Annotated in this window: 110 protein-coding genes, 2 tRNA genes, 1 other RNA gene and 2 pseudogenes (1 of these 115 cut by a window edge); 48 read left to right on the top strand and 67 right to left on the bottom strand. The window is 69.1% G+C overall.

Annotation, left to right across the window (positions count from 1 at the left end; genetic code table 11):
- Positions 1 to 395: 395 nt before the first annotated feature.
- The 4 genes from E7T09_RS20575 to rpsL form a co-directional block, all read right to left on the bottom strand.
- Positions 396 to 839 (bottom strand): hypothetical protein, encoded by a 444-nt coding sequence (locus E7T09_RS20575; RefSeq protein WP_136391087.1) that lies wholly within the window; start codon positions 837 to 839, stop codon positions 396 to 398.
- A gap of 99 nt (positions 840 to 938) precedes the next feature.
- Positions 939 to 3032, bottom strand: a complete 2094-nt coding sequence (gene fusA / locus E7T09_RS20580) for an elongation factor G (RefSeq protein WP_136391088.1) — start codon at positions 3030 to 3032, stop codon at positions 939 to 941.
- A gap of 210 nt (positions 3033 to 3242) precedes the next feature.
- Positions 3243 to 3713 (bottom strand): 30S ribosomal protein S7, encoded by a 471-nt coding sequence (rpsG, locus tag E7T09_RS20585; RefSeq protein WP_136391089.1) that lies wholly within the window; start codon positions 3711 to 3713, stop codon positions 3243 to 3245.
- 132 nt (positions 3714 to 3845) lie between these two features.
- A complete protein-coding gene (rpsL, locus tag E7T09_RS20590) occupies positions 3846 to 4250 on the bottom strand; it encodes a 30S ribosomal protein S12 (RefSeq protein ID WP_103312519.1) in 405 nt (134 codons plus the stop codon).
- Positions 4251 to 4609: 359 nt separating this feature from the next.
- Here rpsL and E7T09_RS20595 point away from each other — a divergent pair.
- Together E7T09_RS20595 and E7T09_RS20600 are read left to right on the top strand one after the other, a co-directional pair.
- A tRNA-Ser gene (locus E7T09_RS20595) sits at positions 4610 to 4699 on the top strand.
- Positions 4700 to 4872: 173 nt separating this feature from the next.
- Positions 4873 to 5922, top strand: a complete 1050-nt coding sequence (locus E7T09_RS20600) for a diguanylate cyclase (protein ID WP_136391090.1) — start codon at positions 4873 to 4875, stop codon at positions 5920 to 5922.
- Between the two features lie 9 nt (positions 5923 to 5931).
- On the opposite strand, the gene E7T09_RS20605 is transcribed toward E7T09_RS20600, so the two are convergent.
- Genes E7T09_RS20605 through E7T09_RS20615 form a run of 3 tightly spaced genes read right to left on the bottom strand, consistent with a single transcriptional unit; the run spans position 5932 to position 7982 of the window.
- Entirely contained in the window at positions 5932 to 6396 is a 465-nt protein-coding gene (locus tag E7T09_RS20605) for a hypothetical protein (protein WP_136391091.1), read from the bottom strand.
- Positions 6396 to 7163, bottom strand: coding sequence for an SDR family NAD(P)-dependent oxidoreductase (locus E7T09_RS20610; protein WP_136391092.1), 768 nt, complete (start codon positions 7161 to 7163; stop codon positions 6396 to 6398). Before E7T09_RS20610 ends, E7T09_RS20605 begins: the two co-directional genes overlap by 1 nt.
- Before the next feature lie 24 nt (positions 7164 to 7187).
- Positions 7188 to 7982, bottom strand: a complete 795-nt coding sequence (locus tag E7T09_RS20615; RefSeq protein WP_136391093.1) for a class I SAM-dependent methyltransferase — start codon at positions 7980 to 7982, stop codon at positions 7188 to 7190.
- Positions 7983 to 8244: 262 nt separating this feature from the next.
- Between E7T09_RS20615 and hflX the strand changes: the two genes are divergently transcribed.
- From hflX to E7T09_RS20630, 3 genes are all read left to right on the top strand, one after another.
- Entirely contained in the window at positions 8245 to 9957 is a 1713-nt protein-coding gene (gene hflX, locus E7T09_RS20620; protein WP_205747063.1) for a GTPase HflX, read from the top strand.
- A gap of 213 nt (positions 9958 to 10170) precedes the next feature.
- Positions 10171 to 11094, top strand: a complete 924-nt coding sequence (locus E7T09_RS20625) for an endonuclease/exonuclease/phosphatase family protein (protein WP_136391094.1) — start codon at positions 10171 to 10173, stop codon at positions 11092 to 11094.
- 173 nt (positions 11095 to 11267) lie between these two features.
- Positions 11268 to 11480, top strand: coding sequence for a hypothetical protein (locus E7T09_RS20630; RefSeq protein WP_136391095.1), 213 nt, complete (start codon positions 11268 to 11270; stop codon positions 11478 to 11480).
- 16 nt (positions 11481 to 11496) lie between these two features.
- Here the strand turns inward: E7T09_RS20630 and E7T09_RS20635 are convergent, their stop codons facing one another.
- The 4 genes from E7T09_RS20635 to E7T09_RS20650 form a co-directional block, all read right to left on the bottom strand.
- A complete protein-coding gene (locus tag E7T09_RS20635) occupies positions 11497 to 12180 on the bottom strand; it encodes a M48 family metallopeptidase (protein WP_136391096.1) in 684 nt (227 codons plus the stop codon).
- Between the two features lie 113 nt (positions 12181 to 12293).
- Entirely contained in the window at positions 12294 to 13178 is an 885-nt protein-coding gene (locus E7T09_RS20640) for a neutral zinc metallopeptidase (protein WP_136391097.1), read from the bottom strand.
- A 120-nt stretch (positions 13179 to 13298) separates the two neighbouring features.
- On the bottom strand, positions 13299 to 13766 hold the full coding sequence (locus tag E7T09_RS20645) for a hypothetical protein (RefSeq protein WP_136391098.1): 468 nt from the start codon (positions 13764 to 13766) through the stop codon (positions 13299 to 13301).
- Between the two features lie 35 nt (positions 13767 to 13801).
- The gene (locus E7T09_RS20650; protein ID WP_136391099.1) at positions 13802 to 14821 is read right to left on the bottom strand and encodes a D-alanine--D-alanine ligase family protein; all 1020 of its coding nucleotides are present in this window, start codon (positions 14819 to 14821) and stop codon (positions 13802 to 13804) included.
- A gap of 233 nt (positions 14822 to 15054) precedes the next feature.
- On the opposite strand from E7T09_RS20650, the gene E7T09_RS20655 reads away from it, so the two are divergent.
- From E7T09_RS20655 to E7T09_RS20665, 3 genes are all read left to right on the top strand, one after another.
- Positions 15055 to 16773, top strand: a complete 1719-nt coding sequence (locus E7T09_RS20655) for an ABC transporter substrate-binding protein (RefSeq protein WP_136391100.1) — start codon at positions 15055 to 15057, stop codon at positions 16771 to 16773.
- A gap of 89 nt (positions 16774 to 16862) precedes the next feature.
- On the top strand, positions 16863 to 17885 hold the full coding sequence (locus tag E7T09_RS20660) for an ABC transporter permease (protein WP_136391101.1): 1023 nt from the start codon (positions 16863 to 16865) through the stop codon (positions 17883 to 17885).
- Between the two features lie 40 nt (positions 17886 to 17925).
- On the top strand, positions 17926 to 18939 hold the full coding sequence (locus E7T09_RS20665; protein WP_240741920.1) for an ABC transporter permease: 1014 nt from the start codon (positions 17926 to 17928) through the stop codon (positions 18937 to 18939).
- Positions 18940 to 18964: 25 nt separating this feature from the next.
- Here the strand turns inward: E7T09_RS20665 and E7T09_RS20670 are convergent, their stop codons facing one another.
- From E7T09_RS20670 to E7T09_RS20695, 6 genes are all read right to left on the bottom strand, one after another.
- A complete protein-coding gene (locus E7T09_RS20670) occupies positions 18965 to 19435 on the bottom strand; it encodes a hypothetical protein (protein WP_136391102.1) in 471 nt (156 codons plus the stop codon).
- A complete protein-coding gene (locus E7T09_RS20675; protein ID WP_136391103.1) occupies positions 19428 to 20303 on the bottom strand; it encodes a folate-binding protein YgfZ in 876 nt (291 codons plus the stop codon). Before E7T09_RS20675 ends, E7T09_RS20670 begins: the two co-directional genes overlap by 8 nt.
- A 65-nt stretch (positions 20304 to 20368) precedes the next feature.
- Positions 20369 to 21481, bottom strand: coding sequence for a glutamyl-tRNA reductase (hemA, locus tag E7T09_RS20680; RefSeq protein ID WP_168734969.1), 1113 nt, complete (start codon positions 21479 to 21481; stop codon positions 20369 to 20371).
- The gene (locus tag E7T09_RS20685) at positions 21478 to 22056 is read right to left on the bottom strand and encodes a bifunctional precorrin-2 dehydrogenase/sirohydrochlorin ferrochelatase (RefSeq protein ID WP_240741921.1); all 579 of its coding nucleotides are present in this window, start codon (positions 22054 to 22056) and stop codon (positions 21478 to 21480) included. Before E7T09_RS20685 ends, hemA begins: the two co-directional genes overlap by 4 nt.
- A 104-nt stretch (positions 22057 to 22160) precedes the next feature.
- Positions 22161 to 23696, bottom strand: a complete 1536-nt coding sequence (cobA, locus tag E7T09_RS20690) for a uroporphyrinogen-III C-methyltransferase (protein WP_136391104.1) — start codon at positions 23694 to 23696, stop codon at positions 22161 to 22163.
- A 74-nt stretch (positions 23697 to 23770) separates the two neighbouring features.
- The gene (locus E7T09_RS20695) at positions 23771 to 24106 is read right to left on the bottom strand and encodes a hypothetical protein (RefSeq protein WP_136391105.1); all 336 of its coding nucleotides are present in this window, start codon (positions 24104 to 24106) and stop codon (positions 23771 to 23773) included.
- A gap of 126 nt (positions 24107 to 24232) precedes the next feature.
- On the opposite strand from E7T09_RS20695, the gene E7T09_RS20700 reads away from it, so the two are divergent.
- A complete protein-coding gene (locus E7T09_RS20700; RefSeq protein ID WP_136391106.1) occupies positions 24233 to 24958 on the top strand; it encodes a GNAT family N-acetyltransferase in 726 nt (241 codons plus the stop codon).
- On the opposite strand, the gene E7T09_RS20705 is transcribed toward E7T09_RS20700, so the two are convergent.
- From E7T09_RS20705 to E7T09_RS20715, 3 genes and pseudogenes are all read right to left on the bottom strand, one after another.
- Positions 24945 to 25412 (bottom strand): NUDIX hydrolase, encoded by a 468-nt coding sequence (locus E7T09_RS20705; protein ID WP_136391107.1) that lies wholly within the window; start codon positions 25410 to 25412, stop codon positions 24945 to 24947. The genes E7T09_RS20700 and E7T09_RS20705 overlap by 14 nt on opposite strands.
- Positions 25409 to 25714, bottom strand: a pseudogene (locus E7T09_RS20710) (NUDIX domain-containing protein); the annotation flags it as partial. The pseudogene E7T09_RS20710 and the gene E7T09_RS20705, both read right to left, overlap by 4 nt.
- Before the next feature lie 153 nt (positions 25715 to 25867).
- The gene (locus E7T09_RS20715) at positions 25868 to 26779 is read right to left on the bottom strand and encodes a P1 family peptidase (RefSeq protein ID WP_136391108.1); all 912 of its coding nucleotides are present in this window, start codon (positions 26777 to 26779) and stop codon (positions 25868 to 25870) included.
- Between the two features lie 35 nt (positions 26780 to 26814).
- On the opposite strand from E7T09_RS20715, the gene E7T09_RS20720 reads away from it, so the two are divergent.
- Together E7T09_RS20720 and E7T09_RS20725 are read left to right on the top strand one after the other, a co-directional pair.
- Positions 26815 to 27522, top strand: a complete 708-nt coding sequence (locus E7T09_RS20720) for a dienelactone hydrolase family protein (RefSeq protein ID WP_136391109.1) — start codon at positions 26815 to 26817, stop codon at positions 27520 to 27522.
- Positions 27523 to 27653: 131 nt separating this feature from the next.
- Positions 27654 to 28187: a dihydrofolate reductase family protein gene (locus E7T09_RS20725; protein WP_136391110.1), complete on the top strand. Its 534-nt coding sequence runs from the start codon at positions 27654 to 27656 to the stop codon at positions 28185 to 28187.
- Between the two features lie 66 nt (positions 28188 to 28253).
- Here E7T09_RS20725 and E7T09_RS20730 read toward each other — a convergent pair whose 3' ends face one another.
- Genes E7T09_RS20730 through E7T09_RS20740 form a run of 3 tightly spaced genes read right to left on the bottom strand, consistent with a single transcriptional unit; the run spans position 28254 to position 29596 of the window.
- On the bottom strand, positions 28254 to 28991 hold the full coding sequence (locus tag E7T09_RS20730; protein WP_136391111.1) for a helix-turn-helix domain-containing protein: 738 nt from the start codon (positions 28989 to 28991) through the stop codon (positions 28254 to 28256).
- Between the two features lie 32 nt (positions 28992 to 29023).
- Positions 29024 to 29329, bottom strand: a complete 306-nt coding sequence (locus E7T09_RS20735) for a hypothetical protein (RefSeq protein WP_136391112.1) — start codon at positions 29327 to 29329, stop codon at positions 29024 to 29026.
- A 30-nt stretch (positions 29330 to 29359) separates the two neighbouring features.
- On the bottom strand, positions 29360 to 29596 hold the full coding sequence (locus tag E7T09_RS20740; RefSeq protein WP_240741922.1) for a hypothetical protein: 237 nt from the start codon (positions 29594 to 29596) through the stop codon (positions 29360 to 29362).
- A 104-nt stretch (positions 29597 to 29700) separates the two neighbouring features.
- On the opposite strand from E7T09_RS20740, the gene pulA reads away from it, so the two are divergent.
- Both pulA and E7T09_RS20750 read left to right on the top strand, forming a co-directional pair.
- Positions 29701 to 33411 carry a pullulanase-type alpha-1,6-glucosidase gene (gene pulA, locus E7T09_RS20745; protein WP_136391114.1) on the top strand — a complete coding sequence of 1237 codons (3711 nt, stop codon included), beginning with the start codon at positions 29701 to 29703 and terminating at the stop codon, positions 33409 to 33411.
- A 54-nt stretch (positions 33412 to 33465) separates the two neighbouring features.
- Positions 33466 to 33753 (top strand): hypothetical protein, encoded by a 288-nt coding sequence (locus tag E7T09_RS20750; protein WP_136391115.1) that lies wholly within the window; start codon positions 33466 to 33468, stop codon positions 33751 to 33753.
- Positions 33754 to 34064: 311 nt separating this feature from the next.
- Here E7T09_RS20750 and E7T09_RS20755 read toward each other — a convergent pair whose 3' ends face one another.
- Positions 34065 to 34778 carry an ABC transporter ATP-binding protein gene (locus tag E7T09_RS20755; protein ID WP_136391116.1) on the bottom strand — a complete coding sequence of 238 codons (714 nt, stop codon included), beginning with the start codon at positions 34776 to 34778 and terminating at the stop codon, positions 34065 to 34067.
- Positions 34778 to 35938, bottom strand: a complete 1161-nt coding sequence (locus E7T09_RS20760; RefSeq protein ID WP_136391117.1) for an ABC transporter permease — start codon at positions 35936 to 35938, stop codon at positions 34778 to 34780. The genes E7T09_RS20755 and E7T09_RS20760 overlap by 1 nt, the downstream gene beginning before the upstream one ends.
- A gap of 101 nt (positions 35939 to 36039) precedes the next feature.
- Here E7T09_RS20760 and E7T09_RS20765 point away from each other — a divergent pair, with 101 nt between their 5' ends.
- Positions 36040 to 37326, top strand: a complete 1287-nt coding sequence (locus E7T09_RS20765; protein WP_136391118.1) for a DUF4127 family protein — start codon at positions 36040 to 36042, stop codon at positions 37324 to 37326.
- A gap of 8 nt (positions 37327 to 37334) precedes the next feature.
- Here E7T09_RS20765 and E7T09_RS20770 read toward each other — a convergent pair whose 3' ends face one another.
- From E7T09_RS20770 to E7T09_RS20785, 4 genes are read right to left on the bottom strand one after another with little or no spacing between them, the layout of a single operon-like run.
- The gene (locus E7T09_RS20770) at positions 37335 to 38231 is read right to left on the bottom strand and encodes a DMT family transporter (RefSeq protein WP_240741923.1); all 897 of its coding nucleotides are present in this window, start codon (positions 38229 to 38231) and stop codon (positions 37335 to 37337) included.
- Positions 38213 to 38953: a glucodextranase DOMON-like domain-containing protein gene (locus tag E7T09_RS20775; RefSeq protein ID WP_240741924.1), complete on the bottom strand. Its 741-nt coding sequence runs from the start codon at positions 38951 to 38953 to the stop codon at positions 38213 to 38215. The genes E7T09_RS20770 and E7T09_RS20775 overlap by 19 nt, the downstream gene beginning before the upstream one ends.
- 30 nt (positions 38954 to 38983) lie before the next feature.
- Entirely contained in the window at positions 38984 to 40075 is a 1092-nt protein-coding gene (proB, locus tag E7T09_RS20780) for a glutamate 5-kinase (protein ID WP_136391120.1), read from the bottom strand.
- Positions 40076 to 40130: 55 nt separating this feature from the next.
- The gene (locus tag E7T09_RS20785; protein WP_136391121.1) at positions 40131 to 40613 is read right to left on the bottom strand and encodes a hypothetical protein; all 483 of its coding nucleotides are present in this window, start codon (positions 40611 to 40613) and stop codon (positions 40131 to 40133) included.
- Between the two features lie 175 nt (positions 40614 to 40788).
- On the opposite strand from E7T09_RS20785, the gene rpmF reads away from it, so the two are divergent.
- Positions 40789 to 40971, top strand: coding sequence for a 50S ribosomal protein L32 (rpmF, locus tag E7T09_RS20790; protein ID WP_136391122.1), 183 nt, complete (start codon positions 40789 to 40791; stop codon positions 40969 to 40971).
- Between the two features lie 47 nt (positions 40972 to 41018).
- Here the strand turns inward: rpmF and E7T09_RS20795 are convergent, their stop codons facing one another.
- A complete protein-coding gene (locus E7T09_RS20795) occupies positions 41019 to 42125 on the bottom strand; it encodes an NAD(P)/FAD-dependent oxidoreductase (RefSeq protein ID WP_136391123.1) in 1107 nt (368 codons plus the stop codon).
- A gap of 110 nt (positions 42126 to 42235) precedes the next feature.
- Here E7T09_RS20795 and E7T09_RS20800 point away from each other — a divergent pair, with 110 nt between their 5' ends.
- Positions 42236 to 43498 (top strand): aminopeptidase, encoded by a 1263-nt coding sequence (locus E7T09_RS20800; RefSeq protein ID WP_136391124.1) that lies wholly within the window; start codon positions 42236 to 42238, stop codon positions 43496 to 43498.
- 69 nt (positions 43499 to 43567) lie between these two features.
- Here the strand turns inward: E7T09_RS20800 and E7T09_RS20805 are convergent, their stop codons facing one another.
- Complete coding sequence (locus tag E7T09_RS20805) at positions 43568 to 44290, bottom strand: carbonic anhydrase (protein ID WP_168734970.1); 723 nt, start codon at positions 44288 to 44290, stop codon at positions 43568 to 43570.
- Between the two features lie 38 nt (positions 44291 to 44328).
- Here E7T09_RS20805 and E7T09_RS20810 point away from each other — a divergent pair, with 38 nt between their 5' ends.
- Entirely contained in the window at positions 44329 to 44694 is a 366-nt protein-coding gene (locus E7T09_RS20810; protein WP_136391126.1) for a hypothetical protein, read from the top strand.
- Between the two features lie 70 nt (positions 44695 to 44764).
- Positions 44765 to 44962 carry a hypothetical protein gene (locus tag E7T09_RS20815; RefSeq protein ID WP_136391127.1) on the top strand — a complete coding sequence of 66 codons (198 nt, stop codon included), beginning with the start codon at positions 44765 to 44767 and terminating at the stop codon, positions 44960 to 44962.
- Between the two features lie 55 nt (positions 44963 to 45017).
- Here E7T09_RS20815 and ffs read toward each other — a convergent pair.
- Both ffs and E7T09_RS20825 read right to left on the bottom strand, forming a co-directional pair.
- Positions 45018 to 45116: signal recognition particle sRNA small type (ffs, locus tag E7T09_RS20820), an RNA gene on the bottom strand.
- A gap of 117 nt (positions 45117 to 45233) precedes the next feature.
- A tRNA-Leu gene (locus E7T09_RS20825) sits at positions 45234 to 45316 on the bottom strand.
- 241 nt (positions 45317 to 45557) lie between these two features.
- Here E7T09_RS20825 and rpsO point away from each other — a divergent pair.
- Complete coding sequence (rpsO, locus tag E7T09_RS20830; RefSeq protein ID WP_136391128.1) at positions 45558 to 45833, top strand: 30S ribosomal protein S15; 276 nt, start codon at positions 45558 to 45560, stop codon at positions 45831 to 45833.
- A gap of 73 nt (positions 45834 to 45906) precedes the next feature.
- On the opposite strand, the gene E7T09_RS20835 is transcribed toward rpsO, so the two are convergent.
- Positions 45907 to 46365 carry a gamma-glutamylcyclotransferase family protein gene (locus tag E7T09_RS20835; RefSeq protein ID WP_136391129.1) on the bottom strand — a complete coding sequence of 153 codons (459 nt, stop codon included), beginning with the start codon at positions 46363 to 46365 and terminating at the stop codon, positions 45907 to 45909.
- 25 nt (positions 46366 to 46390) lie between these two features.
- Positions 46391 to 47083: an XRE family transcriptional regulator gene (locus E7T09_RS20840; protein WP_136391130.1), complete on the bottom strand. Its 693-nt coding sequence runs from the start codon at positions 47081 to 47083 to the stop codon at positions 46391 to 46393.
- A 122-nt stretch (positions 47084 to 47205) separates the two neighbouring features.
- Here E7T09_RS20840 and E7T09_RS20845 point away from each other — a divergent pair, with 122 nt between their 5' ends.
- The 12 genes from E7T09_RS20845 to E7T09_RS20900 all read left to right on the top strand — a co-directional run bounded on the left by E7T09_RS20845 (position 47206) and on the right by E7T09_RS20900 (position 61338).
- On the top strand, positions 47206 to 47562 hold the full coding sequence (locus E7T09_RS20845) for a hypothetical protein (protein WP_136391131.1): 357 nt from the start codon (positions 47206 to 47208) through the stop codon (positions 47560 to 47562).
- A gap of 65 nt (positions 47563 to 47627) precedes the next feature.
- Positions 47628 to 48857 carry a S1C family serine protease gene (locus E7T09_RS20850; protein ID WP_136391132.1) on the top strand — a complete coding sequence of 410 codons (1230 nt, stop codon included), beginning with the start codon at positions 47628 to 47630 and terminating at the stop codon, positions 48855 to 48857.
- Between the two features lie 218 nt (positions 48858 to 49075).
- A complete protein-coding gene (locus E7T09_RS20855) occupies positions 49076 to 49531 on the top strand; it encodes a multidrug DMT transporter (protein ID WP_136391133.1) in 456 nt (151 codons plus the stop codon).
- Between the two features lie 112 nt (positions 49532 to 49643).
- Entirely contained in the window at positions 49644 to 50312 is a 669-nt protein-coding gene (locus tag E7T09_RS20860) for a hypothetical protein (protein WP_136391134.1), read from the top strand.
- A gap of 58 nt (positions 50313 to 50370) precedes the next feature.
- Positions 50371 to 52815: a glutamine--tRNA ligase/YqeY domain fusion protein gene (locus tag E7T09_RS20865; protein WP_136391135.1), complete on the top strand. Its 2445-nt coding sequence runs from the start codon at positions 50371 to 50373 to the stop codon at positions 52813 to 52815.
- 55 nt (positions 52816 to 52870) lie between these two features.
- Entirely contained in the window at positions 52871 to 54652 is a 1782-nt protein-coding gene (locus E7T09_RS20870) for a WD40 repeat domain-containing protein (protein ID WP_168734971.1), read from the top strand.
- 124 nt (positions 54653 to 54776) lie between these two features.
- A complete protein-coding gene (locus tag E7T09_RS20875; RefSeq protein ID WP_136391137.1) occupies positions 54777 to 56291 on the top strand; it encodes a carboxypeptidase M32 in 1515 nt (504 codons plus the stop codon).
- A gap of 250 nt (positions 56292 to 56541) precedes the next feature.
- Positions 56542 to 56973: a Fe-S cluster assembly sulfur transfer protein SufU gene (gene sufU / locus E7T09_RS20880; RefSeq protein ID WP_136391138.1), complete on the top strand. Its 432-nt coding sequence runs from the start codon at positions 56542 to 56544 to the stop codon at positions 56971 to 56973.
- 230 nt (positions 56974 to 57203) lie between these two features.
- Positions 57204 to 58265 (top strand): LacI family DNA-binding transcriptional regulator, encoded by a 1062-nt coding sequence (locus E7T09_RS20885; protein WP_136391139.1) that lies wholly within the window; start codon positions 57204 to 57206, stop codon positions 58263 to 58265.
- Between the two features lie 8 nt (positions 58266 to 58273).
- Entirely contained in the window at positions 58274 to 59284 is a 1011-nt protein-coding gene (locus tag E7T09_RS20890) for a sugar ABC transporter substrate-binding protein (protein ID WP_136391140.1), read from the top strand.
- A 240-nt stretch (positions 59285 to 59524) separates the two neighbouring features.
- Positions 59525 to 60505, top strand: coding sequence for an ABC transporter permease (locus E7T09_RS20895; RefSeq protein WP_136391141.1), 981 nt, complete (start codon positions 59525 to 59527; stop codon positions 60503 to 60505).
- The gene (locus tag E7T09_RS20900) at positions 60502 to 61338 is read left to right on the top strand and encodes an ATP-binding cassette domain-containing protein (RefSeq protein ID WP_136391142.1); all 837 of its coding nucleotides are present in this window, start codon (positions 60502 to 60504) and stop codon (positions 61336 to 61338) included. The genes E7T09_RS20895 and E7T09_RS20900 overlap by 4 nt, the downstream gene beginning before the upstream one ends.
- A 57-nt stretch (positions 61339 to 61395) precedes the next feature.
- Here E7T09_RS20900 and E7T09_RS20905 read toward each other — a convergent pair whose 3' ends face one another.
- The 3 genes from E7T09_RS20905 to E7T09_RS20915 all read right to left on the bottom strand — a co-directional run bounded on the left by E7T09_RS20905 (position 61396) and on the right by E7T09_RS20915 (position 64218).
- Positions 61396 to 61881 carry a hypothetical protein gene (locus tag E7T09_RS20905; RefSeq protein ID WP_136391143.1) on the bottom strand — a complete coding sequence of 162 codons (486 nt, stop codon included), beginning with the start codon at positions 61879 to 61881 and terminating at the stop codon, positions 61396 to 61398.
- 102 nt (positions 61882 to 61983) lie between these two features.
- Positions 61984 to 63237, bottom strand: a complete 1254-nt coding sequence (gene odhB, locus E7T09_RS20910) for a 2-oxoglutarate dehydrogenase complex dihydrolipoyllysine-residue succinyltransferase (protein ID WP_136391144.1) — start codon at positions 63235 to 63237, stop codon at positions 61984 to 61986.
- An 87-nt stretch (positions 63238 to 63324) separates the two neighbouring features.
- Positions 63325 to 64218 carry a ribokinase gene (locus E7T09_RS20915; protein WP_136391145.1) on the bottom strand — a complete coding sequence of 298 codons (894 nt, stop codon included), beginning with the start codon at positions 64216 to 64218 and terminating at the stop codon, positions 63325 to 63327.
- A gap of 81 nt (positions 64219 to 64299) precedes the next feature.
- On the opposite strand from E7T09_RS20915, the gene E7T09_RS20920 reads away from it, so the two are divergent.
- Positions 64300 to 64989 (top strand): hypothetical protein, encoded by a 690-nt coding sequence (locus E7T09_RS20920; RefSeq protein ID WP_136391146.1) that lies wholly within the window; start codon positions 64300 to 64302, stop codon positions 64987 to 64989.
- Between the two features lie 11 nt (positions 64990 to 65000).
- Here E7T09_RS20920 and E7T09_RS20925 read toward each other — a convergent pair whose 3' ends face one another.
- Positions 65001 to 67865, bottom strand: a complete 2865-nt coding sequence (locus E7T09_RS20925; RefSeq protein ID WP_136391147.1) for a 2-oxoglutarate dehydrogenase E1 component — start codon at positions 67863 to 67865, stop codon at positions 65001 to 65003.
- 158 nt (positions 67866 to 68023) lie between these two features.
- Between E7T09_RS20925 and E7T09_RS20930 the strand changes: the two genes are divergently transcribed.
- Positions 68024 to 68896, top strand: a complete 873-nt coding sequence (locus E7T09_RS20930) for an SMP-30/gluconolactonase/LRE family protein (RefSeq protein WP_136391148.1) — start codon at positions 68024 to 68026, stop codon at positions 68894 to 68896.
- Between the two features lie 61 nt (positions 68897 to 68957).
- Positions 68958 to 69197 (top strand): hypothetical protein, encoded by a 240-nt coding sequence (locus tag E7T09_RS20935; RefSeq protein WP_136391149.1) that lies wholly within the window; start codon positions 68958 to 68960, stop codon positions 69195 to 69197.
- 55 nt (positions 69198 to 69252) lie between these two features.
- On the opposite strand, the gene E7T09_RS20940 is transcribed toward E7T09_RS20935, so the two are convergent.
- The 16 genes from E7T09_RS20940 to E7T09_RS21015 all read right to left on the bottom strand — a co-directional run bounded on the left by E7T09_RS20940 (position 69253) and on the right by E7T09_RS21015 (position 82993).
- A complete protein-coding gene (locus E7T09_RS20940; RefSeq protein ID WP_136391150.1) occupies positions 69253 to 69537 on the bottom strand; it encodes a hypothetical protein in 285 nt (94 codons plus the stop codon).
- 167 nt (positions 69538 to 69704) lie between these two features.
- Positions 69705 to 70448 carry a hypothetical protein gene (locus E7T09_RS20945; RefSeq protein WP_136391151.1) on the bottom strand — a complete coding sequence of 248 codons (744 nt, stop codon included), beginning with the start codon at positions 70446 to 70448 and terminating at the stop codon, positions 69705 to 69707.
- Positions 70449 to 70648: 200 nt separating this feature from the next.
- Positions 70649 to 72223 (bottom strand): HD-GYP domain-containing protein, encoded by a 1575-nt coding sequence (locus tag E7T09_RS20950; protein ID WP_136391152.1) that lies wholly within the window; start codon positions 72221 to 72223, stop codon positions 70649 to 70651.
- 265 nt (positions 72224 to 72488) lie between these two features.
- Positions 72489 to 72680: a hypothetical protein gene (locus E7T09_RS20955; protein WP_136391153.1), complete on the bottom strand. Its 192-nt coding sequence runs from the start codon at positions 72678 to 72680 to the stop codon at positions 72489 to 72491.
- 204 nt (positions 72681 to 72884) lie between these two features.
- A complete protein-coding gene (locus tag E7T09_RS20960; RefSeq protein WP_136391154.1) occupies positions 72885 to 73352 on the bottom strand; it encodes a YbjN domain-containing protein in 468 nt (155 codons plus the stop codon).
- A gap of 58 nt (positions 73353 to 73410) precedes the next feature.
- Complete coding sequence (locus E7T09_RS20965) at positions 73411 to 73704, bottom strand: Rho termination factor N-terminal domain-containing protein (protein ID WP_136391155.1); 294 nt, start codon at positions 73702 to 73704, stop codon at positions 73411 to 73413.
- A gap of 102 nt (positions 73705 to 73806) precedes the next feature.
- A complete protein-coding gene (locus tag E7T09_RS20970; RefSeq protein WP_136391156.1) occupies positions 73807 to 74004 on the bottom strand; it encodes a YwbE family protein in 198 nt (65 codons plus the stop codon).
- Positions 74005 to 74040: 36 nt separating this feature from the next.
- Positions 74041 to 74403: a hypothetical protein gene (locus E7T09_RS20975; RefSeq protein ID WP_136391157.1), complete on the bottom strand. Its 363-nt coding sequence runs from the start codon at positions 74401 to 74403 to the stop codon at positions 74041 to 74043.
- Between the two features lie 376 nt (positions 74404 to 74779).
- On the bottom strand, positions 74780 to 76198 hold the full coding sequence (gene purF / locus E7T09_RS20980) for an amidophosphoribosyltransferase (RefSeq protein WP_136391158.1): 1419 nt from the start codon (positions 76196 to 76198) through the stop codon (positions 74780 to 74782).
- 31 nt (positions 76199 to 76229) lie between these two features.
- Positions 76230 to 78473: a phosphoribosylformylglycinamidine synthase subunit PurL gene (purL, locus tag E7T09_RS20985; RefSeq protein WP_136391159.1), complete on the bottom strand. Its 2244-nt coding sequence runs from the start codon at positions 78471 to 78473 to the stop codon at positions 76230 to 76232.
- A 64-nt stretch (positions 78474 to 78537) separates the two neighbouring features.
- Positions 78538 to 79014 (bottom strand): DinB family protein, encoded by a 477-nt coding sequence (locus E7T09_RS20990; RefSeq protein WP_136391160.1) that lies wholly within the window; start codon positions 79012 to 79014, stop codon positions 78538 to 78540.
- Positions 79011 to 79697: a phosphoribosylformylglycinamidine synthase subunit PurQ gene (gene purQ / locus E7T09_RS20995; protein WP_136391161.1), complete on the bottom strand. Its 687-nt coding sequence runs from the start codon at positions 79695 to 79697 to the stop codon at positions 79011 to 79013. The genes E7T09_RS20990 and purQ overlap by 4 nt, the downstream gene beginning before the upstream one ends.
- Before the next feature lie 127 nt (positions 79698 to 79824).
- Entirely contained in the window at positions 79825 to 80196 is a 372-nt protein-coding gene (locus tag E7T09_RS21000; RefSeq protein ID WP_205747064.1) for a cupin domain-containing protein, read from the bottom strand.
- Positions 80193 to 80444 carry a phosphoribosylformylglycinamidine synthase subunit PurS gene (gene purS / locus E7T09_RS21005; protein WP_136391162.1) on the bottom strand — a complete coding sequence of 84 codons (252 nt, stop codon included), beginning with the start codon at positions 80442 to 80444 and terminating at the stop codon, positions 80193 to 80195. The genes E7T09_RS21000 and purS overlap by 4 nt, the downstream gene beginning before the upstream one ends.
- Before the next feature lie 63 nt (positions 80445 to 80507).
- The gene (purC, locus tag E7T09_RS21010; RefSeq protein WP_136391163.1) at positions 80508 to 81251 is read right to left on the bottom strand and encodes a phosphoribosylaminoimidazolesuccinocarboxamide synthase; all 744 of its coding nucleotides are present in this window, start codon (positions 81249 to 81251) and stop codon (positions 80508 to 80510) included.
- A gap of 293 nt (positions 81252 to 81544) precedes the next feature.
- Positions 81545 to 82993: a DR2241 family protein gene (locus E7T09_RS21015; protein WP_255578463.1), complete on the bottom strand. Its 1449-nt coding sequence runs from the start codon at positions 82991 to 82993 to the stop codon at positions 81545 to 81547.
- A gap of 197 nt (positions 82994 to 83190) precedes the next feature.
- Here E7T09_RS21015 and E7T09_RS21020 point away from each other — a divergent pair, with 197 nt between their 5' ends.
- From E7T09_RS21020 to E7T09_RS21030, 3 genes are all read left to right on the top strand, one after another.
- The gene (locus E7T09_RS21020) at positions 83191 to 83622 is read left to right on the top strand and encodes a hypothetical protein (RefSeq protein ID WP_136391165.1); all 432 of its coding nucleotides are present in this window, start codon (positions 83191 to 83193) and stop codon (positions 83620 to 83622) included.
- A gap of 625 nt (positions 83623 to 84247) precedes the next feature.
- The gene (locus E7T09_RS21025) at positions 84248 to 85333 is read left to right on the top strand and encodes a M20/M25/M40 family metallo-hydrolase (protein WP_136391166.1); all 1086 of its coding nucleotides are present in this window, start codon (positions 84248 to 84250) and stop codon (positions 85331 to 85333) included.
- A 169-nt stretch (positions 85334 to 85502) separates the two neighbouring features.
- The gene (locus E7T09_RS21030) at positions 85503 to 86816 is read left to right on the top strand and encodes a S41 family peptidase (RefSeq protein ID WP_136391167.1); all 1314 of its coding nucleotides are present in this window, start codon (positions 85503 to 85505) and stop codon (positions 86814 to 86816) included.
- A gap of 48 nt (positions 86817 to 86864) precedes the next feature.
- Here the strand turns inward: E7T09_RS21030 and E7T09_RS21035 are convergent, their stop codons facing one another.
- From E7T09_RS21035 to kdpB, 7 genes are all read right to left on the bottom strand, one after another.
- A complete protein-coding gene (locus tag E7T09_RS21035; RefSeq protein ID WP_136391210.1) occupies positions 86865 to 88010 on the bottom strand; it encodes an MFS transporter in 1146 nt (381 codons plus the stop codon).
- Positions 88011 to 88162: 152 nt separating this feature from the next.
- On the bottom strand, positions 88163 to 90346 hold the full coding sequence (locus E7T09_RS21040) for an APC family permease (protein ID WP_136391168.1): 2184 nt from the start codon (positions 90344 to 90346) through the stop codon (positions 88163 to 88165).
- A 133-nt stretch (positions 90347 to 90479) separates the two neighbouring features.
- Positions 90480 to 91571 (bottom strand): sensor histidine kinase KdpD, encoded by a 1092-nt coding sequence (locus E7T09_RS21045; RefSeq protein ID WP_136391169.1) that lies wholly within the window; start codon positions 91569 to 91571, stop codon positions 90480 to 90482.
- Between the two features lie 4 nt (positions 91572 to 91575).
- A complete protein-coding gene (gene kdpC, locus E7T09_RS21050; protein ID WP_136391170.1) occupies positions 91576 to 92208 on the bottom strand; it encodes a potassium-transporting ATPase subunit KdpC in 633 nt (210 codons plus the stop codon).
- Complete coding sequence (kdpA, locus tag E7T09_RS21055) at positions 92205 to 93908, bottom strand: potassium-transporting ATPase subunit KdpA (RefSeq protein WP_136391171.1); 1704 nt, start codon at positions 93906 to 93908, stop codon at positions 92205 to 92207. Before kdpA ends, kdpC begins: the two co-directional genes overlap by 4 nt.
- On the bottom strand, positions 93909 to 93989 hold the full coding sequence (kdpF, locus tag E7T09_RS22390; RefSeq protein WP_255578464.1) for a K(+)-transporting ATPase subunit F: 81 nt from the start codon (positions 93987 to 93989) through the stop codon (positions 93909 to 93911).
- Positions 93990 to 94076: 87 nt separating this feature from the next.
- Positions 94077 to 96113 (bottom strand): potassium-transporting ATPase subunit KdpB, encoded by a 2037-nt coding sequence (gene kdpB / locus E7T09_RS21065; RefSeq protein WP_136391172.1) that lies wholly within the window; start codon positions 96111 to 96113, stop codon positions 94077 to 94079.
- A gap of 144 nt (positions 96114 to 96257) precedes the next feature.
- On the opposite strand from kdpB, the gene E7T09_RS21070 reads away from it, so the two are divergent.
- The 8 genes from E7T09_RS21070 (at position 96258) to E7T09_RS21105 (ending at position 104477) form a co-directional block, all read left to right on the top strand.
- Positions 96258 to 97808 (top strand): sensor histidine kinase KdpD, encoded by a 1551-nt coding sequence (locus tag E7T09_RS21070; protein ID WP_136391173.1) that lies wholly within the window; start codon positions 96258 to 96260, stop codon positions 97806 to 97808.
- The gene (locus E7T09_RS21075; RefSeq protein WP_136391174.1) at positions 97801 to 98442 is read left to right on the top strand and encodes a response regulator transcription factor; all 642 of its coding nucleotides are present in this window, start codon (positions 97801 to 97803) and stop codon (positions 98440 to 98442) included. The genes E7T09_RS21070 and E7T09_RS21075 overlap by 8 nt, the downstream gene beginning before the upstream one ends.
- Before the next feature lie 16 nt (positions 98443 to 98458).
- Positions 98459 to 99373: an MBL fold metallo-hydrolase gene (locus E7T09_RS21080; RefSeq protein WP_136391175.1), complete on the top strand. Its 915-nt coding sequence runs from the start codon at positions 98459 to 98461 to the stop codon at positions 99371 to 99373.
- 33 nt (positions 99374 to 99406) lie between these two features.
- Positions 99407 to 101674, top strand: a complete 2268-nt coding sequence (locus E7T09_RS21085) for a tetratricopeptide repeat protein (RefSeq protein ID WP_136391176.1) — start codon at positions 99407 to 99409, stop codon at positions 101672 to 101674.
- 134 nt (positions 101675 to 101808) lie between these two features.
- Positions 101809 to 102189: a cupin domain-containing protein gene (locus E7T09_RS21090; RefSeq protein WP_136391177.1), complete on the top strand. Its 381-nt coding sequence runs from the start codon at positions 101809 to 101811 to the stop codon at positions 102187 to 102189.
- Positions 102190 to 102222: 33 nt separating this feature from the next.
- The gene (locus tag E7T09_RS21095; RefSeq protein WP_136391178.1) at positions 102223 to 103152 is read left to right on the top strand and encodes an SDR family oxidoreductase; all 930 of its coding nucleotides are present in this window, start codon (positions 102223 to 102225) and stop codon (positions 103150 to 103152) included.
- Between the two features lie 110 nt (positions 103153 to 103262).
- On the top strand, positions 103263 to 103898 hold the full coding sequence (locus E7T09_RS21100; protein ID WP_136391179.1) for a Dps family protein: 636 nt from the start codon (positions 103263 to 103265) through the stop codon (positions 103896 to 103898).
- 87 nt (positions 103899 to 103985) lie between these two features.
- Entirely contained in the window at positions 103986 to 104477 is a 492-nt protein-coding gene (locus E7T09_RS21105) for a DUF4385 domain-containing protein (protein ID WP_136391180.1), read from the top strand.
- A gap of 3 nt (positions 104478 to 104480) precedes the next feature.
- Here E7T09_RS21105 and E7T09_RS21110 read toward each other — a convergent pair whose 3' ends face one another.
- The gene (locus E7T09_RS21110) at positions 104481 to 105140 is read right to left on the bottom strand and encodes an HAD family hydrolase (protein WP_136391181.1); all 660 of its coding nucleotides are present in this window, start codon (positions 105138 to 105140) and stop codon (positions 104481 to 104483) included.
- Between the two features lie 101 nt (positions 105141 to 105241).
- Here E7T09_RS21110 and E7T09_RS21115 point away from each other — a divergent pair.
- Positions 105242 to 105862: pseudogene (locus E7T09_RS21115) on the top strand (DedA family protein).
- Positions 105863 to 105899: 37 nt separating this feature from the next.
- Here E7T09_RS21115 and E7T09_RS21120 read toward each other — a convergent pair.
- Positions 105900 to 108233 (bottom strand): MMPL family transporter, encoded by a 2334-nt coding sequence (locus E7T09_RS21120; protein ID WP_136391182.1) that lies wholly within the window; start codon positions 108231 to 108233, stop codon positions 105900 to 105902.
- 65 nt (positions 108234 to 108298) lie between these two features.
- On the bottom strand, positions 108299 to 109078 hold the full coding sequence (locus tag E7T09_RS21125; RefSeq protein WP_136391183.1) for an APH(3') family aminoglycoside O-phosphotransferase: 780 nt from the start codon (positions 109076 to 109078) through the stop codon (positions 108299 to 108301).
- An 80-nt stretch (positions 109079 to 109158) separates the two neighbouring features.
- Here E7T09_RS21125 and E7T09_RS21130 point away from each other — a divergent pair, with 80 nt between their 5' ends.
- Together E7T09_RS21130 and E7T09_RS21135 are read left to right on the top strand one after the other, a co-directional pair.
- On the top strand, positions 109159 to 110043 hold the full coding sequence (locus E7T09_RS21130; protein ID WP_136391184.1) for a hypothetical protein: 885 nt from the start codon (positions 109159 to 109161) through the stop codon (positions 110041 to 110043).
- The gene (locus E7T09_RS21135) at positions 110040 to 110402 is read left to right on the top strand and encodes a hypothetical protein (protein WP_136391185.1); all 363 of its coding nucleotides are present in this window, start codon (positions 110040 to 110042) and stop codon (positions 110400 to 110402) included. The genes E7T09_RS21130 and E7T09_RS21135 overlap by 4 nt, the downstream gene beginning before the upstream one ends.
- A gap of 40 nt (positions 110403 to 110442) precedes the next feature.
- Here the strand turns inward: E7T09_RS21135 and E7T09_RS21140 are convergent, their stop codons facing one another.
- Entirely contained in the window at positions 110443 to 111117 is a 675-nt protein-coding gene (locus E7T09_RS21140) for a DUF2270 domain-containing protein (RefSeq protein WP_136391186.1), read from the bottom strand.
- Between the two features lie 110 nt (positions 111118 to 111227).
- Positions 111228 to 111787, bottom strand: the 3' portion of a protein-coding gene (locus E7T09_RS21145) for an MBL fold metallo-hydrolase (RefSeq protein ID WP_136391187.1). Its footprint extends 85 nt past the window's final position; only the last 560 of its 645 coding nucleotides appear in the window; its start codon lies off the right edge, out of view; its stop codon occupies positions 111228 to 111230.

Raw genomic sequence — 111787 nt, forward strand, 5'->3', positions numbered from 1 at the left:
GATGGTGCCCACGTTCACGTGGGGCTTCGTGCGCTCGAACGTTCCTTTCGCCATGTTCTCTACTCCCTCCAAGCGGTGGGGTCACACACCAAAACGGCCCTTTGATCGGGTTTCCCCCGCGCATACCGCAGGGTTCTGGTGGGCATCCCACATTGGGTTGGTTCTCGCCAGGGCGGTGTCCCGCCATGCTGGCACGCTGCGCCGGAACTCCAGTTCCTGTTGAGGAACCGTGCGTAAGCGGTGAAGCTCACGACGCACCGACTAATGAGGGTACAGGATTTAGCGTGGCCATGCAAGCCAAGCATCGTGTGCCCTTCGCGTCACACCCATTTCATCGACCAAAGCGCCGGCGCGATGTCCAGATCTGGCGGACACCTCGCTTGCTTCCGCTGAGCCTAGGGCCGGTTCGTGTAAGCGACCACGGAGCGGTCGAAGGCTCCGATCAGCATCACAATCCCGATCACCGTGCCGACCGGGAAGAGGAGAAGGCTGAGCACCGCGATCACGATGCTCGATACGCGGCCCCAGCTCCGCCCCTCCATCACCGCGCGACGGGTGTAATAGAGCCACAGAATCAGCCCCGCCGTGACGACAAACGAGATCCATAAGGTCACCTGAATCTGCTCCGGCGTGAGCTGGATCGGCGGCAGACCCGACGCGCTATTAAGCTGCGCGAGCATTTCATTGAGCGCTCCACCGGAAAACGGCACGGTCAGCAGGGAGATCGCGTTGTAGACCAGCCCGATCAGCAGCGGCACCGTCAGGAAGGCCAGGCGGGGCGGGCGCACGACGGGTTCAGCGGGAGGGCGGGGGGTGGAGTTGTCTTCAGGCCAGCTCATCGCCCCCACAGTACCCGACTGGCTTCCCGCAGCGGCCCGGCGTGAACCAAACCGAAAAAACCCGCCACGAGGGCGGGTCTTTCAGCAAGAAATATGTCCTTACTTCTTCATCAACTGCTGCGCGATGTTGTTCGGCACCTGGCTGTAGTGGTCGAAGAACATGCTGTAGCTGGCGCGGCCCTGCGTCATGGAGCGCATGTCGGTCGCGTAGCCGAACATCTCGCTCAGCGGCACGAAGGCCTTGACGATCTGTGCGTTGCCACGGGCTTCCATGCCCTGGATCTGACCACGGCGGCTGTTCAGGTCGCCGATGATGTCACCCATGAAGTCGTCGGGCACGGTGACTTCGACGCGCATGATGGGTTCGAGCAGCGCGGGGGCGCCCTTCTGGACGGCTTCCTTGAGCGCCATGCTGCCGGCGATCTTGAAGGCCATTTCCGAGGAGTCGACTTCGTGGTAGCTGCCGTCATAGATGGTGACTTTCATGTCCACGACCGGGAAGCCCAGCATGGGGCCGGACTGCATGGCTTCCTCGATGCCCTTCTGGGCCGGGCCGACATACTCGCGGGGCACGGTGCCGCCCACGATGGCGTTCTCGAACACGAAGCCCGCACCGGGTTCCAGCGGCTCGGCCTTGATCTTCACGTGACCGAACTGACCACGGCCACCGGACTGACGGACGAACTTCCCTTCGACGTCCACCGCGCGGGTGATCGTCTCGCGGAAGGCCACCTGCGGCGCGCCCACGTTGGCTTCGACCTTGTACTCGCGCTTCAGGCGATCCACCAGGATTTCCAGGTGGAGTTCACCCATGCCCGCGATGGTCGTCTGACCGCTTTCCTGATCCGTCTCGACGCGGAAGGTGGGGTCTTCTTCGGCCAGCTTCTGCAGGCCCACGCCCATCTTTTCCTGGTCGGCCTTGGTCTTGGGCTCGATGGCGAGCTTGATGACGGGCTCGGGCACGTCGATGGATTCGAGCAGCACGAGTTCGTCGCCGTCGCCAATCAGGGTGTTGCCAGTGCCGGCGTCCTTCAGGCCGATCACGGCCCCGAGTTCCCCGGCCTTGAGTTCCGTGGTTTCCTCGCGGCTGTTGGCGTGCATCTTCAGCAGGCGGCCCACACGTTCACGCTTCTCTTTAGTCGCGTTGTACACGTAGCTGCCGGACTGCAGGGTGCCGGAGTAGATGCGCACGAAGGTCAGGCGGCCCACGTAGGGGTCGGCCATGATCTTGAACGCCAGTGCGGCCAGCTTGCCTTCGGGATCGGCGGGGAACTCGCGGGTTTCCTCGGTGCCTTCGATCTTGCCCTTGATGGCGGGGACTTCCAGCGGGTTGGGCAGGTAGTCCACGACTGCGTCGAGGAGCAGCTGCACGCCCTTGTTCTTCAGGGCGCTGCCGCACAGCACCGGGAAGATGCGCTTCTCGATGGTGCCCTTGCGGATCGCGACGATCAGTTCCTCGACGGTCGGCTCTTCGCCTTCCAGGAACTTCATCATGACGTCCTCGTCCACCTCGGCGGCGGCCTCGATGAGCTGGGCGCGCATCTCGGCAACCTTGTCCGCGTACTGGGCGGGAATTTCGCCGACCTCGATGTCGGTGCCCAGATCGTTGGTGTACGTGTGGGCCTGCATCCGGACGATGTCGATGATGCCCTTGAAGTCGTTCTCCTGGCCCATCGGGTACTGGATGGGAGCCGGGATCGCGCCGAGGCGTTCGCGGATGTCCGAGAGCACGAGTTCGAAGCTCGCGCCGGTCTTGTCCATCTTGTTCGAGAACGCGATGCGGGGGACGCCGTAGCGGTCGGCCTGGCGCCACACGGTCTCGGACTGGGGCTCGACGCCCTGGCTGGAGTCGAACACGGCGACCGCGCCGTCGAGCACACGCATGGAACGCTCGACTTCGATGGTGAAGTCCACGTGGCCGGGCGTGTCGATGATGTTGACCGTGTACTCTTCGCCGGTGCCGGAGTGCTTCCACTTGGCGGTGGTGGCGGCGGCCGTGATGGTGATGCCGCGCTCGCGCTCCTGCTCCATCCAGTCCATGGTGGCGGCGCCGTCATGCACCTCGCCGATGTTGTGGGTGCGGCCGGTGTAGTACAGGATGCGCTCGGTGGTGGTGGTCTTGCCGGCATCGATGTGCGCGGCAATCCCGATATTGCGGAAGTGGGTCAGATAGCTCTGGGCTTTGGTGGTCATAGGACTCCCTGATGGTGAACCGCTCCGGTGCTGAACACCGTCACGGATGCTGACTTTGGAGCTGGGCGGAACGCCGACGGGCAGCCTCGCCCCTGTTCCCAGAGTTCATCCCGTTCCACTCCGCACCAATCGGAACTGCGCCGCTTGCTGCTCCGTTTCACGGGACGCACTCTATTCCCTACTCGCTTCGCTCGGGCCTGACGGCCAGGATTACCAGCGGTAGTGCGCGTAGGCGCGGTTGGCTTCCGCCATGCGCTCGATGTCGTCCTTCTTCTTGATCGAGCCGCCACGGCCCTGCGCGGCGTCCATGATCTCGCCGGCCAGACGCTCGATGGCGGTGCGCTCGGGGCGACCTTCCACGGCCGTCATCATCCAGCGCAGCGTGAGGCTCTGCTGGCGGCGCACGCCGACTTCCACGGGTACCTGGTAGGTGCTGCCCCCCACGCGGCGGCTGCGGACTTCCACGCGCGGCTTGATGTTGTCATAGGCCTGCTTGAAGATCTTCAGGGACTCCTGGCCGGTGCGCTCCTGCACGAGCTTCATGGCTCCGTAGAAGATGCGGCTGGCGAGGTTCTTCTTTCCGTCCTGCATGATGCGGTTGATCATGGCGCTCACCAGCACGTCCTGGTAGACCAGGTCGGGCAGGATGGGGCGCACTTCAGCTTGACGACGACGTGCCATGGTTCTCTCCTTGGTGCTCTACACGCCCGTATTCAGGGGCGGTTCAACTGCTTCACTGGCATCACCCCTGTGGGGAAAGGCCGCTCACCGTACGGCTGTGGCGGGATTCATGCTCCCACGCACGCTGATGGGTTACTTCTTCTTGGCACCCGCGGCGGCCGCGCCGGCCTTGGGCTTCTTGGTGCCGTACTTGGAGCGGCTCTTGTTGCGATCCTTCACGCCCTGGGTATCGAGGCTGCCGCGCACGATGTGGTAGCGCACACCGGGGAGATCCTTGACACGGCCGCCGCGGATCAGCACGACGGAGTGTTCCTGCAGGTTGTGGCCTTCGCCGGGGATGTAGGCGGTGACTTCGAAGCCGCTCGACAGACGCACGCGGGCGATCTTACGCAGCGCCGAGTTCGGCTTCTTGGGCGTGGTGGTCTTAACGACCGTGCACACGCCGCGGCGGAAGGGGCTGCCCTTCAGGGCAGGAACCTTGCTCTTCTTCTGGAGGGTCAGGCGACCCTTGCGGAGCAGTTGCTGGGTGGTAGGCAGGGTGAATCACTCCTCAACGTTGCCCAGGAACAAACCTGGACGGAAATGGCGGGGAAGGAAGTCCGCCCACGCGTACGGGGCTGGACTGGGTTGGCTTCGGGGATGGCTGACCGCTGCCAAAGGGGCATGGATCAGGCCGGGAGGTCGTCACGCACCGCGCCACACAGACCGTCAGCATCGGTTGTCGGGGGTGGTATGAAGAAAAACGCCGTGACGCAACCCAGAGTCCGGGCCGTTTTCAACCTTCCCATGATACCCGCTCTTCCCCCAGCGCGCAAGCCCAGTGTGGAGGTGCGCGCGGTGGTTGCGACCTGCTGAAGCTGTGCTACACTCCCTTTCGCCCATCACTTACCCCGCGCGGAGAGGTGCCAGAGTGGTTGAATGGGTCAGTCTCGAAAACTGAAGTATGGGCAACTGTACCGTGGGTTCGAATCCCACCCTCTTCGCCACACACGGACGCCCCGGTCACCCCGACCGGGGCGCTCTGTTTTGACCGCCGATGGAGCGGGGGCACCAGGATTTCACGCCGCCACCTGTCTGACGCAGGCCGTCTCCGTGGCCGCCCAGATTTCTATAGACTTCCTCAAGACGAGCCGCTTGACGTCACGCCCCACCGCCCCACATGCCTGACACCCCTTCGCCACTGGAGCAGCGCCTGCAGCAGATCCGGATCTGGATCGTGGTGGTCGCCAATCTTGCCTACCTGCTCTACACGGTGCTGACCACCGTGGTCGGCCCAGACGCCTTTCACTGGGGGGATCTCCTGCATGGCGTCCACCGCACGCGGTACTGGGGGGGCTTCCTGACGCTGGGTGGTCTGCTGGCCGTGTGGGCCTGGCCGGCGCGGGTGCGGGAAATCTACCTGCCGTACGTGGCCACCCTGCTGCTGGTCAGTGTGGCGGAGGTGGTGAGCGTGGTCGCCAGCCGCACCATGCCCTTTCATCTGGCGCTGTGGTTGAGCGCCAACATGGCCATCGTGTTCCTGGTGTACGGCGCGCGGGGCGGCCTGCGGGCCTTCGCCCTGATCATGGTCGTGATCCTGGCCGCCCTGGTGTACACGGCGCCGATCACCGGCAACCTGCTGGCCGACTGGCTCACCACCCTGATCGTCATGACGGTCTCCGGGGCCAGCAGTTACCTGCTGATGACGCTGATCGAGAACAACATGCTGGTCAACGAACGCACCATCGAGGAACTCCGCACGGCCCGCATCGACCTGGTGACTGGCGTGCCGGGGCGCGCGATCACCGAACAGGCCCTGGAGCGGTCGTTGCAGAGTGCCCTGGCCAGCGGGCAGCCGCTGAGCGTGATCATCAGCGACATCGACCACTTCAAGAGCGTGAACGACCAGCACGGCCACAAGCGCGGAGACGAGGTGCTGCGCGCCTTCGCGGCCCGGATCGAGCGGCAGGTGCCCCACGGTCAGGTGGGCCGCTGGGGCGGAGAGGAATTTCTGATCCTGCTGCCGGGGTACGCCTACGCCACAGCGCGGGATCTGGCAGAGGCCCTGTGTCGGTCTGTGAAGGCGGAGGCGGTCGCGGGGATCAGCATCACCGCCAGTTTCGGCGTGTCGTGCCTGACCGACGATATGGCGACCACCGAGTCGCTGTTCACGGCCGCCGACTCGGCCCTGTACGCGGCCAAGCGCAGCGGCCGGAACCAGGTCGCGTAGGCCCGCGTTTCAGGGTGGCGGCTCCGGGGTGGCCTGCAGGATCAGGAGGCGAGCGCGCAGCACGGCCGCCCGCGTCGCCGCGAACACGACCGCGCCGTGTGCCTCGCGCCGCGCCTCGAGGTTCAGGGGCAGGTACAGCGCGTCGTACAGGGCCTGTCCGGCCTGGGCGAGCTTCACGAGTTCGGCCCGCCACGCGCTCTCGCCCGCCGGACTCCACGTCCAGGGATCGGTCTCGTCGGTCAGGAGGGCGTGCGGGTCGCTGAGGTGGGCGGCCGTGAATTCCAGGGTGTGGCGCAGGTGCAGGGCCACCTGGGCGGGCGCGGCGAGGCCCGGCGCCGGTGGCGTGCGGGCCTGCTGAACCGTGAAGGCATGCAGCGTGTGCAGCAGGCCCTCGCCCCGCGCGCTGAACAGTCCGGTCAGGCCGTCCGGGCCGTACAGCACTTCCCGCAGGCTGTCGCGCAGCAGTTCCGGCATCAGAGCTGTTCGGTGGGCCGCACCAGCAGTTCGTTGATCGCCACATGGCGGGGCCGGGTGACGATATACGTCACGGCGTCGGCGATGTCGTCGGCCTGGAGGCGTTCAATGTTCCTGAACCGCCGCTGCATGGTCGCCAGCACCTCGGGGCGCAGATGCGTGGGCAGTTCGGTCTCGACCGCGCCGGGTTCTACCACCGACACGCGCACGAACCGCCCGGCGACCTCCTGGCGCAGCCCCTCGGTGAACGCGGTCACACCGAACTTGGTGAGGTTGTACACGGCACTTCCGGCCCGCGCGACCCGCCCGGCCACCGAGGAGATGTTCACCAGATCGGCCACCTGCCTGGGGCCGTCTTCCGCCGCCTTCAGCAGGTGCGGCAGGGCAGCGTGGGCCACATACAGCAGGCCCTGGACGTTCAGGTTGACCATGCGTTCCCATTCCTCCAGCGGAGCGTGTTCCGCTGGGCCGAGCAGCATGACCCCGGCATTGTTCACGACCGTGTCGAGGCGTCCCCACTGCGCGGCGGCCTGCGCGACCGCGTCCAGAGCGGCCGACCGGTCCGTGATGTCGGCCGCGATGACCAGGGCCTCGCCGCCCTGCTGCGTGATCTGTGCGCCCAGGGCGTCCAGCCTCTCCTTGCGCCGTGCAACCAGCACCACGCGGGCGCCCTGCGCGGCGAGATGCCGGGCCGTCGCCTCGCCGATGCCGCTGCTGGCCCCGGTGACCAGGGCGACGGTGCCGTTCAGAGGGGGTGAAGTCGTCATGCCCAGCATTCTGCGCCTGAACGGTCAGCGGGGAGGAGGAACAGCGGCCTCGTCCGGGCCGGCACGTTGGACGGCATATAGAACCGTGAGGTAGTGCTCGGACGTCGTGCCGCCCTGGTCGTCCACCAGCCGCGCGATTTGCGCCAGCTCGTCGGGCCGGTCGGCAAAGTTCGGAAAGGTGGCGAACAGGGCGCGAACCTGATCCGTGGTCATCTGCTGCGACCAGCGGAACAGGGCGTGCCGGGGGTTCCCGAAGACACCTCCCTGCGTCAGTTCCGCTACGCGATCCTCTCGGTGCAGGGACCGGGGCGGATCGGGGTGGTGCATTCCCCACTGCCGGGTCAGGCGATCCAGGCCGACGCGGAAGGGCGTGTGAATGTCCGGATCACCGAACTCCGTCCACCACACGGCCAGCCAGCCTCCGGGCCGGAGGGCGGCCGCCAGGCGCGGCATCATCCGCTCGGCGTCCAGCCAGTGGAACGAGGTGGCGGCCACGCACAGGTCGTACGCCCCCTCCGGCAGGGGAAGGTCGTGGGCATCTCCCACCCAGACGTGCAGCCGGGGATCCGGCAGTCGCTTCTGCAATTCTCGCGCCAGAGCGGTACCGACCTCCAGGGCGTCGATCCGGCGGACGCCACGATCCAGCAGGTCTTGGGTGGCCTGACCGCTGCCCGGCCCCAGTTCCAGCACCCGGCTGTCGGCCCGCAGGGCGCCCCACGCCCGAAGCTGGTCGAACAGCGCCGGCGGGTAGCCGGGACGCGCCGCGCTGTACAGCGTGGCCACCCGGTCGAAATGCAGGTGCCGGGGACGGTCAGGCATGGGCGCAGGATAGGGCGGTGACCGCGCCGCTAGGCCACCATGCCGATGCGCCCAGCGCGGCGCCTCCCCTACCGTGGGAGCACGATGATCAAGCTCTTCAAGTGAATGCACACGTTCCGCAGGCAGCCTCTGTTTTAAACTGAGGCCAATGCCAGAACGTATGCCCACGCTGCTACGCGGACGATGTCCGGGTGGCCTGGAATGCGTTGGATTCAAATCTCACCCTCTTCAACCTATAAGGAAGTGACTCCACATCGATAAAGTGCATGGCAACACCTCGGGTCTGCGACCCGCACAACTGAAATCCCTCGGCAACCTGTACCGCCGCCGCATCGAACCCGGCCGGGTCGGATCGCCCGAACTGGCCCGGAACCTCGCGGAACTGTCGAGCGACATCCGCCGCGAGGTCGGCGTGCTCATCGACCGGCGCGGGCGCGTGATCTCGGTCAGCGTGGCCGACGCCAAGGGCACCGAGTTCCCGGATCTGCGCATGGGCGAGAACCGCCTGGCGGGCTTCCACCTGCTGCACACGCACCCGCGCGGCGGGGCCCTGAGCAAGGGCGACCTCTCCACGCTGTTCCTGCGGCGGCTGGACGCCGTGAGCGCCGTCGAGGTGCGCGACGGTGGGCAGCCGGGGCTGGTACACACCGCGCACCTCACGCCCCCCGGTACGGTCGGCGAGGAGGAGGACTGGCGTATCCTGCCCCCCGTGCCCGCGTTCCAGATCGACGAGTTCGACCTGGGCGCGCAGGTCACGGCGCTGGAGCAGGAAATCGCCCGCGCCGCCCGCACGCGGGAATCGAAAAAAGACCATGAGCGCGCCATTCTGGTGCAGATCGACCAGGGTGAATTCGATTCCGAAGACCGCCTGGACGAGCTGGCCGAACTGGCCCGCACGGCCGGCGCGGAGGTCGTCCACAAGGAACTGGTCTACCGCCGCAACCTGAAACCCGGCACGCTGGTCGGGGCCGGGAAGCTGGAGGAACTGACCAGCAGGGCGTACCACCTGGACGCGGACCTGCTGATCTTCGGGCAGGAACTGGGGGCCGCCCAGGCGCGCGAGATTGAGGCCGCCACCGGCCTGAAGATCATCGACCGCACGCAGCTGATCCTGGACATCTTCGCGCTGCACGCGCAGGGTGTGGAATCCAGGTTGCAGGTGGAACTGGCGCAACTGCGGTACATGAAACCCCGCCTGCTGGGCGCGGGCGGACAGCTCTCGCGGATCGGCGGGGGCGGGGGCAGCGCGGGCGGCGGGGCCATCGGCACGCGCGGGCCGGGCGAGACGAAGCTGGAGCTGGATCGCCGCCGCATCAACGACCGACTGTCGTTCCTGGAAAAACAACTGGAAAGCGTGGCCCAGCGCCGCGAGGAACGCCGCAAGACCCGCGAGCGCAACGCCGTGCCGGTCATCTCGATCGTGGGCTACACCAACGCGGGCAAGAGCACGCTGCTGAACGCCTTCACGCACGCCGCCGAGGAACCGAGGCGCGTGCTGGCCGAGAACAAGCTGTTCGCCACGCTGCGCCCCACGTCCCGACAGGGCTACCTGGAGGGCATCGGGCCGGTGGTGCTGACCGACACCGTGGGCTTCATCCGCGACCTGCCCAAAGACCTGACGCGGGCCTTCCGGAGCACGCTGGAGGAAATCGGGGACGCGGACGTGCTGCTGCATGTCGTGGACGCCGCTGCCCCAGGCGCGGATACCCGCCTGGACGCCGTGAACCGCATTCTGGAGGAGCTGGGCTTCCGGGAGATGCCCACCGTGATCGCCCTGAACAAGGCCGACGCCGCCGATCCGGACGTGCTGGAACGCGAGATCGAACGCACCGAGGGCGGCATTCCGGTCAGCGCCCTGAAGAACCTGGGCATCCAGGCCCTCAAGGACGCCCTGATCGACGCCGTGGCCCTGGTGCAGCGCACCGAACTCGCGCAGCGGGAAGAAGCGAAGGAACTCGCCGCACAGTACCGCTGAGCACGGTTCACGCGGGGCAGAGGCGACACAACTCGCCTCCGCCCTTCTTTTTGGGGATGCACAGTCAGAACACCGGTGACAGGGTGGACGGATGACACCCGCCTGGACAGCCAGCACCCACCGGCCCCCGCCCGTCCCTGCCCGGTGAGCGGGCTGAACCTCCGCCGGGCGCTGCCTGCGGAACGTGGTGGGAATGTGCGAGGCTGGCACGCGATGTTCCGTTCCGTGGTCGCCTGGGGGTACCTGCTGCTCGTCGGGGCCGTGTGGGCGCTGTCGGAAGGAGTGGGCGAGCGCACCCTGCCGACCACGCTGCTGGTGTACACCCCGGCGCTGGCGTGGCTGGCCCCTGCCCCGCTGGTGCTGCTCTGGACCGTGTTCCGACGGCGGGGCGTGGCGGTGGCCCTGGCGGGTCTGGTGCTGGCCGCGTGGGGCGCGGGCCTGCTGCACTGGCGACCACAACAGGACAGCCCGTTGCGGGTGCTGACCTTCAACGTGAAGCGTGGGCAGGACACCACGCCCCAGCGGCTCGGCTCGCTGCTGCGCGGCGCGGATGCGGACGTCATCCTGCTCCAGGAGGCGAACTTTCAGGAAGTGACCTTCGGCGACGAGCTGCTGGCAAACCTTCCGGGCTACCGCATGGAGCGGGCGTACGAGACGACCATCCTGACACGCCTGCCGGTTCTGTCGTCGCGCGACATGAACTACCCGTCCGACTGGCGGGAGGTGCTGATTACGAAGGTGCTGTGGCGGGGCCAACCGCTAACGGTCGTGAATGCCCATCCGGGGCGCCTGAAGTTCGGTGACGCGCTGAAGGGGGATTTCAGCCTGCTGCGGCCGAGTCTGGCCACGCGCGCCGGGCAGGTGCGAACCGTGCTGGACGTCGTGACGGCCGAATCTGGCCGGCTGCTGCTGGGTGGAGATCTGAACACCCCGCCGCGCGGCCAGACGTACCGGGCGTTTGTGCAGGCGGTCGGGCCGGACGCCTTCGACACGGCCGGACGCGGCCCGGGCTGGACGTTTCCCGAGCTGTACGCCCGGATCGACCACCAATTCGCGCGCGGCCTGACGCCCACGCGGGCACGCGTGCTGAACGTGAACCAGAGCGACCACCGGCCTCTGCTCGTCGAGTACCGCTGATGCCCTGTCTCCAACATAGGAGGTCAACTGTGCCACCCACGCACGGCCTTCATTTCAGACGTGGTGACGGCAGGACGACCGAGCCAGCGTGAAGGCGCCTTCATGGCCCTGTGCTCCGGCCGACCCAAGGTCGCGGCACAGTGACGGCATCCCAGTCCCTGGAGGTTGCCCGCATGACCGACGCCTACGACCGCCCCCCGGCTCCGGCCACCGAACCCACCGATGTTCCCGCGCCCCTGCCCGAGCGCATGCCCGGATCGGGCGACAGCGGCCCTGTGATGGATCCACCCGTGAATCCGGATACGCCGGGAATGCCCATTCCTCAGCCCAGCGATAACCCAGACACGCCCGGCCTGCCCAGCCCGACGCCCATGCCAGCCATGTGAATTCAGCCGGGTACGGTCAGAGGGTGTGGCCGTATTCCTTGAGCCAGTCGCGCTGCCTGCGGTACCCAGGCAGCACCTGTTCCACGAGGGCCCAGTAGCGCCGGGAATGGTTGAATTCCAGCAGGTGCGCGGCCTCGTGCACGGCCACGTAGTCCAGCACGTCCAGGGGCGCGCGGCTGAGTTTCCAGTGCAGGCGGATATCCCCCTGCGCGTTACAGCTTCCCCAGCGGTACTGGGCACCGCTGATCTGCACCCGGCCGAGCTTGGCTGTGGCGTTCAGCCGGGCAGCGGCGCCCAGCACGAGCTGCTGGTAAGGGGGCAGGCACACCCGGCGCGTCCAGCGTTCAACACGCCTCGCGGTGTCCGCTGAAGAGCCGGGCGGGATCAGGAGATCGCCTCCCTCACGCCTCGCGAATCGCAGGTCGGGCACCATCTTCAGGTTCAGCGTCTCTCCCAGGTACAGCAGCGTGCCGCCATCCTCGAAGATCCAGGGACTCATCGGGCGGGCGGCGTACTGCTCCAAGTGATGGGCAATCCAGTCCCGGCGGGCGTCCACGATTTCCCGCAGGGTCACCAGCGGCACGCGGGCGGGAGCGTAGAGCGTGATCTCGCCGGGCCGCACCTGCAGGCCCACCGTGCGGCGGCGCGGACTGCGCCGGATCTGCACGGGCACTCCAGAGATCGCCCAGGTGTCCGTCATCGCGCCCAGCAAAGCAAATCCTGCCCGGCTCTGCTGGAACTCCGTTCACGTTCGGGCCTCATGAGACGTGGCGCGCCGGCTTCCGCCTGACGCGCCACGATCCTCACCACCGTTCAGAGCTGGTTGTACGCCACGCTGAAGGTATCGCACTGGTTGGGATCGCCCGACTTCAGGCCAGTGGTCAGCCACTTCACGCGCTGCTGGCTGGTGCCGTGCGTGAAGGAATCCGGCACGACGCCGCCCTGCGCCTGACGCTGGAGGTTGTCGTCCCCGATCGCCTGCGCGGTCTTGATGGCCTCCTGCACGTCCGTCTGGGTGAGGTTCACCTGCGACTGCACCTTGTTGGCCCACACGCCCGCAAAGCAGTCGGCCTGGAGTTCCATCCGCACGGAATACGAGTTCGATTCCGCTTCGCTGCGCGCGGCCCGCTGCTTGCGCTCCACCTGATCGGCGATGCCCAGCTCGTTCTGGACATGGTGGCCGACCTCGTGCGCGATCACGTAGGAGTACGCGAAGTCGCCGCCGCCGCCCAGCTGGCTCTTCATCATGGAGAAGAAGCTGGTGTCCAGGTACACCTTGTTGTCCTGCGGACAGTAGAACGGTCCGACAGCGCTGTTCGCAGTCCCGCAGCCGCTCTGGGTGCCGCGCGTGTAGAGCACCAGGGTGGGGTTGGTATACGTGCGTCCCGCCTGCTTGAAGATGCTGCCCCACACCACATCCGTGCTGCCCATAATCTTCTTCACGAACTGGTACGACTCGTCGGTCGCCGGCGTCGTCGTGCCCGATGGCGTCTTGGGCTGAGTCTGCGGCTGGGTCTGGGTCGTGCCCCCATCGCCGCCGCCCAGGATGACGCTGGGATCGATACCGAAGAACAGGGCGATCAGGGCGATGATCAGGCCCCCGATGCCGCCGACGGCGATGCCGCCGCCAGGCAGACCGCCCGATCCACGCCGATCCTCGACGCTGCCGCCGCTGCCAGGAAGATTTTTCCAGTCCATAGGGGGTACTCCTTCGTGTGGCCGCGCCCACGGGTCCAGACGCTGCGGACAGACCCGGCTCCTGGCGTGGCTCTGGGGGCATTGTAGGTCGGCACCGCTGGCCGCGACCTGAGGCTCCCTTTAGCCTCGCCGCAGCAGCGACCTTCCCACATGGACGACCACGGCGCCCACGGCCCCCAGCAGCAGGCCGTTCACGAGTCCGGTCGAGGTGGCCGCCTTGCTCTCCGGAGCCAGCAGCAGCGCCAGCAGTCCGTCGGCCCCCATACCGATGCCGATCAACAGCAGCAGCGTGGTCAGCCCCAGGCCGAGCGGCACCCACCCCTGCTCCCGGCCCGTCCAGCGCCGCCAGCGCGGAGCGGCCAGGAGCAGCGCGCACACGCCCCCCAACGCCAGATACACCGCGCCGAAGCTGCGACCCATGGGATCGGCTGTGACCAGGGCCACCCCGGCAAGCACGACGAACGCCGCGTACCCCACCAGCGCGGCGGGCTGCGCCGGGCGGGAGGGCAGGACGACGCTTCCAGTCACGAACAGCACGGCGAGAACCGCACCCGCCAGCACCCCCAGGAGTTCGCTCAGGCTGTCCATGCTGCTGCTACGGCCCGGCCCGCACCCCGGTTCCTTCAGCGGCGTTCGAGGGCCAGTTCCACCAGCCGGGCCACCAGGTCGCTGTACCCCAGACCCGCCGCCTCGAAGAGTTTGGGGTACATGCTGGTCGTGGTGAAGCCCGGCATGGTGTTCACCTCGTTGAGCAGCACCTCGCCGGTCTCCTCGACGTAGAAGAAGTCCACGCGGGCCAGCCCCGCGCAGTCCAGCGCGCGGAAGGCACTCAGGGCCAGGTCGCGCACACGCGCGGCGACCTCCGGCGGCAATGGGGCCGGAATGTGCATGGCGGCGCGGCCCTCGGTGTACTTCGTCTCGTAATCGTAGAAGTCCGCGTCGAAGCGCAGTTCCCCGACCGGACTGGCGATGGGCGCGTCATTGCCGAGAATGCCGACCTCCACCTCGCGGGGTTTGTGGGCGGTCATGGCTTCCAGGATCACGCGGCGGTCGAGCGAGAAGGCCAGCTCGAGCGCGCCGTCCAGTTCGTCGGGGCCGTGCACCTTGCTGATCCCCACACTGGAACCCAGGTTCGCGGGTTTCACGAACAGCGGGTAGCCCAGGGCCTCTGCACTGGCCCGCACGGTATCGGGCCGGTCGTGCCAGTCCCGGCGCACCGCGAGCCGCCACGCGACCTGCGCAATCCCGGCCGAGGCGAGCACCTGCTTGGTCATGACCTTGTCCATGCTGACGGCCGAACCCAGCACGCCGCTCCCGACGAAGGGAATCCCGGCCAGGGTCAGGAGGCCCTGCACGGTGCCGTCCTCCCCCATGGGGCCGTGCAGGATGGGGAACACGGCGTCGTAGCCCTCGGCACTCGCGGCGCGGTGCAGCACCAGATCCCCGCCGGTGGGGGCCTCGCCGCTGTCCAGGGCCTGCTGCGTCTGGGTTGGGGGCAGCCAGCGGCCCTCCTTGCTGATCACGACCGGCGTCACGTCGAACTGATCCACAGGCAGGGCCGCCAGGACGCTGCGCGCGCTCATCAGACTGACCTCGTGTTCGCCGGACTGACCGCCCGCCAGCAGCAGGATGCGCTTCTTCACGCGGCGCAGTATGCCACGGCCCGTGCCGACCAGCCGTTCGACGTCGACCTTACAAACCACGTCCCCAGAGCGGCCTTGACTTATCAAAAAGCAGGTCTGGGACGTATCATGTCCGAATTCACACCTAAGCGTTTGTGCCTACGCTATGATGCCCGGCGTTCACACACTAGACAGGTGACAGACCGAGCGCGAAACCGTGAAAACGTCCTCACCGTCAGCAGTTCAGGAGGCTTATGAAAAAACTGGCAATCCTCAGCACCATGCTTATCATCTCGTCTGCGTTCGCCGCTGCGCCCGCCGACACCCTGGTCGTCCAGGAATCCGCCGACATCCCTACCCTCGAGCCCGCCATCGCCTACGACACGGGCAGCGGCCAGGTCATCGAGAACATCTACGAGACCCTGGTGACCTACAAAGGCAGCAGCGTCCGTGATCTCGAACCCATGCTGGCCACCAAGTGGACGATCAGCAACGGCGGCAAGACCTACACCTTCGACCTGCGCAAGAACGTGAAGTTCCACAGCGGCAATGCCTTTACCTGCGCCGACGCCGAGTACACCTACGAGCGCGACCTGGTCACCAACACCAGCGACAGCGGCAACTGGTTCCTGGCCGACCCGCTGGTGGGCTCGCAGAGCAACGCCAAGGACGACAAGAACGTCACCTGGGACAAGATCTCCAAGTCCGTGAGCTGCAACGCGCAGGGCCAGCTTGTCTTCAACCTGGTCAAGGTCGATCCCGCGTTCCTGGCCAAGCTCGCCGCCTCCTGGATGGGCATCGTCGACAAGCAGTGGGCCATCAAGATCGGCGAGTGGGACGGCACCGAGAAGACCTTCATGGACTGGGCCGGTAAGGACGGCCTTGCCGACTCCGCGCTGAACAAGCAGCCCAGCGGCACCGGCGCCTACAAGCTGGTGCGCCGTGATGCCAACGCGATGCTCGCCACGGCCTTCGACGGCTACTGGGGCAAGAAGCCGGCCATCAAGAACATCATCATCCAGAAAGTGCCGGAACTCGCGGCCCGTCAGCAGGCCTTCCTGCGCGGCGACGCCGATATCATCGAGGGTGGCGGCCGCGCGGTCGACACCGAGCAGGTCAAGGGCAAGCCCGGCGTGGTCTGGATCGACGACCTGCCGAACGTGGTGGCCACCGGCTTCTTCATGAACGAGAAGATCGTGGGCACCCAGGGCAGCGGCAAGCTCGACGGCAGCGGTATTCCCGCGAACTTCTTCAGCGACGTGAACGTCCGCCGGGCCTTCGCGTACACCTTCAACTACCAGCAGTACATCACCGACGTGCAGAAGGGCCGCGGCATCCAGCGCACCATGCTGCTCCCCGACTCCTTCCCCGGCTACGACGCGAAGGTCAAGAAGTACACCTACGATCCCAAGCAGGCCGCCGCGTACTTCAAGCGCGCATGGGGCGGCAACGTGTGGAAGAACGGCTTCACCATCACGGCCAACTACCGCGCGGGCAGCACCACCTCGCAGACGGCCATGGAAATCCTTCAGAAGAACCTGGCGACCATCAACCCCAAGTTCAAGCTCGTGATCCAGCCCAAGCAGTGGAGCGAGATGCTCAAGGACTCCAACGCCGGTAAGGAAGCCATGATCATCATCGGCTGGGCGCCCGATTACGCCGACGCCGACAACTTCCTGTACACCTTCTACTCGTCGAACGGCTACTACTTCCCCCGCAGCAACTGGAAGGACGCCCAGGTCGACAAGTGGCTCGATCAGGCCCGCAGCACGGTCAACCAGGCGCAGCGCAACCACTACTACTCGCTGGTCGGGAACCGCGCCTACGAGCAGGCTCCGTACATCCTGATGCCGGCTGGCGTGAACTACGGCTTCCAGCGCGACAACCTGGTCGGCTCGACCGCCCAGACCTACAACCCGATGCTGGGCTTCTCGTACACCGGCACCTTCTGGAAGGAACTCAGCAAGAAGTAAACTCAGGCGAACCCGTCTGAGCGGGCGGGGTGGCCCAGACTGGGCCGCCCCCCCGCTTGCGTTCGTTCCTGAGGGAGCCAGAGGCACCTATGTTGAATTTCATCGTTAGACGGCTGATCCAGATTCCATTGGTCATGCTGGTGCTGTCGCTCCTGATCGTCGGGCTGACGCAGCTGCTCACCCCTGAGCAACGCGCCGCGCCGTACATCCGCAACGAGCAGCAGGCCGCACACGTGCAGCAGATCATCAAAGAACGAGGGCTCGACAAGCCATTTATCTACCAGTACGGGAAGTGGTTCGGGGGCGTCGTACACGGCGACCTGGGCTTCTCCAAGGCCAGCGGCAAGGACGTGGTCAGCACCATCGCCGAGCGGCTGCCCGCGACCATCGAGCTGACCATCCTCACGACCATCCCGATCCTGGTCTTTGCCGTGTGGCTGGGGACGCTGGCCGCGCTGCACAAGGACAAGCTGATCGACCAGATCGTCCGGGTGTTCACGACCATCGGCTTCAGCCTGCCGACCTTCGTGCTGGGTATCCTGCTGCTGGCGGTGTTCTACGCGTATCTCGGCTGGTTGCCAGGGGCCGGGCAGCTGAATGTCCTGAACCAGTTCGCGCTCGGCGACCTGCACCGGTATACGGGCATGCTGACCGTCGACGCGGCCCTGAACGGCCGCTGGGACATCACCTGGGACGTGTTGCAGCACATGGTTCTGCCGGCCATTACCCTGATCGTGGTGCTGTCACCGCAGATGGTGCGGGTCATGCGCAACTCCATGCTGGAAACGCTGACCAGCGACTTCGTCCGCACCGCCCGCGCCAAGGGCCTGTCGCCCCGGATCGTGAACACCAAGCACGCCCGGCGGAACGCGCTGCTGCCCCTGGTCACGCTGAGCGGCTTTCTGATCATCGGCCTGCTGGGCGGGTCGCTGATCACCGAATCGATCTTCGCGTACCCGGGTGTAGGCCAGTGGGTGGTGCAGGCCGCATTCCAGATCGATCTGGCCGCCGTACTGGGCTTTGCCCTGCTGACCGCCCTGATCGTCGTGATCCTGCAGACTGTCGTGGACATCCTGTACGGCGTCATCGATCCCCGCGTGAGGTTCGACTGATGCGCCCGATCCCGACTCCCGCTCACGCTCAGGAGGCACTGTGACCACCGTGAACATGCCCGTCCCGGTCGAGAAGCGCACCCGCTGGGCGCTGTTCTGGACGAGCCCGGCCATGCGCAAGCTGCGCCGGAATCCGATGGCCATCACCGGCCTGCTGATTTCGGTGGTCTTCGCGCTGGTCGCCGTGTTCGCCCCCCTGATCGCCAAACCGGCGGGCAACTGCCTGCGCGACCTGAACCTGACGACCGCCAACGAGGTCTACAACCCCCTCGGCAGCGGGTTCTGGCGCGCGATCGCCGCCCCGCCGCAGAGCTGTTACAAGATGGAACGCGTGAGCTTCGCGCAGGAGCCGGCGGCACCCAGCCGGGAGCAGCTGATGGGCACCGTGAACGGCTATTCCATCTACTACGGACTGGTCTGGGGAACGCGCACCGCCCTGAAACTGTCGTTCATCATCGTCTTCATCACGCTGGTGATCGGTGTGGTCGTGGGGGCCATCAGCGGCTATTACGGCGGCTGGGTGGACAACGCGATCCAGCGCTTTATCGACGTGATCTTCTCGCTGCCTCCCCTAATCCTGACCATTGTGATCCTGACGATCCTGCGGGCCAAGAATCCGGGGGGCGATCCGACCGGCCCCATGATCCTGGCGTTCTGCGTGACGGGCTGGGCTGCATACGCCCGGATCGTGCGCGGGGACGTGCTGCGCACCCGCGAACTGGAGTTTGTGGACGCGGCGCGCGGCCTGGGAGCCCGCGACAACCGCCTGATCGGGCGGCACATTATCCCCAACTCGATCACCACCGTGTTCACCATCGCCGTCATGGATCTGGCGACGACACCGCTGTCAATCGCCGCGCTGTCGTTCCTGGGCCTGGGCTTCGAACCCGGTTACAGCGAGTGGGGGCAGCTGGTGAACTTCGCCCGCGCGTGGCTCAAGCCGGATTACTGGTACGTGCTGGTGTACCCGGCGGCCGTGATCATCGTGTTCAGCCTGGCCTTCAATCTGTTCGGGGACGGCCTGCGCGACGCCCTCGACCCCAAGACCCGCTAACCCGCTTTCCCTTCACGCCTGCCGGTCACGTCGACGGCAGGCGGCTTTCTTGACTGGGCACAAGCGGCTCCGGCTCTCTCACCCAGGTGGGCAGCCATGACCACACGCGCCAGTGCAGCAGCACGGCCGTGACCCAGAACCCAGCCAGCAGCTCCGGCTGGTGCGCCAGCGTGCAGCCCAGCAGGAACACAACGCCTGGTGCCGTCGCGGCCTGGATCGCTGCGCCCAATGCAGCCGAACGGGACGGAAGATCGAGCTGAACGGCGACCTGCCGCGCCCGACGCAGGGCCCAGGCAGCCAGCGCTGCCGCCAGCGCATAGAGCACCACCGCGGCCAGCAGCGGGGTCACCGTCGGACGACCCAGGGCGAGGACAACGCCGAGCAGCACGCCGGGTCCCGCCAGGGCCGCCAGAGCAAGCAGGTAGGCGCGCCGGGCGGCCCCGATCAGGCCGACGCGGCTGCCGCTCCGGATGTCACGGGTGAACCCCTCAAGCATGCGTGGCGTTCAGCAGGCGCACACTGGCCGGAATGCCCCCTACCTCGACGGGCGCACCATTCTCCAATTCCCGCCGCAGCCGCGCGAGGCTCAGGCTGGCGGCGTGTTGCCCGGACTGCCCGACGACCCGGCCTCCCTGCGTGACCTCGGCGTGCTCGGGCAGGTGCTCGCCGACCAGCTGGGCCAGGTGGTACCGGGCGTTCCCACGCGCTTCCAGCCGCGCCATGATCTCCTGTCCCACGTAACAGCCCTTGCGGTAACTGATGGCCGGGAGCGGCCCGCCCACGTCCATCCCGATCTCTTGGAGCAGGGTGCCGGAGAAGCCATCCCGCACGATGTCCGGAATGCCGGCGCGGATCCGGGCGACGTTCAGGTCTGCCAGCGTGCCCTCCGCGCCGGGCAGGGCGGCCAGCAGGGCATCCTCGTGACGGCGCAGGTAATGCAGGTCCACGCCGGGCGTCCCGGTGCGGTTCACACGCCCACCCAGCGCCGTGATGCCCGCCAGTTCGAACTGCTGCGCGTCCGGGCCACTGCTGTTCCACCCGGCGAGCTGCTCGGCCTCCTGAACATGCACGGTCGCCAGCAGGGCCGTGCTGTCCTGGATCTCGACCTGATCGAAGATCACGTAGCGCTTCAGGCGAGCCGCCAGGGCCGGGGCCTGTCCCTCGTCCAGGTGCAGGTAGACGTCGTGTTCACGCCGGTAGACGCGGGCGAACTGCTCAATCTGGCCACGCACGTTCAGAAACGCGCCCGCGACCATGCCGGGCGTCGGCGCTCCGCGCAGGTCGCCGGTCATCTGGCCCTGCACGAAATCCACGCGGTCGGCTCCGGTCAGGCGCAGGCTGGAAGAGGGAAGGCGGATCCACATGCCGTTCAGGGTACGGGATGGGCCGGTCAGGCTTTGTGTGCCAGGGGCCGTCCGGCACTGTCCGCTCAGTCGCAGGCGTGCGCCAGATTCCGCTCTGCCCGCTCCTGGCGAGCCAGTTGCGCGCCGCGGGTCAGATGCCAGCGGCCCAGTTCGGCCGTCTGTTCGCGGATGATCATCTCGGCCTGCGGGAGGGCGGCGCGGCGGCTGTCCAGGCTGCGGCGCACCACGGCGCTCAGGTCGTCAAGGTTGGAGAGATGCGCGCCGCGCACGTCCGCGATGGCCGGATCGAGGATCCGCGGCACGCTGATGTCGATCAGGAACATGGGACGCGCTGGGCGATCCCGCAGGGCCAGGTCGACCCCGGCGGCAGTCAGGACGTAGTGCGGCGCGGCGCTGGACGCGATGACTACGTCCGCCTGCGGGAGGGCCTCGTGGAGCAGGTCGGCGGCGCAGGTGCGGCCCCCGAAGCGGTCTGCGAGCTGTCGGGCGCGTTCGGCCGTACGGTTCACCACCACGATGTCTTTCACGCCAGCGGTGCGCAGATGGGTCAGGGTCAGTTCGGCCGTCTCGCCGGCCCCCAGCACCAGCACGGTAGCGTCGTCCAGGCGGCCCAGGGCGGTGCGGGCCAGATCCACGGCGGCGCTCGACACGCTGACCACGTGGTCGGCCATGCCAGTCTCGCTGCGCACGCGTTTCCCGGCAGCCAGGGCGCCCTGCGCGACCTTGTTCAGCGTGCTGCCGCTCAGGCCACGGGCGCTGGCATCCTGCCACGCGCGTTTCACCTGGCCCTGGATCTGCGTCTCGCCGATCACCTGGCTGTCCAGCCCGGCGGCCACGCGGTAGAGGTGCTTGGCGGCCTCCTCGCCCCGGTACACGTACAGGTGGCCGTCGAGCGCGTGCCCCCACGCGCCTTCGAAGGCGGCGGTGGGATCGCCGCTCAGGCCCGCCAGATAGACCTCGGTGCGGTTGCAGGTGCTCAGCAGCATGACCTCGCCCGCATGCCGGGACAGGTGCGACAGCAGCGCCCCCTCCTCGCCGGCCCGGACGGCGGCGCGCTCCCGCACTTCCACGGGCGCGGTCTCATGGTTCAGGCCGACCACCGCGAAGTCCAGCGGGGCGTCCGGCACGTGCCCGGAGGCGAGCATCAGGGCCTCGGCCGTCGGACAGTGCAGGGTCATGCGCTGCTCTCCAGCGGCCTTCCCGGGAGGCCCAGGTGCGCCCGGATGTCGTCGCGCAGGCCCGCCAGCGCGGTGGTGCGGAGGTCGCCGGGCTCGCCCAGGGCGCGTTCGCGGCGCTGCGTCCAGGCCTGGATGTGCGTCTCGTCGGGCAGCAGATGCCCGATGGCCTCGGCGAGCGCCTGGGCCAGCATGGGCAGTTCCCGGCCGGTCGTGACCGCGACCCGCACACCGGCGCGCTCCGTGACCGCCGGGAAGCGCAGGGTGCCGCGCTCCGCCTGACCAGCGTGGTTCACGGGAATGCCCGCCGCGCGGGCCTCGGCGGTCACGGCGTCGTTCACCACGTCGCTGTCGGTGGCGGCCACGACGAGCGCCGCGCCGCCCACATCGCCCGGCTGGTAGGCGCGGGCCTCGTGGGAAAGGGGAAGGCCGGTCAGTTCCTCGGTCAGGGTCGGGGCGATGATGTGGACGCGCAGTCCGGCCTCCAGCAACGTGCGGGCACGTCGGAGCGCAACAGAACCGCCGCCGACGATCACGGCACGTTCGCCGCTTAATTCGAGGAAGGCCGCCAGACTCACCTGCGCATCTTAGTCCGTCCGGGAGGGTCAGGGGTCCCCGACCGAACGGTCAGACGAGACACCAGGCCGCATAATTTAGCGCTCCAACAGACATTTCCAGCGGGTCAGGCGCGACGTTCGGTCTCCTGGGCTTCCCGCGTAGCCTGTTCCGCTGCGTCGGCCAGGGCGTCCAGGCTGGCCGTCCGGGCAACCGTGATGCGCGTGAACCCGGCCTCGCGCGCCGCATCGGCCGTCTGCAGGCCCATCGCGGCCACCGGCAGGCCCAGAGGATCGAAGTCCGCGCTGGCCAGGGCCGCCAGGTGCCGGGCCGCGCTGCCCGACGCGAGGGTGATGACGGCCGCCTCCTTCAGCCGCTGCGCCGTGTGCTCCTTCAGCGGGGCGGCCTCGGTCCGGTACAGTTCCGCCCGCCGGTACCCGATGTCGCGGGCTTCCAGCGCGCCCTTCAGGTCAGCCTCGGCGAGCTGCGAGGTCAGGTGCAGGGCCACCTCGCCCGGCCCGGCGGGAAGTTCCGCGCCCAGATGCCGCGCGCCGGGCGTGGACGGCACGAAGTCGGCCCTTAACCCTCGCTCCGCGAGGCTGCGGGCCGTGCTGGGGCCGACGGCGGCGACCTTCACGCGCGACAGCGCGCGGGCATCGAGGCCAGACCGTTCCAGGAAGGCGAACAGGGCCGTGACCGCCTGGTTGCTGGTGAGCAGCAGCCAGCCGCTGAAATTGTGCAGTGCCTCCGCGACCGGCTGGTCGTCGGGAACCGCGGCGAAGCGGATCAGGGGCACCTCCAGCACGCTGGCCCCACGCGCCCGCAGCACGTCGGACAGCCCGCTGGCACCCTCGCGGGTGCGGGTCACGGCCACAGTTTTGCCGGCAAGCGGGCCGCCCAGGCGCGCGTGCCGGTCGAACCAGCGCAGGTGCTCGCGCAGGCGCACGACCTCGCCCACGACCGTTACGGCAGGCGCTTCCAGGCCCGCGTCCTTCACGACCTGCGCGATGGTGGTCAGGGTGCCGGTGACGGTGCGCTGCTGCGGCGTGCTGCCCCACTGGATGGTCGCGGCGGGCGTGTCCGGGTGGCGCCCCGCTCCGATCAGGTCGGCGGCGATCTGATCCAGGTTGCGGACGCCCATCAGGAGCACCAGCGTGTCGACCCCCGACAGCCGCTCGTAGTGCGCGCCGCCCTCCCTGGTGTTGCCGGTCAGGACGGCGAAGCTGCGGGCGACCTCGCGGTGCGTGACCGGAATCCCGGCGTAGGCGGGCGCGGCGATGGCGCTGGTCACCCCCGGCACGACCTCGAAGGGCACGCCCGCCACGGCGCAGGCCTCGGCCTCCTCGCCACCCCGGCCGAACACGTACACGTCGCCGCCCTTGAGCCGCGCCACCCGCTGCCCACCATTCGCCTGCGCTTTCGCCACGATCAGCGCATTGATCTGCTCCTGGGTGATGTACTCCGAGAACCCCTTCTTGCCCACGTAGATCGTCTCGGCATCCGGCGAGAACCGCAGCAGTTCCGGGTTCGCGAGGTAGTCGAACAGCACCACGTCCGCCTCCCGCAGGGCACGCTGCCCGTGCAGGGTGAGCAGGCCCGGATCGCCGGGACCCGCCCCGATCAGGGACACGAAAGCGCGGGAAGGGGGGGAAGCGTCGGTCATGCCGACAGGCTAGCCCCCCGCGTGCGGGACATAGGGCACACGGGGAGCGGGCGAGCAGTGATCGGACGCTGGAATCAGTCGGTAGCGCTGGCGTGCAGGGCGTCGCCGGAGGGCACGGCCGCACCACCGCTCTGGTGCGCCACGGCGTCGGCGGCGGGCCAGTCCAGGTGGTGGGCCTGGGTATCGTGCAGGCCCGCGAAGCGCAGGTGACGCTGGCAGATGAACCACAACTCGTCGCGGTCGTTCGGCAGGATGAAGTACGCGTCCGACGATTCGGACGGGTTGTACACCCCCACCACGCGGTAGGCGCGGGTTTCGGAGAAGCCACTCTGCAGCGGCTTGGGCATGGGCGCACGCGGGCCGTGGAGTTCCACGATGCGCACGAACATCTGTGGGTGAAAGGCAAGCATGATCCACCCTGAGGCGTGGCCGCACCCCGCACCGGGGGAAGAACTACAAGGTCAAGGCCTGGCCAATCCTCGCTGAAGCTCCCCTGTAGGTGGGCTGAGACGGCCTTCACGCAGTACCCTGAGGGCATGGACCCCTGGCAGCGGATCGCGCAGGTAGAAGCGGCCGCCCACGCGGAGTTCGGCGTGTCCCACCGGTTCGGCCCACTCGTCGCGGCCTTCGTCGCGCCAGGACTGCCGCTGAATTCGGCGTGGCACGACGGTTCCCGGCCCCCGGACGCCGCCGAGCTGGCGGCCTTCGAGGCGTTCAGCTCAGCGCACGACATCCCCGCCACGCTGCACGTGCTCTCCGCCACCGTCCCAGCGATCCTCCCCCTGTTGAACGCGCGCGGATACGCCCTAGATTACGTGCTGCACCTGTACACCCACGACCTCGGGAGCCTGCCCGAGATCCACCTTCCCGTTCACGAGGAGGGCGATGCGGCGGCCTGGGCCGCCCTGTCGGCACGTAGTTTCGGGCCGGGCAGCGAGGAGATCATGCAGGTCGTGGCCCACGGGCCGGGGATCCGGCGGTTCGTGGCGACCGTGGACGGCGCCCCCGCCGGAAGTGGCGCGCTGGGCGTGAAGGGCGATGTGGGGGCCCTGTATGGCATGTCCACCGTGCCGGAAGCCAGGAACCGGGGCGTGCAGGCGGCGTTGATCGCCGCCCGGCTGCATGCGGCCAGGGCAGCTGGGGCCACGCTGGCCACCGTGTTCACCACGCCCGGCACCGGCAGCGAGCGGAACATCGTCCGCGCGGGGTTCACGTTGGGCGGACTGCGGCTGACCTTCACCGCGCCGGTCAGTACACGCTGAGGCATACGCGCAGCAGCTCCAGCGCCTGCCGGTCGACCGGCCCGAGGCCAGCGGGCAAAGCGTTCAGCGAGTAGAAACGCAGCGCCGTGTCCTCCGCACCGTCCGCGCGGGGCAGACCGTTCCAGGCTCGGATCACGTAGACGGACGTGATCTGGTAGTACTCGTCGCCGTTCGGGAGGCGCACGAAGGTGTCGGGGCCGCTGATCACGGTGAACAGCAGGGGTTCGCGGGGAACGATGCCGGTCGCCTCCAGCAGTTCGCGGCGCAGCGTATCTTCCAGCGCCTCGCCGAGTTCCGCGATGCCGCCGGGCGTGCCCCAGCCGGCGGTGTCGGTACGGCGCTGGAGCAGCACTTCGCCGTCGGCGTTCACCACCAGCGCGCACACGCCCGCCCAGTTCACCGGGGCATGGCCGATGCGGGCGCGCAGTGTACGGACATAGTCGGTGGCAGTCATGCATTGGCCTCGGCGGCGCGGCGGGTGACAGGGCCACCCAGGGTGGGCAGGGTGGCCCGGTCGAAGAAGGCCAGGGCAGCGAACTCCACGCTATCGGGCTCAGGCGTGCCGCTCCAGGCCGTGACGCGGTACAGGGCGGTATAGGTGTAGAACTCGTCGCCGTTCGGCGAGCGGCGGTGGGTGTCCGGCCCGCTGATCACGTCGAGCAGCTCGGCCGCGTGGACATGCAGGCCGGTCTCCTCGTGTACCTCGCGGCGCAGCGTGTCCGGCAGGGCCTCGCCGAGTTCACTGATGCCGCCGGGAACGCCCCAGGTCTGGCGACCGACGCGCTAGCCCAGCAGGATGCGCCCACCGGCGTCCCTGATCAGCGCGGCGGCCCCGACAAAGTTCACGGGGCGGGGGCCGATCGCGGCGCGCAGATCACGGACATAATCGTCTGTACTCATGTGAGTATCTTACACATCGTTGCCCGGAGTGGTGGCCAGTCGCACGCCATCCCGCACAGCCGCGCACACGGCCTCCTGCACCAGCGCCCCCAGCAGCAGCGGATCGGCCAGCGGGCGCGTGCAGGTGCTCAGCACGAAGGCACTATCACCATCCCAGGCCGTGTGACTGGGATGGATGACGCGGGCCAGGGCGGTCTGCGCGGCGTCCGCAAGGCGACGGCACTCGGCCTTGGTCAGGGTATGTTCGGTCACCACCGCGACCAGCGTGGTGCTTTCCATCTCGCCCGGCGTGAAGGCCACCGCTCCCGCCCCCACACCCGGCCCGGCCAGCACGCCGCCCTGCTCATCCAGCACGTCCCCGATCGGGTTCACGACGGCCAGCGCCCCCACCCGCACGTCATGGCGTTCGAGCAGCACGCTTCCCAGGCCACCGGGCACCGCGCCCACGCCCGCGTACTTCCCGGCAGTCGCGCCCGTCCCTGCGCCGACCCGGCCACGCGGCACCGGCTCGGCGGTGGCCGTCCGCGCGGCGCTCTCCCCTTCCCGCTCGCCCGGCCGGGCTCCCGGATCCCCCACGCCCAGGTCGTAGATCACGGCCGCCGGTACGATGGGCACCCGCGCCCACGGCGTGTCGTGCCCGATACCGCGCTCCTCCAGCACCCGCATCACCCCGGTCGCGGCCGCCAGACCGAAGGCGCTGCCGCCGGTGAACAGCAGGGCGTGCACGCGCTCGACCTTCTTCTCCACGCCCAGCAGCACCCCCTCGCGCGTGCCCGGACTGGGCCCCAGGAACGACGCCGACGCCACCGCCCCCTGTGGCGGACACAGGATGACGGTGCAGCCGGTCAGACCGACTTGATCCGTCCAGTGACCGACCTGAAACCCTGGAATGGCCGTGAGCGTGGAGTTGGCTGTGGGCATACGGCCATTCCAGCACGGCGGGCGTACCGTGGAGCATGACCGCTTCCGCTTCGGCCCCGGCCCAGACCCTGTCCTTCGATTCCGGCGGCCGATCCCTGAACGCCGAGGTGTACCGTCCCGCCACGACCACCGGCGCGGCGCCCGGCGTGCTGGTCATCCACGAGGCCTTCGGGCTGAACGACGACATCCGCGCCATCGCCGACCGGTTCGCGCGCGCCGGCTACGTGGCGCTGGCCGTCGACCTGTTCAGCGGCCGCAGCCCGGCCGCGTGCATGTTCCGCCTGATGGGCGGCCTGTTCCTGAACTCGCTGGAACACCAGGGCGTGAAGGACACCCGCCGCGCCCTGGATGTGCTGGGCACCCTGGACGGCGTGGACAGCGCGCGGCTGGGCGCTGTGGGCTTCTGCCTGGGCGGCAGTCTGGCCGTGGCCATGGCCTGCACCGACGACCAGGTCAGGGCGGTGGCTCCGTATTACGGCTTCGTGCCCCGCCCCGCCGAGGCCCTGCGCCGCGCATGCCCCGTGGTCGGCTCATTTCCCGAACGGGACTTCACGAGGAAGCAGGGCGAGAGGATGCGGGACGAACTCACGGCGGCCGGAATTGACAACGACATCAAGATCTACCCCGGCGCGAGACATTCCTTCGCCAACCACGGCCCGAACTTCGATGCGGTGGCCAGCCAGGACGCCTGGAACCGCGTGATGGGTTTCTTCGACACCCACGTCGTCGGAGCGGCCACCTGAACCGGGTCTGCGCGGTGGCCCAGACGGCCATGGCCCGTGTCGTTTCGGTACAAGACGATCCGGGGCCGTCCTCCTAGGCTGTGTTCAGCGGTGACGCTCCCAGCGCACCCAGCCTTCACGGAGGAACCACCATGCGGAAAGTCATTGCGGCGGAATACCTGAGTCTCGACGGCATCATGAGCGATCCCTCGTGGAGCGCCCCCTACTTCAACGACGAACTCGCCCGTTCGCAGCGGGATCTGCTGTTCCAGAGCGACCTGCTGCTCCAGGGCCGAGTGACGTACGACGGCATGTCCCGAGCGTGGATGCAGGCCAGTGACGAGCAGGGCTTCGCGGAACGCATGAACGCCCTGCCCAAGCGGATCGCCACCCGCAGCGCTCAGGAGCTGACCTGGAACGCCACGGCCATCCAGGGTGACGTGCCCGCCGAGGTCGAGCGGCTGCGGCAGGAAGACGGCGGGCACATCCTGATCTACGGCAGCGGGCAGCTGGTGCGCTCGCTGATGCCCCACAGCCTGATCGACGAGTTCCGGCTGATCGTCTGCCCTGTCGTGCTCGGCAGCGGCCAGCGTCTCTTCGCGGAGGGCGTGCAGGCCACCCTGACCCTGACGGACGTCACGACGACCAGCACGGGCGTGGCCCTGATGACCTACCGGCCAGCCTAAACCGCTCCCAGACGGCCCACGTCCGGATGGATGCCGTGGTGTGTTCGGCATCCATCGGAACCGCACTCAGTCGGCGGCCAGCTCCAGGGAGCGCGCGAAGCTCTCCTCCTCCAGCCACGCCGAGTGCGACCACGCGTTACCCAGAATCTGGCCGGGGGTGCGGCCCACGAAACGCCGCAGGGCCTTGGTCAGGTGCGGCTGGTCGCTGAAGTCCAGCTCGTGTACCACGTCGGCAATGCCGTGCCCCTGTTCGAGGAGCGCGGCGGCTTGCCGGGCACGCTCGATGGACTTCACCAGCCGGTGGGTGAGTCCGGTCGTCTGCCGGAACTGCCGCTGCACCGTTCGCAGGCTCCGGTCTGCGTCCGGAAGATCCTCGTTCACGAGGGTGTGGATGGTCGGCTCGAAGTGCAGCACCCGTTGCCGGATGAGGTGCTCGACGAACGCCCCGGCGTCCTGCGCGTCCGGGATGGGCAGGGCACGGTCATCCAGCCAGAACGACTGTCCGGTTGAGAGGGGCAGCCGCGCATGCCGATCCACCAGTCTTTCCGGCGGCAGGGCGCTCAGCACGGTTCCTAGCCGGAAGGTGATCCCCAGAAACTCCGCGTCCGCCGGGCAGGCCGCGATGGACGCGCCCGTCTCGGGGCCACGCAGGATGACGCTCACCTCGCCCCGCTGGCGGGTAAAGACCAGCTCGCAGCGGCTGACGGCCATGGACGTGAAGGTGCCCGCCTGCTCGCTGCGCGCCTGCCAGACGCTCTCGATGACCGGCGAGTGCCCGCCCAAGACATCGAGCGTGAAGGCCACCGCTCACCTCCGGGGGTGGAACGACAGGGCGCTCACGCGTGATCGATCTCGCGGAGCCGCTCGACCCGCGCCGCTAGATCCGGGAGTTCCAGCGCCCGCAGCGACTTCACGGCGCGGGTCATCCCGGCGTCGTCCACGCGGCCCTGGTTCCAGCCGGCGATCAGCATGGCGCAACCCTGAAGGCCGTCCGACACCGTCTCCTTGTGGAACATGGCGGCCAGGTTGCCCGGCTGGGCGGGCCGGGTCTGCTGGAGCTGGGCCTGCACGTCCAGAACCACCTGCATGAATACCGGGTCAAGCCGCGCGCGGTCGTCGGGAGAGATGGCTTTGCCGGTCATGGACGCAGTGTAGGGGCTCCGGGCCCCTGTTCAGCCCTTCGCGGTCAGGTCGTCGTCGAGGGTGCGGCCGTTGGTGTCGTCGTCGGCCTCGTCCATCTCGCGGTTGGGATTGCCGTGTTCCACGCCGATGTCCGGGTTGCCGGGGCTGTCCTGCACCACGCCGCGATCCTCGTAGTCGGCGGGAATGTGCCGCAGGCTCTCGGCGTCGCTGTGGTTCTCCTGGGGCTGGTCGTGGGTCTCGTCGCTGCGGTGTCCGGTGCCGGTCATGGGGTGCATGCTGCCGTGGGCGCGCGCGGAGCGGGTGTGCTGGGCGTCAAGGGGGCTTGAGACAGACTGGGCAGGACACGGCCCGGTACACTCGGGAACACACCATGAGACGATCTGCGACGCTCCTGACGTTCGCGCTGCTGGCCGCCGCCGCCGCGCAAGCCCCCCTGCCGGCGAATACCGCCCGCGTGCACTACCAGCGTCCGGACGGCGCGTACACCGGCTGGGGCCTGCACGCCTGGGAGGACACGACCGCCACCGTCACCTGGGACAAGCCCCTGGCCCAGACCGGGAAGGACGACTGGGGCGCGTACTGGGACATCCCGCTGAAGGCCGGCGCACAGAAGGTCGCCTTCATCGTCCACAAAGGCGACACGAAAGACCCCGGCCCCGACCTGTGGCTCGACCTGGGTCAGGGCCACGAGCTGTTCCTGAAGTCCGGCAGCGCGAATGTCGCGTATGCGAAGGGCGCGGCCCTGACCGTGGACGCGACGAAGGCGCCCGCCACGCCGACCGCCCCGAAGACGCCTGCCGCCACCGCACCGACGGCGGCCCCGGCGGCGACCGCAGCCCAGCCGATCCCGAAGAACGTCCTGCGGGTGCGCTACGTGCGCCCGGATGGCAAATACGACGGCTGGGGGCTGCATGCCTGGGAGGACACGACCGCCACGGTCACGTGGGACAAGCCCCTGGCCCCGACGGGCATGGATGCGGGCGGAGCGTACTGGGACGTGCCGCTCAAGGCGGGCGCGGCCAAAGTGGGGTTCATTGTGCATAAGGGCGACGAGAAGGATCCAGGGCCGGACATGTTCGCCGACCCCACGAAGGGCACCGAGGTCACCGTGACGAGCGGGAAGGCCGACTTCGCCTACGGCGCACCTGCCGCCCTGAGCGACACCCCTGTGCCCGCCGGCAGTGTGCGGATCAACTACTACCGCCCGGATGGCAAGTACGACGGCTGGGGCCTGCACGCTTTCGAGGACACCACGGCCACGGTCACGTGGGACAAGCCGCTGGCGCAGACCGGCACGAACGCATTCGGCGTGTACTGGGACGTGCCCATGAAGACCGACTGGAAGAAACTGGGGTTCATCGTGCACAGGGGCGACGAGAAGGATCCGGGGCCGGACATGATCCTGACCCGCGAGATGGGCACTCAGGCCTGGATCGTGAGCGGCACCGCGACCGTGAACACCACCCGCCCCGACACCAGCGTGAAGACCGTGGGCGACCTGAGCAAGCAGCAGGCGATCATGCTGAACGCCACCCAGATCGCCGTGAAGCCGGATCTGGTGCAGCCCGGCGCGTTCCTGACCCTGCACACGGCCCTGGATGCCAGCCTGAAGCTCGGCGCGGATGGCGTGGACGGCGGCAGCACGATCACGCTGGAGGAGGTGCCCCCCGGCCTGAGCGCCGCGCAGAAGGCGAAGGTGCCGTATCTCGCGGGCTACCGGCTGGTGCAGGTGCGCGCCGAAGACCGGAGCAAGGTGGCGGAGGCCCTGCGCGGTCAGCTGGCCGTGAGCAGCGTCATGCCCGACGGCACGGTGCTCGACGCGACCGGCGTGCAGACCGCGTGGGCGCTCGACGACCTCGACGCCTACGACGGCCCGCTGGGCGTGACGTGGCAGGGCAACAAGCCCACCGTGCGCCTGTGGGCCCCGACCGCGCAGGACGTCGCGTTGCAGCTCTCGAAGGCCGACGGATCGAACGGGCGCACGGTGGCCATGACGCGGGACACCAGGGGCGTGTGGACGGCCACCGGGGATCCGGGCTGGCGCGGCCTGGCCTACCGCTACAGCGTGAAGGTCTACGCGCCCAGCACCGGGAAGATCGAGACGAACCTCGTCACCGATCCCTACAGCGTGGCCCTGACGCTGAACAGCGCCCGCAGCCTGCTCATTGACCTGAACGACGCCGCGCAGAAGCCCGCCGGGTGGGACGCCCTGAAGAAACCCGTGCTGAGAAGCGCCTCGGACCTGAGTTTCTACGAGTTGCACCTGCGCGATTTCAGCGCCGCCGACCCGACCGTGCCTGCCGCCCAGCGCGGCACCTATCTGGCCTTCACCCAGACCGGCAGCGCAGGGATGAAGCACCTGAAAGCGCTGGCCGACGCGGGCTTGAAGGCCATTCACCTGCTGCCGACCTTCGATATCGCCACTATCGAGGAGGACAAATCCAAGTGGAAGGCCACGCCGGATCTGAGCACCTTCCCGCCGGACAGCGAGGAGCAGCAGAAGGCCGTGACCGCCATCGGTGACGCCGACGCCTACAACTGGGGCTACGATCCGTACCACTACATGGTGCCCGAGGGCAGCTACGCCGTGAACCCGGATCAACGCACGAAGGAGTACCGGCAGATGGTCATGGCCCTCAACGGCGCCGGGCTGCGCGTGGTGCAGGACGTGGTGTTCAACCACACGGACGCCAGCGGGCAGGCCGACCGGAGCGTGCTGGATAAAATCGTGCCCGGCTACTACCACCGCCTGAACGTGAACGGGGGCGTCGAGAACAGCACGTGCTGCTCGAACACGGCCACCGAGCACACCATGATGCGCCGGCTGATGGTCGACACGCTGGTGCTGATGGCCCGGCAGTACAGAGTGGACGGCTTCCGCTTCGACCTGATGGGCCACCACATGGTCGCAGACCTGCAGGCTGTCCGCAGAGCGCTCGACGCCCTGACCCTCCAGCGCGACGGCGTGGACGGCAAGGCCATCTACCTGTACGGCGAGGGCTGGGATTTCGGCGAGGTACAGGGGAACAAGCGCGGCGTGAACGCCACGCAGGGCAACCTGTACGGGCAGGGGATCGGCACCTTCAACGACCGCATCCGGGACGCAGTGCGCGGCGGGAACCCCTTTGGCGGCCTGGAGGATCAGGGCTTCGCGACCGGGCTGTTCACGCTGTCCAATGGCTTACCGCAGAACGCCGACAAGGCGAAGGCCCTGACACTCGCGGATCAGGTGCGGATCGGGCTGACCGGCAATCTGCGCGACTTCAAGTTCACGTCCGCCAGCGGCCAGACCGTCACGGGCGGGCAGGTCGATTACGGCGGCCAGCCCACCGGGTACGCCGCCAGCCCCCGCGAATCCATCACCTACGCCAGCGCGCACGACAACCAGACCCTGTTCGACGCTGTGCTCCTGAAAGCCCCGAAGAGCGCGACCAGTGCTCAGCGCACCCGAATGCAGAACCTGGGCAACAGCGTGATCCTGCTCGGACAGGGCCTGCCCTTCAGTTACGCCGGCGACGACATCCTGCGCAGCAAGTCCTTCGACACCGACAGCTACAACAGCGGCGACTGGTTCAACACGCTCGACTGGAGCCTGAAGGGCAACGGCTTCGGCAAGGGCCTGCCGCCCGCTGACAAGAACAGCGGAAACTGGCCGCTGTACAAGAGCATCCTGGGCAATCCGGCCATGAAGGTTACGCCCGCCGACATCCAGCGGGCCTTCGACCACTACCGCGAAATGCTCCGCGTGCGGTACTCCAGCACCCTCTTCCGCCTGGACACGGCCGCGCAGGTTCAGCAGGAACTGAGCTTCCTGAACACTGGCCCGAGCCAGCAGCCCGGCGTGATCGCCATGAAGCTCAGCGGAGCCGTGAGTGCCACGAACCCGTATAAGACCATCGTGGTGGTCTTCAACGGGAACGATAAGACCATCATGCTCAGCGACCCGGCCCTCGCCGGACTGAACCTGAGCCTGCACCCCGCCCTGGCGGCCAGCACCGACCCCGTGGTGAAAACCAGCAAGTATGCCGGCAACACCGTGAGCGTGCCGGGCCTGACCACGACTGTGTTTGTCGGCAAATGAGCGTAGGCGGTATGGTCTGACGGCACCCGCCCACCCCACGAACAGGAGTTCCCCATGCAAGTGATCGAGAACCAGACCTTCACCAAACAGCGCATCGAGATCGACGACAAGCAGTTCACGGGCTGCACTTTCGAGGAGTGCATCCTGATCTATAGCGGCACCGGCGGCACCGCCCTGAATGGCTGTCACCTGAACAACACTGGCTTTGCCTTCGAGGGCAGCGCCGCCAAGACCATCGAACTGCTGACCGCTATGCACCGGGGTGGGTTTCAGGAACTGGTCGAAGCCACCATTGCCGGCATTCGCGGTGAGCAGCCGCGCCCGGCCGCGCCGCAGGCCTGAGCAGAGCAACATTTTGTTCCGGCAGCGGCAGCGCGTCTAAAGCTCATCGGGGCATAGCCGTGGCGATGACCAGCATCGTCGCTCCCAGCTTTCGGATCACCGGGCGCGGCCTGATCTTGGTCGTCAGGGTGAATACGGAATCTGCTGACCGGAGTCGGCTGGGGGCGGACAGGTAGAGAACCGAGCCGGGCGTTTCCCAGTTCTCGGCATCCCGATGTATCTGCGGCCCCAGGGGATCCTGTAACAGCTCGTTCAGTGGTGGAAGGTGATTTTGCAGTTAGCCATGCCGTGACCGTAATCCGGAGTCCGGACTAATCCACCACACTAACAATCCCATCCCGCACCTGTAGGTGGTGGTCGGCCAGCGCGGCGATATCGCGGTCGTGGGTGATGAGCACCACCGTTCTTCCCTGCTTCGCGGCGTCCTGCAATTGCGAGAGCACCATCTCGCCGGTCTTGGAATCCAGGTTGCCGGTGGGTTCGTCGCACAGCAGCAGGGCGGGATTCCCGGCTAAGGCGCGGGCAATGGCCACGCGCTGGGCTTCCCCGCCCGAGAGCTGGCTGGGGAGGTGTCCGGCGCGTTGCTCCAGGCCAACCCGGGCGAGCAGGGCGCGGGCACGGTCGGTGCGTTCGCGCAGGGGAACGCCGGCCAGGGTGAGGGGGAATTCGACGTTCTCCAGGGCCGTCAGGATGCTTACGAGGTTGTGGTTCTGGAACACGAAGCCATAGTGCTTCAGGCGGAAGTCCGCGCGCTGCGTTTCGCTGAGGCTGGTCAGGGTGGTGCCGCCGACCTGCACGGTGCCGGTGGTGGGGGTGTCGAAGCCCGCGAGCAGGTTCAGCAGGGTGCTCTTGCCGCTGCCGCTGGGGCCGACCACGGCGGTCAGGCCGGGTGGGAAGGTGTGCGTGAGGGGAGCGAGGGCCTGCACCTGACCGTCACCGCTGGGGTAGATGCGCGACAGGTTCTCGACGTGCAGGGTGGGTAACGTGCCGGGTGTGGGGGACGGTATGGTGGCAGCGGTCGTCATCAGACCCTCCCGAGGGCGTCGGTGATGTTCAGGCGGCTGGCGGCGCGGGCGGGCAGCAGGCCCGAGAGCAGGCCGAGCAGCAGGCTGATGCCCAACGCCAGCAGAGTGAGGCGGGGGGTGAGGGCGGCGGCGTCGATGCCGGCGAGTTGCTGCGTGTAGAGGTTCACGACCCAGATGCCGACCAGCCCCAGCAGCAGGCCGCCGACGCCACCGACCAGCGAGAGCAGCAGGCTTTCCGAGAGCACCAGGGCGCGCACGAAGCCGGGCCTGGCTCCGATGGCCCGCAGCGTGCCGAACTCGCGGATGCGTTCGTAGACGCCCATCATGACGGTGTTGGCGACGGCCAGGCCACCGACGATCAGGGCGATCAGGGAAATGCCGAAGCGCACGGCGTCGCTGATCTTCAGGGCCCGGTCGAGGAAGCTGAGGAAGTCGGACTGCGTGGCGGCCTCCAGGTCGAGCTTCTTGGCCAAGGCGGTGGCGACCGTGCGGGCCTGGCGGGGGTCGTCCAGCTTCACGGCGACCAGCGACACGCGGCCGTCGGCGCCCTCGCTGCGTTGCAGGGTGCCCAGCGGCAGGAAGATGAAATTATCGACCAGTCCGGATTCCGGCGCGAGGATGCCCTCGACCTTCACGCGGTTGCGGCGGTTGAGGTTCAGGGTGCTTCCGACCTTCAGGTGCAGGTTCTGCGCGGCCTTCGCTCCGGCCACGGCGACGCCCTCCCCTTCATCGGCGGCCTGGAGGGCGCGGCCCTGGACGATGGTGGTGCTGGGAAACACGGCCTGAATGCCCTGCGCGGCGGGCAGGCCGTACAGGATGACGCTCTGCGTGACGTCCAGGCCGCCCCGCACGGCCATGATCACGGGCGTGACCGATTGAATGCCGAGTTCCTTCGACAGCGCCATGATGTCCTGCGTGGTCTTGCCCGGCAGGTTCGGGTGCAGCGCCATGCCCTGCGACAGCGGCGTGAGGCTCACCTGGATGTCCGGGCCGATCCCGCCGAGCTGCTGCGTGAACACCTTGCGGATGCCCTCGCCGAGGCTCAGAAAGATGACCATGCTGGCCACGGCCACGGTGATCCCGAGGGCAGTCAGGAGGGTGCGGACGCGGCGGCGGGTCAGGCCACGCCACGCGAGTCGCCACAGGTCGGTCATGGTCACGCCTTAACGTACGCTGCCGGGGCCGGGACCGGTGTGGGTGGGCGGCTACAGAGATCGATCCCTCCTGAGGATCCTCACGTTCCTTCCCTAGGCTGGGCAGCATGCGTTCTTCCGTCCTCCTCTTTCCTTCCCTGCTGGCCCTGCTGCCCCTGGCGGGTGCCCAGACGCTGATTCCGCTGGACTCCCGTCCAGCCACGCGGGTGTTGCCGGCCTTGATCGCGGGCCTGGACGGTGGCACGCCGCAGGTTCCGCCGGTTCAGCTGCTGGGGGACGCAAAACGCGGTGCGGATCCGCTGGCGCTGGGCGCGTGGCTGGAGGGCCAGGCACCGTCCGGGCCGCTGGTCGTGGCGCTGGACGCACTGGCCTACGGTGGCCTGGTGCAGTCCCGCACGAGTCCGCTGACGACCCTGGAGGCCCTGACCCGACTGGAACTGATCCGGGCGTGGCAAGCCCGCACGAAGCAGCCGGTGTACGCCTTCATTACCCTGCCGCGCGAACCGGACGCGACGAACCGGACACGGAACCTGGAGGTCGTGAAAACCATGATCGCGTGGGCCAGGGAGGGCGTGTTCGCGCAACTCGACGTGACCTGGGACGACGCGCTGCCCGGCAGTCCCTCTCCGGCGGAGGGCGCGGCGCTCGCGGTGGACGTCCCGGCGAACGTGCGCGTCTATCCGGGAGCGGACGAGGTGCTGGGCATGCTCGCGGCGCGCGCGCTGTCGCCGCAGGCGCGGACGGTGCGCATCGAGTACAGCGATCCGAAGGCCGCGACCACCGTGATGAAGTACGAGGGCATCCCCCTCACCCAGAGTGCGGTGAACCACGCGCGCGGCAGCGGATTCACGGTGGTGGACTCCGGCCCGGCCGACCTGACGCTGTTCGTGTTCAACGGAGGCGATGCGCGCCGGGCGGCCGTGCGGATCAGTTCGCTCCTCCAGAAGGAACACGTGGCGGTGGCAGACGTGGCGCAGGTGAACGTGGGCACCCCCCGGCTGTGGGCGGATCTGAGCACCCTGCGGCAGACCGCGAATCTGCAGTCCCTGGCGGCGTGGGGCACCCCCGGCAACAACCTGGGCAGCGCCCTGGCCCACGCGAAACTGGCGCTGGACGCCACGAGCGCCGTGCGTCAGGATGCCCTGCTGGCCCGCGAGTACGCGAACGACGTCATCTACTCCACGCAGGTGCGCGCGCTGCTCCGCCGGGCACTGCCGGAGTCGGCGCTGGCCGGCCAGGACGCCCAGACGCAGCTGCTGACGCTGGCGAAGGAGTTCTTCCCGCTCCGGGTGGGGAACACTTACACCCTGAAAGATGCCTTCCTGCCGTGGGGCCGCTCCTTCGAATGGGACTTCGACCTGACGCCGCAGTCCGGCCCGCCGTCCACCCCCTGACCTCTCCGTTACTCGACGGGCGGGTGTTCCTCGGCGCTGCGCAGGCTCAGGGCCAGGGCCGCGCCGATCACCAGGGCCGCGCCCAGCAGGGCCAGCGGGGAGAGGTGCTCGCCGTAGAGAACCGCCGCGAGCCCAGCCGCCACGACCGGTTCCAGGCTGGCGATCACGCTTGCGCGCGTGGCGTTCAGGTGCCGCAGGCCCGCGCTGTACGCGAGGTAGGCGAGGTACGTGCTGAAGAACGACAGGGCCAGCAGGCTGGTCCACGCGGGCGCCGTTTTCGGCGTGAAGTGCACCAGCGGCAGCAGGCCCAGGGCGCCGACCGGCAGGGCCACGGCCAGCAGCGCGGGCGGGGCGTAGCGATGGAAGAAGGCCTTGCCATACAGGTAATACAGTGAATAAGTGAATCCGGCGGTCAGTCCGAAGCCCAGCGCGGCCGGGCTGACGGTCACGCCCTGCCCACCTCCAAAGCTGATCAGGGCGATCCCCAGCAGGGTGCCGACCACGGCGCCGAGTTCCCGCAGGCCCAGGCGCTCGCGCAAAAAGGCCCAGCCCATCAGGGCCACGAAGGCGGGCGCGGTGTACAGCAGCACCGAGGCGAGGCTGGCGCCGCCTGCCCGCACTGCCAGCTGGTACGTGCCGTAGAACACGCTCACGCCCGCCACCCCGAAGGCGGCGGTGATCCACAGGTCACGGCCTCGGGGCAGCGGCGCGCGGATCACGGTGGCGTGCAGGGCGTACAGGGCGCCGCCCAGCGTGGCCCGCCAGAACGCGACCTCCAGCGGCGACACGCCCGCCGCCTGCGCCTGCTTGCCCAGAATGCCCAGCAGGCCCCACAGCACGGCGGCCGTGAGGATCAGCAGCGTCGCGCGGCGGGTGGCGGCCGCCGTCAACGGGTTCTTCGCCACACGGCGACCGTGGCGACCAGCGTGACCAGCAGGCCCAGCAGGCCCACTCCGGCCAGGATCAGGGTGGCGGTGTTGCGCGTCTCGCCCAGCGGGGCCACGGTGTGGTCAATGTACGCCCCATTGTCTCCCTCCGGGGCGAGCACGTCGACGGGCACGGGCGCGTCGGCGCGGCCCACCTGAAGGGCGGTGGCACCGGCGCTCTGGGTGGGCCGCAGCACCCCATCGGACGAGAGGGGGGTATATACGGCGTTCGTGACCCAGTACGCGTAATTGCCGGGTGGAATGGCCGCGTCGATGACCAGACTCGTCCCCGCGACCTTCACCGTGGGCGCCGCCAGGGGGTGCAGGCCGCTGCCATCCTCGGCTACCCCTTCCAGGCTGCTGGTGAACCCGGTCACGCGCAGGTGGTACTGCCAGCCGCCCGCGCCGCGCACCCGCAGGCCCGTGTCGGCCAGCGCCATCTGCCCGCCGAAGCCGGTCTTCACGAAGATGTCCGTCACGCCGGCCGAGTAGCCGCTGGGCGCGTTCCACGGATTGCCCATCTGGCCGAAGGCGACCGTGAACTGCATGCCGCTGCCCTGCGGCTGGGCGCTGAGCGACCGCAGATCCAGCGCGTCCTGGGTCAGCGCGGGGCGGGTGGGCAGGACGTACCCGCCGTCTCCACGGGCGTCGCCGGCCGGATCCGGGATGGTGAGGAGAGCAGCGGTGAGCAGCGACAGCACGCGCGCCAGTATAGGGGGCGGGTGGGTGGCCTACAGCCGGACGAGGTCGTCGCGGTGCACGGCTTCCGGGCCGTAGGTGAAGCCCAGCACCTCCTCGATCTCGCGGGAGTGCCGCCCGGCGATGCGGGTCAGGTCGGCCGACGCGTAGCGGGTCAGACCACGGGCGATCTCCTGCCCGTCCGGCGCGACCAGCCGGATGGTGTGCCCCCTGCCGAAGGAGCCTTCTACAGCGCGGATGCCGGCGGGCAGGAGGCTGCCGCCGCGCTCCCGCACGGCGCGGGCCGCTCCTTCGTCCAGCACGACGCGCCCGGCGGCGATCTCGGCCAGGATCCAGCGTTTCCGGGCTTCCAGGCGCGATCCGGCCGCCACGAAGCGCGTGCCCAGCGCCTCACCTCCGACAATGCGTTGCAGGGCGTCGGGCGCGTCGCCGGGAGCGATCACGACGGGCGTGCCGGCGCGGGTGGCGATCTCGGCCGCCTGGATCTTGGTGTGCATGCCGCCCGTGCCCCGGTGTGAACCCACGCCGCCCGCCAGCGCCCAGATCTCCGGCGTGACGCGCTCCACGACCGGAATCAGGGTCGCCTGCGGATCGGCGCGGGGATCGGCGGTGTACAGGCCGGGCGCGTCCGTCAGAATGACCAGCAGGTCGGCCTCCACGAGGTTCGCCACGAAGGCCGAGAGGGTGTCGTTGTCGCCCACCTTCAGCTGCTCCAGAGCCACGGCGTCGTTCTCGTTGATGATCGGGAGCACGCCGCGCGCCAGACAGGCGTCCAGGGTGGTGCGGGCGTTCAGGTAGCGGGTGCGGTCACGGAAGTCGTCCGCGATCAGCAGCACCTGTGCCACCGTCAGGCCATAGATGTCGGCCAGCTGCGCGTACTGGTGCATCAGGCGGCCCTGACCGACCGCGGCCAGCAGCTGCTTCTCGGCCACCGTGCGGTCGCGTGGCGGAAAGCCCAGCGCCTCCCACCCGGCGATCACGGCGCCGCTGGTCACCAGCACCGCCTCGTGCCCGGCTGCGCGGACGGCCGCGAGTCCGCGCACCAGATCCACCATCCGGGGACGGTGCAGCCGGTCGGTACCGGCCGTGAGGACGCTTGTGCCCAGTTTGAGTACCACCCGCATGCCGGGCAGCATAGTGCGGCGCCCGGATCGATCCGGGCGGGACGTCCAGCCGGCGTCAGTCCACGGAGGCCAGGAGCCGAAGCCATGCCGGCCGGTCGCGGGCGGCGCGCTGCCCCGCGTCGGTGCTCATCCGCCCGGCCCGTGGCACCACGCCGACCCGCACGAGATCCAGCCGATCCGCATCCCAGCACGCGCCGATGGTCGGGTCGGCCGAGGTCAGGCCCAGCTCGTGCCCGTGGCAGGCCTCGGCCAGCACGTCTACCTGGGCGTCGCTCAGGGGGAGGCGCGGCCGGTGCTGCCGCACCAGGGCGGCGGCACGTGCGCCGTGGCCGGTGTCGTGACCCTCGGACTCACGGGCGGCGTCGTGGAACACGGCGAACCAGCGGCACACCTCCACGTCCCCGCCACCCAGGGCGGCCAGCCGGACCGCGTGGGTCTCGACGGTCGCCCAGTGCGCCGGCCCGTGCAGGCTGTGGGAACCCAGCGAGAACTGGGCGGCCAGTTCGGCCCGGATGGTCTGGAGTGCCGCGTCGGTCATGGGCACCTATCGTAGCGGGCTGGCCCTCCCCCATTCCCAACACTTGTGCCGGCGTGTTATACTCCCCGCTGTTGTCTCGGCGCCCTCCCTGGGCGGCCGAGCAGTTGCCCCGGCCGGCAGAGCCCGAACAGGAGCCCTGAAGCAGTGCCGTGTGGCCGCACGAGGAGAGACGATCATGGCGAAGCACCCCGTTCCCAAGAAGAAGACCAGCAAGAGCAAGCGCGACATGCGCCGCAGCCACCACGCGCTCACCGCGCCGAACCTGAGCGAGTGCCCGCACTGCCACGCGAAGAAGCTCTCGCACCACATCTGCCCCAGCTGCGGCTACTACGATGGCCGTCAGGTGCTGGCCGTCTAAGACGCGCCCTGCACGAAGAAGCCCCCCCTGCGGGGGCTTTTTTCTTGTCAGGCCTGTAGGTAAGCGGCGATCCGGCGGGCCTCGCGGGCGATCTCGCGCAGCATGCCGCTGGACGCCACATGAAAGCCGCAGAACGTCAGGCCCGGCTCGTGCGTGGGGCGGCCGCTGGTCATGGGCACGCCGTGGTCATCCAGCACGGGCACGCTGGTGTGCAGCCAGGCCAGGTTCGGCCGGAAGCCGGTGGCTAGGATCACGGCTTCGAAAGCTTCCTCGCGGCCGTCGATGAAGACCACACTGCCCGGCGTGAAGTGGTCGATGCCGGGCCGGACGGCCAGTTCGCCGGACTTGACGAGGCGCACGGTGCCGACGTCCAGCACGGGAACGCGGCGGTGGCGGCGGATCTGCGTGATCGCTCCCTCGGCTGGGCGGCGCAGGCCATAGGGGCGCAGGTCGCCGATCAGGGCGCGGATGATGGGCGCGTTCACGGCGTCGGCCAGGGCGGAGGGCCAGCCCGCCTGAAGGATCCCCAGCGCTAGGGTGGGAATTCCGAGGATGTCGCGTGGAAGAACGTTGACGGGGCCGCGCACGGACACGGTCGGTCGCGCCCCCTGCTCGTGCAGGTCGAGGGCGATCTCGCCGCCGCTGTTCCCCAGGCCGACGACCAGCACCCGCTGACCCGCGTACGCCCGGCCACTGCGGTAGTCGCTGCTGTGCACCACCGGCCCGGTGAAGGTGTCCAGGCCGGGCCAGGTGGGGCGCACGGGCGCGGCCGTGTACCCGGTGGCGACGATCAGGTTCGGGGCCGTGAAGGGGCCGTCCATGGTGGTGACCGTCCAGGTGCTCCCGTCGCGCCGGGCGTCCGTGACCTGGGCGCGCACCGCTTCGATCCCGAAGTGCCGGGCGTACCCGTCCAGGTAGGCGATCACCTGCTCCCGTGACGGGTAGCGCGGGTAGGTGCGCGGCATGGGGAAGCCCGGCAGCCCGGACGAACCCCTGGGCGTGTGCAGGTGCAGGCGCTCGTAGTGCCCGCGCCACGCGGACGCCGGGCCACGGGCGTCCAGCAGCGTGTACGGCACGCCCGCCTGCCCGAGGAGAGCGGCGACGGCCAGGCCCGCTGGCCCGGCTCCGACGATCACGGCGCGTGGAGTGGTCATGGCTAATCCGAGCGTACGCCCATCCAGGGGCGTCCGGCATGGCTGGTCAGCGCTGCTGAAGGTGCTTCAGGCTGCCGGACCTCAACGCCAACGCGGGTATCCTCTGGCGCATGACTGCGACGACCCCGCACGCTGCCACGGCGCTGACCTTCGATGAGAAACTTCGCAACTACGCCCGCCTCGCGGTGCGCGTGGGCCTGGGCGTGAAGCCGGGACAGCGCGTGCTGGTGCAGGCACCGGTGGACACCGCGCCGCTGGCCCGCCTGGTGGTGCGCGAGGCCTACGCGGCCGGCGCGAGCTTCGTGGACGTCCGCTGGGACGACGACGACGTGGTGCTGGCCCGCTTCGAACTCGCCCCGGACGGGAGTTTTGACACCATCAGCAAGTGGCGGGTCGATGCCGAACTGGAAACGGCGAACGCGGGAGGCGCGGTGCTGGCGATCCGCGCGACCGATCCGAACCTGCTGGGAAGCGTGGAGCAGGCGCGCGTGGCCGCGTACCAGAAGGCCCTGGCCACGTACCGCCGGCCGTACTCGCAGCAGGTCATGACCAACCGCCTGAACTGGAACCTGATCAGCGCCCCCATCCCCGGCTGGGCCACCCTGATGTTCCCGGACGTCGATGCCGACATGGCTGTGGAACAGCAGTGGGACGCGATCTTCGCCGCGACCCGCGCTGATCAGCCTGATCCGGTGGCCGCCTGGACGGAGCACCTCGCGCACCTGAAGCGCCGCCGGGACGTGCTGACCGGCAAGCAGTACCACGCGCTGCACTTCCAGGGCGGGGACACCGACCTGACGGTGGGTCTCGCCGACGACCACATCTGGGGGGGCGGCGCGGCCGACACGCCCGGCGGCATCACCTTCACGGCGAACATTCCCACCGAGGAAGTCTGGACCGCTCCGCACCGCGAGCGGGTGGACGGTGTGGTCGTGAGCACCAAGCCGCTGTCGTATCAGGGCGTGCTGATCGACGGCATCCGCATCGAGTTCCAGGGCGGGCGGATCGTGAACGCGAGCGCGCGGCAGGGCCAGGACGCCCTGACGCGCATGATCGACACGGACGAGGGCAGCCACCGCCTGGGCGAGGTCGCGCTGGTGCCGGCCTCCAGCCCCATCAGCCGTTCCGGCCTGTTCTTCTTCAACACGCTGTACGACGAGAACGCCGCCAGTCACATCGCCATCGGCAGCGCGTACCGTTTCAACGTGCGGGGCGGCGTGGACATGAGCCTGGAGGACTTCCTGGCCACCGGCGGCAACGACTCCCTGACGCACGTGGACTGGATGATCGGGTCGGCCCAGATGGACGTGGACGGCCTCGCGAAGGACGGCACCCGCGAGCCCGTGATGCGCGCGGGCGAATTCGTGATCTGAGCACGGAACAGCAGAGGGCGGAGAGCCGGGATATCCCTGACTCTCCGCCCTCTGCTGTTCCGGCGGCGCCTAGGGCAGCAGATCCTCGTCCTCCACGAGGAAATCCACGGCGCCGGAGCCGATCTCGTAGTACCCGCCGACCACGCGGATGCGGCCCTCAGCCTCGGCCTGGGCGATCAGGGGGTGCTCGCGCAGGATCTTCGCCTGAAGGCGGATGTTGTTCAGCACCGCCTCGCGCATGCGGGCTTTCTTGTCGCGGATGGCGGGCAGGTTCGCCACGCTGGGCTGGATGCGGCGGATCAGCGCCTGGAGGTTCTCGGGCTCCTGCGCGATCTTCTCCTCGGGCAGCAGCGCGGCGGCCACCGCTCCGCACCCCTCGTGGCCCATGACCATGATCAGGTGCACGTCCAGGTGCTCGATGGCGTACTCCAGCGTCCCCAGTCCGGCCTCGCCGACGACATTCCCGGCGACGCGCACCACGAACAGCTGACCCAGGCCCTGGTCGAACACCAGTTCCACCGGGACGCGGCTGTCGCTGCAGGCCAGCACGGCGGCGTAGGGGGTCTGGCCCATGATGTGCGCGCGGCGTTCGTTCGCTCCGATCTCCGGGCGGGCCACCTGGCCGCTGAAGAAGCGCGCGTTGCCGTCCTTGAGGGCCTGGATAGCGGCCTCCGGCGTCTGGACGTCGGCGTCCTTGAGGTCGGCGATGTCTTCCATGCTTGCGCCACGCCGGATGGCGTCCAGAATGCGACGTTGCAGGTCGGCGGCGAGAAGTTCGGCGGGATCGTCCATGTGCGCCATGCTAGCGGCCCGGCCGGTATTCTGGAGGCATGACGGACGATGCCCCCGGCCTGAGCGACCTGCTGGAGCGGTACGCCATGCTGCGCGACACGATCCAGGGCCTGGAGGCCGAGCGGGACGACCTGGGCGTGCAGATCAAGGCCGCGCTGGGGGCTGGTGAACACGCCGAGACCGACCTGTACCGCGCGGTTCTGAAGGTCTCGCGCCGCATCGAGTACCCGCTCGACCGGTTCCGCGAGGCCTTTGGGGACGCGGCGGCGCTGGAGGTCGCGACCGTGGACCGGAAGAAGGCCGAGGCCCTGGCGCAGGCCGGTGACCTGGACGGCGACCGGCTGCGTGACCTGGCCGTGGTGAAGGAAACGCAGGCCCTGGTGTTGCAGAGCAAGACCCGCTGACCGGCGCCTGCTGACGGTTCACTGACGCGGGGCGGACGCCGACGTGACAGCCGGAGCGCACCGTGAACGCATGAAGATCCTTCCAGTGGTTGGTGCCCCAGGTCTCGCTGCGGGCGCGCCCTTTCCGTCCATGATCGGGTGGCGCTTCGGCCCCTGGGAATACCACGGCGAGTGGTTGGCACACGACATCCACCTGCGAACCGAGCGGGAGGTGCGGCTGGCGCGGCAACGTGGGGCGGAGTCGCTGCTCGAACGCCTGACGCGGTAGGGCCGGCACGCAAACGCCCCGCCGGCGGGCGGGGCAGGAGAACGAGATGAAAAAAGCATTGCCGGTGAGCAGCGGCACCCGAGAATCATCCCTTATGGCTGCTGCCTTCCGGCCCTGACCAGGTTCAGGCGTTCACGCTGCGCTGCGCCAGCAATGCGCCCAGGACAATAGCACACCGGCACTGAGTCGACGGTGGGGGCTGGGCCAGCACAGTGTGGGCCCGGCCAATAGGCAACGCCGGAACCTTTTCACGGATTCCGGCGTTCAGAACTGGTGCTCGGGATGGGACTTGAACCCACACGGTTGCCCACACGCCCCTCAAACGTGCGCGTCTACCAATTCCGCCACCCGAGCACAGAGGTGTCTGAGGAGCGGAAGTAATACTAGGGGTGGCCCCCGGCCCTGTCAAGCCGAGGAGCGGGATCGCGTGACCCCAGATCGGGCTGTGGAGAGCCGCGCAGCAGCGCCGAGCTTGACCGGCCACCCCCGCCGCGTGGTATGTTCACGTTTGCCGCCGCAAGCGGTTCGGGCCGCCAAAGGGCGGATTTTGCCGGGCTGCCGCGCGCGGGACATCCAGAAACACGAGAGGTTCACCATGATCGACAAGAAACAGACGGTTCAGGATCACGCCAAGCACGACAAAGACACCGGTGGCACGCACGTGCAGATCGGTCTGCTGACCGCGCGCATCAACAACCTGGCGGCGCACCTGAACGCCAACAAGAAAGACAAGCACGGCCAGCGCGGCCTGCAGCTGATGAACGGCCAGCGCCGCCGTCTGCTGAAGTATCTGGAGCGCACCAACTACGACGAGTACATCGCCCTGACGGATCAGCTGAAGATCCGCCGTGGCCAGCGCATCGTCCGCTAAGCGCTCCAGTTCCGGCACCGCCGCTCCTGATCGGGGCGGCGGTGTTTCATGTCTGACAGAGCGCTGCTGTCGGTCAGCGGTCGCCGGTGGCGGGCAGGGCGCGATCCGACACGGTGCGCCAGTCGCCGCTGGCCACCGTCTGCGCTCCGGCCTGGGCCAGACGGTCGGCGCGGGCGTACAGGTACACCCAGGCGGGCTCGTCCTGACCAGCCACCTGCACGGTCACGGCGGCGCGGCGGTACAGCGGAGGGGTCTCGTGCAGGCCCTCCAGGGCGTCGAGGAAGGACAACACAGTGGGCCACTCGGCCGGCGCATAGGTGAGGGCATAACCCGTGACCATGTCCGTGTCCGTTCCTGAAACCACGCCCGGATACGCCTCGGGGCGCAGATCGATCAGACGGTACCCGGACAGCGTGGCGGGCCGGGCCTGGAAGTCCCCACCCTGCCGGGCGACGTGTTCGTTGCGTTCGCCCGGCATCAGGGTGCCGTACACGAAGACGGTGGTCAGGGCCGGCGAATCTGGGGGGGTCATCGACGCCCTTTATAGCCGCTGGGGCTCACAGGCGCTGTCCCTGCGGCTGGTGGAAGTACACGCGGCCGACCACCGTGACTTCCTCGGGCTTCACGGGCGGGTGATCCGGATTGTCGCTGGTGAGCCACAGGGACGGCCCGAAGCGGCGCAGGCGTTTGACGGTCAGGCCCAGGCCAGGCATGTGCAGCACGTAGATGCGGCCCTCGCGCAGATCAAGGTCGCCGGGGTCGATGTAGATGCGGTCGCCGGGGCGGATGCCGCCGGCCTCGGTGGTCATGGAGTCGCCGTTCACCTCCAGCACCAGCATGCCTGGCCGGTGGTCGCGGGCCGGGACGAGTTCATGGTCGATGATGCTGGCTGTGTCCTCAGTGACGGGCAGACCAGCGGTGGCCAGGGCACGGACGGGCACCCGCACGACCTCCAGGAGACCCAGCACGTCTTCACCGGGGGGCGGGCCGAGCAGCGGCAGGCCTGTGCGCGCGACCCACTCGCCAGCGGTGATGTCCAGGGCGCGGCGCAGGGCGTCCTGCCGGGCAGGCGTGAGGGCCTGGAGGGCGCGGGTGCCCGCTTCCAGGCGGCTCAGGTATGACTGGGTGATGTGCGTGTCCGGCCCGCCGTATTCGCGGGTGGCCGCGCTGATCTCGGTCTGGCGGAGGCCCAGGGCCGTGCGGTGGCCACGCAGCCAGGCGGGCAGGGAGGCGTCCTGGGTCGGGGGCATGCCGGTCAGTGTAGCGGTGGACGTGGGGCGTGAATGAATACTGAACCCCTTGAAATATGTCTATAGTCATACTACTGTGGGCTTCCGATTCCGCTCTCACCGTAATTGCCCTGGAGGTCATCATGTCCGACGCCGCTCCCCCCACCTCCGCCCTGCTGCTGTGGCTGCCGACCCTGGCCACCGCCTTCACCGCCGGCACGGTCACGCAACTGGCCCGGCAACTGGCCGCGCCCGGCACGCTGCGCCTGCGCACCACGGTCGCGCTCGCGGTGGCCGCCGGGATCGCCGCCCTGAGCGTCGTCGCGCTGCTGGCCGTCACGCTGCCGGCCCAGACCTCCCCGGCCCTGCTGCTGGCCGCCGCATGCGTGACCGGCTGGAGCGGCCCCGGCATCCTCGCGCGGCTCGGCAGCGTGGTCGAACGGCGGCTGGGACTCCCCGGCGCCACGCAACCCTTCGATCCTCCCGCGGATCAGCCGTGACGCGGATCATCCGGGATGGAAACGCACGCTACACACCCCCCGAAAAGCGCACCGCAGAATGCAGCATGAACGCTGAGTCAGCCCGCCCGGGGCGCCCTGCTCCGTCTGCCTTTCGCGCGGCCCTGCTGGGGCTGACCCTGCTGCTGTCCGGGCCTGCTGGCGCGCAGGGCACCCTGCCTTCCCCGCCGGACACGCCGCTCGCGCCGGTTGTGACGCCGATCGCGCCCCCCCGCACCAACGTCAAGACGAACCGCGCCACGCCATCCAAGCCGCTGAGCGCCGCCGAGCAGAAGATGCTGGCCGCCCTGTACGCCAAGGTGCGGCCCGCCACGCTCCGGATCGAGCAGTGCCCGCCCACCAACTGCGCCGCGCCCGACGGGATCGGTACGGGTGTGCTGATCTCGGCCGATGGCCTGGCCCTGACGGCGTACCACGTAGTCTCCAAGGCCCGTGCCCTGAGCGCCCAGACGCTCGACAAGAAACGCTACCCGGTCGAGGTGCTGGGCTTCGACGAACAGCACGATCTGGCGGTGCTGCGCGTGAACGTGCCCAAAAACACGCCGTACCTGACACTGACCGGCAAGCTGCCCGCCGTGGGAGATATCGAACTGGCGGTCGGCAACGGCAACGGCGACTTCCTGACGTCCAAGACCGGCCGCCTGACGGCGCTGAACGCCGAGGCGGGTCGCGCCGATTTCCCGCCCGGCACGCTGGAACTCGACGCCCCGCTGATTCCCGGGGACAGCGGCGGCCCGATCGTGAACGCGAAGGGCGAACTGGCGGGCATCGTGAGCTACATCCGGCTGTCCCCCAGCATGATGATCAACAACGGCACGACGCCCGGCGTCTACCGCTCCTACGCCGTGCCGATCACGCTGACCGACGCTTTGCTGGCCGAGCTGAAGACCGGTGTGAAACGCGACGCGCCGGTGATCGGCGTGGGGCTCTCCCAGGCCTTTGATCCGGCGTTCATGCTGGACGAGGAGGGCTTCCGGATGCTCAGCGACGTTCTGAAGCTCGGCCCCACGCCCGGCGCGTTCTTCACGAGCGTCAGTGCAGGCAGTCCGGCGGCGCTGGCGGGCCTCAAGCCGCTGCGGCTGAACTCCAACCAGGAGCGGGAATCCGGGGACATCGTGACCGAGGTGAACGGCAAGCGGGTGCTGAACTTCAGCCAGTTCCAGTACGCCGTGAGGGCCTACCGCGTGGGAGACACGGTCACGCTGACCGTGTTGCGCGACGGCAAGACGCTGAAACTGCCGATCACGCTGACGGGCAGCACGAAAGTCAATAACTGAGGCGCAGGGGCAGGGTCGGTGAGTCTTGTGTGGCTCACCGGCCTTCTGGTTTGTCCTGTGGGTGAGTTCGGCGGCCGGATATGACGATATTTTCGGGCGATAAGCAGGACTCGGTAACGGTCAGATTTCGCCGCCTGGAACGACTTGCAATGAACACGACGCGACACACTCTCAAGAACCCCTCTTGACAATTATGCTTAAAACAGAATAATGCGGGTATGGACACCCTGAAGAAAGCCGGAGCGATGCTCGCGCACCTCGACCTCTTCCACACCATGCTGGACCTGCGAAGCCTGCTGCAACTGGCCGCGCACATGGAAGAACGCGGTGACCGGGTCACCCTGATCAGCGCCGACACGATCACCCTGGTCGGGCAGGGCATGACCAGCGAGCCCAGCCTGAGCACCAGCAAGGGCGCGACCATCCAGGCGACCACCGCGTACCGCGTCCTGCAGGGACTCAAGGGCCACGACGCGCCCGAATACGCCGTGACCCGCGAGGAACTCTCCGCGCTGAACGCCCGCGCGGTGATGGAACTCGAGGGGGGCGACGCCCTGCGCGCCTTCGCGGACACCCTGACCCGCATCACGGCCAGCGCGGATGCCAGCCCGGAACGACCCGCCCGTGCCCGCCGCCTGCCGGAAGGCGAGGGCGCCGAAACGCCCGCCGCGTAACCCCTCAAGACCCACGACCTCCACCGGGCCGGAGCGCACTGGGCAGAACAGCCCGCCGTGCTCCGGCCCGGTGCTTTGTCCACCGTTCATCAAGGGCTGGCACACTGACGCGGTGCGTGTCCTCCCTCTGCTCCTGTCTCTCCTGTTTCCCGTGACGGCCCTGGCCTCTCCGGCCACGACGCTTCTGGCGGCCGGACAGTACGCGCAGGCCTACGAGGCGGCCCGCACGGCGGGAAACGACCTGGAGGCGAGCGACGCCGCACTGGCCGAGGCCCTGTACCACGCGGCCGATCCGCGCGTGTGGCTCGACCGGGCGGTGGATTCAGGCCGCGCCGCCACACACGCCGCGCCGGACGACGCCCATGCCCACCTGACCCTGGGCACGGCCCTGTGTTCCCAGGCCGCGCGGGGCGGGTACACGCTGGGTGCCTTCCGGCTGTCCCGCGCGTGCCGGGCAGAGTACGAACGCAGCCTGAGCCTGAACCCCGATCTGGCCGAGACGCGCGCCGCGCTGGCCCGCTGGCATTCGGGCGCGTGGGTACGCGCAGGTCTGATCGGCGGGGGGAGTCCGGACACGGCCCGCCGGCTGGCCGCCGCCGCACAGGCGCAGGAACCGGCGAACCTGCGCGTGCTGGTGCAGGTCGGGCTGGTCGCCCTGGATCTGCGGGACAGCGGCTGGGCCAGGGTGGCCTTCCAGCAGGTACTGGCCCTCGCTCCTGCCGACGCCCAGGAGCGGGCGCTGCAGGCCGTGGCCCGCGCGAACCTGGATCAGCTGCGGTAGCGCCAGATTGATAGTCCGGTATCCACGCGCCGCGCGCGGCGCCGCTATCCTGACGGGCATGACCGTTCCCGCCCCCACCGCACCCTCTGCCCCGACCGGCGGCACGCCGCACGTCGCGCCCAATTTTATTACCGAGATCATCGAACGCGACCTGCAGGCCGGAACCGTAACGCAGGTCGTGACCCGCTTTCCGCCGGAGCCCAGCGGCTACGCGCACCTGGGGCACGTGTTCGCGTCGTTCCTGGATTTCCAGACGGCCGCGCAGTACGGCGGGCGCTACCACCTGCGCATGGACGACACCAACCCGGATCTCGCCACACAGGAATATGTGGACGCCATTGCCGACGACCTGAAGTGGCTCGGCTGGGACTGGGGCCCACACTTCTACTACGCCAGCGATTACTTCGAGCGGTACTACGCCTACGCCGAGCAGCTGATCCGCCAGGGCGACGCCTACGTGGATTCGGTCAGCGCGGACGAGATGGCGCGGCTGCGCGGCGATCCGCGCACGCCCGGCACGCCCAGCGAGTACCGCTCGCGCACGCCAGAGGAGAACCTGGACATGCTGCGCCGAATGCGGGCCGGAGAGTTCCCGGACGGCTCACACGTGCTGCGCGCGAAGATCGACCTCGGCAGCGCCAACATGAAACTGCGCGACCCGGTGCTGTACCGCATCCTGCGCGGCACCCATTACCGGCAGGGCGACGCGTGGTGCATCTATCCCATGTACGACTTCCAGCATCCCATTCAGGACGCGATCGAGGGCGTGACGCATTCCATGTGCAGCCTGGAGTTCGTGGACAACCGCGCCATCTACGACTGGCTGATGGAACGCCTGAACTTCGAGCCTCGCCCGCACCAGTACGAGTTCGGGCGGCGCGGCCTGGAGTACACGATCACCAGCAAGCGCAAACTGCGCCGCCTGATCGAGGGCAACTTTGTCAGCGGCTGGGACGACCCGCGAATGCCGACCCTACGCGCCCAGCGGCGGCTGGGGGTCACGCCGGACGCCGTGCGGGCCTTCGCCGCGCAGATCGGCGTGAGCCGCACCAACCGCACCGTGGACCTCGCCGTCTACGAGAACGCCGTGCGCGAGGATCTGAACCACCGGGCGCCGCGCGTCATGGCGGTGCTCGACCCGATCCGTGTGACGGTCACAGGGCTGGACGCGCAGACCCTGAGCCTGCCGTACTGGCCCTACGACGTGATCGCCGGTTCAACGGACGGGCTGGTGGGCCTGCCCGGCGGGCCGCGGGTGCTTCCCGAGCAGGCGGTGCGGGACGTGCCGATCGGCCCGCACCTGGTCATCGAGCGCGAGGACTTCAATCCGGCGCCGCCAAAGGGCTACAAGCGCCTCACGCCGGGAGGCACGGTGCGACTGCGTGGCGCCGGGATCATCCGTGCGGACTCCTTCGAATCGGACGCCGAAGGGAATGTCACGCACGTGCACGCCACGCTGCTCGGCGAGGGTGCAAAGGCCAGTGGCGTGATCCACTGGGTGGACGCCGCGCAGGGAATTGCAGCCGAGTTCCGCCTGTACGACCGCCTGTTCCGCGTGCCGAACCCCGAGGGCGAACACGAGGACGATCTGGAACCCGTCCCGGACGTGCACTTCGATCCGGACGAGGCGGCCCTGGAGGACGGGTCGGCCCCGACCGACGCGGGCTTCCTGCGCTACCTGAATCCGGACAGCTTGAAGCTCACGCGCGGCGTGGTGGAACCCAGCGTGCTGAGCGACCCGCCGGGCACCCGCTACCAGTTCGAGCGGCAGGGCTACTTCTGGCGTGACCCGGTGGACAGCCATGAGGACGCGCTGGTCTTCGGGCGGATCGTGACGCTGAAGGACACCTGGGGCCGGGCGGAAGCGCGCACCGAGGCCCGCCAGACAAAACCCGAGGCGGCGAAGACGCCCGACACGAAAGCGCCTGCGAAGAGCGCGGAGGCCAGACCGGCGGCCCTCAGCGCGGAGCAGGAGGCCGAGGTCGCGCGCCTGACCTCGCTGGGAGCGGCAGAGGCCGATGCCCGCACGGTGGCGCGGGATCCGGCGCTGCTGGCCTTCCTGGGGAACGCCACGCCGGACGCCACGTTCGCGCAGGTGACCTCCTGGGCCGTGAACGACCTCGCGCCGGGCGTGCGGGCCGGCGAGGTGCGGGTGGACGCCGCCGCGCTCGCCCCGCTGGCCGCGCGGCTGGCCGGGGGCGGTGTGACCATGCGGGTGGCCCGCACGGCGCTGATGCAGGCCGCGACGACTGGCGAGCCTCCGCTGGACGTCATCGCCCGCGAGGGCCTGGACGCCGCCCTGAGTGACGACGCCCTTGCCCGCGCGGTCGCGGAGGCCCTGGCCGCCCACCCCGACAAGGTCGAGGCCTACCGGGCCGGGCGAACGGCCCTGCGGGGGTTCTTCACCGGTCAGGTGATGCGTGCCACGGGCGGCAAGGCCGAGCCGCAGGCGGTGGCAGCGGCGCTGGATGCGGCCCTGGCCACCCCAGAAGGCGGCGCCTGAGCCAGCCGCGCTCATTCCAGCGCTGACCGCCGGGCCGCCCGACTACAGTGGTGGCATGCGATTGCCTTCCGTGATGCTCCTTGCCCTGACCGTGACCCTCGGCGGGGCGGCCAGCGCCCTGACCCTGCACCCCGCCGGGGTGTACGCCGTGCCAGGAGCCGACGTGAACTTCGCGTGGGGGCTGCCGGGCGGCCGCTGGGCCGTGAGCGCGGACAATGCCGTGATGGTGCTCGGGCCGGACCTGAAGGTGATGCGGGCGTGGCACACCCTGCCGGGCGCGATCCGGGCCCTCGCGGTCGATCCGCAGGGGACACGGGTCGCCGCCATGACCCGTGACCGCTGGAGCGTGTGGAACCTGGAGAGTGGCGCCGAGCTGGGCAGCGGGCAGGTGTACGGCAACACGCTGGGCTTCGACGCGGACAGCAACCTGCTGGTCATGTACCACGGCGCCCTGCTGCGCAACACGCTGGAGGGCGGCCCGGAGCGCTTCCGGGCCCTGGAGGTGGGCACGTCCTGGGACTTCTTCGCCGTGTCGCCGGACGGCACCCACGCCGTGCTGATGGACGGCGCGCAGGTGCAGCTGGTGGAGCTGGCGGGCGGGAAGGTGCTGGCCAGCGCCGACCTGTCCGACGATCCGGACGGCCTGGCCGCGACCTTCAGCCCGGATGGTCAGGCTGTGGTCGTCCGGACCGGCCAGGAGGCCCTGATCCTGCGCTCCGGCGAGGACGCGCTGGACATCAAGAACGGAAGCGACCTGGATCTGAACGCCTCCGCCCTGTACTTCAGCGGGGACAGCCAGTTCGTGTCCGTGAGTGGCCGTCGCGCCCAGGCGTACGACCTGGCTACGGGCCTACTGGTGGGCGAGCGGTTCAGCCTGCCGGCCAGCGGCGGCGTGGTGCGCGGCACGGACGGCCGCTTCCTGGCCGTCGGGCGCGGCGTGGCTACCTTCGATCCGGTCACGCACACCGAACAGCGCCGCACCGACCTGGTGTCCTCGAACGCGTGGCTGGGGGCGTTCCTGCCGGACGGGAAGTTCTACGCCGGCGTGGACGATCTGCGCGCCCTCAAGGGTGGCCTGCCCCTGAACGTGGGGCCGGTGGACGACCTGTACGGCTTGGAGGCGCAGGGGGGCCGGATCTGGACGCTGAACGGCACCACGGTGCGCGTGACCCAGGCCGGGAAAGTCCGCGCCTTAGCCACCCTGGACGAGGACGCCGAGTACGACACCATCGCGCCCACGCCGGACGGCACGCAGGCCGTGGTGAGCGGCTATTACGGGCTGGCCCTGGTGAACGCGGCCACGGGCAAGGTCAGCGCGCAGGTCACGTCCGACGGGCTGAAGATGGAAGACATCCACGCCGCGCTGCCCACGCCGGACGGCCGGGGCATCCTGATCATTCCGCACAGCGGCGAGGTGGTGCGGTACGACGTGGCGACCGGCCACGTGAAGACCGCGTTCCACCTGCCGTCCGGCGCGAGCCCGAGTGCCCTGCAGGCCACGCCCAGCGGCACCCTGGCCGTGACGTACACCGACGAGGACGACGCCTCCCACGTGGCCCTGATCCGTCCCGGCACAGCCACGCCGTACCGCTCCCTGGCCGTGACCGCCTCCGTCCAGGGCCTGCGCTTCAGCCCGGACGGCAAGCTGCTGGCCCTGCTGAGCGGCGGCGCCCTGAACATCTACGACACGGCCAGCGGCGCGCGGCTGGCCAGTGCCGGCCCCTTCAACAACGTGACCAGCCTGATCACCTGGGCGGGCAGCGGCAAGCAGGTGATGGTCGGCTCCGGCCTGCTGGGCCGGGCGGGCAGCATCACCGTGTTCAACGTGCTGCGCTGAGCACCCGTGCTGTCGGAGCCGACAGGGCGGGGGCCTCCGTAGGACGGACGACCGGCAGCCCCGATTCCCGCTGGGCTGCCGGTGTCCGGACACGGGCGGGGAGGCGCGCGGTACGCTGGCCAGCATGACCACCGGACATGCGGACACCACCTGGGACAGCCTGACGCGGCATTGGCAGGAGCTTTCGGACCTCGGAGGCGTGGGGGCTGTGCTCGGCTGGGATCAGAGCACCTTCCTGCCCCCGGCAGCGGCCGAAGGCCGGGCGCGGCAGCAGGCACTCATGGCGGGCATCCGGCACGCGCGGGCGACCGACGCGGCCTACGGCACGCTGCTGGACGCCGCGCAGGCCCGCTCGGACTGGTCGCCGGTGCAGCAGCGGATGCTGACGGTCGCGCGGCGCGAGTTCGAGGAGGCCACGCGGTTCCCGGCGGCCTTCGTGCAGGCATTCTCGCAGCACACCGGAGAGTCGTACTCGGCGTGGGTGGAGGCGCGGCCCGCGAACGACTTCGGGCGGATGGTGCCGTACCTGGAGAAGACGCTCGACCTGAGCCTGCAGGCGGCCGCGTACTTCCCGGAATTCGCGTCGCCGATGGATTACTTCATCGACCAGTCGGACGAGGGCATGACCTCGGAGGTGGTCGACCGGGTGTTCGCCGAGTTGCGCGCGGCGCTCGTTCCGCTGGTGGAGGCAGTGGCGCAGGCTCCGGCGCCACGCACGGACTTTCTGCTGCGCCTATACCCGGTGGCCAAGCAGCTTCAGCTGGGGCAGCGGATCGCGCTGGCCTACGGGTACGACACCTCGCGGGGCCGGCAGGATCTGACCGCGCACCCGTTCATGACGCGCGTGGGCGACCAGGACGTGCGGATCACGACCCGCGTGAAGGAAAACGACCTGACCGAGGCGCTGTACTCGACCCTCCACGAGACGGGCCACGCGCTGTACGAGCAGGGCGTGGCCGCCGACCTGCTCGGCACGCCCCTGGGCGGCGGCGTGAGCTCCGGCGTGCACGAGAGCCAGTCGCGGTTGTGGGAGAACCTGGTGGGCCGCTCGCGGGCCTTCTGGGCGGCGTACTTCCCGATGTTCCGGGACGCCTTCCCGGATCAGCTCGCGGACGTGACGGAAGACGAGATGTACCACGCGGTGAACGCCGCGCAGCGCAGCCTGATCCGCACGGACGCCGATGAGCTGACGTACAACCTGCACGTGATCACCCGCTATGACCTGGAACGCGACCTGCTCTCGGGCCAGCTGGCGGTGCGTGATCTGGCCGGCGCGTGGCACGCGGCCTACCAGACGAACCTGGGGCTGCACGCCCCCAGCGACGTGGACGGCGTCTTGCAGGACGTGCACTGGTACGGCGGCGGGATCGGCGGGGCCTTCCAGGGGTACACGCTGGGGAACGTGCTGAGCGCGCAGTTCTACGCGGCGGCGCAGCAGGCCCTCCCGGGCCTGGCGTCGGACACCGCGCGGGGGGAGTTCACGGCCCTGCACGGCTGGCTGCGCGAGCACGTGTACGCGCCCGGCGGCACCTTCAAACCGGCGGAACTGGTGCAGCGCGTGACCGGCGAGCCCATGAACGTCGGGCCGTACCTGACGTACCTGCGCGGAAAGTACATGGCGTTGTACGGGCTGCACTGAGTGAATGGCTGGGAGGAGCGCATGGCCGAGGGCCGCGCCTGCGGGGGAACACCTGGGGCGCGGCCACTGGTCTGGAGGAGGCGTGTGGCGCGTGGTGCCGCGCTGTCCGCCGTGCTGGGCCGCATGATGCCGCGCACCGTGTGACAGGATTCTTAACGCGCGGACTGAACCGGCGCTGGGCGACCGACAGGTCGGCGTGAAGCGGCGTAGCATGACCGTCAGTGGGCCTGGTGTCAGGCCAGGAGGCGTGATGGGTACACTCGAAAACCTCTACAAGCAGGTGATCCTCGACCACTCGCGCAAGCCCCGCCATTTCGGCGAGCTGCCGGACGCGACGTATACCGAGACCGGGCACAATCCCAGCTGCGGAGACCGCGTACAGCTGATGCTGAAACTCGATGGGGACGTGATCGCGGAGGCCCGTTTCGTCGGGAAGGGCTGCGCGATCTCGATGGCGAGCGCGAGCCTGATGACCTCGGCGCTCCGGGGCAGAACGCTGGCGCAGGCTGCCGAGGTGGAACGCGCCTTCCTGCAGATGATCCGTACGGGGGAACCGGCGGCGGAACTGGGAGATCTGGTGGCCTTGCAGGGCGTGCACTCGCTCCACACGCGCGTGAAGTGCGCCACGCTGCCGTGGCAGACGCTGGACGTGTTGCTGCAACAGGCGGCCGTGCAGGAGTAAGACCCGGCCGGTCAGCCTGCTGATCCCGTGGGGAGGTGCCCGCCGGAAGTTGCGAAAGAAGGCGTATTTATGGGAAGTGAAGCGCTCCTGGCCCACATGGTCAGGGGCGCTTGACAATTTCCGGGCGGCGGTGCACACTGGCGACACCACAATGTAATCGTTTGCAACGGACGTCCTCCAGCCGGGAGCGTGTCCGGTGCGGCCCGCACTCCCCGAGGTGTTCCCCTTCCATGCCCAGCATCCAGGACGTCGCCAAACTCGCCCACGTGTCCACCGCCACCGCCTCGCGCGCGCTGAGCCGGCCGGACATGGTGGCCCCGGCCACCCGGGAACGGGTGGTGCAGGCAGCCCAGCGCCTCGGCTACCAGCCGAACGTCCTGGCGCGCAGTCTGAGGCAGAAAGAAACGCGCACCATCGGCCTGATCGTGGCCGACATCCTCAACCCCTTCCACGCCATGCTCGCCAAAGGCGTCCAGGACGCGGCGGATCGTCACGGGTACACGGTCTTCCTGTTCAACAGCGACGAGGAGCCCGCCAAGGAACTGCGGGCCATGGACACCCTGCGCGGTCACCTGCCCACCGGCCTGATCGTCGCCCCCACCAGCGGCACCCGCACCCACCTCAAGACCCTGCCGAACCTGCCGGTCGTGGAACTCGACCGCGTGAGCGGCCACCCCGGCACGACCACCGTGACCGTGGACAACCTGGGCGGCGCCATGACGGGCACACAGCATCTGATCGGTCTGGGCCATCGCCGGATCGGCATGATCGTCGGGCAGCAGGACATCAGCACCGCCATCGACCGGCACGAGGGCTACCGCGCCGCGCTGCGGACGTCCGGAATTCCGTACGACCCCACCCTGGTGCTGTCGGGGCACCACCGCGAGGACGACGGGTACCGCGCCGCCCGGCAGCTGTTGAGCGGGCCGGCCGACACCCGACCCACCGCGCTGTTCGTGGGCAACAATGAAATGACCGTGGGTGCCGTCCTGGCCGCCCGTGAACTGAACCTGGGTATTCCACACGACCTGTCGATCGTGGGATTCGACGATTCCCGCTGGGCGCAGACCATGACCCCGCCCCTGACCGTGATCTCGCAGCCTGCCTACGACCTGGGCCGCCTGGCCTGCGAGCACCTGATCGGCCAGCTGGGCCTCGCGCACCCGTCCCCCGCATCGGTGCAGCTTCCCACCACCCTGATCATCCGGCACTCCACCGGGCCGCCTGCCGGCTCCGGCTCGACCGCACAGGCCGCCCTCCCGTCCCTCGTCCTCTCGCCCCACCCACGTTAAGGAGCATCATGCAACAAGCCAAAGTGTTCGCCGCCACCGCCGTCCTCGCCCTGACCGCCGCCGCCGTGGTCACCTCCGCCCTGGCCCAAGGCACGCAGCCCATCATCGGCCTAATCACCAAGACCGACACCAATCCCTTCTTCGTGAAGATGAAGGAGGGCGCGCAGAAGGAAGCGGATCGTCTGGGCGCCAAGCTGATGACTGGCGCCGGCAAGAGCGACGGCGACAACGCCGGACAGGTCACGGCCATCGAGAACATGGTCGCCGCCGGGGCCAAGACCATCCTGATCACCCCCAGCGACTCCAAGGCCATCGTGCCGGCCATCGCCAAGGCCCGCGCCGCCGGCGTGATGGTGATCGCCCTGGACTCCCCCACCGAGCCCGCCAGCGCCGTGGACGCCCTGTTCGCCACCAACAACTACAACGCCGGCCTGCTGATCGGCCAGTGGGCCAAGAAGACCATGGGCAGCAAGAAGGCCGTGATCGCCACCCTCGACCTGTTCCCCGGCCAGCCGGTGGGCATCGCGCGCCACAACGGCTTCCTGGAAGGTTTCGGCGTGGCGGGCGTGACCTCCAAGAGCACGGGCCAGGTGAACACCAGCGTCGTCTGCGCCCAGGACTCCTTCGGTGACCAGGCCAAGGGCCAGACCGCCATGGAGAACTGCCTCCAGAAGAACCCTGACATCAACCTGGTGTACACCATCAACGAGCCCGCCGCCGCCGGGGCCTACCAGGCCCTCAAGGCCGCCGGCAAGGAAAAAGACGTCCTGATCGTCTCGGTAGACGGCGGCTGCGCGGGCGTGCGCAACGTGGAAGCCGGCGTGATCGGCGCGACCAGCCAGCAGTACCCCCTGAAGATGGCCGCCATGGGCGTGACGGCCGGCGTGAACTACGCCAAGACCGGCAAGAAGGTCAGCGGCTACACCGACACCGGCGTCAACCTGATCACCAACAAGGCCGTGGCGGGCGTCAAGAGCCAGAACGGCAAGTACGGCCTGGCGAACTGCTGGGGCCAGTAAGAACCCGTTGCCGGGCGGCGTGAACCCCGCCGCCCCACGAACCACCTGACGCCCCGCACCGGAGCTACGGATCACGGCACCCTCGCCGTGGGTCGTAGCTCTCACCACACCGGCCCGTTCCGCTGAAGCCGGGAAAGTGGCATGCTGGGCAGACCCAACCTGCCCGCGTGCTCCCGTCCGCTCCTCTCTGGCCCGTCGGCCGTCCGATGAGCCCCGCGCCGCCTTCCCCGGAGACGAACCATGACCCAACCGAGCACCGCCGCACCGGCCCGGCGTTCCTTTCAACTGCCCAGCATCAGCACGCTCGGGCCCCTGATCGCGCTGCTGGTCGCGTGCATCTTCTTCGCCACGCAGTCGAGCCGCTTCCTGTCGCTGAACACCTTCTCGCTGATCCTGCAACAGACGTCGTTCGTGGGCGTGATCGCCATCGGGCAGACGCTGATCGTCCTGACGGCCGGCATCGACCTGAGCTGCGGCATGATCATGGCCCTGGCCAGCATGGTGATCGGCAAACTCGCGGTGGAGCAGGGCCTGCCGGTCGCCGTGGCGATCCTGGCCGGGCTCGCCATCGGCGCCTTCATCGGCTGGCTCAACGGCCTGCTGATCACCCGCTGGAAACTGCCGCCCTTTATCGTGACGCTGGGCATGTACTCCATCGTGTTCGCGGCCGTGCACATCTACTCGAAGGCCACCAGCGTACCCATGCCGCCCGACGGGCTGACCTTCCTGGCGCACCGTTTCAAGCTGCTCGGCACGACCTTCTCGTATGGCTCGCTGCTGATGCTGGTGCTGTTCTTCCTGACGTGGCTGTACCTGAACTACACCGCGCCCGGCCGGCACATCTACGCCCTGGGCAACAACCCCGAGGCCGTGCGTCTGAGCGGGATTCCCAACAACCGCCTTCTGCTCAGCGTGTACACCTTCGCCGGACTGCTGTACGGCGTGGCCGCCCTGCTGCTGCTCGAACGCATCGGGGGCGCGTCGCCGGAGGCGGGCCAGACCGAGAACCTGGAGAGCATCACGGCGGTCGTGATCGGCGGCACCAGCCTGTTCGGCGGGCGCGGGAACGTGCTCGGCACCTTGATCGGCGCGCTGATCGTGGGCGTGTTCCGCTCGGGCCTGACCCTGATGGGCCTGGACAGCGTGTACCAGAACCTGATCACGGGCATCCTGATCATCCTGGCCGTCGCCACGGACCAGTTTTCCCGGAGGAAATCATGAGCGCTGCCGAGAACCTGCACCCCCACCCCACCGCCACCGGCATGTCCACCGCGGCCCTGGTCATGGAAGCGCGCGGCCTGGTCAAGCGCTACGGGCAGGTCGTGGCCATGAACGGCGCGGACTTCGAGTTGCGCCCCGGCGAGATCATGGCCGTGATCGGCGACAACGGCGCGGGCAAGAGCACCCTGATCAAGGCGCTGTCCGGCGCCATCACGCCCGACGAGGGCCAGATCATGCTCGAAGGCCGTCCCGTGACCTTCCGCAGCCCTATCGACGCGCGGCGCGAGGGCATCGAGACGGTGTACCAGGATCTGGCCGTGGCGCCCGCCATGACCATCGCCGAGAACCTGTTCCTGGGCCGCGAAATCATGCGGCCCGGCCCCCTGGCGAAACTGCTCAAGCTGATCGACAAGAAGAAGATGCTGGAGGAGGCGACCCGCCACATGCAGGGCCTGCAGTTCGCCATCAAGAGCATGAGCCAGCCGGTCGAGACGCTCTCGGGCGGACAGCGGCAGGGTGTGGCGGTCGCCCGCAGTGCGGCCTTCGCCCGGCACGTGGTGATCATGGACGAGCCCACCGCCGCCCTGGGCGTGCGCGAGGGCAACATGGTGCTCGACCTGATCCGGCAGGTGCGCGACAAAGGCCTGCCCGTGATCCTGATCTCGCACAACATGCCGCACGTGTTCGAGATCTCGGACCGCATTCACGTGCACCGCATGGGCAGGCGGGCCGCCCTGCTGAATCCGAAGAAGATCAGCATGGCCGACACGGTCTCCGTGATGACCGGCGCCATCCGGCCCGAGGATCTCAGCGCGGACGTCCTGGCACACTGAACCGCACCACCCGACGCGCCCGCCTGGAATTCCTGGGCGGGCGCGTCGGATTGGAGGTCAGCGGCGCGCGCTGGCCGCGTGTTCCCGCGCCACCCACACCCGGTACGCGCTGACCGCCAGGATCGCGGCCAGGGGCAGCGGCACGTCGCCCAGGTCAAGGCGAATATCGACCCCCTGCGTGAACGACCCGAAACGGCCCCGCACGCCGTCCTCGTCACGGTTCAGGACGATGTCCACCCCCTCGGTGAAGCCGCCGTAGCGTCCGGTCGCTCCATCGGGCATGAATGTCAGCACGACGTCCAGCCCGTCCGTGTACCCGCCCAGGTGGAGGCGCAGCTGTCCACCCGCGACCTCGGCGCGCAGGTCGAAGCCCTCGGTGAAGGAGCCCACGCGGCCTTCCAGGGCACCCTGGCCGAGGCCCACGACGATGTTCTGCCCGTCGGTAAAGGTGCCGATCCGGCCCCGGAGGTGCTGGCCGTCCCACTCTCCGTTCAGATCCAGTCCGGCCGTGAAGCCGCCGAGGCGTCCCTGCAATCCGCTCATGCCCGCACTGTAGGAGCCGCCGTCTGGCAAAACCCTGACGGCCCGCCAGGGAAAACGCCCACCGCCCCCATGAAGGGATGGTGAGCGTCCGGGGAGCGCCGCCTACAGTTCCAGCAGCATCCGCGCCGGGTCTTCCAGCAGGTTCTTGATCATCACCAGGAACTGCACGGCTTCCTTGCCGTCGATGATGCGGTGATCGTACGACAGCGCCAGGTACATCATCGGGGCGATCACGACCTGCCCGTTCTGGGCGATGGGCCGCTCGATGATGTTGTGCATGCCCAGGATCGCGCTCTGAGGGGCATTGATGATCGGGGTGCTCATCATGCTGCCGAACGTCCCACCGTTCGTGATGCTGAAGGTGCCGCCGCTCATGTCCTCCATGGTCAGCTTGCCACCCTTGGCCTTCACGGCGAAGTCCGCGATGCCCTTCTCGATTCCGGCGAGGCTCATCTGTTCGGTATCGCGCAGGATCGGCACGACCAGCCCGCGCTCGGACGCCACCGCGATGCCGATGTCGTAATACCCGTGGTAGATGATGTCCTTGCCGTCCACGCTGGCGTTCACCATCGGGAAGGCCTTGAGGGCCTCGGTCGCGGCGCGCACGAACAGGCTCATGAAGCCCAGTTTCACGCCGTGCTTGGCCACGAACGGATCCTGGTACTTCTTGCGCAGATCCATGGCCGGCTTCATGTTCACCTCGTTGAAGGTGGTCAGCAGCGCAGCCGTGTTCTGCACCTCCTTGAGGCGCTCGGCAATGCGGGCCCGGATGCGGGTCATGGGCACGCGCTGCTCGGTGCGCGGCCCCGCAGGCGCACTGGCCGCCACCTTCGCGGGTGCGGCGCTGGCCGGAGCGGCGCTGCTGGGCGCGGCGGCCGACTGCGGGCCCTGATCCGTCGCGCCGCCCTGGGCGGCCTGCACGGCGTCTGCCTTGGTGATGTTGCCCTTGGGGCCGGTGGCCGGAATGCTTGCCGGGTCGAGGTTCGCCTCGGTCACGACCTTGCGCACGGCCGGAGACAGGTCATCGCGGCGGGTGGCCTCGTTCGCCTCCGGCGTGGAACCTGCCGCTGCCGGAGTCGCAGGCGTGGCGGCGGGCTCCGGGGCCGGAGCGGGTGCCGAACCCGCTTCGCCCAGGGTGCCCAGCACTTCCTCGCTGAGCACCGTGTCGCCCTCGTTCTTCACCACGCTCTGCAGCACGCCGTCCTGCTGCGCCTGGATTTCCAGCACCACCTTGTCCGTCTCGATTTCCGCCAGCAGATCACCGCGCTTCACGGCCTCGCCAGGGTGCTTATGCCACGCGAGCAGGGTGCCCTCGCTGACCGACTCGCTGAACACGGGAACTTTGATATCCGCCATAACGCCCCGGATTCTACCCCGCCCCCGACTGTGACTGACGCGGGAACGGCGGACGGGCTGAACGAATGGCACGCAACTGGCATCCGTTCAGCCCAGGTCTGACCGCTCCGGCAGGTGCCCGTACCCGGCGGGCCGCGTGACCCGCAGGCTGGCCGCCCGAACCGCGAAGGCCACAGCGTCCGGCAGGCGCTTCCCTTCGGCCAAGGCCGCGGCCAGCGCGCCGTTGAAGGTGTCCCCGGCGGCCACGGTGGACACGGCCTGCACCGGCGGCGTGGTGAAGGCCTGCTCGCCCGCCGCGTCCAGCAGCAGCGCGCCCTGCGCTCCGCGTTTGACAACGACGTACCGGACACCCAGGGCCAGCAACGCCCGCGCTGCCGCGCTGGTGTCCAGCTCGCCGCTGAGGGTTCGGGCCTCGTGCTCGTTCGGCGTGAGGATGTCCACGGCCTCAAGCAGCTCGCGCGGCAGGTGCGGCGCGGCGGGCGCGGGATCGAGGATCACGGTCACGCCCGCCGCCCGCGCCCGCCGCGCCGCCTCGACCGTGACGGCCAGCGGCACCTCCAGTTGCAGCAGCAGCGCGGAGGCGCCGGGCAGCGCGGCGTCCAGGGCCGTCAACTCGGCATCTGCGAGTTCCTGGTTGGCGCCGCCGTGCAGGGTGATGGTGTTCTCACCGTCCGGCGCGATGTGGATGTAGGCCTGCCCGGTCACGGTGGCGGGCAGGCGGCGCACGCCGGAACTGGTCACTCCCCGATCCCGCAGCGCGCCGAGCAGCCGGTCCCCCGCCTCGTCTGTCCCCACCGCGCCGATCAGGTGGGTGGGGACGCCCAGCGCGGCGCACGCGGCGGCCTGGTTCGCGCCCTTGCCACCGGGCATGTGCTCCAGCCCCAGCGAGTGCATGGTCTCGCCCGCGCGCGGCAAGTGTGGCACGCGCAGCAGGATGTCGAGGTTCAGGCTCCCGAGGACGACGACAGCAGATCGGCTCATGGCCCCAGTGTGTCATCTGCCTCCGGGCCGCTCGGGCTGCCACAATGCCCCCACGACCAGTTTCATAGTCAAGGAGGCCGTATGAGTGAGTCCACGCTTCAGACGCCGTCCCTCACCGAGCGCCCTGGCACGAGCGACGCGGTGCGCGCCCAGATCCTGGCCACCGAACACTGGAGTCTGCTGGCGACCCGCTCGCTGACGTGGACCGAGACCTTCAGCCGCGCGGGCATGTTCCTGACGGTCGTGTCCGGTGCCGTCGTGGCCCTCGCCCTGGTAGGCAACGCGACCGGCTTCGGCCCGGCCTTCCGAGGCTTCGCGCTGCTGCTGTTGCCGGTGGTGCTGCTGATCGGTCTGTTGACATACGCTCGCCTCAGCGACGCAAATCTCGAGGAGATGGGGCTGCTGATCGGTATGAACCGGCTCCGCCATGCCTACCTGGAACTTGCCCCGGACCTCACGGCGTACTTCGTGACGGGCCTACACGACGATGAAGCGGGCATTGCCCAGACCTACGGCACGGTGTTCCACCGGTATACGGGCTACAGCGTCGTTCAGGCGCTGTCGGGCACGCCGGAACTCGTGGGCCTGATCACCGCCGTGACTGGCGGGGTGCTGGGGGCCCTGGTCGCGAGCAGTCTGAGGTGGCCGGAACTGGCGAGCGTGACGACGGGCATCATCACCGGACTGGCGGTGGCGGCGGCGCTACTGCTCCGGACACTCCGCCGCTACGCGCAGGCACGCCGCGCGTACCAGCCAAAGTTTCCATCCTGAGCTGAGCCGGTTCAGCCCTGCTGCTTGGCGACCTGCGCGAGTTCCTTCTGTTCCTCGATCACCTCTGGCGCGACAGCCTGAAGGGGTTCGCCGAGCGCGGCGGCGATCACGGCCGCCTGCTCGCGGGCATGCACGCTGGAATAGCCGGTGGCGGTGCTGGCGCTGCGGTGGCGGCTGGAGTGATCCAGCGTCTGGCCGGGCGCCAGTGCGCGTTCCAGGTCCTCCCAGATCATCAGCCATGCACCCTGGTTCTCGGGCTCTTCCTGCGCCCACACGACCTGCGCACCGGGATGCTGGGCCAGTTCGGCCGCCAACGCCTCGGCGGGGAAGGGGTACAGCTGCTCCAGGCGGATCAGGGCGGTGCCCTGGTACCCGTCGCGGTTGGCCTCGCGGGCCTCCACGAGTTCCCAGTGCAGCTTGCCGGACGAGATCACAACCCGGCGGGCCTGCGTGACCTCGGGATCGCCGATGACCTCGCAGAAGCGGCCGTCCGTGAGTTCCGACAGGGGGCTCATGGCCTGCTTGTTGCGCAGCAGGCTCTTGGGCGTCATCACGATCAGGGGTTTGCGGTAGGGGCGCAGCACCTGACGGCGCAGCAGGTGGAAGATCTGCGCGGCGCTCGACGGCACCACGACCTGCATGTTCTTCTGTGCGCACAGCTGCAGGTAGCGTTCCAGGCGGGCGCTGGAGTGCTCGGGACCCGCGCCCTCGTAGCCGTGCGGCAGGAGCATCACGAGGCCCGACAGGCGCTGCCATTTGCTCTCGCCCGCCGAGAGGAACTGATCCACGACCGCCTGCGCGCCGTTCGCGAAGTCCCCGAACTGCGCTTCCCACGCGACCAGGCCCTTGGGTTCACTGGTCGAGTACCCATATTCGAAGGCCAGCACCGCTTCCTCGGACAGCGTGGAGTCGACGACCTCCACGCGCCCCTGGGCCGGCGAGAGGTGCGCGAGGGCCATGTATTCCTCGTTCAGCGGATCGGCCGCTTCCTGGTCGTGCAGCACGGCGTGGCGGTGTACGAAGGTGCCGCGCCCGGAGTCCTGGCCGACCAGCCGCACGCCGTAGCCCTCGTCGAGCAGGGAGGCGTAGGCGAGCATCTCGCCCATGCCCCAGTCGAGGAGCTGCTCGCCCCGGGTCATGGCCCGGCGGGGGGTGAGCACGGTGCGTTCGATGGTTCGGTGCACCTTGAAGCCCTCGGGCACGGTGGTGAGCTTGGTGCCCAGTTCCTCCAGTTTCTCGCGCGGCACGGCCGTGGCCACCTGATCCCGATCCCAGTGGGTGTCGGTGTAGGCCTTCCAGTCGACGGCCAGGGCGCTCTGCGCGAGGTTCTCCATCTCCTCGACGACGGACTCCCCGGCATCGAGCTTGTCGCGGAAGATGCCGACCAGGGCGTCGCCCTCCCCGGCCGCGAGGAGGCCCGCCGCCTCCAGCTGCTGCGCGTAGATGGCGCGCGCGCCGGGGTGCTGGTCGATCTCGCGGTACATGATCGGCTGCGTCATGCGCGGCTCGTCGCCCTCGTTGTGACCGTTGCGGCGGAAACCGATCAGGTCGATGAACACGTCCTTGCCGAACTCCTGGCGGTACGCCACGGCCAGATCCGCGCAGAACACCACGGCCTCCGGGTCGTCGCCGTTCACGTGCAGCACCGGCGCGTTGGCGACCTTGGCGATGTCGGTGCAGTAGCGGCTGCTGCGGGTGTCGCGCGGATCACTGATGGTGAAGCCGATCTGGTTGTTGATCACGATGCGCACCGCGCCGCCCGTGGCGAACCCGCGCAGGCGCGAGAGGTTCAGGGTCTCCATGACGACGCCCTGCCCGCTGACGGCCGCGTCTCCGTGTACCGTGATGGGCAGTACCGTGCGGCGCTCCGTGTCGCCCCGGCGATCCTGGCGGGCGCGAACGCTGCCGTGCACCACGGGCGACACGATCTCCAGGTGGCTTGGGTTGAAGGCCATCGCGAGGTGCATGGGGCCGCCGGGCGTGCGCACGTCGCTGGAAAAGCCCATGTGGTATTTCACGTCGCCCGCCACGTCGGGGTCGTCGCTCAGTTTCTTCTTGCCGTCGAACTCGGCGAACAGGTCGCTGGGCTTCTTGCCGAAGATGTTCACCAGGGTGTTCAGGCGGCCACGGTGGGCCATGCCCAGCACGACTTCCTTCACGCCGTACGTGCCGGCCTGCTGGATGATCCGGTCGACCAGCGGAATGAAGCTCTCGCCGCCCTCCAGCCCGAAGCGCTTGACACCGGGGTACTTGTTGCGCAGGTACAGTTCCAGGCCCTCGGCGGCCGTGAGCTTGCCGATCACGCGGCGGCGCTCGCCGGGCGTGAGGTTGTGCCGGCCCTGGCCGCGGCCCTTCTCGATGCGCGCCTGGAACCACTGGCGTTCGCCGGCCGGCAGGGAGTTGTACTCGAAACCGATGGAGCCGCAGTACGTTTCCTGCAGCTGCGAGATCACGTCGCGCAGCGAGCCCTCGAAGGGGCCGTCCTTGACATGCTCGTTCAGGTCGGCCTCGCTCAGGTCGTAGAACTGTGGAGTGAGTTCCGGCACGACCGGCAGGCCGCGCATCCGCAGCGGATTGCTGCGCGCGCTGATGTGCCCGTACACGCGGTACGCGGTGATCATGGCCCCGGCCGCCTGCTGCGCGCCGCTGGCGCTGGGGGCCGGAGCGGGAGCCGCGCCGCCGCGCCGAGACTGGCCCAGGTCGTAGAAGGCCTGCTGCACCGGCGAGTGCGCGGTCTCCTGCACGCCGCCGCGCACGTCGTCGAAGTAGGTGCGCCACTCGGCATCCACGCTGCTGGGGTCGGCCAGGTAGGCCTCATACAGCCCCTCGATGAAGGCCGCGTTCGCCCCGGACATGATGGTCAAAGGTCCCGTCATAACGCCCCCCAGCATACCCCTGCTCCCTGCCAGGAATGGCACGGCCAGCCTCTTTCCACACCCTGTGTTCCTGCCGCCGTGACCGCATCTGACGGTTCCGTCAGGTGGCTTTAGACGGCCCCTACCTGCACCGCCGCCCGTGGGCGCAGCATGTCCCCATGACCCTGCACGCCACACGTCTCGAGTTCACAGGTCTCTTTCCCGCCGGAGCGGCGCCCGAGCAGCTGGGCCGCGGATACACCTGGACAGAGGGACCCACGTACGTGCCGTCTCGCGGCGTGGTCGTGTTCAGCGATGTGCGCCAGAACCGCACGTGGGCGTACTCGGACGGCGGGGAGCTGCGCGAGGAACTGAACCCCAGCGAGTACCAGAACGGCCACACGCTGGACGCGCAGGGCCGCCTGATCGCGTGCTCGCACGGGCAGCGGGCGCTGCTGCGCCAGGAGCCGGACGGATCGTGGACGACGCTGGCCCGCACCTTCGAGGGCGCAAGGTTCAACAGCCCTAACGACGTGGCCTTACACCCGGACGGCAGCCTGTGGTTCACGGATCCCAGCTACGGCCTGGACAAACCCGAGGAGGGCGGGCGGGGCGAACCGATGGAACTGCCGGGCCGCTGGGTCTTCCGGCTCGCGCCGGACGGCACCCTCACCGCGCCCATCCGGGATCGGGACAAGCCCAACGGCCTGGTGTTCGCCTCGGCCGACACGCTGCTCCTAGCGGATACGGGAAAGGATTCGGCCACGTACCGCTACGACGTGACCCCGGACGGCCGGGCGACGCTGGTCGGCGAGCACTTCCGCGTGAATCCCGGCAAGACCGATGGCCTGCGCGTCGATGAAGCGGGCCGGATTTGGAGCAGCGCAGGCGACGGCGTGCACGTGCTCACGCCGGACGGCCAGGAACTCGGTCGGATCCTGTTCCCCGAGGTCGTGAGCAACCTGTGCTTCGGCGGCCCGGACGGCACGGCGCTGTACGTGACGGCCACCACGGGCTTCTGGCGGATCATGACGCTCACCCGCGCGGGCTGAGATACCTGGCCTCACCCGCAGTGCGGGAACTCCACGCGGAGGAACCCCGTAAGATCAGCGTATGAGAATCCTGTCCCGTCTGCTGGTCGTGCTGGGCGTCATCGTGATCGTCGTATCGGCCGTGCTGCTCGGCAAGGATGTGATCGACATCAACCAGTTGCACGCGGTGGCGAACGCCAACCGCAGCACGAACTTCCCCAGCCCGCTGAACAACGTGCTGATCACCTACGCGCTGTCCGTGGTGGGCGCATTTCTGACCGGCCTGGGCGTCAGCATGCCCAGGCGCCGCGTACGCCCCTGACCTGAGCCATCGGCGGCGCGGCATTCCCACTGCTGAAACCTGTCGGGACTGGGGCTCAGCGCAGCGGCCGACAGCCACTGAGTTGCAGGTTGCCCGTGGCATTGTTGCGCAGGGTCGAGGTGCCGCCCTGCGTGACCCACGTGACCTGCTCGTTGCGGAAGGAACCGCCGGGCATCAGGGACAGCGTGGTGGTCTTGCCCGCGAAGGTGACGATGGCGGTGTCGCCCATCGGGGTGACCTGCACGCGCACGCCCCCCTGGCAGACGTAGGTCACCGGCGTCGGCTGGTGCATGCCGTCGGCCCCGGCCACGCCCTGGCCGAGCAGTCCGAGGCCAACCACCACGCCAGTCAGGACGGTTCTGCTGTGTTGGGCCGCGTTCCGCCTAGGGCGACCGGCACTGTTTGGTTCAGTTGTGAGGTACATAGGGCCAGCATCCCACGCGCCCAGGGCGGCGGGGTGAGGGAAGACTGAATGTGCGGTGGCCCCGGCCGTGTGGAATCAGGGCCTCACTGCATCAGGTTGTTCATGCGGGCAGGCAGCAGGGAGGCGCCAACGACCCCGAAGTCCTGCACCTGACCGCTGGCGTCCAGGCCGATGATCAGCGTCCAGCCGTCCTTCGGGCCGCGCTCGTAGGAGGCTGTCCGGGTGTAATACGTCACGGTGCCGTGAGGCGTAAGTTCCTCGGCCAGCACGGCCGTCTCGGCACCATAGGCGCGTTTCCCTCCGGCACGGAACGACTGGAAGTCGCCGTAGGACTTCCACTGCGCCTTCACCTTCGGCGAGAAGGCGGCCCACACGGTCTGCAAGGAGCTGTCGTACCACTGCTGCGTGAGCCAGCGCGCGAGCCTCAGGGTGGCGTCCAGCTGGGCGGAACCCGTCTCGGACACGGAAGCGGCCCTGACGGCAGGCCGGGCGCTCAGCGGCGCGCGGGGAATGGCCGCCGCGATGGTCGGAATACTGCCCTCGGCGTCCGCACCGGGGATATCCGGGAGCGTGGCCGGCAGCACGTCGGCCGTGGCGGGCCGGGTGGACGACGCGGTCGTCCCGGTGGCCGGGCGAACCGCGGTGCCCGCTGCGGCCGACACCCTGGCCCCGGCGACGGCCGTGGCTGACTGCACCGCGACCGGCTCTGGCGGGTGAAACGCCGACCGGACGGCCTCACTGAGGGTACCGCCACTCACCACCATCGCGCTGGCGAGCGCCACCAAACCGTAGGCGGCCACCGACGCGAACTGTTCCCGAACCCCCATGCTGCCCCTCCCGCTGGCCCCACCCCGGCGACCGACCTCTCCCCCTACCGGGGGATGCCCGCACAGCATAGCGGCAAAGACCGGATCAGGATCGGGCCTTTTTTACAGAGGGTCAGTTGGGCTGGACTTACCGCCTCACCAATGGAAAGGTCGTCCCGCCACATACGCTCTGTGGCGGGACGACCGGACGCCGGTGAGGATCAGTGACCGAAAGCGCCCGCCGGGGCCGGGACGAGCCCGAACAGGGCGGGCCGGGCGTCCGGCTCGGTGGTCTCCGGTTCGTGCAGGGCCACCCAGGCCGCCACCACGCGCGGATCGAAGGCCTTGCCCGCTTCCTCCTGCAGGTATGCGTTCGCGCGGGCAGCGGGCCACGGCTGACGGTAGGCCCGTTCGCTGGTCAGGGCGTCATACACGTCCGCAACGGCCAGGATGCGGGCCAGCAGCGGAATCTGTTCGCCGTGTAGGCCGTCTGGGTAGCCCGCGCCGTCCCAGCGCTCATGGTGCCAGCGGACCACGCCGAGTTCCTCGGGGAGCAGGCCCAGACGCTGCGCGCGCTCGAAGCCGGACGCCGGGTGCTGGCGCACGAGCGTCCAGTCCGCGCCGGTCAGGCGGCCGGGGTGGTTGAGCACGCCTGTGGGCACATCCAGCTTCCCAAGGTCGTGCAGGATGCCGCCCTGCGTCACGGCCCGCAAGGCCTCCGGTGGGCAGCCCAGCGCGCGGGCGAGTTCCAGGGCGTACAGCGTGACGCGGTGCGCGTGCCCGGCCGTGTAGGGGTCGTGCGCCTCGACCTCGGCGATCAGGGCGCGCACGGGGGCGCTGATACCGGCAGCCAGCAGGGCGTCCGGGTCGTTGTTCCACAGGCCCCTCACGGCGGTGCCCAGCGGCACCTGCTTCTCGCGGTACTGCGCGATCAGGCCGGTCAGCAGCGCCCCGCCGACCCCCACCAGCAGCACGTGGTACACCCACCACGACAGCGTCCACGCAAGATTCAGGACGATCACGATCTGCGCCAGGGCCAGCCAGCTTCCCGCATACACGACCGCCAGCTGCAGCGGGAACCGCGCGTACCGCCACGACAGCCAGTACCGCGCCGAGGCCCACACGCACAGGGTGATCGTCAGCGCCAGGATCACCAGACGGCCGGTCCAGGCGGTGGGGGCCAACACCTCCGCGACTTCCGGGTTGAAGACCAGCGCGCCCAGTCCCACCAGGGTCAGCAGCCACACGGCCGGAAGCCAGTTGCGCAGGGCCAGCACGGCCCGCACCGCGCCGTTCGTGGTGGGGAAACTGGAGAGCAGCAGCCACGCCGCCGTGATCAGCGCGCCCAGCTGCGCCGCCGCAGGCAACGCGATGAACGCGTATGACGCGGCGTCCGCTGGCTCCATGCCGGCCATACCCGCGTGGACATTCGCGCCCGCATGGCCCATCACGCCGACTTCCGGGGTGCCGAGACCATGCACGCCGTAGACCAGCCCCAGCGACCCGAAGGCCAGCGAGAGCAGCACGACTTCCGCGTTGCGCTGGCGCAGGCCGACCAGTCCCATCCAGACGGTCACGACGGCCGTGAAGGCGGCGGCGGCCAGCACCAGCAGCATGTGGAAGGTCAGGAGTTCAAGCCGGGCGTTCAGGACGGGCACGGCTAGCAGCACGGCCAGCAGCAGCGCCGGGCCGCCCACGCCCAGCGCCAGCGGCTGACGGGCCCGGCGGATCGCGGCGTCCTTCACCGGAACCAGGATCAGGTCGTGGTGCGGACTTGGTTTGGAATGCGACGTCATGCCGTCACCGTAGGGCGCAGAATGTCACGCGCATCTGACGAACACGGGCCGTCCAGTTGCGCTTCCGACGCGTCCCAGAGGGCATTCTCAGATATTCACATGTCTGGAGCGCACGCGGCCACCCTCTGGTGCCCCCCGGCGGGGGCGTTGCGCCAGTGCTGGGCGTCAAGCAGATGCAGAGCCCACTTCGCTCCGCCCATGAACGCCGCGCCACACGGCAACGGGCGCGAACCGAATCGGCCGCGCCCGCTCCATCACATCGGACTTACTCGGTAATTCCGCGCTTGGCGATTTCCTTGTCTTCCATGATCTTGCCCAGGATGAAGAAGGTCGGTCCCCAGTGCCCCACGAACAGGCCATCGCGTTCCTTGTCGGACGAATCGTTCTGGAGGTACTGACTGGCGCTGAGCAGGATCGAACCGAAACCAAGCAGGTACAGCACATTGTGGATCTTCATGGGAACTCCTTCATGCCCGGCCCGCACTGAGGCCTGCATTACGCCCCCTATGACACGCCCCCAGCCACTCCTCAACGGTACGCGGCCCCACGCTGTGAGGTGCGCCTTTACCCACCGTGACGCCTTTCCCAAGAGACCCGCCAGACCAACTGCACGCCCGGCCGCAATTGCTGACCCGCCGTCGTCAGTTAGAACCCGAGGCGTTCAGGGCAGGTCGTTCGCAAACTCCGTCAGGTCGTCCAGATAGGCCTTGAGCCACGCCAGCAGGTTCGCGCGCGTGTACCCCCCCGTCATCAGGTACGACGCATCCAGATACGCGCTGTCCTCCTCGTTGGAGAGGTAGGCCTGAGAGTAATTGGTGAGGTTCCAGTCGTTCACGTACTGGATAACCTCGTCGGACGACGTATCCGCGTCGTATCCGGTCGTGGCGTTCACGCGGGTGCAGAGATCCGCCTTGCAGCCTTCCAGATCCAGGTACACCGTGTCGCCGTCGATGTTCAGGGTGATGGACGGGCCGGTCTTGCTGTCGCCCGGCGACAACTTCGCGCTGTACCCCGCCTGCGTGATCACCTGCATCACCGTCGCCGGTCGGCCATCGAGCACCTCACCCGTGACGGCCAGACCGGACGACAGCAGCGACAGGGCCAGCACCGACGCGGGGAAGTATTTCATTCACGCAGCGTAAGATCCCACCTCTGACGGGCCTCTCACACTTGGCCGGTCACGGGCACTACCGGCCCAGCGCGGCCACGAGTTCCGCCTTGCTCATGCCGCTGCGGCCCTTCACGCCCCGTTCCTTCGCGCGGTTGTACAGCTCGTCCCGCGACAGGTCGGACAGCGCCGCGTTCGGATTCCCGGTGCCCTGCGTGCGCGTGTTCGGCGTGCGGCCGTTCTCGCGCCGGTGCTTGTTCACGGTGCGCGCCGCGATCTCCTCGACTCGATCCTCCGACACGCCCCGCTGCTTCTCGGAGTCCTTGACGTGCTGGTATTGGCGTTCATCCTTGCGGCTCCAGGCTCTGGGCATACGTGTGACCTCCTGATGATCACCGTAGCCACACGTCCATCAACGTCGGTGAGGCTGAGTTTCACGCGCCGTCATGATGGAATGGGAAACGAACCGCGCTCCCTATTCCGCTCCTACCACCGCCTGCACCCGTCCCACCTGCCCCGACGTGAGCCGCACCTTGATCCCATGCGGATGCGACGGCGAAGACGTGAGCAGCGCCGCCACCACACCACGTGTGAGTTTCCCTGACGCCTGATCCTGCTTCTGCACGATATCCACGGTCACGCCGGGCTGAATCTGGGAGCGAAGTGGAGGCATGGCGAGAGGGTACTGCGGACGCTCAGCTGAAATGGGTCAGGGAATCTCTGTAAACCGCTGCGCGAGCGCGGCGTAGATTCCCTGCACCTGCTGACCACTCGGCTCATTGGCCGAGGACGAATCAATCACCGTCGTGGTCGTGCCGTTCTCGACGGCGGTAAAGATGACAAGTGACGAGCTATAAGCAGAAGATGCGCCAACATCCAGTGAAAGCCACTGCGGCTTTCTGTCGATGACCCGCCAAGCGCTGCCCCCTGGAACCGGCACAATCTTGGGAGCGGCCTCGGCAATAGCGTCGAGCACCTGCTGAGCACGGGCCAGATAACGATGAGCACTCTTCGGCTGTGCCGGCGCAGGTGCACACGCGAGAAGGGCAACAGCCGGAAGCAACAGGAGCAAGCGGATACGGTGAGCCTACAGCGCATCTACAGGCGTCCATGACGTATTTCAGCGAGCAGGTAGGCCATTCCCCACATTCCGGAAGCTTCTTTGACCTGCTAGCCTACCCTTGTCGTGGGGGAGTGGTCTCAATAGGCAGGGCACCGGAAAAAACGACTATGTAGAGCCGAAAAGGCGGAAGCCTTGGGCGCAGGCAGCAACGCCGGAGCGGGTTGCGGAAGCACCTATAGCGGCCCCGCAAGGGGTGGGACAAAGCAGCAAGGGAAGCGCGTTTCCTGAAAGCTCCAGCGCCATTCATGCGGGTTCGAGTCCCGTCTCCTCCACCAAATAGCAAAATCGGCCTTCGTAGAGGCCGATCTGATTTGCTGATCTTGCCTTACACTTCCAGCGCCAGCTTATCCACGTCGTTCAGCAGCGGCGTTCCGGCGGGGTATTCGCCGTTGAAGCACGCCAGGCACAGGCCGGGGCCGCCGACGGCTTCGCGGATGCCCTGCTCGCTGATGAAGCTCAGGGTGTCTGCCCCGATCAACGCCCGGATTTCCTCGATGGAGTGCGTGCTGGCGACCAGTTCCTTGCGCGCGGCGGTGTCGATGCCGTAGAAGCACGGGTGCTTGATGGGCGGGCTGGACACGCGGAAGTGAACCTCGGTCGCGCCGGCCTCGCGCAGCAGGTTCACGATCTGCCGGCTGGTGGTGCCCCGCACGATGCTGTCGTCAACGAGGATCACGCGTTTGCCCGCCACGGCGCTGGTGGGCGAGAGTTTCATCTTGACCTTCAGTTCCCGCGCTTCCTGCGTGGGCGCGATGAAGGTGCGGCCCGCGTAGGGGTTCTTGTACAGGCCGTAGTCGAAGGGAATGCCGCTCTCGCGGGCGTAGCCGATGGCCGCGCCGATGCCGCTGTCGGGCACCGGAACCACAATGTCAGCGTCGATGGGGTGTTCCCGCGCGAGCTGGTGGCCCATGCGGATGCGGCTTTCGTGGGCGTCGATGCCGTCGAGTTTGCTGTCGGAGCGGGCGAAGTAGATCCACTCGAATGCGCAGGGGGTGGGTTTCTTGGGGGCGACCATCAGCGAGTGCAGGCCGGTGCGATCAACCCACACGAGTTCGCCGGGCTGCACGTCGCGGATCAGTTTCGCGCCGACCGTGAACAGGGCGCACGGTTCGGAGGCGATCACGTACGCGCCGTCGTCGCGCTGCCCGATGACCAGGGGCCGCACGCCGTTGGGGTCGCGGAAGCCCAGCAGTTGCGTGCGGCTCATCAGCACGCAGGCGTACCCGCCCTTGAGTTCCTTCATGGCGGCGGCGGTGGCCTCGATCAGGTCGAGGTCGGCCTCGCGCGCGATCAGGTTCAGCATGACCTCGCTGTCGTTGGTGGTCTGGAACAGCGCGCCTTCCATCAGCATGCTGTTGCGCACCTCGCGGGCGTTCACGAAGTTCCCGTTGTGCGCGAGGCCCAGGATGCCCTTGTTGGTGCGGGTGGTGAGCGGCTGGGCGTTGAAGCGCAGGTTGCTGCCGGTCGTGCTGTACCGCACGTGCCCGATGCTCACGCGGGCGTTCGCCAGCCGCACGGAGTCCAGCCGCCGTTCGTCGAACACCTGCGTGACCAGCCCCAGGTCTTTCTCCACGTGGAATTTCTCGCCGTCGGACACGCACATGCCCGCCGCTTCCTGCCCACGGTGTTGCAGGGCGAACATGCCCAGGTACGTGAACCACGCCAGGTCCGTCGGCTGCGGCGAGTACATGCCGAACACGCCGCATTCGTCCTGCGGCTTGTCGGTGGTCATGTCGAAGATCATGGGCGGCTCCGGGCCTGGGGGAACGCCCCGCTCATCCCAGGATCTCCGCGAGGGGCGTGGTAAACGCGTGGGTGAGGGTCTGGACGGTCACGCTCAAGTGTATGTGGTGGGCGGGGAGGGCAATGGTGACGCGGTCGCCACCGCTGACTCCCAGCCGCGCATGGGGAACGCCGCGTTCCTTCAGGGCGGCCTCGGTGCCAGCCTCGTCGCGGGTGGCGATCACGATGCGGCTGTGCGCCTCGCCGTACAGCAGGGCGTCGGCGCGGGTGCGGTCGGGGGCGTCGAGGCTGACGGTCAGGCCGGTGTTCCCAGCAATCGCCATCTCGGCCAGAGCCACCGCGAGGCCGCCCTCGGCGCAGTCGTGCGCGGTGTCGGTCAGGCCCGCGCGGATCAGGTGCAGGGTCGCGTCGATCACCGCCTGCTCGCGCGTCAGGTCGAGGAGCGGGACGTGCCCGGCCTCCAACCCGTGAACACTTTCGAGGTACTGGCTCGCGCCGATGCTGTCGGCGTGCTCGCCGATCAGGTAGAGGGTCTGGCCCTCCCCTTTCAGGTTCAGGGTGGCGCGTTTCGTGACGTCGGGCAGCACCCCGACCATGCCGATGGTAGGCGTGGGGTGGATGGCGACGCGCTCGTCCCCTTCCGTGTACTGGTTGTACAGGCTGACGTTCCCGCCGGTCACCGGCGTGTTCAGGGCGCGGCAGGCGTCCGCGATGCCGTGCACGGCCTGCTGGAGCTGGTAGTACACCTCGGGCCGGTGCGGGTTGCCGAAGTTCAGGTTGTCGGTGATCGCCAGCGGCGTCGCGCCCACGCACGCGAGGTTGCGGGCGGCTTCGGCCACGGCGGCGGCGGCGCCGGTGTACGGGTCGAGGTACACGAAGCGCGGGTTGCAGTCGCTGGTGGCGGCCACGCCCATGCCCGAGCCCTTCACGCGCATCACGGCGGCGTCGGCCGCGCCGGGAACAACCACCGTGTTGGTCATGACCTGATGGTCGAAGCGCTCGAAGATGGCGCGCTTGCTGGCAATCGTAGGGTGACCCAGTAAGTCCGTGAGCACCGCGCCCAGGTCGCCGGGCACGGGCACGCCGCTCAGGTCACGTTCACGCTTGGCCTTGATCTCGTCGGATTCGATGCCCTCGCGGGTGTACTTGGGGGCCTCGTTCAGCAGGGCCACCGGCAGGTCGCAGACGACCTCGCCGCGCCACGTCAGGCGGTAGTTGTGGTGGGCCTCCACCCGCCCGATGGTGACCACGTCCAGTTCCCACTTGGCGAGCAGGTCGAGCAACGCCTGTTCCTTGCCCGGCACCGGCACCAGGATCATGCGCTCCTGCGACTCGCTCAGGCACAGTTCCATGGGCACCATGCCGTCCTCGCGGGTGGGCACCAGATCGAGGTTCATGGTGATGCCGAGTTCCGCTCGGTACGCCATCTCGCAGGTCGAGCTGACCAGTCCAGCCGCGCCCATGTCCTGCACACCAGCGACCACACCCGCCTGGATGGCCTCCAGGGTGGCCTCCAGCAGCAGTTTCTCCATGAAGGGGTCGCCCACCTGCACGGCGGGCCGGTCCGCCTGACTGGCGTTGCTGAGGTCCGCCGAGGCGAACACGGCGCCGCCCAGGCCGTCGCGCCCGGTCTTCGATCCGACGTACACGATGGTGTTCCCGACCTCACCCATCGTGCCCTTGGCCAGATCCTCGTGGCGCAGCAGGCCCAGGGCCATCACGTTCACCAGCGGGTTCTCCTGGTAGCTGGGGTGGAAGGTCACCTCGCCGCCCACCGTGGGCACGCCGATGGCGTTGCCATAGTGCGCGATGCCCTCGACCACGCCGTTCAGCAGAAAGCGCGTGCGGGGGCTGTCCGGGTTGCCGAAGCGCAGCGAGTCCAGCACCGCGAAGGGCCGCGCGCCCATGGCAAAGATGTCGCGCAGAATGCCGCCCACGCCGGTCGCCGCGCCCTGCACCGGCTCGACAGCGCTCGGGTGGTTATGGCTCTCCATCTTGAAGGCCACGCCCCACCCATCGCCGATGTCCACCACGCCCGCGTTCTCGCCCGGTCCCTGGAGCACCTGCGGCCCGGTGGTGGGGAAGAAGCGGAACAGCGGGCGCGAGTTCTTGTAGCCGCAGTGCTCGCTCCACATGGCCCCCACGATGGCGGCCTCCAGCGCGTTCGGCTCCCGGCCGATCTGCGACACGAGCAGGTCGAATTCCTCCGTGGACAGGCCAAACGTGCCCGCACGGTCGCGGAGAGACGAAGTGGATGGAACAGGGATCTGGGTCATGGAAGTGCCTCTGAAGGGTGCTGGGGATGAAATAAACCGCGCGCGGTGCGTGGAGTTGGGCGGCTCAGCCGTGCTTCTTGCCCATCTGCACTTGCCCACGGTGGTAGGCGACGTGCCTCAGCTGCATGCCCAGGCCGGTCAGGCGTTCACGCTGGCCGGTGGGGGCGGCGGGCGCGCGGAGCAGGTCGCCCAGCTGCCCGTCGGTCAGGTCGCGGGTGTGCGCGACAACCTCCGCGCCGACCCGGTCGAGTTCGCCCAGGACGATGGCCTTGCTGTTGGTCTCGTTCGCGTGGGGCGTGCCGCGCAGGTCGTTCATCCACGGCGCGGTTTCCCAGCCCAGGTGGGCGTAAGTGGCGCTGAAGTCCTGCAACGCGAAGAAGCGCAGCCACTCCGAGATGTGCAGGGCGTGCCACGCGGGACTGTGGCCCAACAGGGACGACTGGAAGTCGGCGTCCGGCACGGCATCGAGCGCGGCGCGGAACATGGTCAGCTCCTGCTCGAAGGCGCTGGCCAGGAAGCTCTGGGCACTGACGCCCGTCATGCGCCCACCGGCACGGCCGCCACGCCGGTCCGGCTCAGGCTGCGAAACACGCCCTGGCCGTCCTCGCTGCCCAGCAGGGCCTCCACGGCCCGCTCCGGGTGGGGCATCATGCCCAGCACGTTCCCGCGCTCGTTCACGATCCCGGCGATGTCGTTCAGGCTGCCGTTGGGGTTGTCCACATACCGGAACACGACCTGCCCGTTCCCTTCCAGCCGGGCAATCGTCTCCGGATCGGCATAGTAGTTGCCCTCGCCGTGCGCGATGGGAATCTCGATGACCTGGCCCTGCGTGTACGCGCCGGTGAACGCGGTTCGGACGCTTTCGACACGCAGGTGCACGGGCCTGCACATGAAGTGCAGCTCGCGGTTGCGGCTCAGCGCGCCGGGCAACAGGCCGCTCTCGGTGAGCACCTGGAAGCCGTTGCACACGCCCAGTACGTATCCCCCCCGCTCGGCATGCGCCTTCACGGCCTGCATGATCGGGCTGCGGGCGGCAATCGCGCCGCTGCGGAGGTGATCGCCGTAACTGAAGCCGCCGGGCAGGAACACCAGATCGGTGCCTGCCGGCAGACCGGGTTCCGTGTGCCACACGAACTGCGCGTGCTCGTCGAGCAGCAGCCGCGCGGCATGCAGGGCGTCACCGTCGCAGTTGCTGCCGGGAAACTGGATCACGACGGTCTTCATAACCCTCCGATTGAAGCGGCGCGAGCGGCGAAATCCGAGCGGAGCGAGTGAGAGCAAGCGCCCATGACCGGAGCTGGAGCGGCCTGCGGCGCGTTCCCGCGGGCCGCGGAAGTGGAGGTGATGGGCGTCACAGGTGCTCCGGCTGCGCCACGGTGCGCTCGTTGACGACATTCCCGGTGTTCAGGGTGCCGGCAGGTTCGAACATCAGCATCCAGACCTCCTCCGTCTCCGCCACGGGCAGGTGCTCCACGCCGCGCGGCACGATGATGATCTCCCCCACCCCGATCCGCTGCTCGCCGCCTCTGAAGCGCATCAGCAGCGTGCCCTGCGTGACCATGAACAGCTCGTCCTCGTGCTCATGCGCGTGCCACACGAACTCGCCGCTGATCTTGGCGATCTTCACGTGCTGACCGTTCAGCTCCCCGATCACCTTCGGTTGCCAGTGTTCGTTGAAGGCGTCGAATTTGTCCTGCAACCTCACGACTTCGGGGATGCTCACGCCTCGTTCAACTCCCAGCGGGCATCCTCCATCACGGGATTGCTCAGCACGTTCTCGGTGATGTCCCTCAGTTGGGCTTCCACGTCGTCGCGGCTGCCGTTCAGGGTCAGTTCGATGTACTTCCCGACGCGCACGCCGTTCACGTTCCCGTGGTCGAGGTGCGACAGGGCGCGTTCCACGGTGCGTCCCTGCGGGTCGAGGATGCTGGGCTTGAGGGTCACGAACACTTTGGCTTTGAAGGTGGACATGGGTTCTCCTGTGAAGGCCGGGGGCCGGGGCTGAACGTGAGACGCAGACTCAGCGGTCGGCGCTCAGCCCTCGGCCGGGGCGGTCACGCGCCGCAGCATCTCCGCGTACGCGTCCTCGACGCCGCCCAGGTCGCGGCGGAAACGGTCTTTGTCCATCTTCTCGTTCGTTTCGGCGTCCCAGAAGCGGCAGGTGTCGGGGCTGATCTCGTCGGCGAGGACGATGGTGCCGTCGGGCAGGGTGCCGAATTCGAGTTTGAAGTCGATCAGGCGCACGCCGCGTGCCAGGAAGTACGGCACCAGGAAGCCCCGGATCTTCAGGGCGAGTTCGCGGATGCGCAGCAGTTGCGGTTCGGTGGCCCAGCCGAGGCTCAGGGCGGTATCGGTGTTGATCAGCGGATCGCCCAGCGCGTCGGACTTGTAGCAGTACTCGACGATGGGGTGTTCCAGCGGCGTGCCTTCCTCGATGCCCAGGCGCTTGGAGAAGCTCCCGGCGGCGACGTTCCGCACGATGACTTCCACTGGCACGATGGTCACGGCCTTCACGAGCTGCTCGGTGTCGGAGAGTTTCCCGACGAAGTGCGTGGGCACTCCGGCGGCCTCCAGCAGCGGGTACAGGTGCGCGGTGATGGCGTTGTTCGTGGCGCCCTTGCCCACCCAGGATCCGCGTTTCTGGGCATTGAAGGCGGTGGCGTCGTCCTTGTATTCCACGATGTACTCACTGGGATCGGCGGTGGCGTAGACGCGTTTGGCCTTGCCCTCGTACTTCATCTCGCCCCGCTGTCGCCCTTCGCTGCTCGGTGCCGTCATACGCCCTCCGCCGTGCCTGTGGAATGCCAGGTCTGGGAATGTAGGAACCGCGTCCCCCGTGGTAAACCGGGGCGACGCTGGAGTGCCTGCGAATTGAACATGAAAGCCTCCATCGCCGCCTCTCGGACGGACTTACCGCCTGCAGTCTGGCCTGTGGCCGGGCGGGGCGTCTCACGGGACGCGGGTGGAAGAAATGGGAGTGCCGCCCGGTCGGTGGGCGGCCTTACGTCAGGGTAACACCCCGGCCCGTGGAGGCGACCGGGGTGTTCAGGTGAGTGGGACGAGGCCGGTTTCTAGTGGCTGTGTCCGCCCGCCTGGCCACGGTTCCCGCTGACTTCCTCGCGCACCTCGGCCACCATGACCGTGCACGCCTCCGCGCAGGGAATGCCGCCGGGCACGCCGTCGAAGAAGGTGTGCGCGAGTTTGTCTCCGGCCCACAGCCGCGTGCGCAGGCAGGATTTACAGACCTCCTGCGCGACGTGCTCGACCTGCTCGGAGGTGGCTTTCTGCACCTTGGCGTAGATCCCGGTCTGGCGGCGGGCCGTGGTGGGCCAGGGCGTGGCGCGCAGGGCGTGGCAGGTGTGGGCGTAGGTCTCCTCGACGACTGCCGGGTACACGTAGTGCAGGGCGCGGCGCAGGTCCGGTTCACTGAGCACCGCCCGCCAGCCGCGCGGCAGGTTCCGGAGGGTGTGCACGGGGCGGTGGTCGCCGCCGTCGTCGTGGCGCACAGAGTCGCGCACGCCCTCGGGCGTGACGAGGGTGCGCAGGTCACCGCCGGGACGGCCCTCGTCGAGCATGTGGCGCACCTCGTACACGCCACTGTCCGGGGTGATCAGCACCTCGCCCAGGCGCAGGCCCCGGCGGGCGCGGTCCAGCAAGGTCTGCCACGCATGCTCGTGCCCGCGCTCGATGTCGCCGTCCTGGGACGTGGCCCCGCTGGCTTCCTGGGCGAGGTGCAGGATCACGTCGGCCACCGCGGGGTGCGTGCCCACGGGCCTGGCGTAGTACACGGTCTGCGGGCCGTGCGGGTTCTCCGGGAAGGGCGTGACGTCGCCGGTCAGGCCCATGTCCTCGGGAATGGTTTCCAGGGTGTGCCAGCCCTCACTGGCGAAGAAGGGCACCACGACCACGCGCGGGGCCGTGATGACCTCCGGCCACGTGCCGACCTTGGGATCTTCATCGAGAAACAGCGCCTGCACCTGCGCGAACTGCCCGGTCTCGCGGATCAGGTCGGCGTTGTGGTAGATGACCTTGTTGCTGTTCTCGTTGCGGGTGGTGCCGTGGCCGAGCACGATCAGGGCGGTGTCCTGCGCGCTGAAGTCCGGCAGGGCCTCGCGGGCGCGGGCCAGGATCACGTCGGTCATGCTGGGGTGCACGCCGTACGGCAGGGTGTAGCGCACGGTGCGCCCACCGATCACGCGGGCCACGCCGCCGGGCGGCACCGATCCCTGGTGGCCCAGCCCCAGTTCGCGCGGAATGACGACCTCCGTGAAGTAGCCCTCGCTGATGAACATGGGAATCACGGTCACGTCGGTACTGGAGGTGGTTTTCAGCACCTGCCGCAGCGAGGGTTCCTCTTTCCAGTACCCCTCGATGACCTCGTCGTACAGGCCGCGCTCGCGGATCAGGTCGGCGTATCGGTAGACGGCCACGGCAGACTCGCCGTTCAGGTGGGAGCCGTGCCCGATGAGGATCAGGGAACGCATATGCTGGCACTGTAGCGCCCACCGGGCGGGCGGAATTGTCCCGAGGCTTGCACGTTGCGCCGCGCCGCAGGCAAGGCGCGATAAGCGAGCGTAAAGCGGCCTTTCACCTTCCTGAGACCTCCACTCCGTACGGTGGAAGGTGCCGCGTTCGCACTCCGGGGGAATCCGCCCCCGCCGGACGCCTGCCAGTTCAGGATGTGTGCTGTTCAGAGATCACGTCCAGGAGGTTCCACATGTTCTTCCAACAGAACGACCGGCACGAGAAGATGGCCGCCCTTGATCCGCGCGACACCAACCAGGACGGCGTGGTGAGCCCGCAGGAAGCCGCCGCGTACGTGCAGGACTACATGAAGAACGCCTCGCCCGAGGAGCGCCAGCAGGTGCTGCGGGACTACATGAACGGCCTGAGCCCGGATCAGCGCCAGCAGATGGGCGACGCGATCGTGCAGAGCCCCGCGAACCCGGTGCAGCAGGTCAACGCGCAGGATCCCGGCGACCTGGCCGACGCCTACGCGAAGACGGCCCAGGCCCCCGCACAGGATGGCAAGAGCCCGCTGGAAGCCGCGTTCGCGCCGGGCGGCATGCTCAGCAACCCGATGGTGAAGGCCGGGCTGGTGGGGCTCGCGGCCATGATCGGCAGCAGCGTCCTCAAACGCGGGCGCTGAGCCACGTTCCAGAGGGCCGGGCCACCCCCGCTGTGGGGATGGCCCGGCCCTCTGCCGGCGTCATGCGCAACTGAATATGACGCGCGGCGAGCGATTCCTCGTCTGCGCAGCCGCGCCAGCCAGTCCGCTTCGCGGCCAGTTCCCCCACGCAGGATGTGACATCGAAACGCCCATCACGCGCCTTCCTTCCGCCTAAGCAGGAGGCCAGAGAGCCGAAACTCTCTCCCCTGCCAGCCCACCGAAAGCCATCGTGCGTGCAGCGCGCGGGCGCTGACGACGGAAACGGAGAGCGCAGAGACGCCGCCCAGGCCAGCGTGACTGCCGCCGGGGCCAGCTCGAACCTCAGAGCAACCACCTGCTCAGCGCAGCCCCCAGCCCCTGCCCCTCTGGGGCAGGGGCTGGGGCAGCCCGCCGCAGGCGCACACCTTCCACACCGACGTCCCAGAGCACACCCCGCTCGATTTCCACCTTCGAAGACGCAGCCATGCCAGTCTGCATGCAGTTGTGCAGGAGAGGCATCGTCCGCTGGGCCAGCCACGAGGCACGGGATTTGGCCGTGCGGCCATCCAGCGGAATCCTTGGCAGTCGGCTGTTCCAGGCCAGCGAGCCGCTAGAATTGCGCCCAATGCCCCTGTCCTACCTGACGCGGATCGCGCAGACGCCGGCCCCGACCTTCCATGAGGAACGCCGGGCCGAACTGATCGCGTCGCTGTGGCAGGATCTCGGCTACACCACGGAACGCGACGACGTGGGCAACGTCCTGACCCGTCTCACGCCGCCCGGCACCGAGGGCAGACCTGCCCTGCTGCTGGCCGCGCACCTCGACACCGTATTCGAGGCGGGCACCGACGTGACGGTACGCGAGGACGCCGGCCGACTCGTGGGGCCGGGGGTGGGCGACAACAGCGCTAGCCTGGCGGTCGTCACGGCGCTGCTGCGTGACCTGCGCGGCGGCGGCAGCACCTTGACCCGGCCGCTGTGGGTGGCCGCGAACGTGGGCGAGGAAGGCCTGGGCGACCTGCGCGGCAGCAAGTCCCTGATCGAACAGCACAGTCCGCAGCTGGGGGCCTTCGTCGCCGTGGACGGCTACCTGGGCGTGGCGGTCACGCGCGGCGTGGGCGTGCGCCGCTACCGCGCGAGCTTCATCGGGCCGGGCGGGCACTCGTGGGGCGACCAGGGGCCGAGCGCCCTGCATGCCCTGGGACGCGCCATCAGCGCCCTGTACGCCCTGCACCTGCCCCTCACGCCGCGCACGACCCTGAACGTGGGGGTGGCGGGCGGCGGCACGAGCGTGAACTCGATCGCCGGGAGCGCCGACCTGCTGCTGGACCTGCGGTCGCTGGACGCCGGGATGCTCGCGGATCTGGACGGCCGCGCGGTCGCGGCCCTGCACGCGGCGGCGCGCGAGGTGGGCGTGACCGTGCGGATCGAGCGGGTCGGGGATCGCCCTGGCGGGCACCTGAACAGCGAGCCGCTGCTGCCCCTGATCCGGGAGGCGGCCCGCGAGATCAAGCTTGACGTCCGCACCGCCTCGAGTTCCACGGACGCGAACGCGGCCGCGCCGCACGGCCTGAGCGCGGTGGCGGTGGGGGTGTACCGGGGCGGGAACGCGCACCGCACGGACGAGTGGGTGCAGGCGGCCAGTCTGGGCTCGGGGCTGAAGTTCCTGCGCCGCATGGTGGATCTGTACCAGCGTCGCCCCGTGCGCTGAGTTTGGGGGGCAACCCCAGCACTGACCGCCTGGTCAGTACCCCCGCCGGGGGCCGGTTTTTCGTGACCTGGATGGCAATTCCAGCCCACAATTTTCCCATCCGGGAAGCGCAAAATAGAGCGTACTTATGACACCCTCGCCGCGGCCCGAGGCTTCAACCCGCCCCACCATGAACGCCCGCCCAGGGCCGATCCGGCGCAGTCTGCGGTGGCTCGCCGTCGGCAGCGCGCTGCTCGCGGGTGTGAACGCCCTGGCCGCGCCCTCCTCGCCCGCACAGGCCCTCTACACGCGCGTGAACACCCTGATCCAGCAGCAGTACGGGGGGCTGTCCACGGTCGATCGTGCCGCCCTGACCCGTGAGTACCAGACGCGTCTGGACGCCGTGTGTGCCGCCGAAGGTGCCGACTGCCCTGAGAGCAAGGCCTACCCGGTCGTGACAGCCGAGGTGACGGCCCTGGGCGACGACCACAGTTATTTCATGACGCCTGACGACCTGAAGGACTTCGTGTCGCGCGCCACGGGCGGCACCCGGCGGCAGTTCGGCGTGAAGCTCGCCAGTCTGGACGGCGAGAACCGCGTGGTGACTGAAGTCGTGCCCGGCAGCGCCGCCGACACGGCCGGCCTGAAACGCGGCGACCTGCTCGTCACGCTGGACGGCAAGCCCTACACCTACGCGGGCCTGCGCGCCGCGCGGGATGCGGGCACGGCCATCACGCTGGGCCTGACTCGTGTGGGGCAGCCGGTCACCGTCAGCATCGCGTCCAGCGAGAGCAGCACCGAGGAACTGCCGCTCGTGCAGTACGTGCCCGCTCCGAGCGCCATGAACCCGCAGGCGGACGTGGCGGTTCTGCGTATCCCGACCTTCCTGTCCGGTGGGGGCGTCGCGCAGCGCGTGCACGACCTGGTGGGCGAGGCGCAGACGCACGGCGCGGCGGGCATGATCGTGGACCTGCGCGGCGATCCCGGCGGCAGCCTGAGCGAGTGCGACAGCGCGGTCAGCGCCTTCGTGCCCACCGTGATCCGCCTGGCCCGCTCGGCCGACGGGAACAGCCGCACGGTCGTGAGCCGGGGCACGCGCCTGGAAGACGGCATGCCCAGCGGCGGCGTGCGCCGCCCGCACCTGTGGACGGGGCCGCTAGCCGTGCTGGTCGACCAGGGCAGCGCGTCGTGCAGCGAGTTTTTCGCCTATGAAGTGCAGTACGCCGGGCGCGGGCCGATCATCGGGGAGAACACGGCGGGTGTGGGCAACACCGCGACCCGCGTGTTCGACGCGGGCGACGGCGGCCTGCAACTCACCATCCTGAATTACGCGAAACCCGATGGCACGCCGTACCCTGTACACGTCACTCCCAACCAGACCTTTGCGCAGGGGGAGGCGCAACTGCGCGACCTGACGCTCGGCAAGGACGACCTGCTCGAGGCGGGCTTGAAGGCCCTGACGAGCGCGCCCGTGCTGGGCAGCGATCCGTACCAGCTGCCCTGACGGTGGCGAGCGGTTGAACGGATGTTTTCTTCAGACGGGGCTGTTCGGTCAGGCCCCGTCGCCCGGCTGCTCCAGGCCCCGCAGCGCCCAGCGCAGGCCGAGCGCGGTCGCCGCGCCGATCGCCGCCAGCGTAAGCCAGGGCAGGGCGGGAAGACCTATGCGCGCGCCCGCATCGACGAGCACGCCGCCCAGGGCGCTGCCAAGCGCGCCGCCCGCGCCGAGGCTGATGGCGCTGAACCCGAAGTAGCTGCCGACCAGGGCAGGCGGCGCGAAGCGGGCGGTGAGGGTCTGCTGGGCCGGGTACACCAGCATGGTGCCCAGCGAATACAGGGCCACGCAGGCCAGCAGGGCCGGGAAGGTCGTGGCCAGCGCCATGAGGCCCAGGCTCAGGCCGACCAGCGTGACGGCCGAGACGAGGGCGGCGCGCAGCGGGACATGCCGCTCCACGGCGCGCAGCAGTGGGTACTGCAGCAGCACCGCCAGCCCCGCCGAGAGGCCGTACAGCGGCACGGTGGCGTGCGGCCCGGCCAGGGCAATGGCCTTGAGCGTGACGGCCACGTTGATCTGCGTGCTCAGGATGAAATTGCCGATCAGCACCAGCGTGAAGCGCCGGAAGGGCACGTCGGCCGCCGCCTGTGCCAGCCCCGCGAGGCTGCGGCCAGGAACGCGGGCGGGCCGCACATGCGGCAGCGTGACGGCCATCACGCCCGCCGCGAGCAGGTACACGCTGGCCGCCGCCAGGGCCGCCGCGCGGAAGCCCAGGCCCAGGAGCGCCGCGCCGATCAGCGGGCCGCCCAGCATGCCCAGGTTCCCGGCAATGCTGGTCAGGCTGAACATCCGCGCCCGCTGCTCGGGCCGCGTGACGGCCGTGATCGCGGCATTCTTCGGCGCATCGAACAGGCCGCCGCCGACGCCGGCCAGCAGCGCGGCGGCGAGCAGCACGCCGGGCGTCGTGGCGAAGCCCATCCACGCGAAGCCCAGGGTGCGCAGCAGGCACCCGGCGAGGATCAGCGGTTTCGGCCCCAGGTGGTCGGCCCACGCGCCGCCGAACACGGTCAGGCCCTGCTGGGCCAGCTGCCGCACCCCCAGGATCACGCCGATGGTCGCGGCGGGCCAGCCCAGGCCGCCCTGCGCGGATGCGCCGCTGAAGTGCACAGTGACCAGTGGGATCACGGCGAAGAAGCCGCCCCACATCAGGAAGTTGGCGCCGATCAGGCCCAGTTGCGCCGCGCTGGGGCGCAGGGAATCGGTGAAGGTGGCGGTCACAGGCCGGAGGCTAGCGTGCCCCGGCCAGTCGGCGGCGCTGGGCGCTCCGCTGGGCGGGACAGGCAGGTCGCCGCGAGCAGTCAGCCGCCCACGTGCACCATCGGCCGGCGTCTGGCGTCGCGCTCGGCCACGCGCAGGATCTCGTGCGTCAGCGGCGGGATGTCGCCCTCGCCGGCCAGCAGGAAGCGCAGGGCGTTCGCCGCCGGACCCTTCTCGCTCCACTCGAAATATACGTGCGGGGGCTGTCCGGTCAGGTCGCGCACGTACAGCAGGACGGCAGCCAGCGTGTTCGGGACGCTGCTGCCCGCCGCCCGCAGAATCGCGTGGGATCCCACACGCACGCCCGTGACCGGCACGGTGGCGCTGAAGTCGCTCGCGTCGTCAATGGCGACCTCGAGAAACAGCGCGACCTCGCCGGGCGAGAGGTGGTTGTCGAGCCGCACTTCCAGCGCCTTCTCGCGGTATTCCAAGTCGTCACCCTCGTTCAGGCGGTTGGCGATGAAGCGCACCGGCTGGCCCTGGGCCACCACGGCGTCCAGCATGGCTTTGGCGTCATCGTTCAACACGACGCGCTGCACGCGCAGTTCGGTCGAACGTGAGATGCGCGACCCGACGCTGACGACCAGGATGCCCAGGATGAACATCGACGCGATCCACAGGCCCTCGGGGCGCTGCCGGACGGTCACGACGCTGGTGTACACGAAGATCGCGCTGACGATCAGGAACGCGGCGGCCGGCACGCGGTGGCCCCGGCGCAGTTCGGTCAGGAACACGGCGATGGCCGCCGAGGTCATCAGGGCCAGCACCCCGGTCGCGTACGCGCCCGCCTGCGCGTCCACGTCCGCGCGGAAGGCCAGCGTGACCAGCGCGCTGATCACCGTGAACAGCACGACCAGGGGCCGGGTGGCGCGCGCCCAGTCGGGGGCCATGCCGTAGCGGGGCAGGTAGCGCGGCACGATGTTCAGCAGGCCCGCCATGGCCGACGCCCCCGCGAACCACAGGATCAGGATGGTGGACGCGTCGTACAGCGTGCCGAAGGCCTCGCCGAAGCGGCTGTGCGCCAGGTACGCCAGCGCGCGCCCGTTCGCGTGGCCGGCGGGCGTGTCGACCCTGACCTGCGTGGTCGGGCCGCCGGGCGTGACCGTCACGAGGATGGGCAGCGGCCCGCCGACCGTCTGGGCCTGCATGGTGTACGTGCCGGTGGGCCCGACCGGCACCTTCAGCGCGTAGATCTCGCGCGGCCGGGTGGGGTTGTCCAGCGGCACGTTCACGACCGCCCGCCCGGCGGCCAGATCCGCCGTATTGACCTCGTGGCTCACCGAGGTCGCCGCCCAGAATTCATGGCGGGGAATGAGCAGGGTCGTGACCAGCGACGAGCCGATCAGCATGACGCTCATGATCAGCGCGGCGGTGGTCAGCAGCTTGCGCGCGTTGCGGATGCGGCCGGTGGGCTGCGCCTGGGTGTCGGTGGCGTCACCCTTCACGAGGGGCATGACCACCACGCCCGTCTCGAAGCCGGACAGGCCCAGCGCCAGCGCGGGGAACACCAGCAGCGCCGCGCCCACGATGGCCAGCGGCGAGGCGTAGGCGTGCGTCAGCGCCGTCCACCAGTCGCCCAGCACGCCCGGGTGTGCCAGGACGTCCAGCACGCCGCGCCCGACCACGACCACGCTCAGGACCAGGTAGAGGGCCACGATGCCCACCGCGATGCCCACCGCCTCCTTGAAGCCCTTGAGGAACACGGCCGCCAGCAGCGCGATCAGCACCAGCGTGACGGGGATCTCCCGGCCGGACAGCGCGGCCTTCAGCAGGGGGTTTTCCACCAGGTGCGCCGAGGCGTCCGCCGCCGACAGCGTGATGGTGATCACGAAGCCGGTGGCGACGAAGCCGATCAGGGCCAGCACCAGCACCTTGCTGGGCCAGTAGTCCAGCAGGCGTTCCAGCATGGACAGGCTGCCGTCGCCGTGCGGACTTTCCTGCGCCACCCGGCGGTACATGGGCAGCGCCCCGAAGAGGGTCACCAGCACCAGCACCAGCGTGGCAATGGGCGACAAGGCCCCGGCCGCCAGCGCCGCGATCCCCGGCTGGTAGCCCAGCGTGGAGAAGTAATCCACGCCGGTCAGGCACATGACCTTCCACCACGGCTGCGTGTGGTGCTGCGCCGCGACCTCCCGCTCCGGTTCGTAGAAACCCTCCGGTTCAGGCTGGTTCGATTCCAGAAACCACGTCATGAACGGACTGCGCGCGGGGCGTACGGAGGACATTGCGGCAGTGTAACCCCCCTCTCACGCGCCTGCGCCACCGGACTCCACCGGATTTCTTGACCGACGCCTCGGCCGGCCGCTGCCAGGGTGTGGGCGACCTAGATGCCGAAGCAGTCAGGGCAGATCAGGCCGTTCAGTCCCGTCCGATCACGTGCACATCCACGTTCTGCGTGGCCTGGAGCACGTGCTTGATGATGTCGCCGCGCAGCAGTTCCAGCCAGCGCGAGCGGCTGGTCTCGCCCAGCACGATCTGCGTGGCGTTCACGCGGCGGGCGTATGCGACGAGGGTGTCGCCCACGCCCCCCTGCGGGTCGAGCACCTCGAAGGTGCCGCCTAGCGCTCCCGTGATCTCGCGGCAGGTGTCCAGCAGCCGTGCCTGATCCGGCGTCAGACGGGCGGAACGCACGGTGACGACGTGAAGTTCCGCATGCAGGCGCCCCGTGAACTGCCCACCCCGGCGGATCAGCCTCAGGGCCGTCTGCTCGGCGGCCACCGCCACCACCACGACCTCGTTCGCCCCCGGCTGGCCGTCCGGGGCCTCGGCCTCCACGGTCTGCGCCACGTGCCGCAGGGCGATCTCGCGCAGCGCCGTCAGGTTCGGCGTGGTGAAAAAATTCCCCAGCGCCTGCTCGATCTTCTCCGGCGCGTACACGTGCCCTTCCCGCAGACGATTCCGCAGATCCTCCGGGGGCAGGTCAATCAGGATCACCTCATCCGCATCCGCGAGCACATGATCCGGCACCCGCTCGCGCACGCGCACCCCGGTCAGGCGGGCCACCATGTCGTTCAGCGATTCCAGGTGCTGCACGTTCATGGTGCTCAGCACGCTGATCCCGGCCTCCAGCAGGGTTTCGACATCCTCCCAGCGCTTGCCGCGACCACTGCCCGGCGCGTTCGTGTGCGCCAGTTCATCCATCAGCACCACGTCCGGGCGCCGTGCGATCAGGCCGGGAATGTCTGGCTCGGTCAGCACCATCTCGCCCCGCGGCAGGTTCAGGCGGGGAAAGACCGGCAGGCCCGCTGCGGCCGCCTGCGTCCCGGTTCGGCCGTGCGTTTCCAGCACGCCGATCAGGACGTCCTCGCCCCGGGCCTGGCGGTCGCGCAGGTCGTTCAGGGCACGCACGGTCTTGCCCACGCCCGCCGCCATGCCTAGGAAGATCCGGTGCGTGCCGCGCGGCGCGGCGTCCGGGGTCTTCTCTCGGGTCAGGCGGACGGGATCGGTCATGGGCTTACTTCAGGCTGTCCAGCGCCAGGTTCACGCTCAATACGTTGACGCGTTCCTCGCCCAGGACGCCCAGGCTGCGACGGGTGATGTGCGCCCGGATGGTCGTCTCCACCTGCGCGGGCGTGAGGGTGCGGGCCGTCGCGATGCGCCCGACCTGTGCCAGGGCGCCGGCCACGCTGATGTCCGGGTCGAGGCCGCTGGCCGAGGCCGTGACCATGTCCACCGGCACCGGCGCGGTGGCGCTCAGGCCATTCTCGGCGCGGAAGGCGGCCACGCGGGCCTTCACGGCGTCGCTGAGTTTGGCGTTGGTCGGCCCCCAGTTGCTGGCGCCGCTGTTCTCGGCGTTGTAGGGCTGCGGGCCGCTGCCGTCAGTTTTGTTGGTCTGGCTGGGCCGTCCGTGCAGGTACTTCGGTGCCGTGAAGTTCTGGCCGATCAGCGCGGAGCCGATCACCTTGCCGTTCTGGCGGATCAGGCTGCCGTGCGCCTGGGTGGGGAACAGGACGTTCCCGGCGAGCGTGGTCAGCAGAGGGTACGCGAGGCCGCAGATGAGTGTGAAAAGCACGGCGGCGATCACCGAGGAGAGCAGAACGCGGGCGATGGGCGTGGGAACGGGTTCGTTCAGGTTCGGGGTGGTCATTTCACAGCTCCTTGCAGCATCTGCACGTGGTCGGTGATCGGCCCCAGGGTCAGGGCGGGCAGGAAGGTCAGCGCGCCCACGATCACGATCACGGACACGGTCAGGCCGCCGAACAGAGCGGTGTCGGTGGGCAGGGTGCCGCTGCTGGGGGGTACGCGGCGTTTGGCCGCCAGCAGGCCCGCCACAGCCAGCATGGGCAGCAGCGTCAGGTAGCGGCCGATCAGCATGGCCAGGCCGATGGTGAGGTTGTAAAAGGGCGTGTTCGCATTCAGGCCTGCGAAGGCCGAGCCGTTGTTCGCCGTGCCGGACGTGTAGGCGTACAGAACCTCACTGAAGCCGTGGGCGCCGGGGTTGTTCAGGCTGCCCAGGGCCGAGGGGAGCGTGACGGCCAGCGCGGTGAAGCCCAGGATGCTCAGCGGGTGCGCCAGGACGGCCAGCATGACCAGTTTCACTTCACGCGCCTCGACCTTCTTGCCCAGGAATTCCGGCGTGCGCCCGACCATCAGCCCGGCAATGAACACGCTCAGGATCACGTACTGCACGAAGTTGATGAAGCCCACGCCCTTGCCGCCAAACACGCTGTTGAGCTGCATCTGCACGAGGGTCACGAGGCCGCCCAGCGGCGTGAGGGAGTCGTGCATGGCGTCTACTGAGCCCGTGGTGGCGGCGGTCGTGGTGGTGGAGAACAGCGCGGTCTGGGCCATCCCGAAGCGGACTTCCTTGCCCTCCATGTTTCCGCCCGCCTGCGTGGCCGTGATCGTCTGATCCGCGCCCAGCCGGGTCAGGATCGGGTTGCCGCGCTGCTCTGCGCTGAACAGCACGGCCAGGAAGACCACGAACATGGCGAACATCCCGCCGAAGATCACCCAGCCCTGCCGGCGGTTGGCGAGCATCCGCCCGAAGGCGTAGGTGAGCGACGTGGGCAGCAGCAGCATGGCGAGGAGTTCCAGGGCGTTCGTGAGCGGCGTGGGGTTCTCGAAGGGATGGGCGGAATTCACGCCGAAGAACCCGCCGCCGTTCGTGCCGAGGTGCTTGATGCTCTCCAGGCTGGCCACCGGCCCCAGCGCGATCTGCTGCGTGCCCCCCTGGAGGGTCGTGACCGACGCGGTCGGATCGAGGGTCTGCGGCACGCCCTGCCAGACCAGGGCCAGGGCCAGTACGACACTCAGGGGCAGGAACACGCGGTAGATGATGCGGGTCACGTCCACCCAGAAGTTCCCCAGGCTGGCTCCACTCCGACCGGCGAGGCCGCGCATAAAGGCCACCGCCGCCGCGAAGCCGGTGGCCGCCGATGTGAACATGAAGGTCGTCAGCACGGCAATCTGCGAGAAGTACGACAGGCTCTGCTCGCCGCTATACGCCTGCCAGTTCGTGTTCGTCATGAACGACACCACCGTGTTCCAGGCTAATTCAGGGGGCTGCGCCGCGAACTTCGACGGATTCCAGGGCCACGCGGCCTGGAGGCGGATCAGCACGTACGAGATGAGCAGCATCACCAGATTGCTGACGACCAGCACCTGGCCGTAGCGGCGCCAGTCCATCGGCTCGGCCGGGTTCACGCCCAGCATGCGGTACGTGAGGCGCTCGGGCGCGGTGTGGCGTTCGCCCGTGACCACGCCGTGCAGCCAGCGGCCCACCGGCACGACCAGCGCCCCCATCACGGCGAGCAGGATCAGCAGTTGAAGCAGGGCCGCCGACATCTAGAAGTCCTCCGGGCGGAGCAGGGAATATACGAGATACGCGCCGATCAGCAGCGACACGAGGGCCAGGAAGAGGATCACAGGCGTTCCATGCCTTTCACGGCGAGCGCGATCAGGCCGAAGCAGACGAGGGTCAGCAGGATGAGCAGGATGTCCATGAATATGTCCTCAGCCCAGCAGTGGGGCGATGAGCAGGTCGATGACCTTGATGGCGATGAAGGGCAGGATCAGGCCACCCAGGCCGTACACCAGCAGGTTGCGGCCCAGCAGCGAGGCGGCGCCCATGGGGCGGTAGGGCACGCCGCGCAGGGCGAGGGGAATCAGGGCGGGGATGATCAGGGCGTTGAAGACCACGGCGCTCAGCACGGCGCTGGTGGGGCTGTGCAGCCGCATGACGTTCAGCACGCCCAGCGCCGGGTAAGCCGTGACGAACAGGGCGGGGAGGATCGCGAAGTACTTCGCGACATCGTTCGCGATCGAGAAGGTGGTCAGCGCCCCGCGCGTGATCAGCAGGCCCTTGCCGATCTCGACGACCTCCAGCAGCTTGGTGGGATCGCTGTCCAGGTCGACCATGTTCCCGGCCTCCTTGGCGGCCTGCGTGCCGGAATTCATGGCCAGACCCACGTCGGCCTGGGCCAACGCCGGAGCGTCGTTGGTGCCGTCGCCCATCATGGCGACGAGCTTGCCGCCCTGCTGCTCCTCCCGGATCATGGCCATCTTGTCTTCCGGGGTGGCCTCGGCCAGGAAGGAGTCCACGCCGGCTTCCCGGGCAATGGCCTCGGCGGTCAGGGGGTTGTCGCCGGTGATCATGACGGTCCGCAGGCCCATGCGGCGCAGCTGCGCGAAGCGTTCGCGGATGCCGGGCTTGATGATGTCCGACAGGGCCACGACGCCGAGCAGCCGGCCGTTCTCGAGGACGCTCAGGGGGGTCGCGCCGCCGCGTGACACCTGGTCGGTGATCGCGGCCAGTTCCGGCGGCACGCGCCCGCCGCGTTCCTGGGCCAGCGCGGCGATCCGGCTGCCCGCACCCTTGCGGATGCTGGTGTCCGCGAAGTCCAGGCCGCTCATGCGGGTCTGCGCGGTGAACTCCACGAACTCGGCCCCCTGCGGCAGCGGGGCGTCCACGCCGCGCTCGCGGGCCAGGGCGACGATGCTCTTGCCCTCCGGTGTAGGGTCGGACAGACTGGACAGCAGGGCCGCGCGCATCAGGTCGTCCGGCGTGACGCCGGGCAGTGGATGGAAGTCGGTCGCCAGCCGGTTCCCGATGGTGATGGTGCCGGTCTTGTCGAGCAGCAACACATCCACGTCGCCCGCGACCTCGACGGCCTTGCCGCTCTTGGCGATCACGTTCGCCTGAAGCGCCCGGTCCATGCCCGCGATGCCGATGGCCGGCAGCAGGCCGCCGATGGTCGTGGGAATCAGGCACACCAGCAGCGCGACCAGCGTGACCGGCGCGGCGGGGGCTCCGGCGTAGAGCGTGAAGGGGTACAGCGTGACCACGGCCAGCAGGAACACCAGCGTCAGGCCGCTCAGCAGGATGCCCAGCGCGATCTCGTTCGGGGTCTTCTGGCGGCTGGCCCCCTCGACCAGGGCGATCATGCGGTCGAGGAAACTCTCGCCCGCGCCGCTGGTCACGCGGATCACGATGCGGTCGCTCAGAACGCGGGTGCCGCCGGTCACGCCGCTGTGGTCGGTGCCGGCCTCGCGGATCACGGGGGCGCTCTCGCCGGTGATGGCGCTCTCGTCCACGCTGGCCAGCCCCTCCACGATCTCGCCGTCGGCGGCGATCAGGTCGCCGGCCTCCGCGACGATCAGGTCACCCCGGACCAGCTGCGTGCCGGGCACGACCTCCTCCTGGCCGTTCACGATCCGGCGGGCCTTCACGTCCTCGCGGGCGGACCGCAGGGACGCGGCCTGCGCCTTGCCGCGCGCCTCGGCCAGCCCCTCGGCAAAATTGGCGAACAGAACAGTCAGCGCCAGCAGCAGCGTGATGGCCAGCCCGTAGCCCCATGGCCGGCCCTGGAGGAGGCTCTGCCCGGTGAGGATCAGCGTGAGCACGGTGCCGACATAGACCACGAACATCACGGGGTTGCGGGCCTGGTCGCGCGGCGAGAGTTTGCGGAGGCTGGCCAGGGCCGCGCCGCGCAGCAGCACCGGCGCGAAGATGCCCTGCGGTTTCGGGGCGGTGGCGGGTGTGAAGGTCATGGGAGGGATCCGGACAGGCTGGGGGTAGTCATGGCTGGTCGCATGCTCGGCCGCGCGCCGCGCCGCGCCCATCGGCCAGGTGGCGTCCGGGACTGGCCAGGTGGCCACTGGTCGCCGCGGAATCGGGCGGTACGCTGAGGAGCGATGACCGAGCTGTGGCGCGCCCTCTTTCCATCCCTGCGTCTCCCGCTGGGCGAGGGCACCGTCTGGACGGTCGCCCTGACCCTGCTGCTGCTGGTGCTGGCCACCGATCTGCTCACTCCGTCGTCCGTGGTGGTGGGCACACTGCTGAGCGCGTCGGTGGCATTCGCGCTGCTGGGCGCCTCGGGGCGCGCGACATGGCCGCTGACGGGCCTGGGCGTGCTGGCGAACCTCGTGGCGGGCGTGCAGAACGGCCTGCGGGACGGCTGGGACAGCACGGATCTGCTGAACCGCGCGGTGAGCATCCTGACCGTGCTGCTGGTGGGCGTCCTGACGTGGCGGGCCAGACGGGCCAGCGAGCGCGCCGCGCAACTGCGCGAGGACGAATGGCAGCTGACCCGGGAACGCACCCTGCGGCAGCTCGCGCAGGACATGGGCGGCCCGCTGGGACAGGCGGAATTCGTGGAACGCGCCGCGCTGGCCCTGCTGCACCTGACCGGCGCCAGCAGCGTGGAGGTCGGAGCCGTCGACCGTGCCGTGCTGCGCGCCCCGCACGCGCTGGTGAGCGCGCCGGATCACGGGCCGGCAGGGTCGCGGCTGGGCCAGCGCCTGCCCCTGGAATTCCTGGCCCGGCCGTCCGGCGCAGCCGAGACACCCGCCCGCGAGGTCTGGGCGGTGGATGGCGGGAATATCTTCCTGGCGCGGCTGCGCCGCCCGGACAGCGGCGACCTGCTGATCATCCTGACCGCGCCGACCACGCCGCCCGCGCTGACGGCCGAGGCCGCCCACGCCCTGCAACCCCTGCTGGAACGCACCGCCCTGCTCGACGACCTGCGCGAGAGCCGCGCGCAGCTGGCCGAGCGGGGGGAACTGCTGCGCGACCTCGTGTACGCCTTCTCGCACGACCTGCGCACGCCGCTGATGGCGAACGCCATGAACATGCACGCCGCCCTGCGCGGCGCGTACGGCCCGCTGCCCGACGACTACCGCGCCACCCTCGAGAACGGCATCCAGGCCAACGAGACGCTACTCGCCCTGGCCGAACAGCTGCTGCTGGTCGCAAAGTACGAGAGCGGCGAGGATCAGGACACCCCGGACGAGGGAGGGCGCGTGAACCTGCGGGACGTGGTGCTGGGCGTCGTGGGCGACCTGCGCACGCGGGCCGAGGAACGCCACGTGACCATCGAGACCGATCTGGAGGGTGCGGGCGTTGCCGGTCGGCGGCACGACCTGCGCCGCGCGGCGCAGAACCTGGTGGAGAACGCCGTGAAGTTCAGTCCGCCCGGCGGCACCGTGCGCGTCACCGTGCGCGCGGACGACGAGGCGACCCTGACCGTGCAGGACGAGGGGCCGGGAGTGCCCAGTAACGCGCAGGCGCGGCTGTTCCAGCGCTTCCACGCGGGCGGTGCGGGACGCGGCACCGGCCTGGGCCTGTACCTGACCCGCAAGATCGCCGAGGCCCACGGCGGCGCCGTGCGCTACGACCGCACGCCGCAGGCCCGCAGCGTGTTCACCCTCACCCTGCCCCTCGCGCCGGAGGCCGTCCATGCCTGAGCCCACCTCCGGCCCGATCCGTGTCCTGCTGGTCGAGGATCACGCCTTCACGCGCGACGGTCTGCGCGCCGCCCTGAACCTGGAAAGCGACCTGCGCGTCGTGGCCGAGGCCCGCAGCGGCGAGGAGGCGCTGGAACAGCTCGCCGCGCATGCCGTGGACGTGGCCGTGGTGGACATCGGGCTGCCCGGTATGGACGGCATCCAGACCGCCGCCGAGATCCGGGCGCGCTTCCCTGCCGTGCGGATCGTGATGCTCACCGCCCATGACCTGCGCGCCGAGGTGCTCGCGGCCCTCGCGTCCGGCGCGGACGCCTACTGCCTGAAAGGAGCGCGCCCGGATCTGCTGCTGCTGGCCGTACGGGCCGCCGCCGCCGGCAGCGCATACCTCGATCCGCAGGTGGCCCACCATGTCCTGGGCAGCGTCCGGGCGCCCGGCGAGCACTCGCCGCTGACCGCGCGCGAGCTGGACGTGCTGCGCCTGGTCGCGGACGGCCTGCCCAACCGGGATATCGCGCAGCATCTGGGCATCAGCGTGAGCACCGTGAAACTGCACGTACAGGAACTGCTGGTCAAGCTCCAGGCGGCCGACCGCACCCAGGCGGCAGTGAAGGCCCTGCGGGCGGGGCTGCTGTGACCGCTAGCATGCCCACATGTCCGCGCTGACCCTGCTGGCCCCCGGCGTCCACTTCCTGCCCGGCGCGGTGAATTCCGTGGTGCTGGAGGACGGACGCGGCGGGGCCCTGCTGGTCGATACCGGTCTGGACGAGTCGCATGCCCGCAAGCTGCTGCGGGGGCTGGAGGCGGCAGGGCTGATGCCGACCGGCATCCTGAACACGCACAGCCACGCCGACCACCACGGCGGGAACGCCCAGATCCTGAAGAGGTTCCCGGAGCTGAAGGTCTTCGCGCCGCCGCTGGAGCAGGCGATCATCACGCACCCGATCCTGGAGCCGATCACGCTGTTCGGGGCGCGGCCCCCGCGCGACCTGCAATCGAAATTCCTGCTCGCGCCGCCCAGTCCCGCGCGCCTGGCGCCGGAACCGGGCCTGACCCGGATCGGCGGCGTGGACGTGGAACTGATCGAGGTGGCCGGACACGCGAGCATGATGTACGCCGTGCGGGTGGGTGGGTTCCTGTACGCCGCCGACGCGCTGTTCGGAGCGTCGGCACTGGAGAAACACCCGCTGACCTTCTGCGCCGATTCGCGCCTGCAGAAGGAAAGTGCCATGAACCTCGGCGGGTTGGAGGGCGTACGCGTCACGCTGCCCGGCCACGGCGACCCGACGGACGATCTGGCCGGACTGGTGGCCGTGAACCTCACGGCGTACGGGCGCACGGCGGCCGCGGTGCTGGCCGCCGTGCAGGCAGGCGCGGCCAGTGTGGACGACCTGCTGGCCCGCGTGTGCGACGCACTCGGCGTGACCATGACGAACGCGGGCGCGGTGGTGCTCAACCGCGCCGTGGTCAGCGCGCACCTGACAGAACTGCTGGAGGCCGGCCAGGTCACGATGACCGTGCAGGATAACCGGCTGGTGTTTGAACTCGATGACCGCGTGAGCACCTGAACCACCCACGAATGACCGTGTGTACACTGGGTCATGAGCGTCCAGCCACGGACGGTGCGGCCCGGGGCGAGCGGCCCGGCCCTGGTCGGCCGGGACGTCGAGCTGGTGCTGGCCTGCGACCTGTTGCGGCGACCGGAGGTGCGCGTGGTGGTGCTGCGTGGGCCGGGGGGCGTGGGCAAGACGCGCCTGGCACGCGAGATCCAGGAGCAGGTTCACACGCACTTCGAGCTGGGAGCGGAGTTCGTGAACCTCGCCCCGCTGAGCGGCCCGGAGCAGGTGCTGCCAGCGGTCGGGCACGCGCTGGGCGTGCAGGGCGGCCGCTCGCCGCTGGACGCCCTGGAACAGATGGTCGGTGACCGGACGCTGCTGCTGGTGCTGGACAATCTGGAACACCTGCCGGACACCGAGGGGGACATCGTGGCGCTGTGTGAACGGCTGCCGGGCGTGCGGGTGCTGGCGACCAGCCGGCGCGTCCTGCGCGTTCGGCACGCCCGCGAACTGCCGCTGCCGCCCCTGGCCCTGCCGCTGCGGCCGCAGGACGCGGCCCGCAGCCCGGCCGTGCAGCTGTTCGTGCAGCGTGCCCAGGAGGTCGAACCGGAGTTCACCTTGACGCCCGACAACGCGACGCTGGTCAGCGCGGTGTGTGCTGCGCTGGGCGGGCTGCCGCTGGCGCTGGAACTCGCGGCGGCGCGGCTCCGGGCCGTCGACCTGGCGGGCTTGCTGGCCTGGCTCGACACGTCCCTGGAGGTGCTGGACGGCGGCCCCCTGGACGACGCGCCGCGTTCGCGCTCACTGCGTCACGCCGTCCGCTGGAGTTACGACCTGCTGACGGCGGCCGAGCAGGCGGTGTTCACGGCGTGCGGCCGGTTCCGGGGCGGCTTCACCCTGGACGCCCTGGAGGCCGTGACCGGCCGCCCGGACGCGCGGGCCATCCTGATCGCGCTCGTCGAGCACAGCCTGATCCAGCGGGCCGAGGGCACACCGCCCCGCTGGACGCTGCTGGAACCCGTGCGCGAGTTCGCGGCCGAGCTGCTCCACGACTCGCCGCAGACCGCCGCAGTGGTGGGCCGGCACGCGCACTTCTATCTGGAGCTGGCCGGGGCAACGGACGACACGGAGATGAGGCCGGCTCCGGAACGCATGGCGCGGCTGACGGCAGACGAGCCCAACCTGCTCGCGGCCCTGGATCACTATGTGGCCTCTGGCCAGGTCGTCCACGCGCAGGCCCTGGCCGCTGGACTCGTCCCGTTCTGGTATGGGCGTGGACAGCCCGCATTCGGAGTCCGGCAGCTGCAACGGGTTCTGGAGATGCCGGACAGCCTTCCCGGTTCCCAGCGGGCCCTGCTGTCCTGCAACGCTGCCGGCCTCGCGAGCCGGGCCGGGTTCACGGAACAGGCCGAGCGCTGGGCGCGGGCAGGGCTGGCCCAGTACCGCGACCTGGGCGACGTGGCTGCCGAGGCCGGCGCCCTGGGCAACCTGGCCGACATGCTCGCCACACAGGGGAAGTCCACCGAGGCCACCGTGCTCTTTCGGGAGGCCCTGGCGCGGTTGGAAGCGCTCGGTGACGCGATGGGCCAGGGCGCGGTGGCGCACAACCTGGCGTGCACCCTCAGTCAGTCCGGCCAGTACGAGGCCAGCCTGCCGTACTTCGAGCGAACGCTGGGCCTGTGGCGGCAGCTCGGCCACTCCACCGGGGAGATATACACCAGCGCTGTCCGGGCAGTGCAGCACCTGCGCCGACATCACCTGCCGGAGGGCCGTGCGGATGCTCGGCAAGCGTGGCAGCTCGGACGGGATCTGCCGGACGTCATCTTCCGCGAGGCCCTGCTGTTCATCGGCGGCCTGCTGGCTGCGCGCCTGGGTCACCCGCTGGTGGGCGTCCGGCTGACCGCCGCGAGTGAGGCGCTGCGGAACCGTGCTGGTGTTCACATCCCACACGCGTGCCACCGTGAACGCGACGAACTGATCGCGGAACTGCGCGCTGCACTGGATCATGCCGCCTTCGAGGCGGCGTGGGCACAGGGCGCAGGTGCTGCCCCGGACGAGGTGGCCGCCGACCTCGACGACGCCATGCAGGCGCTGCCGATGGCCCCGGCACCCTCCACCACGGCCCTCACGGCGCGCGAGCTGGAGGTGCTCGCCGGCGTGGCGTGTGGGCACAGCGACAAGAAGGTCGCGCTGGCACTGGGCATCAGTGCGGGAACGGTGGGCAAGCACGTGGCGAGCATGCTGCACAAGCTGGAACTGCACAACCGCGTGGAACTGGCCCGCTGGGCGGCAGCGCACACCTTGACCCCCTGATTGTCCCCCTCCCGTCTCCTCTGCCACCCCCCGAATCCTCCCGATGCGCGGTGCCTGGCCACACGCCTACCGTGAGGCCATCGGCGGGCACGCGGGCACAGGGTTCCGCGCCCAGGCCGTGAGGGAGGAAGACCATGACCACAGGAACGGCACGGCGCGTACTGGTGTGGAGTCTGGGCCTGGGTCTGGGCGTGGCGGCGGCAGGCGGGCCGGTGCGACTCGATCCAGGCGAGGAAGCCGGAGCCGCCACCAGCGCCGCGCGGGCACCGTACGCCATGGAGGTGGTGATCGAGGCCGGAGCGCGCGCACCCTGGCGGCCCCTGTCAGGTCAGTACCAGCTGTGGGTTCAGCTCGGCGAGGTCACGCTGGAGCTGCCGGACGGCCCGGCCACCGTCAGCACCGGGGAAACGCGCGTGGTTCCGGCAGGAGTGGAGTTCACGCTGTTCAACGGTGGTTCTGGCCCCGCGCGGGTGGTGGTGGGCATGACGGCCAGCCTGCCCGACCTCATGAAGTGATTTCGGCCTTCCACACCGCAAGGAGACACGGCCATGAACGACACGGCTCCAATCCTGGTCGTCGGCGCGACCGGAGACCTTGGTTTCAATATCTGTCAGCAGCTACGCCGGGCAGGACGCCCTGTGCGCGCGGTGGTGCGCCCGGCTTCCGCCCCACAGCAGGTTCAGGCGCTGCGCAATTCAGGCGCAGCGCTGGTACTCGCCGATCTGAAAGACCGGGCCTCGCTGACCCGGGCCTGCCAGGGAGTGCAGACGGTCATCACGACGGCGACCACCACCCTGCGCGACCAGGCCGCCGACTCCATCGAGGCGGTGGATCACCGGGGCGGCCTGAACCTCGTCACGGCGGCCCAGGGCGCGGGCGTGGAGCATGTTGTCTACGTGTCCTTTCCAGAGGCGGCGGACCTGTCGCCGCCCTCTCCCCTGTCGGTAGCCAAACGGAGTGTCGAGGCCGCGCTGCGGGAGAGTGGCATGGCCTATACCCTGCTGTGGCCCGCCGTGTTCATGGAGGTCTGGCTCAGCCCGGCCCTGGGTTTTGACCATGTGCACGGCACGGTCACGGTGCCCGGCGACGGCACGCGGCCCATCGGCTGGATCGGTCGAGAGGATGTGGCCCGCACGGCCGTCGCGTGCCTGGAGCGTCCGGAGCTGTGGAACGCGGCCCTGACCGTGGTGGCCGAGAACCTCGACATGAATGCCGTGGTGCGGCAGTTCGAGGCGATGGCCGGACGTCATTTCGCCATCCAGCGCGTTCCGGTCGAGGCGCTGGAAGCGCAGCGAACGGCCGCGAGCACGCCGCTGGAGCAGAGCTTCGCGGGCCTGATGCTCTCGCTCGCGCAGGGTTTCCCGCTGACGATCGATCCGCGCCTGACAGCCCTGGGTTCCTCGTTCCGGAAGGTGAGCGACCACGCCCGGCAAGTCATGCCGATTGCCGATGGTCACGCCAGCTTGACCCCGGTCTGAGCGGCATCGACTCCGCCGTAGGCTGGTGAGAGCCGTGTGCCCTGCCCAGCGCCCAAGCGTAAAGGAACTCCGTATGGGCACCCCCGTCGGGGGGGGCGTACGGTACACGCATGACGAAAAAGACCAAGGCAGCTCCCTCGAAAACTCCGGCGAAGGCGACCCGCGCCACCGACACCAGCGATGGCAAGAAGACCAGCGGCAAGGCCACGGGCGTCGCCCACGCCGACGCGGCGCACCTGAGCACCACCAACAACGCCCTGGTCGATCATGCGTACCTGACCGAGGCGCAGTTCGCGATCGTGGCCGAGACCTTGCAGCGCAACCTCGCCACGACCATCAGCCTGTACCTGAAGTTCAAGAAGTACCACTGGGACATCCGTGGCCGCTTCTTCCGCGACCTGCACCTCGCCTACGACGAGTTCATCGACGAGATCTTCCCCGGCATTGACGAGCAGGCCGAGCGGCTGGTGGCCCTGGGGGGTAGCCCGGTCGCCGCGCCCAGCGACATCGAGCGCTACAGCGTGGTGAAGGTACCGACCGAGACCGTGCGGGACGCCCGCGCCCAGGTGGCCGACCTGGTGCAGGATCTGACCCGCGTGGGCAAGGGCTACCGCGACGACAGCAACACCGTGAACGACGACGCCAAGGATCCGGCGACCAGCGACCTGTACAACGGGTACGCGCAGACCATCGACAAGATCCGCTGGATGCTCCAGGCGATCATGGACGACGACCGGATGAACTGACGCCCGCCCGAGAGGGACGAGCGGAGCGAGCAGGCGCAGGGCCACCGGGTCATTCCGGTGGCCTTTTTCTCTCCAGGTGAGGTGCCTATGCCCAGATTCGACTACACCCTCAACTACGCCCAGCTCGACCTGCGCGCGCAGCCGGAACTGTACCGGGTGGGCGTGGGCGAGCAGGGCGTTCTGCTGGTGCAGCCGTACAAGTCCGAGCTGCTGCCGCACTGGCGGTTCGCCACGCCGGACGCCGCGCGGGAGAGCAGCGAGACGATCCACACGATGTTCCTGGCCTACCTGAAAGCGGGGGAGTTCGTGGGGGCCGACATGGCGCGCAAGTTCCTGCAGATGGGCTTCACGCGCTCACGGCGGTACGCCAACCACAAGGGCGGGAAGAAGTACGCGGGGCCGGTACCGGCCGACAAGAAGGGTCAGAGCGGCGCGCACGGTCGCCCGGAACTGCCCCGCCAGCCGGAAGATCCAGTGAAGGCCGAGTCGGCCCGGATCTTCAAGGCGAAGTGGGACGAAGCCGAGGCGAACGAGGAATACAACCGGCTGAAGAAGGCGCACAAAGCCCGGTACGGCTGAGCGTCATCCCTGCGCGGCCCGCAGGAGGCCGTCCAGACCACGCGCGTAGCCGTCGTCGAGTCGCCCCCAGGTCAGCGGGAAGGGCTGGGTGCGGGTCACGTCGTTCGGCACCACGACCACGCGCATTCCGGCGGCGACGGCGGCGGTCGCGCCATTGAAGGAATCCTCCACCGCCACGCAGTCGGCCGCCGGCACGCCCAGACGCTCGGCGGCCAGCACGTACAGTTCCGGATCGGGTTTCACGCGGGCCACGTCGTCGCGGGTCGCGAGCGCGTCGAACAGCTCCAGCAGGGCATGCTGGTTCAGCCAGCGGGTCACCCAGGCCCGGTCGGAGCTGGTCGCCAGACCCAGCGCCATGCCGCGCGCCTTCACGTCCTCCAGCACGGCGCGCACGCCAGGGCGGACATCCTGCGCGGCAATGTCGGCGTGCAGGGTCTCACGCAGGCGGGCGTGCACGTTCTCGCGGTCGGCCTGCACGGCGTCCGGCAGGCCCGCCCACGGGTCGAACCCGCCCCAGGTGCCGATGCCGCGCTGCCAGTCGCTCAGGGCCAGTTCGCGGCCATGCTCGCGGTACAGCAGTTGCCAGTGCTGGAACTCACGGGATTCGGTGTCCAGGATGGTGCCGTCGAAGTCGAAGATCACGGCGCGCGGGAGAAAGGTCATGCGGGCAGTCTAGAGTCCGGCCGCGTTCCGCCCGCCTGCGGCAAGAACGTATGAACCCGGCGCCCTGGGCGTCCTCACCCGCCTCCCTTACCCTGGCCAGCATGGTCGACTGGGTGCAGAACCTGATGGACAGCCTGGGGTACCTGGGCATTGTGCTGCTGATGGTGCTGGAAAACCTGTTCCCACCCATTCCCAGCGAGCTGATCATGCCGTCGGCGGGCTTCGCGGCGTCGCGCGGAAAACTGAACTTGCCCCTGGTGATCGCGGCGGGCACGCTGGGCAGCGTTCTGGGCACCCTGCCGCTGTAATACGTGGGCCGCGCCTTCAACGAGGAGCGGCTGGTCGCGTGGGCCGACCGGCACGGAAAGTGGCTCACGGTAAGCGGGAAGGACATCCGCCGGGCCGACGACTGGTTCGACCGGCACGGGCCCCGCGCGGTGCTGTTCGGGCGGATGGTGCCCGGCCTCCGCTCGCTGCTGAGCCTCCCGGCGGGCATGAGCGGCATGCGGCTGCCGACCTTCGTGCTGTATTCCGCGCTCGGGTCGGCCGTGTGGGCGGCAGCCCTGGCGGGTGCCGGGTATGCACTGGGCGAGAATTACGACCGGGTCGAGCAGTACGTGGGGCCGGTCAGTCAGGTGATCGTGGGTCTGCTGGTCGTGGCGGGCGTGGTGTGGTTCGTGCGGCGTCGGCGGGCGCAGCAGGGACAGGCCGGCCGTTCCTGAGTGGATCCGACGGACGCCCGCTGCTCTCCCGTCCTCCTCAGTGCTCCAGCACCACATGAGGCAGCCGGCGATCCATCCACTTCGGCAGCCACCAGTTCCACCGGCCCGCCAGTTTCAGGAAGCTGGGCACCAGGATGAGTCTCACCAGGGTGGCGTCGAGCACCACGGCCACGGCGAGGCCCAGGCCGATGCTCATGCTGGCCACGACCCGCCCGAAGATGAATGCGGTGAAGACGATGAACATGATGATCGCGGCGCTGGTGATGATCCGCGCGGTGTGGCCCACCGCCTGCACGATGGCCTCGTCGTTGTCTCCGGAGCGCAGGTATTCCTCCTGCACGCGGGACAGCAGGAAGATCTCGTAGTCCATGCTCAGGCCGAACATCACGGCGAACAGCAGCACGGGCAGGGTGGCGTCGAGCACGCCCACGTCCTGTGGAAAGCCCAGAGCCTTTGCAAGAAAGCCGTCCTGCACGACCAGCGTGACCACACCCACGGCGGCGCCGACGGTCAGGGCGTTCATCAGGATGCTTTTCAGGGGGATCAGCAGCGAGCGGAAGGCGATCATCAGCAGCACGAAGGTGCCGATGAACACGGCGGCGATCACGGTGGGCAGGGTGGACGTGATGGCGCGGCTCCATTCCTGCCCGCCGATGGGTGCGCCGCCCAACCGGTAGGTGTACCCGCTGGCGTCCAGCGCGGCGCGGAGCATCGCCTCGAAGGCGGGAATCTGCTCGGCTTTCAGGGTATCGGTGGGAATGACGGTCACGCGCAGGTAGGTGCGGTCTGCGCTGAAGGAGCGCCGCGTGAGGGTATTCAGGGCCGCAATACCATCGGTGCCGGAGCCCCCGGTGCCGGCGAGATCCGCCGGGGTCACGAATGGGCTCAGGACGCCCTTCACGCCGGGCAGGGCGCGCAGGGTCTTCACCGTGGCCTGGAACTTCGCCCGATCCGGCGGTGTGTACCGCTGTCCCTTCAAATCGAGGATCACCTCAAACTGGCTCAGCAGGCCGCCCGCACCCAACTTACGCACATCAGCCAGGGCGTCGCGGCTTTCCAGGCCGGGCGTCAGGCCCCACGCGCCCGCGTAGCCGGTGCGCATGCCGAAGGCGGGCACGGCGAGCAGCAGCAGGAAGGCCGCGCCACCCAGCAGTCCCAGCCACGGCCGGGCCGTGACGCGCCGCGCGAAGGCCGTCCAGAAGGTGCTGGCCCCGCCGCCCTGCGCCCAGGGCACGGTCACGATGTGCGGGGCGTTCACGCGTTCGCCCAGGATCGTGAACAGGGCGGGCAGCGCAGTCAGGCTGGCCAGCACGGTCAGGAGCACGGCCAGCACCCCGCCGATGCCCAGCGAGCGGATCACCTCCACGGGCGGCACGATCAACCCGGCCATGGCAATGGCGACCGTGGAGCCGCTGAAGGCCACGCTGCGCCCGGCGGTCAGCACCGTGCGGTACGCGGCGGCGGCGCTGTCCCCAGCCCTTCCAGGCACGGCACTCCGCTCCGGCATTGCCGGGACAACACCGGCAGCGCCTCCACTGCGGCCACGCCGGATCGCGGATACTCGCTCCGCTCGGTCAGCTGCGCTGACGTCCGTCTTCAGTTCCTCCCTGAACCGGTTGACCATCAGCAGGGCGTAGTCGATGCCGGCGCCCAGGCCGAGCATGGTGATCACACTCTGCGCGAAGGTGCTGACCTCGGTCACGCGGGTCAGACCGTACAGGCCCGCCATGGCGACCGTGATGCTCAGCACGCCCACGACCAGGGGCAGGCCGGTGGCGACCAGCGCCCCGAACACCACCACCAGCAGCAGCGCGATCAGGGGCAGGGCGGTCAGTTCGCTGCGTTTGGTGTCGGATTCCGCGTAGCTGGTGAAGTCGTCGGCAATGGCCTGCCCGCCGGTCACGCGGATAGTCAGGGCCGGGCCCTTTACCGTGTTCACGTAGGCCCGCACGCGGGCCAGGGTGTCGGTCGCTCCGGCCAGCAGCGGGATCTGCGCCAGGGTCAGGGCCTCCACACCGTCTGCCGTGCGCGTCCCAAGGGTGCTGCCCGCCTGCGCGCGGATCACGCGCGTCACGCCGGGCACCTTTTCCAGGCCGGTCACGAAACGGTCGTACGCGGCCTGCCCCGCTGGCGTGGTCAGGGGCGGCGCGCTGCGCGTCAGGAGCAGCACGGTGTTGGTGTCCTTCTCGCCGAACTTGTCGCGCAGCAGGGCGGTCACGCGCGCGCTCTCGGTGTTCGTCAGGGTGCTGGGGCCGGCGCTCAGGGCACCGGGTGCGCGGGCGGCAAAGGGAATGCTGAGTAGCGCCGCCAGCGCCCACACCAGCAGCACCGCCCAGGGATGACGGGTGACGACTCGGGCCAGGGGTTGCACGCCTGGACTCTAGAGCAGAGGGACAGGAACACCGTAAGCGTCACCCAGGAGGGAGCCAGGGCAGCTCAGAACAGTTCGTCCAGCATGCAGTAGTACGCGATCTTCTCCAGGTCGACCCGCTCCCTCCCGTATAAGTCGAGCAGAACCTCGCCCCACTGGGCGCCCAGGTTGTACCGGGTGCTGCGCCACGCCAGGGCCAGGTCCGCATGACGGTCGGCGATGCCGGCGCGGCCCACGTCGATCACGCCCTCGATCTGTGCGGCGTTCAGGATGAAGTTCGGCAGGCAGGCGTCGCCGTGCGTGACGACCAGCTCCTCCGCGTGGGGGCGGGTGCGGACGAGTTCGTTGAAGACGCTGGTGGCGGTGCGGCCCGCTCTCTCCTCGTCGAAGTCCGTTTCGTCCACGGTGCCCGCCTGCACCTGCTCGCGGGCCAGACGCAGGGTCACGTCCAGCGTCATGCGAAACGGGCAGTCCCGGATCGGCAGGGCGTGCAGTTCCCGCAGGGCGCGGGCCAGCAGATCCACCACGCGCTCCGGGTGCAGGGTGGCGTCCGGGTCGCTCAGGGGAATGCCGGGCAGCCGTGTCATGGCGAGGTACTCGCGTTCGGGCGTGACCTCATAGCCCACGACCTGCGGCACGGGCACGCGGCCCTGGAAGTACCGCAGCCGCTCGCGTTCCTGTTGCAGGGTCGTGACCGGGGTGCCCGCACGCTCCTGCACCTTCACCACGTACTTCGTGCTGCGCCACACGCCTGCGCCGCTCTCGCCCAGCGTGACGCGCTCCCAGCGGGCGGCCGGAAGCACGCGGCGCAGCGGTTCGGGCAGGATCAGGACGTCACCCATCATCGCCCGAGGCTAGCGGGACGGGCGGCGCCACTCAAGCCGGGCCGACCGCAGGAGGGGCCGGGCCGCGTAGACTGTAGGGAATGAAGGTCGGACTGCTCGAATCACGCGCCGCGCGTTCCAACGCGTACTGGACGGCGCTCCTGAAAGATCTGGGCGTCGAGGTCGCGGCGCCCAGTGTCACGGACGCCGAGGCGCTCGACATCGGCCGCGAGAGCCTGCCGGGCGAGGCGCTGGGCGTGCAGCTCGCGCTGGGCCGGATTCTGGCCCTGGGCCGCGTGGACGCCGTGCTGGTGCCGCACCTTCCGGAAGTCAACGCGGACGCGTGGGGCGAGGCGTTCACGGACCTGCTGCCCCGCCGGATCAGCGGCCTGCCCACCCTGATCGACGTGCCCGACGGCGGCCCGGAGCTGGAGGGCGCGGCCGCCGAGATCGGCCTGCGGCTCACGCAGAGCGGCGGCGGTGTCCGGCGGGCCCTGGAACGCACCCGGCCCCTGGCCGCCGGTCCGCGTGAGGACATGCCGGTGCTCGCCCGCGCGTCGCGCGCCACGGTGGCCGTGATCGGCCCGCGCGCCCTGCTGGCCGAACCGCTGCTGTCGGGCGGCCTGCGGCCCGCACTGGAGGCGCTGGGCCTGCATCCGGTGTTCAGCCATGAGCTGCCCCTGGCCGACATCATGAAACGCGCCGAGCGCCTGGAGAATCCAGGCAAGATCGCGGGCGGGGAGCGCGAACTGTTCGGCGCGGCGTCCCTGTTGTCCGGGAAGAGCGCCGTGCGGGGACTCATCATGGCCGTGCCCGCGCGGGACGGTGCAGCGGGGGCCGCCCTCGACCGCCTCGCGCGGCGCATGCACAAGCCCACGCTGACGCTTCAGGTCGAGGCCGGACAGACGGCCTTCCCGGAACTCGAGGCCTTCCGCGACGCCATCACGCTGGGTGAGGAACAGCCCACCACCGGAGAGAACGCATGACCTTCTGGCGCTGGCTCACCACCCCAGACCCGGCTCCGGGCCTGACGAGCACCAAACTGCTGAAACTCGTGGTGCGCGTGGTGCTCTTCGCCGCCATCGCGACGCTGCTCAGCACCCTGCTGAGCCTCACACCGCTCAAACCCTACCTGAACACGTGGTGGGGCAGCCTGATCTTCATCCTGATCCTGTACGTACCGCTGGCCCGCTATATGACGATCGACACGCTGCCGCGCACGCGCAGCGCGGCGCCGAGCGCGAAGGCTGGAACGGGCACGGCCTCCAGCGCGCAGCGGCGCAAGGAACGCAACCGCTTCGCCGGGGTGAAGAAAGGCCCGCCCAAGTACGGTGGCCGCCGATAGCCTCCGGGCCTGGAGCACGGGCAGTGACCGACTGCTGGGTTCAGCCTTCCTCGAGCGGGTAGGTGCGGGCGGCGCGCAGGGCCAGGCCGATCAGGTACGCGTAGAACACCGCGACGCCCAGGAAGACCAGCCAGCCGGGAAAACTGCCGATATCGGCCAGCGAGAGGGCGTCCGGGAATTCCAGCACCCAGCCCTTGGGCTGATCCAGATCGAGTTTCGCCATCCACGCCAGCAGCACGGCCGCATAGATCCACAGGTAATTGCGGCTCAGACGCCAGCCCATGGCGTCGCTGCGGCTCATGGGACTGCGCGGGCGGGCCAGTTCGGCCAGCAGCAACTGGTGCCAGCCGGGGTCGACGTTGTCGCCCAGCATGGCCGGGTAGAAGAAGCGTTCCATGATCCGCACGCGGTGGTGCGCAATCTCGAAGGAGCGGAAGCGCCGGGCCTCCAGACGCAGGAAGAAGAAATTCATGAACATCGCGAACAGGAAGGTGGCGTGCGAGTTGTTCACGTCGCCCAGCGCGAAGCTCGCCAGACCGGCGGTGGTCACGACGGACCAGTTGGTGGTCATGTCGAGCCGCTGGCGGTACGCGGTCATCTTGCCGACCTCGGCGCGGTACAGGTGGATCAGGGCGTTCGCGCTGTTGGTGCTGTAACTGACTTCCGTCAGGCCACCCGGCATCAGGGCGCCGATGCCGCCGCCCGTGCCGGGCATCAGCGGCGCTCCCCGCGCCAGGATCTGCAGGCGGTCATGCGTTCAGGGTAGCGCCGATCGTATTCGCACAGCGTGACTCCAGCCGGGCTGGACAGCGCCAGTGCCCGCCGTCACTGCAGGAAGGGGTTGGTGCGGCGTTCCGCGCCGACGGTGGTGCGGGCACCGTGGCCGGGGTACACGGCGGTCTCTTCCGGCAGACCCAGGAGTTCGGCGGTGATCCCCGAGATCAGCTGCGGATGGTTCCCGCCGGGCAGGTCGGTGCGTCCGATGCTGCCCTGGAACAGCGTGTCGCCCGCCAGCACGAAGCCGTCCCCGATGAAGACCACGTGGCCGGGCGCGTGGCCGGGCAGTTCGCGGGCCCGCAGGGTGAGGTCGCCCGCCGTGAACGCCTGATCCTGCGTGATGTCGTGCTCCGGGTCTGCGGGCTGGACGAAGGGCAGGTTCCAGCGTGCGGCCGACGTGCCGCCGGCACGGTAGAGGCCCAGATCCGCCGGATGCAGCCACACGGGCACCCCGAGCGCCTCGCGTACGGCCTGCACCGCCCCGATGTGGTCGAAATGCGCGTGCGTGAGTAGAATGCCGTGCACAGTCACGCCCGAATCCTGCACCAGCGCGAGAATGCGCTCGGCGTCGTCGCCCGGATCGATCAGGAAGCCCTGTCCGGCCGCGT

It is taken from the genome of Deinococcus sp. KSM4-11, assembly GCF_004801415.1.
Taxonomy (GTDB): domain Bacteria; phylum Deinococcota; class Deinococci; order Deinococcales; family Deinococcaceae; genus Deinococcus.

Coding starts and splice junctions, on each gene's coding strand:
- E7T09_RS20575 (WP_136391087.1), bottom strand. CDS start 839: ATGAGCTGGCCTGAAGACAACTCCACCCCCCGCCCTCCCGCTGAACCC.
- fusA (WP_136391088.1), bottom strand. CDS start 3,032: ATGACCACCAAAGCCCAGAGCTATCTGACCCACTTCCGCAATATCGGG.
- rpsG (WP_136391089.1), bottom strand. CDS start 3,713: ATGGCACGTCGTCGTCAAGCTGAAGTGCGCCCCATCCTGCCCGACCTG.
- E7T09_RS20600 (WP_136391090.1), top strand. CDS start 4,873: ATGCCTGACACCCCTTCGCCACTGGAGCAGCGCCTGCAGCAGATCCGG.
- E7T09_RS20605 (WP_136391091.1), bottom strand. CDS start 6,396: ATGCCGGAACTGCTGCGCGACAGCCTGCGGGAAGTGCTGTACGGCCCG.
- E7T09_RS20610 (WP_136391092.1), bottom strand. CDS start 7,163: ATGACGACTTCACCCCCTCTGAACGGCACCGTCGCCCTGGTCACCGGG.
- E7T09_RS20615 (WP_136391093.1), bottom strand. CDS start 7,982: ATGCCTGACCGTCCCCGGCACCTGCATTTCGACCGGGTGGCCACGCTG.
- E7T09_RS20625 (WP_136391094.1), top strand. CDS start 10,171: ATGTTCCGTTCCGTGGTCGCCTGGGGGTACCTGCTGCTCGTCGGGGCC.
- E7T09_RS20630 (WP_136391095.1), top strand. CDS start 11,268: ATGACCGACGCCTACGACCGCCCCCCGGCTCCGGCCACCGAACCCACC.
- E7T09_RS20635 (WP_136391096.1), bottom strand. CDS start 12,180: ATGACGGACACCTGGGCGATCTCTGGAGTGCCCGTGCAGATCCGGCGC.
- E7T09_RS20640 (WP_136391097.1), bottom strand. CDS start 13,178: ATGGACTGGAAAAATCTTCCTGGCAGCGGCGGCAGCGTCGAGGATCGG.
- E7T09_RS20645 (WP_136391098.1), bottom strand. CDS start 13,766: ATGGACAGCCTGAGCGAACTCCTGGGGGTGCTGGCGGGTGCGGTTCTC.
- E7T09_RS20655 (WP_136391100.1), top strand. CDS start 15,055: ATGAAAAAACTGGCAATCCTCAGCACCATGCTTATCATCTCGTCTGCG.
- E7T09_RS20660 (WP_136391101.1), top strand. CDS start 16,863: ATGTTGAATTTCATCGTTAGACGGCTGATCCAGATTCCATTGGTCATG.
- E7T09_RS20670 (WP_136391102.1), bottom strand. CDS start 19,435: ATGCTTGAGGGGTTCACCCGTGACATCCGGAGCGGCAGCCGCGTCGGC.
- E7T09_RS20675 (WP_136391103.1), bottom strand. CDS start 20,303: ATGTGGATCCGCCTTCCCTCTTCCAGCCTGCGCCTGACCGGAGCCGAC.
- hemA (WP_168734969.1), bottom strand. CDS start 21,481: ATGACCCTGCACTGTCCGACGGCCGAGGCCCTGATGCTCGCCTCCGGG.
- cobA (WP_136391104.1), bottom strand. CDS start 23,696: ATGACCGACGCTTCCCCCCCTTCCCGCGCTTTCGTGTCCCTGATCGGG.
- E7T09_RS20695 (WP_136391105.1), bottom strand. CDS start 24,106: ATGCTTGCCTTTCACCCACAGATGTTCGTGCGCATCGTGGAACTCCAC.
- E7T09_RS20700 (WP_136391106.1), top strand. CDS start 24,233: ATGGACCCCTGGCAGCGGATCGCGCAGGTAGAAGCGGCCGCCCACGCG.
- E7T09_RS20705 (WP_136391107.1), bottom strand. CDS start 25,412: ATGACTGCCACCGACTATGTCCGTACACTGCGCGCCCGCATCGGCCAT.
- E7T09_RS20715 (WP_136391108.1), bottom strand. CDS start 26,779: ATGCCCACAGCCAACTCCACGCTCACGGCCATTCCAGGGTTTCAGGTC.
- E7T09_RS20720 (WP_136391109.1), top strand. CDS start 26,815: ATGACCGCTTCCGCTTCGGCCCCGGCCCAGACCCTGTCCTTCGATTCC.
- E7T09_RS20725 (WP_136391110.1), top strand. CDS start 27,654: ATGCGGAAAGTCATTGCGGCGGAATACCTGAGTCTCGACGGCATCATG.
- E7T09_RS20735 (WP_136391112.1), bottom strand. CDS start 29,329: ATGACCGGCAAAGCCATCTCTCCCGACGACCGCGCGCGGCTTGACCCG.
- E7T09_RS20740 (WP_240741922.1), bottom strand. CDS start 29,596: ATGACCGGCACCGGACACCGCAGCGACGAGACCCACGACCAGCCCCAG.
- pulA (WP_136391114.1), top strand. CDS start 29,701: ATGAGACGATCTGCGACGCTCCTGACGTTCGCGCTGCTGGCCGCCGCC.
- E7T09_RS20750 (WP_136391115.1), top strand. CDS start 33,466: ATGCAAGTGATCGAGAACCAGACCTTCACCAAACAGCGCATCGAGATC.
- E7T09_RS20755 (WP_136391116.1), bottom strand. CDS start 34,778: ATGACGACCGCTGCCACCATACCGTCCCCCACACCCGGCACGTTACCC.
- E7T09_RS20765 (WP_136391118.1), top strand. CDS start 36,040: ATGCGTTCTTCCGTCCTCCTCTTTCCTTCCCTGCTGGCCCTGCTGCCC.
- proB (WP_136391120.1), bottom strand. CDS start 40,075: ATGCGGGTGGTACTCAAACTGGGCACAAGCGTCCTCACGGCCGGTACC.
- E7T09_RS20785 (WP_136391121.1), bottom strand. CDS start 40,613: ATGACCGACGCGGCACTCCAGACCATCCGGGCCGAACTGGCCGCCCAG.
- rpmF (WP_136391122.1), top strand. CDS start 40,789: ATGGCGAAGCACCCCGTTCCCAAGAAGAAGACCAGCAAGAGCAAGCGC.
- E7T09_RS20795 (WP_136391123.1), bottom strand. CDS start 42,125: ATGACCACTCCACGCGCCGTGATCGTCGGAGCCGGGCCAGCGGGCCTG.
- E7T09_RS20800 (WP_136391124.1), top strand. CDS start 42,236: ATGACTGCGACGACCCCGCACGCTGCCACGGCGCTGACCTTCGATGAG.
- E7T09_RS20805 (WP_168734970.1), bottom strand. CDS start 44,290: ATGGACGATCCCGCCGAACTTCTCGCCGCCGACCTGCAACGTCGCATT.
- E7T09_RS20810 (WP_136391126.1), top strand. CDS start 44,329: ATGACGGACGATGCCCCCGGCCTGAGCGACCTGCTGGAGCGGTACGCC.
- E7T09_RS20815 (WP_136391127.1), top strand. CDS start 44,765: ATGAAGATCCTTCCAGTGGTTGGTGCCCCAGGTCTCGCTGCGGGCGCG.
- rpsO (WP_136391128.1), top strand. CDS start 45,558: ATGATCGACAAGAAACAGACGGTTCAGGATCACGCCAAGCACGACAAA.
- E7T09_RS20835 (WP_136391129.1), bottom strand. CDS start 46,365: ATGACCCCCCCAGATTCGCCGGCCCTGACCACCGTCTTCGTGTACGGC.
- E7T09_RS20840 (WP_136391130.1), bottom strand. CDS start 47,083: ATGCCCCCGACCCAGGACGCCTCCCTGCCCGCCTGGCTGCGTGGCCAC.
- E7T09_RS20845 (WP_136391131.1), top strand. CDS start 47,206: ATGTCCGACGCCGCTCCCCCCACCTCCGCCCTGCTGCTGTGGCTGCCG.
- E7T09_RS20850 (WP_136391132.1), top strand. CDS start 47,628: ATGAACGCTGAGTCAGCCCGCCCGGGGCGCCCTGCTCCGTCTGCCTTT.
- E7T09_RS20855 (WP_136391133.1), top strand. CDS start 49,076: ATGGACACCCTGAAGAAAGCCGGAGCGATGCTCGCGCACCTCGACCTC.
- E7T09_RS20865 (WP_136391135.1), top strand. CDS start 50,371: ATGACCGTTCCCGCCCCCACCGCACCCTCTGCCCCGACCGGCGGCACG.
- E7T09_RS20870 (WP_168734971.1), top strand. CDS start 52,871: ATGCGATTGCCTTCCGTGATGCTCCTTGCCCTGACCGTGACCCTCGGC.
- E7T09_RS20875 (WP_136391137.1), top strand. CDS start 54,777: ATGACCACCGGACATGCGGACACCACCTGGGACAGCCTGACGCGGCAT.
- sufU (WP_136391138.1), top strand. CDS start 56,542: ATGGGTACACTCGAAAACCTCTACAAGCAGGTGATCCTCGACCACTCG.
- E7T09_RS20885 (WP_136391139.1), top strand. CDS start 57,204: ATGCCCAGCATCCAGGACGTCGCCAAACTCGCCCACGTGTCCACCGCC.
- E7T09_RS20890 (WP_136391140.1), top strand. CDS start 58,274: ATGCAACAAGCCAAAGTGTTCGCCGCCACCGCCGTCCTCGCCCTGACC.
- E7T09_RS20895 (WP_136391141.1), top strand. CDS start 59,525: ATGACCCAACCGAGCACCGCCGCACCGGCCCGGCGTTCCTTTCAACTG.
- E7T09_RS20900 (WP_136391142.1), top strand. CDS start 60,502: ATGAGCGCTGCCGAGAACCTGCACCCCCACCCCACCGCCACCGGCATG.
- E7T09_RS20905 (WP_136391143.1), bottom strand. CDS start 61,881: ATGAGCGGATTGCAGGGACGCCTCGGCGGCTTCACGGCCGGACTGGAT.
- odhB (WP_136391144.1), bottom strand. CDS start 63,237: ATGGCGGATATCAAAGTTCCCGTGTTCAGCGAGTCGGTCAGCGAGGGC.
- E7T09_RS20915 (WP_136391145.1), bottom strand. CDS start 64,218: ATGAGCCGATCTGCTGTCGTCGTCCTCGGGAGCCTGAACCTCGACATC.
- E7T09_RS20920 (WP_136391146.1), top strand. CDS start 64,300: ATGAGTGAGTCCACGCTTCAGACGCCGTCCCTCACCGAGCGCCCTGGC.
- E7T09_RS20925 (WP_136391147.1), bottom strand. CDS start 67,865: ATGACGGGACCTTTGACCATCATGTCCGGGGCGAACGCGGCCTTCATC.
- E7T09_RS20930 (WP_136391148.1), top strand. CDS start 68,024: ATGACCCTGCACGCCACACGTCTCGAGTTCACAGGTCTCTTTCCCGCC.
- E7T09_RS20935 (WP_136391149.1), top strand. CDS start 68,958: ATGAGAATCCTGTCCCGTCTGCTGGTCGTGCTGGGCGTCATCGTGATC.
- E7T09_RS20945 (WP_136391151.1), bottom strand. CDS start 70,448: ATGGGGGTTCGGGAACAGTTCGCGTCGGTGGCCGCCTACGGTTTGGTG.
- E7T09_RS20950 (WP_136391152.1), bottom strand. CDS start 72,223: ATGACGTCGCATTCCAAACCAAGTCCGCACCACGACCTGATCCTGGTT.
- E7T09_RS20955 (WP_136391153.1), bottom strand. CDS start 72,680: ATGAAGATCCACAATGTGCTGTACCTGCTTGGTTTCGGTTCGATCCTG.
- E7T09_RS20960 (WP_136391154.1), bottom strand. CDS start 73,352: ATGAAATACTTCCCCGCGTCGGTGCTGGCCCTGTCGCTGCTGTCGTCC.
- E7T09_RS20965 (WP_136391155.1), bottom strand. CDS start 73,704: ATGCCCAGAGCCTGGAGCCGCAAGGATGAACGCCAATACCAGCACGTC.
- E7T09_RS20970 (WP_136391156.1), bottom strand. CDS start 74,004: ATGCCTCCACTTCGCTCCCAGATTCAGCCCGGCGTGACCGTGGATATC.
- purF (WP_136391158.1), bottom strand. CDS start 76,198: ATGATCTTCGACATGACCACCGACAAGCCGCAGGACGAATGCGGCGTG.
- purL (WP_136391159.1), bottom strand. CDS start 78,473: ATGACCCAGATCCCTGTTCCATCCACTTCGTCTCTCCGCGACCGTGCG.
- E7T09_RS20990 (WP_136391160.1), bottom strand. CDS start 79,014: ATGACGGGCGTCAGTGCCCAGAGCTTCCTGGCCAGCGCCTTCGAGCAG.
- purQ (WP_136391161.1), bottom strand. CDS start 79,697: ATGAAGACCGTCGTGATCCAGTTTCCCGGCAGCAACTGCGACGGTGAC.
- purS (WP_136391162.1), bottom strand. CDS start 80,444: ATGTCCACCTTCAAAGCCAAAGTGTTCGTGACCCTCAAGCCCAGCATC.
- purC (WP_136391163.1), bottom strand. CDS start 81,251: ATGACGGCACCGAGCAGCGAAGGGCGACAGCGGGGCGAGATGAAGTAC.
- E7T09_RS21020 (WP_136391165.1), top strand. CDS start 83,191: ATGTTCTTCCAACAGAACGACCGGCACGAGAAGATGGCCGCCCTTGAT.
- E7T09_RS21025 (WP_136391166.1), top strand. CDS start 84,248: ATGCCCCTGTCCTACCTGACGCGGATCGCGCAGACGCCGGCCCCGACC.
- E7T09_RS21030 (WP_136391167.1), top strand. CDS start 85,503: ATGAACGCCCGCCCAGGGCCGATCCGGCGCAGTCTGCGGTGGCTCGCC.
- E7T09_RS21035 (WP_136391210.1), bottom strand. CDS start 88,010: ATGTGGGGCGGCTTCTTCGCCGTGATCCCACTGGTCACTGTGCACTTC.
- E7T09_RS21040 (WP_136391168.1), bottom strand. CDS start 90,346: ATGTCCTCCGTACGCCCCGCGCGCAGTCCGTTCATGACGTGGTTTCTG.
- E7T09_RS21045 (WP_136391169.1), bottom strand. CDS start 91,571: ATGACCGATCCCGTCCGCCTGACCCGAGAGAAGACCCCGGACGCCGCG.
- kdpC (WP_136391170.1), bottom strand. CDS start 92,208: ATGACCACCCCGAACCTGAACGAACCCGTTCCCACGCCCATCGCCCGC.
- kdpA (WP_136391171.1), bottom strand. CDS start 93,908: ATGTCGGCGGCCCTGCTTCAACTGCTGATCCTGCTCGCCGTGATGGGG.
- kdpB (WP_136391172.1), bottom strand. CDS start 96,113: ATGACCTTCACACCCGCCACCGCCCCGAAACCGCAGGGCATCTTCGCG.
- E7T09_RS21070 (WP_136391173.1), top strand. CDS start 96,258: ATGACCGAGCTGTGGCGCGCCCTCTTTCCATCCCTGCGTCTCCCGCTG.
- E7T09_RS21075 (WP_136391174.1), top strand. CDS start 97,801: ATGCCTGAGCCCACCTCCGGCCCGATCCGTGTCCTGCTGGTCGAGGAT.
- E7T09_RS21080 (WP_136391175.1), top strand. CDS start 98,459: ATGTCCGCGCTGACCCTGCTGGCCCCCGGCGTCCACTTCCTGCCCGGC.
- E7T09_RS21085 (WP_136391176.1), top strand. CDS start 99,407: ATGAGCGTCCAGCCACGGACGGTGCGGCCCGGGGCGAGCGGCCCGGCC.
- E7T09_RS21090 (WP_136391177.1), top strand. CDS start 101,809: ATGACCACAGGAACGGCACGGCGCGTACTGGTGTGGAGTCTGGGCCTG.
- E7T09_RS21095 (WP_136391178.1), top strand. CDS start 102,223: ATGAACGACACGGCTCCAATCCTGGTCGTCGGCGCGACCGGAGACCTT.
- E7T09_RS21100 (WP_136391179.1), top strand. CDS start 103,263: ATGACGAAAAAGACCAAGGCAGCTCCCTCGAAAACTCCGGCGAAGGCG.
- E7T09_RS21105 (WP_136391180.1), top strand. CDS start 103,986: ATGCCCAGATTCGACTACACCCTCAACTACGCCCAGCTCGACCTGCGC.
- E7T09_RS21110 (WP_136391181.1), bottom strand. CDS start 105,140: ATGACCTTTCTCCCGCGCGCCGTGATCTTCGACTTCGACGGCACCATC.
- E7T09_RS21125 (WP_136391183.1), bottom strand. CDS start 109,078: ATGATGGGTGACGTCCTGATCCTGCCCGAACCGCTGCGCCGCGTGCTT.
- E7T09_RS21130 (WP_136391184.1), top strand. CDS start 109,159: ATGAAGGTCGGACTGCTCGAATCACGCGCCGCGCGTTCCAACGCGTAC.
- E7T09_RS21135 (WP_136391185.1), top strand. CDS start 110,040: ATGACCTTCTGGCGCTGGCTCACCACCCCAGACCCGGCTCCGGGCCTG.
- E7T09_RS21140 (WP_136391186.1), bottom strand. CDS start 111,117: ATGCCCGGCACGGGCGGCGGCATCGGCGCCCTGATGCCGGGTGGCCTG.